The 112,181-nt window shown below is 63.2% G+C and carries 110 protein-coding genes, 1 tRNA gene and 1 pseudogene (2 of these 112 only partly in view); 48 read left to right on the forward strand and 64 right to left on the reverse strand.

Translation table 11 applies throughout. From position 1 onward, the window contains the following. The 8 genes from ACOJCM_RS04565 to ACOJCM_RS04600 form a co-directional block, all read left to right on the forward strand. On the forward strand, positions 1 to 384 hold the final stretch of the coding sequence (locus ACOJCM_RS04565; RefSeq protein WP_445210878.1) for a TRAP transporter substrate-binding protein. 639 nt of this gene lie to the left of the window's left edge; 384 of the gene's 1,023 nt are visible here — the last part of the coding sequence; the start codon falls outside the window, past its left edge; it ends in the stop codon at positions 382 to 384. 79 nt (positions 385 to 463) lie between these two features. Further along, a complete protein-coding gene (locus ACOJCM_RS04570) occupies positions 464 to 952 on the forward strand; it encodes a TRAP transporter small permease (protein WP_445210879.1) in 489 nt (162 codons plus the stop codon). Positions 953 to 966: 14 nt separating this feature from the next. Further along, on the forward strand, positions 967 to 2,241 hold the full coding sequence (locus ACOJCM_RS04575; protein ID WP_445210880.1) for a TRAP transporter large permease: 1,275 nt from the start codon (positions 967 to 969) through the stop codon (positions 2,239 to 2,241). Between the two features lie 122 nt (positions 2,242 to 2,363). Beyond that, entirely contained in the window at positions 2,364 to 3,293 is a 930-nt protein-coding gene (locus tag ACOJCM_RS04580; protein WP_445210881.1) for a LysR family transcriptional regulator, read from the forward strand. Positions 3,294 to 3,430: 137 nt separating this feature from the next. Continuing rightward, positions 3,431 to 4,468, forward strand: a complete 1,038-nt coding sequence (dctP, locus tag ACOJCM_RS04585; RefSeq protein WP_445210882.1) for a TRAP transporter substrate-binding protein DctP — start codon at positions 3,431 to 3,433, stop codon at positions 4,466 to 4,468. Positions 4,469 to 4,531: 63 nt separating this feature from the next. Further along, on the forward strand, positions 4,532 to 5,023 hold the full coding sequence (locus ACOJCM_RS04590; protein ID WP_445210883.1) for a TRAP transporter small permease: 492 nt from the start codon (positions 4,532 to 4,534) through the stop codon (positions 5,021 to 5,023). Further along, the gene (locus ACOJCM_RS04595; protein WP_445210884.1) at positions 5,020 to 6,297 is read left to right on the forward strand and encodes a TRAP transporter large permease; all 1,278 of its coding nucleotides are present in this window, start codon (positions 5,020 to 5,022) and stop codon (positions 6,295 to 6,297) included. The genes ACOJCM_RS04590 and ACOJCM_RS04595 overlap by 4 nt, the downstream gene beginning before the upstream one ends. A gap of 6 nt (positions 6,298 to 6,303) precedes the next feature. Next, positions 6,304 to 7,062, forward strand: a complete 759-nt coding sequence (locus tag ACOJCM_RS04600; protein WP_445210885.1) for a M15 family metallopeptidase — start codon at positions 6,304 to 6,306, stop codon at positions 7,060 to 7,062. 64 nt (positions 7,063 to 7,126) lie between these two features. Here the strand turns inward: ACOJCM_RS04600 and ACOJCM_RS04605 are convergent. The 4 genes from ACOJCM_RS04605 to lhgO form a co-directional block, all read right to left on the reverse strand. Beyond that, positions 7,127 to 7,203, reverse strand: a tRNA-Arg gene (locus tag ACOJCM_RS04605). A gap of 264 nt (positions 7,204 to 7,467) precedes the next feature. After that, the gene (locus tag ACOJCM_RS04610) at positions 7,468 to 8,580 is read right to left on the reverse strand and encodes a hypothetical protein (protein ID WP_445210886.1); all 1,113 of its coding nucleotides are present in this window, start codon (positions 8,578 to 8,580) and stop codon (positions 7,468 to 7,470) included. Continuing rightward, entirely contained in the window at positions 8,577 to 9,404 is an 828-nt protein-coding gene (locus tag ACOJCM_RS04615) for a hypothetical protein (protein ID WP_445210887.1), read from the reverse strand. The genes ACOJCM_RS04610 and ACOJCM_RS04615 overlap by 4 nt, the downstream gene beginning before the upstream one ends. A 25-nt stretch (positions 9,405 to 9,429) precedes the next feature. After that, positions 9,430 to 10,629 carry an L-2-hydroxyglutarate oxidase gene (lhgO, locus tag ACOJCM_RS04620; protein WP_445210888.1) on the reverse strand — a complete coding sequence of 400 codons (1,200 nt, stop codon included), beginning with the start codon at positions 10,627 to 10,629 and terminating at the stop codon, positions 9,430 to 9,432. 236 nt (positions 10,630 to 10,865) lie between these two features. On the opposite strand from lhgO, the gene ACOJCM_RS04625 reads away from it, so the two are divergent. After that, the gene (locus ACOJCM_RS04625; protein WP_445210889.1) at positions 10,866 to 11,774 is read left to right on the forward strand and encodes a c-type cytochrome; all 909 of its coding nucleotides are present in this window, start codon (positions 10,866 to 10,868) and stop codon (positions 11,772 to 11,774) included. 57 nt (positions 11,775 to 11,831) lie between these two features. Here the strand turns inward: ACOJCM_RS04625 and rep are convergent, their stop codons facing one another. The 4 genes from rep to pyrE are packed head-to-tail and all read right to left on the reverse strand — an operon-like array spanning position 11,832 to position 15,734. Further along, positions 11,832 to 13,883, reverse strand: a complete 2,052-nt coding sequence (rep, locus tag ACOJCM_RS04630; RefSeq protein ID WP_445210890.1) for a DNA helicase Rep — start codon at positions 13,881 to 13,883, stop codon at positions 11,832 to 11,834. Positions 13,884 to 13,918: 35 nt separating this feature from the next. Then, on the reverse strand, positions 13,919 to 14,401 hold the full coding sequence (gene trmL / locus ACOJCM_RS04635) for a tRNA (uridine(34)/cytosine(34)/5-carboxymethylaminomethyluridine(34)-2'-O)-methyltransferase TrmL (RefSeq protein WP_445210891.1): 483 nt from the start codon (positions 14,399 to 14,401) through the stop codon (positions 13,919 to 13,921). Between the two features lie 57 nt (positions 14,402 to 14,458). After that, on the reverse strand, positions 14,459 to 15,025 hold the full coding sequence (locus ACOJCM_RS04640; RefSeq protein WP_445210892.1) for a YfaZ family outer membrane protein: 567 nt from the start codon (positions 15,023 to 15,025) through the stop codon (positions 14,459 to 14,461). 37 nt (positions 15,026 to 15,062) lie between these two features. Continuing rightward, on the reverse strand, positions 15,063 to 15,734 hold the full coding sequence (gene pyrE, locus ACOJCM_RS04645; protein ID WP_445211023.1) for an orotate phosphoribosyltransferase: 672 nt from the start codon (positions 15,732 to 15,734) through the stop codon (positions 15,063 to 15,065). 144 nt (positions 15,735 to 15,878) lie between these two features. On the opposite strand from pyrE, the gene ACOJCM_RS04650 reads away from it, so the two are divergent. After that, positions 15,879 to 16,646, forward strand: coding sequence for an exodeoxyribonuclease III (locus ACOJCM_RS04650; RefSeq protein ID WP_445210893.1), 768 nt, complete (start codon positions 15,879 to 15,881; stop codon positions 16,644 to 16,646). Between the two features lie 260 nt (positions 16,647 to 16,906). Here ACOJCM_RS04650 and rph read toward each other — a convergent pair whose 3' ends face one another. Beyond that, complete coding sequence (rph, locus tag ACOJCM_RS04655; protein ID WP_445210894.1) at positions 16,907 to 17,644, reverse strand: ribonuclease PH; 738 nt, start codon at positions 17,642 to 17,644, stop codon at positions 16,907 to 16,909. Between the two features lie 166 nt (positions 17,645 to 17,810). Between rph and ACOJCM_RS04660 the strand changes: the two genes are divergently transcribed. From ACOJCM_RS04660 to ACOJCM_RS04690, 7 genes are all read left to right on the forward strand, one after another. Beyond that, a complete protein-coding gene (locus ACOJCM_RS04660) occupies positions 17,811 to 18,689 on the forward strand; it encodes a YicC/YloC family endoribonuclease (RefSeq protein ID WP_445210895.1) in 879 nt (292 codons plus the stop codon). Positions 18,690 to 18,779: 90 nt separating this feature from the next. After that, on the forward strand, positions 18,780 to 19,394 hold the full coding sequence (gmk, locus tag ACOJCM_RS04665; protein ID WP_445210896.1) for a guanylate kinase: 615 nt from the start codon (positions 18,780 to 18,782) through the stop codon (positions 19,392 to 19,394). Between the two features lie 161 nt (positions 19,395 to 19,555). Then, the gene (gene rpoZ, locus ACOJCM_RS04670; protein ID WP_445210897.1) at positions 19,556 to 19,816 is read left to right on the forward strand and encodes a DNA-directed RNA polymerase subunit omega; all 261 of its coding nucleotides are present in this window, start codon (positions 19,556 to 19,558) and stop codon (positions 19,814 to 19,816) included. 22 nt (positions 19,817 to 19,838) lie between these two features. Further along, positions 19,839 to 21,974: a RelA/SpoT family protein gene (locus ACOJCM_RS04675; RefSeq protein ID WP_445210898.1), complete on the forward strand. Its 2,136-nt coding sequence runs from the start codon at positions 19,839 to 19,841 to the stop codon at positions 21,972 to 21,974. A gap of 84 nt (positions 21,975 to 22,058) precedes the next feature. Continuing rightward, on the forward strand, positions 22,059 to 22,448 hold the full coding sequence (locus tag ACOJCM_RS04680) for a RidA family protein (RefSeq protein ID WP_445210899.1): 390 nt from the start codon (positions 22,059 to 22,061) through the stop codon (positions 22,446 to 22,448). Between the two features lie 7 nt (positions 22,449 to 22,455). Continuing rightward, positions 22,456 to 22,968 carry an RNA 2',3'-cyclic phosphodiesterase gene (thpR, locus tag ACOJCM_RS04685; protein ID WP_445210900.1) on the forward strand — a complete coding sequence of 171 codons (513 nt, stop codon included), beginning with the start codon at positions 22,456 to 22,458 and terminating at the stop codon, positions 22,966 to 22,968. A gap of 75 nt (positions 22,969 to 23,043) precedes the next feature. Then, complete coding sequence (locus ACOJCM_RS04690) at positions 23,044 to 23,541, forward strand: acyloxyacyl hydrolase (RefSeq protein WP_445211024.1); 498 nt, start codon at positions 23,044 to 23,046, stop codon at positions 23,539 to 23,541. Between the two features lie 73 nt (positions 23,542 to 23,614). Here the strand turns inward: ACOJCM_RS04690 and ACOJCM_RS04695 are convergent, their stop codons facing one another. Continuing rightward, on the reverse strand, positions 23,615 to 24,487 hold the full coding sequence (locus ACOJCM_RS04695) for an NAD(P)H-binding protein (RefSeq protein ID WP_445210901.1): 873 nt from the start codon (positions 24,485 to 24,487) through the stop codon (positions 23,615 to 23,617). Between the two features lie 77 nt (positions 24,488 to 24,564). Here ACOJCM_RS04695 and ACOJCM_RS04700 point away from each other — a divergent pair, with 77 nt between their 5' ends. Together ACOJCM_RS04700 and recG are read left to right on the forward strand one after the other, a co-directional pair. Further along, positions 24,565 to 25,485: a hydrogen peroxide-inducible genes activator gene (locus ACOJCM_RS04700; protein WP_445210902.1), complete on the forward strand. Its 921-nt coding sequence runs from the start codon at positions 24,565 to 24,567 to the stop codon at positions 25,483 to 25,485. Further along, a complete protein-coding gene (gene recG / locus ACOJCM_RS04705) occupies positions 25,482 to 27,563 on the forward strand; it encodes an ATP-dependent DNA helicase RecG (protein WP_445210903.1) in 2,082 nt (693 codons plus the stop codon). The genes ACOJCM_RS04700 and recG overlap by 4 nt, the downstream gene beginning before the upstream one ends. A 7-nt stretch (positions 27,564 to 27,570) precedes the next feature. Here recG and yccS read toward each other — a convergent pair whose 3' ends face one another. From yccS to ACOJCM_RS04735, 6 genes are all read right to left on the reverse strand, one after another. Next, positions 27,571 to 29,787, reverse strand: a complete 2,217-nt coding sequence (gene yccS / locus ACOJCM_RS04710) for a YccS family putative transporter (RefSeq protein ID WP_445210904.1) — start codon at positions 29,785 to 29,787, stop codon at positions 27,571 to 27,573. Between the two features lie 80 nt (positions 29,788 to 29,867). Beyond that, positions 29,868 to 30,449 (reverse strand): cyclodeaminase/cyclohydrolase family protein, encoded by a 582-nt coding sequence (locus tag ACOJCM_RS04715; RefSeq protein WP_445210905.1) that lies wholly within the window; start codon positions 30,447 to 30,449, stop codon positions 29,868 to 29,870. After that, a complete protein-coding gene (locus tag ACOJCM_RS04720; protein WP_445210906.1) occupies positions 30,449 to 30,745 on the reverse strand; it encodes a hypothetical protein in 297 nt (98 codons plus the stop codon). The genes ACOJCM_RS04715 and ACOJCM_RS04720 overlap by 1 nt, the downstream gene beginning before the upstream one ends. An 85-nt stretch (positions 30,746 to 30,830) precedes the next feature. After that, a complete protein-coding gene (locus ACOJCM_RS04725) occupies positions 30,831 to 31,187 on the reverse strand; it encodes a hypothetical protein (protein WP_445210907.1) in 357 nt (118 codons plus the stop codon). Between the two features lie 81 nt (positions 31,188 to 31,268). Next, on the reverse strand, positions 31,269 to 31,547 hold the full coding sequence (locus ACOJCM_RS04730; protein WP_445210908.1) for an HU family DNA-binding protein: 279 nt from the start codon (positions 31,545 to 31,547) through the stop codon (positions 31,269 to 31,271). Positions 31,548 to 31,732: 185 nt separating this feature from the next. Continuing rightward, on the reverse strand, positions 31,733 to 32,893 hold the full coding sequence (locus ACOJCM_RS04735; protein ID WP_445210909.1) for an FAD-dependent oxidoreductase: 1,161 nt from the start codon (positions 32,891 to 32,893) through the stop codon (positions 31,733 to 31,735). A 182-nt stretch (positions 32,894 to 33,075) separates the two neighbouring features. On the opposite strand from ACOJCM_RS04735, the gene ACOJCM_RS04740 reads away from it, so the two are divergent. From ACOJCM_RS04740 to phoR, 4 genes are all read left to right on the forward strand, one after another. Beyond that, the gene (locus ACOJCM_RS04740) at positions 33,076 to 33,552 is read left to right on the forward strand and encodes a chorismate--pyruvate lyase family protein (protein ID WP_445210910.1); all 477 of its coding nucleotides are present in this window, start codon (positions 33,076 to 33,078) and stop codon (positions 33,550 to 33,552) included. A gap of 29 nt (positions 33,553 to 33,581) precedes the next feature. Beyond that, entirely contained in the window at positions 33,582 to 34,475 is an 894-nt protein-coding gene (ubiA, locus tag ACOJCM_RS04745) for a 4-hydroxybenzoate octaprenyltransferase (RefSeq protein WP_445210911.1), read from the forward strand. Between the two features lie 85 nt (positions 34,476 to 34,560). Then, entirely contained in the window at positions 34,561 to 35,250 is a 690-nt protein-coding gene (phoB, locus tag ACOJCM_RS04750; protein WP_445210912.1) for a phosphate regulon transcriptional regulator PhoB, read from the forward strand. Position 35,251: 1 nt separating this feature from the next. Then, positions 35,252 to 36,595: a phosphate regulon sensor histidine kinase PhoR gene (gene phoR / locus ACOJCM_RS04755; protein ID WP_445210913.1), complete on the forward strand. Its 1,344-nt coding sequence runs from the start codon at positions 35,252 to 35,254 to the stop codon at positions 36,593 to 36,595. Positions 36,596 to 36,607: 12 nt separating this feature from the next. Here phoR and cysZ read toward each other — a convergent pair whose 3' ends face one another. Genes cysZ through ACOJCM_RS04785 form a run of 6 tightly spaced genes read right to left on the reverse strand, consistent with a single transcriptional unit; the run spans position 36,608 to position 42,665 of the window. After that, positions 36,608 to 37,339 (reverse strand): sulfate transporter CysZ, encoded by a 732-nt coding sequence (gene cysZ / locus ACOJCM_RS04760; protein ID WP_445210914.1) that lies wholly within the window; start codon positions 37,337 to 37,339, stop codon positions 36,608 to 36,610. Positions 37,340 to 37,354: 15 nt separating this feature from the next. After that, entirely contained in the window at positions 37,355 to 38,083 is a 729-nt protein-coding gene (phoU, locus tag ACOJCM_RS04765; RefSeq protein WP_445210915.1) for a phosphate signaling complex protein PhoU, read from the reverse strand. 35 nt (positions 38,084 to 38,118) lie between these two features. Then, complete coding sequence (gene pstB, locus ACOJCM_RS04770; RefSeq protein WP_445210916.1) at positions 38,119 to 38,934, reverse strand: phosphate ABC transporter ATP-binding protein PstB; 816 nt, start codon at positions 38,932 to 38,934, stop codon at positions 38,119 to 38,121. Positions 38,935 to 38,951: 17 nt separating this feature from the next. Further along, positions 38,952 to 40,529: a phosphate ABC transporter permease PstA gene (gene pstA, locus ACOJCM_RS04775; RefSeq protein ID WP_445210917.1), complete on the reverse strand. Its 1,578-nt coding sequence runs from the start codon at positions 40,527 to 40,529 to the stop codon at positions 38,952 to 38,954. Then, complete coding sequence (locus ACOJCM_RS04780; RefSeq protein WP_445210918.1) at positions 40,526 to 41,659, reverse strand: ABC transporter permease subunit; 1,134 nt, start codon at positions 41,657 to 41,659, stop codon at positions 40,526 to 40,528. Before ACOJCM_RS04780 ends, pstA begins: the two co-directional genes overlap by 4 nt. A gap of 43 nt (positions 41,660 to 41,702) precedes the next feature. After that, complete coding sequence (locus ACOJCM_RS04785; RefSeq protein WP_445210919.1) at positions 41,703 to 42,665, reverse strand: phosphate ABC transporter substrate-binding protein; 963 nt, start codon at positions 42,663 to 42,665, stop codon at positions 41,703 to 41,705. Positions 42,666 to 42,814: 149 nt separating this feature from the next. On the opposite strand from ACOJCM_RS04785, the gene ACOJCM_RS04790 reads away from it, so the two are divergent. Further along, positions 42,815 to 43,222, forward strand: coding sequence for an acyl-CoA thioesterase (locus ACOJCM_RS04790; RefSeq protein WP_445210920.1), 408 nt, complete (start codon positions 42,815 to 42,817; stop codon positions 43,220 to 43,222). A gap of 72 nt (positions 43,223 to 43,294) precedes the next feature. Here the strand turns inward: ACOJCM_RS04790 and ACOJCM_RS04795 are convergent, their stop codons facing one another. The 3 genes from ACOJCM_RS04795 to hexR form a co-directional block, all read right to left on the reverse strand. Further along, positions 43,295 to 44,383: a TRAP transporter substrate-binding protein gene (locus ACOJCM_RS04795; RefSeq protein ID WP_445210921.1), complete on the reverse strand. Its 1,089-nt coding sequence runs from the start codon at positions 44,381 to 44,383 to the stop codon at positions 43,295 to 43,297. A gap of 137 nt (positions 44,384 to 44,520) precedes the next feature. Continuing rightward, a complete protein-coding gene (gene uvrD, locus ACOJCM_RS04800) occupies positions 44,521 to 46,728 on the reverse strand; it encodes a DNA helicase II (protein WP_445210922.1) in 2,208 nt (735 codons plus the stop codon). 133 nt (positions 46,729 to 46,861) lie between these two features. Continuing rightward, positions 46,862 to 47,725 (reverse strand): transcriptional regulator HexR, encoded by an 864-nt coding sequence (gene hexR / locus ACOJCM_RS04805; RefSeq protein ID WP_445210923.1) that lies wholly within the window; start codon positions 47,723 to 47,725, stop codon positions 46,862 to 46,864. Between the two features lie 184 nt (positions 47,726 to 47,909). Here hexR and ACOJCM_RS04810 point away from each other — a divergent pair, with 184 nt between their 5' ends. Then, the gene (locus ACOJCM_RS04810) at positions 47,910 to 48,110 is read left to right on the forward strand and encodes a PA3496 family putative envelope integrity protein (protein WP_445210924.1); all 201 of its coding nucleotides are present in this window, start codon (positions 47,910 to 47,912) and stop codon (positions 48,108 to 48,110) included. A 66-nt stretch (positions 48,111 to 48,176) separates the two neighbouring features. Here the strand turns inward: ACOJCM_RS04810 and ACOJCM_RS04815 are convergent, their stop codons facing one another. From ACOJCM_RS04815 to ACOJCM_RS04840, 6 genes are all read right to left on the reverse strand, one after another. Continuing rightward, the gene (locus ACOJCM_RS04815; protein WP_445210925.1) at positions 48,177 to 49,523 is read right to left on the reverse strand and encodes a sodium-dependent transporter; all 1,347 of its coding nucleotides are present in this window, start codon (positions 49,521 to 49,523) and stop codon (positions 48,177 to 48,179) included. Positions 49,524 to 49,682: 159 nt separating this feature from the next. Beyond that, positions 49,683 to 50,582, reverse strand: coding sequence for a DUF72 domain-containing protein (locus ACOJCM_RS04820; RefSeq protein ID WP_445210926.1), 900 nt, complete (start codon positions 50,580 to 50,582; stop codon positions 49,683 to 49,685). Between the two features lie 9 nt (positions 50,583 to 50,591). Beyond that, entirely contained in the window at positions 50,592 to 52,427 is a 1,836-nt protein-coding gene (gene glmS, locus ACOJCM_RS04825) for a glutamine--fructose-6-phosphate transaminase (isomerizing) (protein WP_445210927.1), read from the reverse strand. 21 nt (positions 52,428 to 52,448) lie between these two features. Continuing rightward, entirely contained in the window at positions 52,449 to 53,816 is a 1,368-nt protein-coding gene (glmU, locus tag ACOJCM_RS04830; RefSeq protein ID WP_445210928.1) for a bifunctional UDP-N-acetylglucosamine diphosphorylase/glucosamine-1-phosphate N-acetyltransferase GlmU, read from the reverse strand. Between the two features lie 102 nt (positions 53,817 to 53,918). After that, entirely contained in the window at positions 53,919 to 54,986 is a 1,068-nt protein-coding gene (locus ACOJCM_RS04835) for an FAD:protein FMN transferase (RefSeq protein WP_445210929.1), read from the reverse strand. Between the two features lie 33 nt (positions 54,987 to 55,019). Beyond that, positions 55,020 to 55,832 (reverse strand): undecaprenyl-diphosphate phosphatase, encoded by an 813-nt coding sequence (locus ACOJCM_RS04840; protein ID WP_445210930.1) that lies wholly within the window; start codon positions 55,830 to 55,832, stop codon positions 55,020 to 55,022. 264 nt (positions 55,833 to 56,096) lie between these two features. Between ACOJCM_RS04840 and ACOJCM_RS04845 the strand changes: the two genes are divergently transcribed. Then, positions 56,097 to 57,269, forward strand: a complete 1,173-nt coding sequence (locus tag ACOJCM_RS04845) for a cation diffusion facilitator family transporter (RefSeq protein ID WP_445210931.1) — start codon at positions 56,097 to 56,099, stop codon at positions 57,267 to 57,269. On the opposite strand, the gene mgtE is transcribed toward ACOJCM_RS04845, so the two are convergent. The 19 genes from mgtE to argC all read right to left on the reverse strand — a co-directional run bounded on the left by mgtE (position 57,266) and on the right by argC (position 74,779). Next, positions 57,266 to 58,639, reverse strand: coding sequence for a magnesium transporter (mgtE, locus tag ACOJCM_RS04850; protein ID WP_445210932.1), 1,374 nt, complete (start codon positions 58,637 to 58,639; stop codon positions 57,266 to 57,268). The two genes, ACOJCM_RS04845 and mgtE, sit on opposite strands and share 4 nt — an antisense overlap. A gap of 159 nt (positions 58,640 to 58,798) precedes the next feature. Then, complete coding sequence (locus tag ACOJCM_RS04855) at positions 58,799 to 59,227, reverse strand: F0F1 ATP synthase subunit epsilon (protein WP_445210933.1); 429 nt, start codon at positions 59,225 to 59,227, stop codon at positions 58,799 to 58,801. A 24-nt stretch (positions 59,228 to 59,251) separates the two neighbouring features. After that, positions 59,252 to 60,628 (reverse strand): F0F1 ATP synthase subunit beta, encoded by a 1,377-nt coding sequence (gene atpD, locus ACOJCM_RS04860; RefSeq protein ID WP_445210934.1) that lies wholly within the window; start codon positions 60,626 to 60,628, stop codon positions 59,252 to 59,254. 68 nt (positions 60,629 to 60,696) lie between these two features. After that, positions 60,697 to 61,581, reverse strand: a complete 885-nt coding sequence (atpG, locus tag ACOJCM_RS04865) for a F0F1 ATP synthase subunit gamma (RefSeq protein ID WP_445210935.1) — start codon at positions 61,579 to 61,581, stop codon at positions 60,697 to 60,699. Positions 61,582 to 61,649: 68 nt separating this feature from the next. Beyond that, positions 61,650 to 63,194 (reverse strand): F0F1 ATP synthase subunit alpha, encoded by a 1,545-nt coding sequence (atpA, locus tag ACOJCM_RS04870; RefSeq protein WP_445210936.1) that lies wholly within the window; start codon positions 63,192 to 63,194, stop codon positions 61,650 to 61,652. 16 nt (positions 63,195 to 63,210) lie between these two features. Then, on the reverse strand, positions 63,211 to 63,747 hold the full coding sequence (locus ACOJCM_RS04875; RefSeq protein ID WP_445210937.1) for a F0F1 ATP synthase subunit delta: 537 nt from the start codon (positions 63,745 to 63,747) through the stop codon (positions 63,211 to 63,213). Positions 63,748 to 63,758: 11 nt separating this feature from the next. Next, positions 63,759 to 64,229 carry a F0F1 ATP synthase subunit B gene (locus ACOJCM_RS04880; protein WP_445210938.1) on the reverse strand — a complete coding sequence of 157 codons (471 nt, stop codon included), beginning with the start codon at positions 64,227 to 64,229 and terminating at the stop codon, positions 63,759 to 63,761. Between the two features lie 73 nt (positions 64,230 to 64,302). Continuing rightward, complete coding sequence (atpE, locus tag ACOJCM_RS04885) at positions 64,303 to 64,530, reverse strand: F0F1 ATP synthase subunit C (RefSeq protein ID WP_018918432.1); 228 nt, start codon at positions 64,528 to 64,530, stop codon at positions 64,303 to 64,305. Between the two features lie 69 nt (positions 64,531 to 64,599). Continuing rightward, complete coding sequence (gene atpB / locus ACOJCM_RS04890; RefSeq protein WP_445210939.1) at positions 64,600 to 65,427, reverse strand: F0F1 ATP synthase subunit A; 828 nt, start codon at positions 65,425 to 65,427, stop codon at positions 64,600 to 64,602. A 7-nt stretch (positions 65,428 to 65,434) separates the two neighbouring features. Continuing rightward, positions 65,435 to 65,842: an ATP synthase subunit I gene (locus tag ACOJCM_RS04895; RefSeq protein ID WP_445210940.1), complete on the reverse strand. Its 408-nt coding sequence runs from the start codon at positions 65,840 to 65,842 to the stop codon at positions 65,435 to 65,437. A 184-nt stretch (positions 65,843 to 66,026) separates the two neighbouring features. Beyond that, positions 66,027 to 66,947: a ParB/RepB/Spo0J family partition protein gene (locus ACOJCM_RS04900; RefSeq protein WP_445210941.1), complete on the reverse strand. Its 921-nt coding sequence runs from the start codon at positions 66,945 to 66,947 to the stop codon at positions 66,027 to 66,029. 55 nt (positions 66,948 to 67,002) lie between these two features. Further along, positions 67,003 to 67,773 (reverse strand): ParA family protein, encoded by a 771-nt coding sequence (locus ACOJCM_RS04905; RefSeq protein WP_445210942.1) that lies wholly within the window; start codon positions 67,771 to 67,773, stop codon positions 67,003 to 67,005. A 28-nt stretch (positions 67,774 to 67,801) separates the two neighbouring features. After that, positions 67,802 to 68,467: a 16S rRNA (guanine(527)-N(7))-methyltransferase RsmG gene (gene rsmG / locus ACOJCM_RS04910; protein WP_445210943.1), complete on the reverse strand. Its 666-nt coding sequence runs from the start codon at positions 68,465 to 68,467 to the stop codon at positions 67,802 to 67,804. Beyond that, complete coding sequence (gene mnmG, locus ACOJCM_RS04915) at positions 68,464 to 70,359, reverse strand: tRNA uridine-5-carboxymethylaminomethyl(34) synthesis enzyme MnmG (RefSeq protein ID WP_445210944.1); 1,896 nt, start codon at positions 70,357 to 70,359, stop codon at positions 68,464 to 68,466. Before mnmG ends, rsmG begins: the two co-directional genes overlap by 4 nt. A 527-nt stretch (positions 70,360 to 70,886) precedes the next feature. Then, positions 70,887 to 71,660: an amino acid ABC transporter ATP-binding protein gene (locus ACOJCM_RS04920; RefSeq protein WP_445210945.1), complete on the reverse strand. Its 774-nt coding sequence runs from the start codon at positions 71,658 to 71,660 to the stop codon at positions 70,887 to 70,889. 12 nt (positions 71,661 to 71,672) lie between these two features. After that, the gene (locus ACOJCM_RS04925; protein ID WP_445210946.1) at positions 71,673 to 72,344 is read right to left on the reverse strand and encodes an amino acid ABC transporter permease; all 672 of its coding nucleotides are present in this window, start codon (positions 72,342 to 72,344) and stop codon (positions 71,673 to 71,675) included. A gap of 107 nt (positions 72,345 to 72,451) precedes the next feature. After that, on the reverse strand, positions 72,452 to 73,216 hold the full coding sequence (locus tag ACOJCM_RS04930; protein WP_445210947.1) for a transporter substrate-binding domain-containing protein: 765 nt from the start codon (positions 73,214 to 73,216) through the stop codon (positions 72,452 to 72,454). Positions 73,217 to 73,293: 77 nt separating this feature from the next. Continuing rightward, positions 73,294 to 73,647: an iron-sulfur cluster insertion protein ErpA gene (erpA, locus tag ACOJCM_RS04935; protein WP_445210948.1), complete on the reverse strand. Its 354-nt coding sequence runs from the start codon at positions 73,645 to 73,647 to the stop codon at positions 73,294 to 73,296. A 97-nt stretch (positions 73,648 to 73,744) separates the two neighbouring features. Next, the gene (gene argC / locus ACOJCM_RS04940; RefSeq protein WP_445210949.1) at positions 73,745 to 74,779 is read right to left on the reverse strand and encodes an N-acetyl-gamma-glutamyl-phosphate reductase; all 1,035 of its coding nucleotides are present in this window, start codon (positions 74,777 to 74,779) and stop codon (positions 73,745 to 73,747) included. Between the two features lie 143 nt (positions 74,780 to 74,922). Between argC and ACOJCM_RS04945 the strand changes: the two genes are divergently transcribed. From ACOJCM_RS04945 to ACOJCM_RS04970, 6 genes and pseudogenes are all read left to right on the forward strand, one after another. After that, positions 74,923 to 76,680, forward strand: a complete 1,758-nt coding sequence (locus ACOJCM_RS04945) for a chloride channel protein (RefSeq protein ID WP_445210950.1) — start codon at positions 74,923 to 74,925, stop codon at positions 76,678 to 76,680. 46 nt (positions 76,681 to 76,726) lie between these two features. Beyond that, positions 76,727 to 77,158, forward strand: a complete 432-nt coding sequence (gene hemJ, locus ACOJCM_RS04950) for a protoporphyrinogen oxidase HemJ (RefSeq protein WP_445210951.1) — start codon at positions 76,727 to 76,729, stop codon at positions 77,156 to 77,158. Between the two features lie 14 nt (positions 77,159 to 77,172). Then, positions 77,173 to 77,952: pseudogene (gene thiD, locus ACOJCM_RS04955) on the forward strand (bifunctional hydroxymethylpyrimidine kinase/phosphomethylpyrimidine kinase); the annotation flags it as partial. 189 nt (positions 77,953 to 78,141) lie between these two features. After that, positions 78,142 to 79,431 (forward strand): glutamate-1-semialdehyde 2,1-aminomutase, encoded by a 1,290-nt coding sequence (gene hemL, locus ACOJCM_RS04960; protein ID WP_445211025.1) that lies wholly within the window; start codon positions 78,142 to 78,144, stop codon positions 79,429 to 79,431. 28 nt (positions 79,432 to 79,459) lie between these two features. Then, positions 79,460 to 80,704 carry an AAA family ATPase gene (locus ACOJCM_RS04965; protein ID WP_445210952.1) on the forward strand — a complete coding sequence of 415 codons (1,245 nt, stop codon included), beginning with the start codon at positions 79,460 to 79,462 and terminating at the stop codon, positions 80,702 to 80,704. Between the two features lie 7 nt (positions 80,705 to 80,711). Further along, positions 80,712 to 81,092, forward strand: a complete 381-nt coding sequence (locus ACOJCM_RS04970) for a hypothetical protein (protein ID WP_445210953.1) — start codon at positions 80,712 to 80,714, stop codon at positions 81,090 to 81,092. Between the two features lie 66 nt (positions 81,093 to 81,158). Here the strand turns inward: ACOJCM_RS04970 and ACOJCM_RS04975 are convergent, their stop codons facing one another. The 6 genes from ACOJCM_RS04975 to ACOJCM_RS05000 form a co-directional block, all read right to left on the reverse strand. Beyond that, on the reverse strand, positions 81,159 to 82,124 hold the full coding sequence (locus tag ACOJCM_RS04975) for a hypothetical protein (RefSeq protein WP_445210954.1): 966 nt from the start codon (positions 82,122 to 82,124) through the stop codon (positions 81,159 to 81,161). 116 nt (positions 82,125 to 82,240) lie between these two features. Further along, positions 82,241 to 82,729: a hypothetical protein gene (locus ACOJCM_RS04980; RefSeq protein ID WP_445210955.1), complete on the reverse strand. Its 489-nt coding sequence runs from the start codon at positions 82,727 to 82,729 to the stop codon at positions 82,241 to 82,243. Positions 82,730 to 82,932: 203 nt separating this feature from the next. Further along, positions 82,933 to 83,769 (reverse strand): CsgG/HfaB family protein, encoded by an 837-nt coding sequence (locus tag ACOJCM_RS04985; RefSeq protein ID WP_445210956.1) that lies wholly within the window; start codon positions 83,767 to 83,769, stop codon positions 82,933 to 82,935. Between the two features lie 12 nt (positions 83,770 to 83,781). Next, the gene (locus ACOJCM_RS04990; protein WP_445210957.1) at positions 83,782 to 84,204 is read right to left on the reverse strand and encodes a curli assembly protein CsgF; all 423 of its coding nucleotides are present in this window, start codon (positions 84,202 to 84,204) and stop codon (positions 83,782 to 83,784) included. Between the two features lie 32 nt (positions 84,205 to 84,236). Continuing rightward, positions 84,237 to 84,770, reverse strand: coding sequence for a CsgE family curli-type amyloid fiber assembly protein (locus ACOJCM_RS04995; protein ID WP_445210958.1), 534 nt, complete (start codon positions 84,768 to 84,770; stop codon positions 84,237 to 84,239). 151 nt (positions 84,771 to 84,921) lie between these two features. Next, positions 84,922 to 85,593: a LuxR C-terminal-related transcriptional regulator gene (locus ACOJCM_RS05000; protein ID WP_445210959.1), complete on the reverse strand. Its 672-nt coding sequence runs from the start codon at positions 85,591 to 85,593 to the stop codon at positions 84,922 to 84,924. A gap of 490 nt (positions 85,594 to 86,083) precedes the next feature. On the opposite strand from ACOJCM_RS05000, the gene ACOJCM_RS05005 reads away from it, so the two are divergent. From ACOJCM_RS05005 to ACOJCM_RS05030, 6 genes are all read left to right on the forward strand, one after another. After that, the gene (locus ACOJCM_RS05005) at positions 86,084 to 86,476 is read left to right on the forward strand and encodes a hypothetical protein (protein ID WP_445210960.1); all 393 of its coding nucleotides are present in this window, start codon (positions 86,084 to 86,086) and stop codon (positions 86,474 to 86,476) included. Further along, positions 86,473 to 87,186, forward strand: coding sequence for a hypothetical protein (locus ACOJCM_RS05010; protein WP_445210961.1), 714 nt, complete (start codon positions 86,473 to 86,475; stop codon positions 87,184 to 87,186). The genes ACOJCM_RS05005 and ACOJCM_RS05010 overlap by 4 nt, the downstream gene beginning before the upstream one ends. 57 nt (positions 87,187 to 87,243) lie before the next feature. Further along, entirely contained in the window at positions 87,244 to 88,080 is an 837-nt protein-coding gene (locus ACOJCM_RS05015; protein ID WP_445210962.1) for a hypothetical protein, read from the forward strand. Positions 88,081 to 88,175: 95 nt separating this feature from the next. Next, entirely contained in the window at positions 88,176 to 88,871 is a 696-nt protein-coding gene (locus ACOJCM_RS05020) for a C39 family peptidase (protein ID WP_445210963.1), read from the forward strand. Positions 88,872 to 88,927: 56 nt separating this feature from the next. Beyond that, a complete protein-coding gene (locus ACOJCM_RS05025) occupies positions 88,928 to 89,701 on the forward strand; it encodes a hypothetical protein (RefSeq protein ID WP_445210964.1) in 774 nt (257 codons plus the stop codon). A gap of 140 nt (positions 89,702 to 89,841) precedes the next feature. Further along, entirely contained in the window at positions 89,842 to 90,948 is a 1,107-nt protein-coding gene (locus ACOJCM_RS05030; RefSeq protein WP_445210965.1) for a transporter, read from the forward strand. A 69-nt stretch (positions 90,949 to 91,017) separates the two neighbouring features. Here ACOJCM_RS05030 and ACOJCM_RS05035 read toward each other — a convergent pair whose 3' ends face one another. Then, positions 91,018 to 92,409, reverse strand: a complete 1,392-nt coding sequence (locus ACOJCM_RS05035; RefSeq protein ID WP_445210966.1) for a sigma 54-interacting transcriptional regulator — start codon at positions 92,407 to 92,409, stop codon at positions 91,018 to 91,020. Positions 92,410 to 92,857: 448 nt separating this feature from the next. On the opposite strand from ACOJCM_RS05035, the gene rdgB reads away from it, so the two are divergent. From rdgB to ACOJCM_RS05055, 4 genes are all read left to right on the forward strand, one after another. Next, positions 92,858 to 93,469: an RdgB/HAM1 family non-canonical purine NTP pyrophosphatase gene (gene rdgB, locus ACOJCM_RS05040; protein WP_445210967.1), complete on the forward strand. Its 612-nt coding sequence runs from the start codon at positions 92,858 to 92,860 to the stop codon at positions 93,467 to 93,469. Further along, entirely contained in the window at positions 93,469 to 94,674 is a 1,206-nt protein-coding gene (gene hemW, locus ACOJCM_RS05045) for a radical SAM family heme chaperone HemW (RefSeq protein ID WP_445210968.1), read from the forward strand. The genes rdgB and hemW overlap by 1 nt, the downstream gene beginning before the upstream one ends. Before the next feature lie 29 nt (positions 94,675 to 94,703). Further along, positions 94,704 to 95,381 (forward strand): OmpA family protein, encoded by a 678-nt coding sequence (locus ACOJCM_RS05050; protein ID WP_445210969.1) that lies wholly within the window; start codon positions 94,704 to 94,706, stop codon positions 95,379 to 95,381. A gap of 88 nt (positions 95,382 to 95,469) precedes the next feature. Next, positions 95,470 to 96,315 carry a 23S rRNA (adenine(2030)-N(6))-methyltransferase RlmJ gene (locus ACOJCM_RS05055; protein WP_445210970.1) on the forward strand — a complete coding sequence of 282 codons (846 nt, stop codon included), beginning with the start codon at positions 95,470 to 95,472 and terminating at the stop codon, positions 96,313 to 96,315. A 3-nt stretch (positions 96,316 to 96,318) separates the two neighbouring features. On the opposite strand, the gene mnmE is transcribed toward ACOJCM_RS05055, so the two are convergent. The 4 genes from mnmE to rpmH form a co-directional block, all read right to left on the reverse strand. Further along, entirely contained in the window at positions 96,319 to 97,689 is a 1,371-nt protein-coding gene (gene mnmE, locus ACOJCM_RS05060; protein ID WP_445210971.1) for a tRNA uridine-5-carboxymethylaminomethyl(34) synthesis GTPase MnmE, read from the reverse strand. A gap of 109 nt (positions 97,690 to 97,798) precedes the next feature. Further along, the gene (gene yidC, locus ACOJCM_RS05065; protein WP_445210972.1) at positions 97,799 to 99,484 is read right to left on the reverse strand and encodes a membrane protein insertase YidC; all 1,686 of its coding nucleotides are present in this window, start codon (positions 99,482 to 99,484) and stop codon (positions 97,799 to 97,801) included. Between the two features lie 117 nt (positions 99,485 to 99,601). Further along, positions 99,602 to 99,973 carry a ribonuclease P protein component gene (rnpA, locus tag ACOJCM_RS05070; RefSeq protein ID WP_445210973.1) on the reverse strand — a complete coding sequence of 124 codons (372 nt, stop codon included), beginning with the start codon at positions 99,971 to 99,973 and terminating at the stop codon, positions 99,602 to 99,604. Between the two features lie 13 nt (positions 99,974 to 99,986). Beyond that, complete coding sequence (gene rpmH / locus ACOJCM_RS05075) at positions 99,987 to 100,121, reverse strand: 50S ribosomal protein L34 (protein WP_010626003.1); 135 nt, start codon at positions 100,119 to 100,121, stop codon at positions 99,987 to 99,989. 515 nt (positions 100,122 to 100,636) lie between these two features. Between rpmH and dnaA the strand changes: the two genes are divergently transcribed. The 4 genes from dnaA (at position 100,637) to gyrB (ending at position 106,977) form a co-directional block, all read left to right on the forward strand. Beyond that, positions 100,637 to 102,106, forward strand: coding sequence for a chromosomal replication initiator protein DnaA (dnaA, locus tag ACOJCM_RS05080; RefSeq protein ID WP_445210974.1), 1,470 nt, complete (start codon positions 100,637 to 100,639; stop codon positions 102,104 to 102,106). 69 nt (positions 102,107 to 102,175) lie between these two features. Continuing rightward, the gene (gene dnaN, locus ACOJCM_RS05085; protein ID WP_445210975.1) at positions 102,176 to 103,279 is read left to right on the forward strand and encodes a DNA polymerase III subunit beta; all 1,104 of its coding nucleotides are present in this window, start codon (positions 102,176 to 102,178) and stop codon (positions 103,277 to 103,279) included. 149 nt (positions 103,280 to 103,428) lie between these two features. Next, positions 103,429 to 104,553: a DNA replication/repair protein RecF gene (recF, locus tag ACOJCM_RS05090; RefSeq protein ID WP_445210976.1), complete on the forward strand. Its 1,125-nt coding sequence runs from the start codon at positions 103,429 to 103,431 to the stop codon at positions 104,551 to 104,553. A gap of 3 nt (positions 104,554 to 104,556) precedes the next feature. Beyond that, positions 104,557 to 106,977: a DNA topoisomerase (ATP-hydrolyzing) subunit B gene (gene gyrB, locus ACOJCM_RS05095; RefSeq protein WP_445210977.1), complete on the forward strand. Its 2,421-nt coding sequence runs from the start codon at positions 104,557 to 104,559 to the stop codon at positions 106,975 to 106,977. 102 nt (positions 106,978 to 107,079) lie between these two features. Here the strand turns inward: gyrB and gmhB are convergent, their stop codons facing one another. From gmhB to glyQ, 3 genes are all read right to left on the reverse strand, one after another. Continuing rightward, the gene (gene gmhB / locus ACOJCM_RS05100; RefSeq protein WP_445210978.1) at positions 107,080 to 107,646 is read right to left on the reverse strand and encodes a D-glycero-beta-D-manno-heptose 1,7-bisphosphate 7-phosphatase; all 567 of its coding nucleotides are present in this window, start codon (positions 107,644 to 107,646) and stop codon (positions 107,080 to 107,082) included. A gap of 158 nt (positions 107,647 to 107,804) precedes the next feature. Next, entirely contained in the window at positions 107,805 to 109,871 is a 2,067-nt protein-coding gene (gene glyS / locus ACOJCM_RS05105; protein ID WP_445210979.1) for a glycine--tRNA ligase subunit beta, read from the reverse strand. After that, positions 109,871 to 110,863 carry a glycine--tRNA ligase subunit alpha gene (gene glyQ / locus ACOJCM_RS05110; RefSeq protein WP_445210980.1) on the reverse strand — a complete coding sequence of 331 codons (993 nt, stop codon included), beginning with the start codon at positions 110,861 to 110,863 and terminating at the stop codon, positions 109,871 to 109,873. The genes glyS and glyQ overlap by 1 nt, the downstream gene beginning before the upstream one ends. 119 nt (positions 110,864 to 110,982) lie before the next feature. Here glyQ and rfaD point away from each other — a divergent pair, with 119 nt between their 5' ends. Together rfaD and waaF are read left to right on the forward strand one after the other, a co-directional pair. Continuing rightward, positions 110,983 to 111,948 carry an ADP-glyceromanno-heptose 6-epimerase gene (gene rfaD, locus ACOJCM_RS05115; RefSeq protein ID WP_445210981.1) on the forward strand — a complete coding sequence of 322 codons (966 nt, stop codon included), beginning with the start codon at positions 110,983 to 110,985 and terminating at the stop codon, positions 111,946 to 111,948. Next, positions 111,945 to 112,181: the start of a lipopolysaccharide heptosyltransferase II gene (gene waaF / locus ACOJCM_RS05120; RefSeq protein ID WP_445210982.1), read on the forward strand. 810 nt of this gene lie beyond the right edge of the window; only the first 237 of its 1,047 coding nucleotides appear in the window; the start codon lies at positions 111,945 to 111,947; its stop codon lies beyond the right edge, outside the window. The genes rfaD and waaF overlap by 4 nt, the downstream gene beginning before the upstream one ends.

Raw genomic sequence — 112,181 nt, forward strand, 5'->3', positions numbered from 1 at the left:
GGTCAGGAGAATCCCATGAACCTGATCTATAGCCAGCGGTTCTATGAGGTACAGGACTACCTGTCGCTCAGCGGACACTTCTATTACCCGCGCCAGTACATTGCCGGAGAATCGTGGTGGCAGGGTCTCAGCGAGGCGCATCAGGACATCATCTCACAAGCCGCCATCGAAGCCAGCAATATCCAACGGACGGCTCTGGCAGAGTACGAGCTCGAGATGCGCAAGGTGCTGGAGGAAAATGGCATGAGCGTCAATGAGGTCAGCAAGGATGACTTCATCGAGGCTGGCCTGAGAGAGATCTACCCAAGCTATTATGAAACGCTGGGAAGCGGAGACGCAGCGCACGGGGAATCCTTGGTTCAAGCGATCATGGAAGTCGAGTAGATGAGTGGCCGGGCGCCGACTCCGTTGGCCCCGGCTAGCTTACCGCGCGTGTTTGGATAACAAGAAAGAGGTAACTAAGGTGAGGACGTCTCAGGACACCGGGCTCGTCAGGTTCGTCAATATCGTGATCCAGTCATGCTTGGTCGCCATGATGCTGGCCATCGCGTCGCTGACTTTTTATCAAGTGCTGATGCGCTATGGATTCAACAAATCCAGCTCTTGGAGCGAAGAAGCCATACGCTTCATATTTATCTGGTGTAGTCTTCTTGCCGTTTCGATCGGAATACGTGAAAAAATACACATCGGAATCAATATTGTCGTACAGCTGTTTTCGCATGACATTCAGCGAATCATCGAAATTTCCGCCTATTTCTTGATCGTGCTCTTTTCCGGCTGCCTGGTGTTCTACGGCACGAAAGTCGTGTTATCCACCCAATTCCAGACTTCTCCCGCGCTCGGCCTGCCCATGAGCTGGGTCTATCTTTCCGTGCCGACCATGGGCGTACTGGTCATTTTTTACAGTGCACTGGAAATTCTTGGCCTAATGCGCCAGTACAAGAAGCCATAAAGGAGGGCATCGCCATGTTGCTCACGCTGCTCGTTGCCCTTGTGTTCTGTTTCATGATCAACGTTCCCATAGGCTTCGCCATGGGTATTGCCGTTTTCGCCAGTCTGATCGCTTCGGGGGCCATGCCGATCGCCATGTTGCCGCAGCGCATGGTGGCCGGTATCAACTCCTTTCCTCTTCTGGCGATTCCCCTTTTCATGCTGGCCGGGACCATCATGGAGCGTGGGGGCATTTCCAAGCGCATCGTCGGTCTGGCCAGTGCCCTGCTGGGGCACGTACAAGGGGGGCTGGCCGCAGTTTCCGTACTGGCCTGTACGTTCTTCGCCTCTATCTCGGGGTCAGCTCCCGGCACGGCGGCCGCTGTGGGCGAATTGACCATACCCGAAATGGTCAGGCGCGGTTATTCCAACGCCTATGCCTCTTCGGTCGTCGCTTCCGCCTCCTGTCTTGGCGTGGTGATTCCTCCCAGCATCACTTTCATTATTTTCGGCATTGTTGCCGACGTGTCGATCGGGCAACTGTTCATCGCCGGTATCGTGCCCGGCGCGCTACTGTCCCTGGCGCTGATCGCCGTTAGCGTGCTGCGCTCACGGCAGTTGGGATATCCTACCGAGGAGAAGCAGAGCTGGAACAAGCGCTGGCGTACCTTCATCGATTCCTTGTGGGGGCTGATGCTTCCTACCATCATTCTCGGCGGAATCATGACGGGGATATTCACACCCACGGAATCGGCTGGAATCGCCGTTTTCTATGGACTTTTCGTGAGTATCTTCATTTACCGCGAATTAAGCTGGAAAGATCTCATACCGGTCTTTTACAAGGCCTCGCTCAACTCCGCCATGATCGTCTTGCTCATCGCCATGGCGAGTCCCTTTGGCTGGATCATGATCGTCGAACAAGTACCTCAGATGGCCTCGACAGCGCTGCTTGGCTTATCCACAAACGTCTATTTCATCCTCATGCTCATGATCCTCATGTATCTCGTTCTGGGCACTTTCATGGAGACAGGCGCCATCATTCTTCTGGTCGTACCTATCTTTGCCCCGGTTGCACAGCAGCTGGGCATCGATATGGTTCACTTCGGCGTCATCACGGTCGTCGCCTTGGCCATCGGTATGGCAACCCCGCCGGTCGGCATCACGCTGTTCGCCACCTGCAGCATATCCGGCGTATCGATAGGCCAGTTGTCTCGGATGATCGTTCCCTTCCTCCTGGCACTGGTTGCCTGTCTCGTGCTGCTGGCCTACGTTCCCTTCCTTTCGACGTTCCTGCCCCGTCTGGTCTTCTGAATGCTGTGCCGCGCCACGGCAAACGCTGGCGCAAGCAAAAAGCCCCACGGTTTCTGGAACCGTGGGGCTCAAGCTCGTGGCGATCGGTTACCATCTCCTTAATTCACTTGCAGGAGCCTGGCATGCTCAATCAGCGCGCACTCGCTTATCTGAACGAAGTGGTCCGACAAGGCTCGCTGCGCCGAGCCGCCGCCCGGCTCGACGTGGACGCCTCGGCGATCAGCCGCCAGCTCAGGGCACTGGAGGAGGACCTCGGCGTCAGGCTATGCGAGAGGCACGGCGGCGGCATGCGGCCCACCGAGGCGGGGCGGCTGCTGGTCAAGCATTTCCACGCCCAGCGTTCGGCCGAAGAGGCCATACTGTCGCAGCTGATGGCCATCCAGAGCCTGGCCCGCGGTGAGGTGCGCATCGCGGTCGGGGAGGGGTTTATCGCCGACCTCATCACTGCGCCGCTGGGGGCGTTCATGTCCGCCTTCGCCGGCATTGACGTCGAGATACGCATGGCGGGGGTCAACGAGGCGATGTCGCTGCTCAAGGATATGGAGGTCGATCTGGCACTGCTCTACGCGCCACCGGTGGATCCGATGATCCGCTGTCACGTCGAGACTCGCCAACCACTGGATTTAATCGTACCGCCGGGACACCCTTTAGCCGAGCTGACACGTCCGGCGCGGCTGCGCGACCTGGAAGGCGCCCCCCTGGCACTGATGGACAACCCCTTCGGCATGCGTCAGATGGTCAACATGGTGGCCCACCACGAGCGCGTGCACCTCGAAGCCCGCCTGCATACCAATTCCGTTGCGGTACTCAAGAACTTCGTACGCTCCGGCATCGGTGTGACCTTCATGCCCGAGTTGTCCGTCATTGACGAGATACAGCGAGGCGAGATCCTGTCCCTGCCCATGGCCTACCCAATCATGAACGGTGCCCGAGCACAAATCGTGAGCTTCGAGGGCCGCGAACTCACCGTGGCGGCTCAAGCCTGTATCGAGCACCTGCATCAAGGCATGCGCTTCTTTCGAGGCGATGCACCAAGGTTGATCCAGCCTTAGCTAGCGTTGCGCAAAAGACAACACTTGAGGTATTGCATAGTCAACGCATCAATTTCTAGTCTGCTAATGGACTGCCTGCCCCGGGAGGGCAGGCAGCGGCCTCTGGTCCGTGAACAACAACACAAGGAGATCGCACCATGACCCGCGTCTGTTCCTCCACATTGAAGGGACTTGCCTCCGTAAGCCTCCTGGCCGGTGCCCTGGCGACAGGCATCGCCCAGGCAGCCACCACGATCAACCTCAGCTACAACGGCGCTCCGGACCCGGACAAAAACGCCGTTCATGTCTTCGCCACCAACCTCAAGGAGCTTGTCGAAGAGAAGACGGACGGCGAGCTGAAACTCGAGCTCTACCCCAACAGCATGCTCGGCGAGGAAGAGGATCGCATGGAGCAGACCATGAACACGCCGACCCTCAACGTGGCCTCGTTCGCCGGCGTGTCGCCCTTGGTCGAAGAGATATTCGTCAGCGCCATTCCCTTCCTGCTCGAGGATTTCGACGCGGCACGCACCTTCTTCGACGAAGGCCAGTACTGGAAAGAGGTGGAAGATGCCCTGCGTGAGCGTGCCGGGGTCGAAATGCTGGCTGTGGTGGAAGAGGGCGGCTTCCTCGCCTTTACCAACGACGAAAGACCGATCAGCCACCCGGACGACTTCGAGGGTCTGCGCTTCCGCGCCATGGACCCGAGCCAGGTGGCGCTCTACGAATCCTTCGGCGCTTCGGGCACTCCGATTCCCTGGACCGAAGTCTACATGGCGCTGCGCACCGGCGTTGCCGACGGCCAGATGAACCCACCGATGTATATCATCCTGGGCAGCCTCTACGAGGTTCAGGATTATCTCACCCTGGCCAACATTCAATACTCCAACCAGTTCCTGGTGGGCAACGCCGAGATGATCGAAGGGTGGGACGACGCGACCCGGGAAGCCTTTTTCGAGGCCGTGGCCGAGGCCAACCGTGATGCCCGCGAGCACAACGAGGCAAAGGTGGATGAGCGCATCGCCTATCTCGAGGAGCAGGGCATGGAGGTGATCCGCCCAACGGAAGAGGATATCGCCGCCTTCCGTGATGTGGGTCAACCGGCCTATCTGGCGTGGCTACGTGAGCGTGGCATCGACCAGCGCTGGATCGACTTGGCACTGGAGGATGCGGGCAGGTCCGAGCTTCTCGACTGACCGTCAATGCCCGATGCGAGGGTCGCTCTTCATGGCCCTCGCTCTACTGGCTGGAGTTTCCCTATGCCTTCGCTTCGCCAACGGGTGCTGGCCGTGAGCCGGCGCCTCATCCTGACAGCCGCGGCGGCGCTGCTGCTGATCAACCTGACGGCCATTCTTTATGGCGTCTTCATGCGCTACCTGGCCGGCGGAGCCCCTATCTGGACGGACGAGTTGGCGCGCTTCCTGATCATCGCCACCGTGATGCTCGCCGCCGGGGCCGTATGGGTGGAAGGGGGCCACATGCGCGTGGCGCTGATCGAGCGCCTGCTGCCCCGCGGCCTGGCACGCGCGCTCAATGTCTATCAGTGGCTGCTGACGCTGGCCCTGGCTCTGGGAGGTGCCTGGGTCAGCTACCGCTACGCTCTCTCGGTGGGAATGTTCACTACCTCAGGGCTCGGCATCAGCCGCAGCGTACCGCTGATGTCGCTGCCGCTGGGTTTCGCGCTGCTCGCCTGGCATGTCCTTTGGTACGGACCGGCACCGCTCCCCACGCTCACGGAGGAAGCTGCATGATTCTCACCATGCTGGGGGTATTCCTCGCCCATGTGCTGCTCGGCCTGCCACTGTTTCTCGCCCTGCTCGTTACCGCCGTGGTCGGCTTCCTGTTCGTCGACCCGGGCATGATCGCACGCATGCTGCCGCAGCAGTTTTTCGGCGGCATCAATGTATTCTCGCTGATGGCCATACCGCTGTTCATCCTGGCCGGCAATCTGATGAACGCCAGCGGCCTGACGGAGCGACTGATGGGCCTGGCACGGCTGCTTGTCGGTCACCTACGCGGTGGCCTGGGACACGTCAACGTGGTTTCCAGCGTGTTCTTCGCGGGGGTCAACGGGTCCGCCGTGGCCGATACCTCGGCACTCGGCTCGCTGCTGGTTCCCGCCATGCAGAAGGAGGGCTACTCGCGCGCCTTCGCCGCCGGTCTCACCGCCGGCAGCTCGTTGATCGGGCCGATCATCCCCCCGAGTATCTTCATGATCCTCTACGCCTCGCTAACCAACACCTCGGTTGGCGACCTGTTCCTTGCCGGGGTGATTCCCGGGCTGCTGCTGGGGCTCGCCTTCATGGGCATGAACGCCTGGTATGCCTGGCGCCAACGGCTTACCCAGCGCGGCGGCCTGCCACGACCGGGCGAGCTGGGGCTTGCGTCACTGGCCGCCCTGCCCGCCCTGATGGCCCCGTTCATCATCGTAGCGGGCATCGTGCTCGGCTTCGTCACGCCGACCGAGTCCGGCGCGCTGACGGCACTCTACGTGGCGCTGTGCGGTGTCCTGCTCGGCGGGCTGCGCCTGCATGATTTCTGGCGTGCGCTGCTGGAAACGGCCCGGCTCACCTCGGCCATCTTCCTGATCATGGCGGCCTCGGCCACCATCAGTTGGTTGCTCTCCTACGCCCAGGTACCGGCCCAGTTCGTCTCGCTTCTCTCCCCTTATAGCGACAATGCGGTACTGATCCTGCTGCTGCTCAGTGCGATCACCTTCGTTACCGGTATGTTCATGGAGGAGGTGTCAGCGCTCATGCTGCTCACGCCGATCTTCGCCCCGGTAGCGATGATGGCGGGTATCGATCCGGTGCATCTGGGGATCGTGATCACGCTGAACATCACTATCGCCCTGATCACACCACCCATGGGTGCCTGCGTATTCGTCGCCGCCGCCGTCAGCCGCATCGAGATCGTCGCGCTGTTCCGCACCATCTGGCCCTTCGTGTTGACGGCCATCGGCGTACTGCTCCTGCTGATTCTGTTCCCGCAGCTAACACTCTGGCTGCCCGCTGCCATTGGATAGGACTCCATGCCTCGTCTACCCCTGCCTGAACTGACGCCCGTACCCAGCCAGCCTTTCCCCGGCTGGGAGTCGGTCAGCCGTCGACCGATACGCGACAACGGCGAACGCCTGGTACCCATGAGCCTGGCGCCGTCGCCTATAAGAGTCTTTCCCGCCTATGCCCGGTTGGGCATTCCCGGCGCGGTGCCGGAGTGCTTCGTGCGCGAGGGGGTCTACCGGGCCTTGCTCGCCGCGGCCCGGGCGCTTCCCGAAGGCATCGGCCTCGTGGTGCTCGACGGCTGGCGTCCGTGGCGGGTTCAGCAGTACTTGTTCGACACGCTTCACGAGGCGATACATCTGCATCACCCTGAGCTTGGCGAGGAGGAGCTGCTCATACGTACCCGTGAGTTCGTCTCGGTGCCGAGCCGCGACCCGGCCGCGCCGAGCCCACACCTCACCGGTGGCGCCGTGGACGTCACGCTGTGCGATGCTGACGGGTTACCGTTGGATATGGGCACGCTGTTCGACGAGGCGCTGCCCGCCTCGCACAGCGACCACTTCGAACGCCTGCAGGTACCCAGCCATGAACAGCAACGCGCAAGGGACAACCGCCGCCTGCTCCATCGCGTGATGAGCGAACAGGGCTTCACCAACTTGCCCAGCGAATGGTGGCACTACGACCTGGGCGATCAGCTATGGGCCCACTATGGCGGTCATGGCGAGGCCATCTACGGTCCCGCCGAGCTGGAGACCATCGAGAACCGCTGGCGGCGGCAACTGGGCTGAGCGCCTCAACATCGCGAGGAAAACGAAAGAAGCCCCACGGCAGTGCCGTGAGGCTTCGAATTCGTGGCGCGCCCGGCAGGATTCGAACCTGCGACCTTTGGCTTCGGAGGCCAACACTCTATCCAACTGAGCTACGGGCGCTTATGCAAGATGACGCTGGAAGCCTAGTGCGCTTCCGCATGCCGGCAGCGCGTTGCGCTGCTCAACACTCCCCTCTGGCTTCGCCTTCGGGTCCGGCCCGGTGCGCTTCATCGCACCGGTCGCTTCGCCGGGCAGAAGCTGCGCTTCTGCAAATCCGGCGTCGCCCAACTGAGCTAGGGGCGCTTATGCAAGCGCTTTGCTTGGGTCAAGCGGCCAACATCGTAACTGTCGGGGCCCAAGCTGTCCAGCCTGGCGCGCTGCTGCCTAGCTATCGAATATCCGATATGCCTCCGGCACTTCGGCAGTGGCTTCGGCGCGTTGGCCGGCTTCCTGAAGCTGAGCGGCCAGCGCTTCCGCCCGTCGGCTCATGGCTGCCTCCAGGGCCTGGCGCGCCTCGGCCCTGGCACGCTCCGCTTCGAGCTCCAGCTCGGCCTGCATCTCGTCTCGATAACGGCTCTCCTCGGCCTTGAGTAATGCATACTCCGTGCCGGCGAAACCGGCCAGCGCCAGCGCCGTCGCGCCCGCGCCAGCCAGCAAGGCCGCCGGGCCGGTTGGTGCCGTGGCACTGGCAGTGGCTGCACCGGTCCCCACCGAACGTGCCGCATGGCCGCCCAGACGCACCACGATGCGACCCGCCAGCATCCGCGAGCCCTGCATGGCTGCACCGGCCGCCAGACGCTGCGCGAACGCCCTTCCCGCGGCAAAGCCAACCACGCCAGCGGCTCCGGCCGTACCCCAGCGCGCCTCGTCCCAGCGGCCTCGAAGTGCTTGCTCGAGTACCAGGTCGAGATCCAACATCGGTGGCTCGGTAGCGGAGTCAGCCACTTGGCGGTCGGCGTAGCGCGCATGGAGCGTATGGCTGATCTCCTCCACGTAACGCTGCTGGACATGCTGTATGCGCTGGTCGAAATCGGTCTGCAGGTCATCCAGTGCCGTCAAAACACCACTCCGTTCCACCAGGCGTTCGTGCAGCTGCGCCTCGGTCCATGTCTCGAGATCGCCACCAAGCGCCATCGCCAGGCGCAGGTAGCTCCCACGCAGCGAAAAATACCAGTCGAGATAATCGGGAATCGCCGTCTCGAGCGGCGCGAATGCCGTTTGAAGGCGGGCATCCAGCCATGGCTGCATCTCGTCACGCAGGCGCAGGTCCAACCTGCCCGCAAGCACCTCCAACTCCTGGCCCAGGGCGGCGTGAGTCTCGCCTTCCAGCGTCAGCGTCTCGCCATTCACGACGACACGCAGCAATGGCGCATCACTGTGTTCCTGCAGCAGGCGATAGCCCTGCCCCAGCGCGACGACCAGCAACGTCATCAACAGCACTGCCAGGCCCCATGAGGCTATCGGCAGGCGTCGCAGGGGGGTGTCATGAAGCATCATCCCATTTCCTTCCGATCCGGGTCCCGTGGTTGCACCACCATGCTGCGCAGGGTGTCGGCACCGATCATCAGCCGCACGAACGCCCAGGCAATCGCACTCTGGGTAAACAACAGCAGGCACCAGCCGAACAAGGCCAGGCCGTAACCGAAGCGGCCCTGTGCCAGGGCGTTCTGCATGGCCCAGTACTGCGTCAGCTCGAGCGCTTGAGCGAGGCGCTCGAGCAGGCCCAACAGGCTATCACCCGCTGCAGTCGACGTATGCCGCAACAACGCCTCTTCCCAGCCCAGACCGACCAGGTAGGGCTGGGTCAGCCACAGCGCCGCGATGACCAGCAAAAGCGCAAGGACGAAACCGGCAGGCCATACCAGCAGCCGCCGCGCGAGAGCCGCGACATAGGGCGCGACGACATGGCGCTCCAGGCGCCGCCGAATCGCCTCTTGCAGCAAGACCAATGCCAATGTCGCCGCTAGCAGTACAGGCCAGTGAGCGAGCGTCAGCAACCGGAGCTTCACCAGTAGCAACAGCGCCAGCAAGAGGGCGAGCAGTTGATGCCGAATCACCATCAGCACGCCGCCACGCAGCCAGCGATGCCAGGGCGAGGTGACGAGCAGGTACTGTCCCAGCCAGGCGCGTCGCCGCAGCCGTGCCGCTTCCAGGCTACCGAGAAAGATCAGCTGCGCCGTCACGAACCACAAGGGCAGCAATGCCTTGGCGGCCATCCCCGGGCCCAGCGCAGCCCATACCGCCATGAGCCCTGCCGCAAGCCAGACGTGACCATGCCGGTACAGGGCCTGGCGCGAGGTATCGAGGAGCCGCTTGGCCATGATGCTGCCTCGCTGCGGTTGCGGCTCAGCTCGCTTGCACCATCTCGCCGACCTTCTCAAGGATGTGCCGGCCGATGGGCAGCGCCGAGGTGGCAGCCGGCGACGGGGCGTTGCAGACGTTGATGGTGCGGCGGGTATTGACGAACAGGAAGTCGTCGATCAGCCGGCCGTCGCGGGAGACGGCCTGGGCACGCACGCCGGCGGGCCACGGCTCGAGATCGTCCAGCGTCAGGCTGGGGCAGTACTTGCGGACCTCTTCCAGGTAGCCGCGGCGCCACAGCGAATTTCGCATCTCGTGTAGCCCGGGCTTCAGGTTGCGGCCCAGTACCTTGAGAATCCCCGGGTTGGCGAACATGCGCGCCATGTCGACGAGCGAGACGTCGTTCTTGCGATAGCCTTCGCGCTTGAAGGCCAGCACCGCGTTGGGGCCCACGGTCACCGAGCCATCGATCATGCGAGTCAGATGGACGCCCAAAAACGGCATGGAAGGATCGGGAATGGGATAGATGAGATGGTTGACAATCTGGCTGAGCCGGTCGGGCAGCCGGTAGTATTCGCCGCGGAACGGGCATATGGAGAAGCCGGGGTTGCGCCCCAGCAGGCGCACGATGCGGTCGGCCATCAGCCCCGAGCAGGTCACCAGGTAGCGGCCGGCGAATTCACCCCGCGAGGTGGTGGCCACGACTTCCCCAAAGCGCTCCTCGATTCCGGTGACCGCATGATCGTAGCGGATCTGGCCGCCTCTACGCTGAAACTCGTCGGCCATCGCCTCAGCCACCCGGGCATAACTGACGATGCCGCTGGAGGGAACGAAGATGGCGCCGAGTCCGACGATGTTGGGCTCGCGCTCCCTGAGCGCGTCGCCCGAAAGCCATTCGCGCTCCAGCCCATTGGCAGCCGTGCGTTCCCATAGCGCTTCCATGCGCTGCATCTCCTGGGGGTTGGTCGCCACCAGCAGCTTGCCGCAGACCTCGAAGGGAATGCCGCGGCGTTCGCAGAATTCCTTGGTGGCGCGGTTGCCCTCGAGGCAGAAACGCGCCTTCAGGCTGCCCGGCGTATAGTAGACGCCGGCATGGATCACGCCGCTGTTGTGGCCGGTCTGGTGCCGCGCGGGGCCGCTCTCCTTCTCCAGCAACAGCATTTTCTTGTCGGGATAGCGCTCGATGAGCTGCATCGCAGTGGAGAGGCCGAGAATGCCGCCACCGATAATGATGAAATCGTACACGCAGGCCTCGCATCGCCAATGGAAGACGGAAGGTTCACTACCACGATACTCGCCGGCCGCTACGCTGGCCACCCGGCGGGCCGCTGCGCTTGCTCATGCCAAAGGTGAGGATGCCGGCGTTTTCCAGCGCTTTGCTATATCGGTATACTATCGCCCATTGTGTGCGTCATGGCGCCCGGCCGTCGCGAGCCGTCATCGCCAGAAGATTATTACAGGACCGTCGAGAGGTGGTGAGAGTGAAATCCAGCAAACTGATCTTGGGGTGTCTGGCCACCATCGGCCTGACTGCGGGTGCCATGTCCGCTCAGGCTGAAGTGGACCGCGATGCCATCGCCGAACGCTTGAAGCCGGTTGGCGAACTCTGCCTGAAGGATGAGGACTGTGGCACCGCAGCGGCTGCCGAGAGTGACGACGGCGGCGGCGAAGGCACCGACGGCGAAGGCATCTACGGCCAGGTGTGCAGCGCATGCCACGACAGCGGCGCCGCCGGTGCGCCGGTCCGCGGCGAGGAAGACAACTGGGCCGACCGCGCCGACAAGGGCTGGGACACGCTGCTGGATCATGCCATCAACGGCTTCAATGCCATGCCGGCTCGCGGTGGCAACGCGAGCCTCTCCGACGAGGAAGTCGCCGCTGCCACCGCGCACCTGCTCGAGCCGGTCATGGACGTGCCGGAAGTGGGCGGCGAAGAAGAAGCTGCCGGCGACGATGAAGCCGCCTCCGACGAGGCTGGCGCCGATGACGAAGCGACCGAAGAGGAAGCCGTGAGCGAAGAGGGCCCGGTTGACGAGGACGCCGAGGCCGCTGCCGTAGCGACCGAAGATGCCTCGGGGGATGAAGAGGCCGAGGACACCGCTTCCGACGAAGAAGCCGCCAGTGACGAAGAAGCGTCTGGCGACTCCGGCATCGACGGCGAAGCGATCTATAACCAGGCCTGCATGGCCTGCCACATGACCGGTGCCGCCGGCGCTCCGCGCCGTGGCGAAGCCGGCGAGTGGGAAGGCCGCATCGATCAGGACATCGAGACGCTGTACGACCACGCCATCAACGGCATCGGGGCCATGCCGCCCAAGGGTGGGCACACCAACCTGTCCGATGACGAGGTCCGTGCGGCCGTGGATTTCCTGGTCAAGCCCGTCAAGTAACCCAAGCGGAGCTCAGCCTGTGCGGGGCGCCTTCGGGCGCCCCGCTGCATTGAGGTGTCACCCCAACAGGGAGCGCAGCCCGGCGATGGCATCCTGTCCGCGGGCCTGCTTCTTCTCCGGGTCCTCCTTGTCGGCGCGACCCTCCCATTCGAGGTCGTCCGGCGGCAGCTCGTCGAGGAAGCGGCTGGGCGTGCAGTCCATCAGCTCGCCAAAGGCCTTGCGCTGACGCGCCAGCGTCAGGGTCAGGGTCCGGCGCGCCCGGGTGATGCCGACATACGCCAGGCGCCGCTCTTCCTCCACCGTGCCGGCCTCGATGGCGTTGCGGTGGGGCAGCAGTTCCTCCTCCAGGCCCATCAGATAGACATGCGGAAACTCCAGTCCCTTGGAGGCGTGCATGGTCAGGAGCTGCACCCGGTCGGTGTCGTCCTCCTCGGCCTGCTGCTCGAGAATGTCGCGCAGCACCAGCCGCGAGATGGCGGCCTCGACGTCATCGGTTTCAGCACTGTCTTCCGCTTCGATCTCCTCGGGATCGCGTCTCATCGACTTCTCGAGCTGGTCGATCAGTGTCCACACGTTAGCCATGCGCCGTTCGGCGACGGTGGGCGCGCTGGCGTTCTGGTAGAGCCACGCCTCGTAGTCCATTTCATGCATCATGCCGCGTATCGCCGCCACGGAGTCGCCCCCGTCCATGCGTCGGCGCACGCCGTCGATAAAATGGGTGAAGCGCGAGAGCCGCTCCACCGCCCGCGCAGGCAGCTGCTGCTCCAGGCCTAGCTCGTGGCAGGCGTCGAACAGGGAAACGCCACGTTCGGTGGCGTAGTTGGCAAGCTTCTCCAGCGTGCCCGGGCCAATCTCGCGGCGCGGCACGTTGACGATGCGCAGAAAGGCGTTGTCGTCGGCCGGATTGATCAGCAGGCGCAGGTAGGCCATGGCGTCCTTGATCTCGTTGCGCGAGAAAAATGACGTGCCGCCGGAGAGCTTGTAGGGAATCTGGTAGTGCTGCAGCTTGAGCTCGAGCAGGCGGGCCTGGAAGTTGCCGCGGTAGAGCACGGCGAAGTCACGCCAGGCGGCTGACTCCTTGATACGCCGGGTGAGAATCTCGCTGGCCACCCGCTCGGCCTCGGCCTCCTCGTGGCGGTTGACCACCACGCGTATCGGCGCGCCCTGGCCCATCTCCGACCACAGCGTCTTCTCGTAGACGTGAGGGTTGTTGGCGATGAGCGTGTTGGCCGCGCGCAGGATAGTGCCGGTGGAGCGGTAGTTCTGCTCCAGCTTGATCACGTTGAGGCGCGGGAAGTCCTCGCCCAGGGTGACCAGGTTCTCGGGTCGCGCGCCGCGCCAGGCATAGATCGACTGGTCATCGTCGCCCACCACGGTGAAGGTCTTGCGCTCGGCCATCAACAGCTTGACCAGCAGGTACTGCGAAACGTTGGTGTCCTGATACTCGTCCACTAGCATGTAGTGTATCTTGCGCCGCCAGCGCGCCAGCACGTCGGGGTTGTCCTTCAGTAGCACCACCGGCAGCAGGATCAGGTCGTCGAAGTCCACCGCGTTGTAGGCCTTGAGATGGCGCACGTAGGCCTCGTAAACGCGCGCGGCGTACTGTTGGTCCTCATCGACGGCATGAGACAGCGCCTGTCCCGGCAGCACCAGGTCGTTCTTCCATTCCGAGATCTGGTGTTGCACGGCATTGATCTGTTCGGCATCGACCTGGGCGTCCTTGTTCATCAGGTCGCGCAGCAGCGCCTTGGCGTCCTCGGGGTCGAATAGCGAGAAGCCGGGTTTGTAGCCCAGCGCCTTGAGCTCGCCGCGAATGATGTTGAGCCCCAGGGTGTGGAAGGTCGAGACGGTCAAACCGTGACCCTCCTTGCCCTTGAGCATCTGCCCCACGCGCTCCTTCATCTCGCGAGCCGCCTTGTTGGTGAAGGTCACCGCGGCGATGCGTCGCGCGCTCATGCCGCACTCCTGCACCAGGTAGGCGATCTTGGTGGTGATCACGCTGGTCTTGCCCGAGCCGGCACCGGCCAGCACCAGGCATGGGCCGTCGATGTAGCGCACGGCCTCCTGCTGACGCGGGTTGAGCTTGGCGAGGCGTTGCTGGATGCTCATGGGCGTGTCTCGGAGCGCTTGTTCAAGGGGCTTTCTCAAGGTGCTTTCTGGAGGCTCACGGCACCGGCGAAGCCCAACTGGCGCCAGGCCTCGTACACCAGGATGGCGCAGGCGTTGGAGAGGTTGAGGCTGCGGCTGTCCGGCAGCATGGGAATCCGCAGACGTTGCTCGGGTGGCAGGGCATCGAGCATCGCCTGGGGCAGGCCGCGGGTCTCGGGGCCGAACAGCAGGGTATCGCCGGGGCGATAGCTAGGCTCATGGTAGCCGGTGCGACCGCGGGTCGATACGGCGAAGACCCGCTCGGGCGCCACCGCCTCGACGAAGGCCGGCCAGTCGCGATGCACGCGGACGGCCGCCCATTCGTGGTAGTCGAGCCCCGCTCGGCGCAAACGCTTGTCGTCGAGCACGAAGCCCAGCGGCTCGATCAGGTGCAAGCGAAAGCCGCTATTGGCACAGAGTCGAATCAGGTTGCCGGTATTGGGCGGGATCTCGGGTTCGAAGAGTACGACGTCGAGCATGGCGGCCTGCCTGAAAGCGCAGGCGGACCCCACCGGAGGCCCGCCGGTACAGCGAGGTCAGAAGTTCAGGCGAACCCCGACCTGAGCGCCACGATCCAGGGTGCGGCTGCCGTGGCGATTGTCAAAGTCGGCCGCCGACTGACGCAGGCCAACGTAGCCGTCGACGTTGGGCGTGAAGGCATAGCGCGCACGCACGCCCACTTCGTAACCGTCGTCGAGGTCGCCCCCGGTCACGACGCCAGGCGTGTAGAAGCCGTAGCCACCCAGCGAAACGGCCGGTGCCTGCGGCAGGTAGACATAGCCGTAACCGCCCAGGCCCAGGCCACCGCCGTTGCCGTAGTCGGTGTCGAACTGGGTCCAGCGCGCACCGATGCCTACGTCACGTTCGCGGTTGCGCTGCACGCCGAGCAGCTGGGCATGGTAGAGGGTGGCGTCTTCGCGATACTCGCTGTTGATGACACCGCCCCCCAGAACCACGCCCTGGGTGATCTCGCCGGCGGCTTCGAACTGCACGGCATCGGCACCGAGGTTGAGGTCCAGGCCGCCCGCCGCATGAGCGCCGGCGGCGGTGAACAGCATTCCCACGGCCAGGGCGGCCCTGGCGAACTGATCTAGGCTTTTCATCGATGTCTCCTCAGATGCGCAACTCGGATTTCCCGACTCATTGGGCGGTAACGCCATAGCGCGCGCGGTAATCGCGAATGGCGGCCGCATGTCCCTGCCATTCGGCACTCGCCTGCTGCTCGAGATAGGCCAGCACCATGTCGAGGGTGACGATGCTGACCACCGGCATGCCGTAGCGCGACTCGACCTCCTGGATGGCGCTCTGGCGCTGCATTTCCGCCCCCGCCTGTCCGCACTCCTGGCGATCCAGGGCGATCACCACGCCGGCGGCCTTGGCGCCGGCATCTTCGATCAATGTCATCACTTCGCGCACCGCGGTGCCTGCGGTGATCACGTCGTCGATGATCAGGATGCGCCCGGCAAGCTCGGCGCCGACGATGTTACCGCCCTCGCCGTGGTCCTTCGCCTCCTTGCGGTTGAAGGCGAACGGCAGGTCGCGGCCGTGATGATCGGCCAGCGCCACCGCCGTGGTGGCCGCCAGCGGGATGCCCTTATAGGCCGGGCCGAACAGCACGTCGAAGGGCACGCCGCTGGCCTCGATGGCATTGGCATAGAAACGCCCCAGTCGCGCCAGGGCGCCGCCGCTGCGAAACAGGCCGGCATTGAAGAAGTAAGGGCTGACACGGCCCGACTTGAGGGTGAACTCGCCGAACTTGAGCACGCCCTGTTCGATGGCGAACTCGATGAACTCACGCTGATAGGCTTGCATGCTGGCCGACACGGCGCTCCCCCTGCTATTCATTGGCTTCATGGAAACGGAATTCTGCCGCCTACCACGAATATCCATGCGGGCCATTTACCCAAACGTCGAAACGTCGGGTATCATACACGCGCGACGTCAAAGGGACCATGTATGAAAATTGCCACCATCAATGTCAACGGAATCCGCGAGGCCGTCGGACGAGGCTTCCTCGACTGGCTGGCCGAACAGGACGCCGATGTCATCTGCGTCCAGAACCTCAAGGCCAAGAGCTTCGAGCTGGACGACAGCATTCTGTATCCGGAGGGCTACGAAGGCTACTTCCTCGACGCCGAAGAAGACGGTTTCTCGGGCGTGGGGCTGTATTGCCGCAAGATCCCCAAGGCGATCATGTACGGTCTCGGCTTTCCCCAGTGCGACCACGAGGCACGCTTCCTGCAGGCCGACTACGACCGCTTCAGCATCGCCAGCTTCCTGATGCCCGACGGCAGCGACTACGCCGCCAAACAGGCCTTCATGGCCCAATATCAGGAATACCTGAACAAGATGGCACGCAAGCGTCGCGAGTACATCATCTGCGGTACCTGGCACATCGCCCACAAGACCGTCGACCTTGAAAACTGGGCCGATAACCAGACCACGCCGGGCTTCAAGCCGGAAGAGCGTGCCTGGATGGACCAGGTCTTCGGCCCCACCGGCTTCATCGACACCTTCCGCGAGATCAACCGTGACGCCGGCGAATACACCTGGTGGCCCAAGCTCGACCAGGAAGTGCCGCGCTCGCGCCAGGAAGGATGGCGCATCGACTACCAGATCGTCGGCCCCAACTTCCGCCGCCACGTGGTCGATGCCTGGGTCGACTACGACGCCACCTTCAGCGAGTTCGCCCCGCTGTTCGTCGAGTACGACCTGACGCTGTAAGCACGCCCTCTTCGTCGCGCCCGGGCCTTTCCCGGAACGCATAGCGCCGGCATTCGTGCCGGCGCTATGCGTTAGGGAGATACTGGTTTACTGCTGCGCTCGGGCCCTTGATAAAGACAGCTGGCCGCCGGCGATGCCGAAGCGTCGGACCGTCGCTCTCCTCATGTAGCAAGCTACATTCCGGGAGCTACGCTCCGGCGGCAACCAGCCTCTCATCGCTCGCGACATAAATCAGCCTCCCCCTTTCCATTGGGATAATCTCAACGGCGAATACCCAGTGCCTCACGCTGATGCTCGAAAAGTTCGGCGCCGGCGTTTTCGGCCAGCTCCAGCATGGCGTTGAGCTGCTCACGCGTGAACACGCCCGCCTCGGCGGTGCCCTGCACCTCGATCAGCCCGCCCGATTCCGCCATCACCACGTTCATGTCGGTGTCGGCGGCGCTGTCCTCGGGGTAGTCGAGATCCACCACCGGCACGCCCTTGTAGAGCCCCACCGAGACCGAGCTGATCAGTTGCAGGAAGGGGTCGCCCTTGACCAGCTTCTTGCGCTGCAGGTAACGAATGGCATCCATCAGCGCCACGCAGCCGCCGGTGATCGAGGCGGTGCGAGTGCCGCCGTCGGCCTGGATCACGTCGCAATCCACGGTGAGGGTGAATTCGCCCAGCTTCTTCAGGTTCACCGAGGCCCGCAGCGAGCGGCCGATCAACCGCTGGATCTCCAATGTGCGGCCGCCCTGCTTGCCGCGGGCCGCCTCGCGACCGCCACGCGTGTGGGTGGCGCGCGGCAGCATACCGTACTCGGCGGTGACCCAGCCCTGTCCCTTGCCGCGCAACCAGCGCGGCACCCCGGCCTCGACGCTGGCGTTGCACAGTACCTTGGTGTCGCCGAATTCCACCAGCACGGAACCTTCGGCATGGCGCGTGTAGTCGCGGGTCAGACGAATCTCGCGGGGCTGGTCGGGGCGACGCCCGCTCGGGCGTGTGAATTGGGAAGCCATGGTACCTCTCGAAAGACGGACGAACGGTCGGGACGGCCTCGCTTGGACAGCGGGGCATCGAATGGCTGGCCATTCTACACGGTCGGACCGGGAGATCGGTTACACTCCTTGTCCGAAATGTCGCCGAGCCGGTTCCGGCAGCGGCGCAACCGAACGAGGAGTCGCCATGGTCGAGCACTGCAAAGTTCACAGCATGACAGCCTTCGCCCGCCAGAGTCGGGAAGACGACTGGGGCAGCCTGCAACTGGAGCTGCGTTCGGTGAACCAGCGCTACCTGGAGCCCTTCTTCCGGCTTCCCGAGGCCTTGCGCGACCTCGAGCCTGGCTTCCGCGAGGCGCTGCGCACGCGACTGGCACGCGGCAAGGTGGAGTGCCACCTGCGTTTCGAGCCGACCGACATCAGCGAAACCCTGGCCGTCAACCACACCCGGCTGATCGCCCTGGCCGACGCGCTGGGCGAAGTTCGCGAGGCGCTGCCCCAGGTCGCCATGCCCGACGCCCTCTCGCTGCTCGACCACCCCGGCGTGCTCGAGTCCCAGGGCGTCGACCTGGACGTGGTGAAGGCGGAGGCCACGGCGCTGTTCAATGCCGCTCTCGACGAGCTGATCGAGGCGCGCGCCCGCGAAGGCGAGAAGCTCGCCACACTGATCCGCGACCGGCTCAGTGGCGTCCGCGAGCAGGTCGTCGAGGTGCGCCGGTTGATGCCCGAGATCCTCGAGCGCCAGCGCGCCCTGTTGCTGGAGCGGCTCGAGGCAGTCAAGGCGGAGCTGGACCCCCAGCGGCTGGAAGCCGAACTGGTCCTGCTGGCGCAGAAGGCCGATGTCGATGAGGAACTCGACCGACTCGAGGCCCACGTCAGCGAGGTGGAACGCCAGCTCGATCAGAAGGGACCCAAGGGGCGCCGCCTCGACTTCCTGATGCAGGAACTCAACCGCGAGGCCAACACCCTCTCCTCCAAGTCGGCAGTGGCCAGTACCACCCGCTGCGCGGTGGAGCTCAAGGTGCTGATCGAGCAAATGAGGGAGCAGATCCAGAATATCGAGTAGCGTCTCGGTGTGTATAATGACGGCCCGTCACGTTCGCGTCAGGCAGGCTGTACCGCGTTCACCGCAGCCGCTCAATACGGATGCTTTATCATGGCCCAAGGTACGCTTTTCATCGTTTCCGCGCCCTCCGGCGCCGGCAAGACCACCCTGGTGCGCGAGCTGATCGAGAGCCTCGACGGCATCCAGGTCTCGGTGTCGCATACCACCCGGGCTCGACGCCGCGGCGAGGTGGATGGCGTCAACTACCACTTCGTGGATGGCACCGAGTTCGAGGCGATGATCGCCCGGGGTGAGTTCTTCGAGCACGCCCGCGTCTTCGACAACTTGTACGGCACCTCGCGGCCGGCGGTAGAGGCGCTGCTCGAAGCCGGCCAGGACGTGATCCTCGAGATCGACTGGCAGGGGGCGCGACAGGTTCGCGAGCAGATGCCCCACGCGGTGTCGATCTTCATTCTGCCGCCCTCCCGCGATGAACTGGAGCGGCGCCTGGCCAGCCGCGGCACCGACGAGCACGCCACCATTGCACGGCGCATGCGCGACGCGGTAAGCGAGATGTCGCATTACGACGAATACGACTATCTGGTGATCAACGACGATTTCACTACCGCCCTGCGCGAGCTGCAGTCGCTGGTGATCAGCCGGCGCCTGAGCCTGGCGCGGGTGCAGGAGAGCCACGGCCCGCTGCTGGCGGCGCTATTGTCCTGACAGGACAGGCGCTCGTCATCGCCCCAGCCGCGGGCGCTTGCCCTGAACCCCGGCCTCAAGCGCTTGTCACAGCAACCGAGGGTCGAGTAATCTAGTCTGTCCTGTTCCATTTCGGTGCTCCGGCCACGGCCGGTGCCTCACAGTTTCGGGAAGTACCCAATATGGCGCGTGTCACCGTCGAAGATTGCCTGGAAAACGTCGAAAACCGCTTCAAGCTGGTGATGATCTCCACCCAGCGCGCACGTCAGCTGTCGCGCGGCTCGCGCGATGCCCAGCTGCCGTGGGAAAACGACAAGCCCACCGTGATGGCCCTGCGCGAGATCGCTGCCGGCCTGGTGGACCACAGCGTACTGGACGAGCCGATCGAGGCACCGGTCAGGATTCGCCGCGAAGGCGAGCCGGGCATCGCTCTCGAGGAGTAAGGCTGTCACCCAAGGCGCGCTAATGTTCACCATCGACGACCTGGCCGACAGACTCGGCGGCTACCTTCCTCCCGACGAGATCCAGCAGGTCAAGCGCGCCTTCTACTACGCCGAGCAGGCCCACGACGGCCAACGCCGTCGCTCCGGCGAGCCCTACGTCACCCACCCGCTGGCGGTAGCCAACATCCTCGCCAACATGCACATGGACCATCAGAGCCTGATGTCGGCCATGCTGCATGACGTGATCGAGGATACCGGCGTCTCCAAGGAAGCGCTGGCCGAGCAGTTCGGCAAGCCGGTGGCGGAGCTGGTCGACGGCGTATCGAAGCTGACCCAGATCACCTTCGAGGACAAGGCGGTCGCCCAGGCCGAAAATTTCCAGAAGATGGTGCTGGCGATGTCCAAGGACATCCGCGTCATCATCGTCAAGCTCGCCGACCGCCTGCACAACATGCGTACCCTGGGGGCCTTGCGGCCGGAGAAAAAGCGTCGCATCGCCCGTGAGACGCTGGAAATCTACGCCCGCATCGCCAGTCGCCTGGGCATCAACACCATCCGCGTGGAACTGGAGGATCTCTCGTTCCAGGCCTTGCACCCGATGCGCTCCGAGCGTATCAAGCGCGCCGTCTCCAGCGCCCGCGGCCATCGCCGCTCGGCGATTCGCCAGGTCCAGACCACCCTGCAGAAGAGCCTCGACGACGAGGGCCTGCCCGGCACCGTCGTGGGTCGCCAGAAGCACCTGCTGTCGATCTACAAGAAGATGCGCGACCAGCGCAAGCCGTTCGCGGAGATCATGGATGTGTTCGGTTTTCGCATCATCACCGAGGACGTCGACAGCTGCTACCGTATCCTCGGCGTGGTGCACAATCTCTACAAGCCGGTGCCGGGGCGCTTCAAGGATTACATCGCCATCCCCAAGGCCAACGGCTACCAGAGCCTGCATACCACGCTGTTCGGCAGCGGCGGCATGCCCATCGAGGTGCAGATCCGGACCCGCGAGATGGAAGCCATGGCCAATAACGGCATCGCCGCCCATTGGCTCTACAAGGCCGGCCAGACCGACCATCCGATTGCCGAGGGCAGCCACGCCCGCGCTCGGGAGTGGGTCAAGGGGCTGCTCGAGATGCAGCGCCATGCCGGTGACTCGCTGGAGTTCATCGAGCACGTCAAGAACGACCTGTTCCCCGACGACATCTATGTGTTCACCCCCCGTGGTGACATCATGGAGCTGCCCCAGGGCGCCACGGTGATCGATTTCGCCTACGCCGTGCACACCGACATCGGCAACAGCTGCATCGCCTGCCGCATCGACCGCCATCTGGCCCCGCTCTCCACCCGGCTCGAGAGCGGGCAGACGCTGGAGATCATCACCGCTCCCGGGGCGCGGCCCAACCTGGCCTGGCTCAACTTCGTGGTGACCGCCAAGGCGCGTTCGGCGATTCGCCATGCCCTCAAGCATCAGCAACATACCGAGGCGGTGCAGCTCGGCCGACGCCTGCTCAACAAGTCGCTGGCCGACTTCGAGACCAGCCTGGAAGAGCTGCCGGACAACGTCCTGCCGGAATTGCTGGAAGAGCTAACGGTCAAGAGCGAAGAGAGCCTGTTGGAGTCGATTGGCCTGGGGTCCCGGGTCGCCCATGTGGTGGCGCGGCGCCTGGTCGATCTGCTGCATGGGGACATGATCGAGGCCGGCGAGCGCACGCTCCCGCCCCAGGGACCGATCGTGATCAGCGGCGCCGAAGGCATGGTGATCAAGTTTGCCCGCTGCTGTCATCCGCTGCCGGGCGACCCGGTGATCGGCCACCTGTCGGTGGGCAAGGGCATCGTGGTTCACCGTACCGAATGCCGGAACCTCGAAGAACTCAAGAGCGATCCCGACAAGCTGTTCGCTCTCGAATGGTCCGCCGAGATCACCGAGGACTTCCCCGTGGCCCTGCGCATCGAGATCGAGAGCCGGCGCGGGCTGGTGGCGGAGCTGGCCAGCCTGGTCACCGATGCCGACGCCAATATCGAGCGCATCGGTATCGAGGAGCGCGACGCCCGTCTCTCCATCGTGCACCTCACCCTGGCGGTACGCGACCGCGTACACCTGGCACGCATCATCAAGCGCATCCGCAACCTGTCGCACGTCGGCAAGATCACCCGCGTCGGCAATTGAACCCGTTACCGGCCCGTTCGTCGCCCGGCGCGGCGAACGGGTTTTTCGTTAGTGCATCGCCTCGAGAATCACAAGGAGAACATCATGAGCAACAAGGCCGTGATCAATACCGAAAAGGCGCCCGCCGCCATCGGGCCCTACTCCCAGGCCATCAAGGCCGGTAATACCGTCTATCTCTCCGGCCAGATCCCGCTGGACCCGGCCACCATGGCGCTCGTGTCCGACGACTTCGAGACCCAGGCACGCCAGGTCTTCACCAATCTCAAGGCCGTGTGCGAGGAAGCCGCCGGCTCGCTGGGCGAGATCGTCAAGATCAACCTCTATCTGGTCGACCTGGACAACTTTGCCATCGTCAATCGAGTGATGGAGGAATACTTCGAATCCCCCTACCCGGCCCGTGCCGCAGTCGGCGTGAAGGCGCTGCCGAAGGGGGCGCAGGTGGAGGCGGAAGCGGTCATGGTAATAGGGGATTGAGCGGGACGTGAGACTCTTCCTCGCCTTGGTGCCGCCGGCCGAACTGCGCCAACGGCTCGGCGAGCTGGCGGACATCGCCCACGCCCACTGCGGCGGGCGGCGCATGCCAGATGAGACTCTGCATGTGACGCTCGCCTTCCTCGGCGAGGTAGAGGAGGCGAAAGCGGCCGACCTGATCGAGTGGGTACAGGGACTGGCCATCGCGCCCGGCGAGTGGCGTCTCGACCGCTGGGGCAGCTTTCGCCGCCCCGGCATCGTCTGGGTGGGCGGTCACCAGCACGATCCTGCCCTTGAGCGGCTGCATCGCCGTGTATGGGCCTCCCTTGAACCGCTCGGGTTCGGCGCACGACCCGCTCGGTACACGCCGCATGTCACGCTCTTGCGACGCGCTGTCACACTTCGGCTGGAAGGCCTTCCCTCCGTTGACCAAACGTGGCCCTATAATCGGCTCGAGCTGATTCAATCGATCCTCGATGAGCGGGGCGCTCGCTATCGGACCCTGGCCGTCTCGCAGGGGTGAGTTTCAAGGACGAAGCGCACCATCGATTGGCTAGCTGATCGTTGATGCACAAAAAGGAGACAAGCCGTGCTTCGCATGAAGAACCTGATGATCGGCCTCGGCGTCGGTCTGGCCATGGCGAGTAGCCAGCCCATCTTGGCCGATCTCTATATCGCAGGCGGCATCACCAGCGAATCGACCGCCGCCGCCCGTATCGAACTCGACACCCTGATTGGCCTCGAGCGCCTGCATCCGCAGCTCGACCTTCGCCTGGCCACCGGCCTGCTGTTGCTTGAAGGGGATGAGAGCAAGGAGAACGCTGCCTGGCTATTCACCCCCATGCTGCGCTATACGTTCGCGGGAACGCGGAACGTCTTTGTCGAAGGCGGTATCGGCGCCGCGGTGTTTCTCGATGCACGGCTTGGCTCGCGGGATCTCTCCACCGCGTTTCAATTCCAGGACCGCATCGCCCTGGGCGGTTCCGTGGGGCCCGGCGAGCTTTCGTTGAGCCTCACCCATTACTCCAATGCAGGCATCAAGGAACCCAACGATGGTATCGAGGTGCTGGCCCTGGGCTATCGGCTACCGCTGTGAGCGCCGGCCGGGCAGGTACCGGGGCGACGGGCAATGGTGGCGTTTCCGCCCTGCCCGTCGCGTCGGGTCCGCCTCAGACCGGCTCGGCCAGGTAGCCCCCCTCCTTCATGACCTGGGCATAGCCTTCACGATAGCTGGGATAGCGGAAGGCATAGCCCGTCTCGAGCAGGCGTGAATTGTTGCAACGCTTGCTGGCACGCTTGCGCAGCGGTGCCTGGATCACTTCGGTGGGCTCCGCCCTGAGCTGGCCGGCAAGCCAGGCCATGACCTCGTGGAGCGGCTCCGGTGCGCAATCGCTGGCCAGGTAGAGCTCGTCGACGGGTTGGCCAGCGCTATCCAGGCCGATCAGATGAGCCAGCACGCCGGCACAGTCGTCGCGGTGAATGCGGTTGGAGTACATGGGCGGGCTCTTCGGCGCGATGCGCCCTTCGAGCACCTGACGAATCAGGCGGTCTCGCCCCGGCCCGTAGATACCCGAGAAGCGCACCGCCGTACCGGGCAACGGGCTTTCGCGCAGCGCCTGCTCGGCTTCGCGCATCAGCATGCCGGCGAAGCCTGCCGACTCGGCCGGCGTCTCTTCGTCGACCTGCTCCCCCTCCTGCTGTCCATAGACGCTGGTAGAGGAGACGAAGAACAGCCGCTTCGGTGCCCTATCGCGACCCTCGTAGGTGCGCAGCACGGCCTTCAGGCCATCGGGATAGGCGGCCCGATAGGCCGCTTCATCGAAGCGATCGGCGCTCAGGATGTAAACCACGTAGTCGACGTCGGGCAATGCGGCCAAGGCCGCTTCGTCACAGAGGTCGAGCGGCAGCGGCTCGATGCCGCTGCCCTCCAGCGCCTGGGCGCTGCGGCGGGCCCCGATCACGTGATGCCCGGCCTCCAGCAGCTCCCTGCCCAGCACCATTCCGATGTCACCGCAGCCCAGAATCAGTGTCGTTTTCTTCACCTTTCTCTCGCCCCCTGATAAAAAGTCCCTATTGAAAGTCATCTATCGTCCGAGAGGATGCCCGCGGGGCACCAGACATGACTCTAACAGAACTCCGATACATCGTAACCTTGGCGCAGGAGCGCCACTTCGGCCGGGCAGCGGAGCGCTGCTTCGTTTCCCAGCCCACACTGTCGGTCGCCGTCAAGAAACTCGAGGAGGAACTTGGCGTGGCGCTCTTCGAGCGCTCCAAGTCGACGGTGCAGGTCACCCCGCTGGGCGAGAAGATCGTCGAGCAGGCCCAGCGGGTGCTGGAGCAGAGCAGCGTAATCAAGGAGCTGGCCAATGCCGGCAAGGACCAGCTGGCCAGCCCCCTGCGCATCGGTGCCATCTATACCATCGGGCCGTACCTGTTTCCCTACCTGGTCCCCGCGCTGACACGTAGCGCCCCGCAGATGCCGCTCTACATCGAGGAGGGCTTCACCGCCAACCTCAGGCGCAAGCTGCGCAGCGGTGAGCTCGACGCCATCATCGTTGCGCTGCCGTTCAACGAGACCGACGTGGTCACCAAGCCGCTCTATGAGGAGCAGTTCGAAGTCTTGATGCCGGCCGACCACGCCTGGGCCAGGCGAGATGTCATTGATAAGGAGGACCTGCTCAAGGAGCGCCTGCTGTTGCTGGGCGAGGGCCACTGCTTCCGCGACCAGATCCTCGAAGCCTGCCCCGCCATCAGCCAGCAACTCAACAGCCCCAGCAACACCCTGACCGCCGAGGGCGGTTCGCTCGAGACGATCCGCCATATGGTCGCCTCCAAGCTGGGCATCACCGTGCTGCCCCGTTCGGCCATCGGCACCGGGCATTACGAGAGCGGGCTGCTCACCAGCCGGCCGTTCAAGGCGCCGGCCCCGTCACGCACCGTGGCCATCGCCTGGCGTGCCAGCTTCCCGCGTCCCAAGGCGATCGACGCGGTGACCGATGCCATTCAGCAGTTTCACGAGGCGCTTCCCGAATCGGCATGAGCGACCTCGACGCGCCAATTACCTCGCTGAAGGGCGTCGGGGAAGCGCTGGCCATGAAACTGGCACGCCTGCGGGTGGAATCCGTTGCCGACCTGCTGTTTCACTTGCCGCTGCGCTACCAGGACCGCACCCGGATCACGCCGATCGGCACCCTGCGGGCCGGCCACGAAGCGGTGGTGGAAGGCGAGGTATCGGCTAGCGACGTGGTCAAGGGGCGCCGCCGCAGCCTGCTGGTCAGGCTGCGCGACGGCTCGGGTATCATCAGCCTGCGCTTCTTCCATTTTTCCCCCGCCCAACAGCAGCAGTTCCGCCCCGGCACTCGGGTGCGCTGCTTCGGCGAGGCCCGCGCCGGCGCCACCGGGCTGGAGATATACCATCCCGAGTATCGCCTGCTGTCCAACGATGCGGCGCCGGTCGAGGATCATCTGACGCCGATTTACCCCACCACCGAAGGGCTGCACCAGGCGCGGCTGCGGGCCCTCATCGAGCAGGCCTTGGTCCGTCTCGAGGCGGCGCCCGACGCGCTGCCCGACTGGATCGGCGAAGAATTACGGGCACGCTTCGGCCTACCGGAGCTGCACCACTGTCTGCAGGTGCTTCATCAGCCCCCGCCCGATGCCGATCCCGAGGGACTGGCCAGCGGCAAACATCCCGCGACTCGCCGCCTGGCCCTGGAGGAACTGCTCGCGCATCGCCTGAGCCTGCAGCTGGTACGCCAGCAGATCCAACGGGACGGTGCCCCGGCCCTGCCTAGCGGGCGCGGCCTGCAGGCCCGCTTTCTCACCCAGCTGCCGTTCTCGCTGACCGGCGCCCAGCGCCGTGTCCTCGACGAGATCGGCGCCGACCTCGCCCGCGAAGTGCCCATGCTGCGCCTGGTGCAGGGCGACGTGGGCTCGGGCAAGACCGTGGTGGCCGCCATGGCGGCGCTTGCCGCTATCGCCGGCGACTGCCAGGCGGCCATGATGGCGCCTACCGAAATACTTGCCGAACAGCACTACCGGACGCTCAAGGCATGGTTCGAGCCACTCGGCATCGAGGTGGCGTGGCTTGCCGGCAAGCTCAAGGGCAAGGCGCGTCTCGACGCCAAGGCGGCCATCCTCGACGGTCGCGCACGGATGGTGGTGGGCACCCACGCGCTCTTTCAGGGCGATGTGCACTTCCAGCGCCTGGGGCTCGCCATCGTCGACGAACAGCACCGTTTCGGCGTACACCAGCGACTGGCACTGCGCGAGAAGGGCGAGGCCGGGGGCCTCACGCCGCACCAGTTGGTCATGACCGCCACACCGATTCCACGCACCCTGGCGATGAGCGCCTATGCCGACCTCGACGTCTCGGTCATCGACGAGCTGCCGCCGGGACGTACGCCGGTGAAGACGGTGGTCGTACCCGATGAGCGCCGCCCCGAGGTGGTGGCACGCATTCGGCACGCCTGCGCCGAGGGGCGCCAGGCCTACTGGGTCTGCACCTTGATCGAGGAATCCGACGCGCTGCAGTGCCAGGCCGCCGAAGCGACCCGTGACGAGCTCACCGAGGCGCTGCCGGAACTTGCCATCGGCCTGGTCCACGGACGCATGAAGGCCGCCGAGAAGGCGGCGGTGATGGAGGCCTTCAAGAGCGGGGAACTCGACCTGCTGGTGGCCACTACCGTGATCGAGGTGGGGGTCGACGTGCCCAATGCCAGCCTGATGATCATCGAGAATCCCGAGCGCCTGGGCCTCTCGCAGCTGCATCAGCTCCGCGGCCGGGTGGGGCGTGGCACCAGCGAGAGCTTTTGCGTGCTGCTCTACCACGGGCCGCTGTCGGCCCATTCCCGCGAGCGTTTGGCGGTCATGCGCGAGACCACGGACGGTTTTCGTATCGCCGAGAAGGATCTCGAGCTGCGCGGGCCCGGCGAGGTGCTGGGTACCCGCCAGACGGGGCTGGCGCAGATGAAGATCGCCGACCTGGAGCGCGATGCCGACCTGCTCGAGCGGGTGGCGCCCTTGGCCGATGCGCTGCTGGCCCGCCACCCCCAGGCGAGCCAGCCCTTGATCCGCCGCTGGCTGGGCGAGGAAGCGGGGCGTTACGGCCAGGTCTAGGTGCGCATCAGCGCGCCGCCACCGTACCGGGATGGGCCGGCCTCCGAGCCCCGGCTGCCACGAGCCGGTTGGCGGCCTCGGCCAGTGGCATCAGCTGGCGGGCAATGAGCTGCAGCTGGGTCTGCAGCGGCCGATAGCTGGCTTCCTCTTCGGAGCCGTCAGACTCGGGCTCGAACTCGGCCAGCAGCGCCGCCTGCCGCGCATCTTCCAAGACCATCGGCACTCGTCGCACCAGGCAGTCCGCCAACTCCCCGAGCACATCGGCGATTCGCCGTGCGGCAGGCAGCAGCCTGGCATCTTCCGCTTCGTCCTTGAGCCGATGGCGGTGGGCTCCCAGCGCCGAGAGGTAGCCCAGCAGCGTGTGGGAGAGCACCAGGAAGCGAAACCCGTCATCGGCATCCTGGCGTCGATAGTGCTCGGGTTCCTGCAGCATATCGGCGAGCAGGGTGGAGAGCGCCGCATCGGCATTATGGGCGTCGCGGCGTGCCAGCCGGTAGGCGAGGTCATCCTGCTTGCCGCTCGCGTACTGGTGAAGAATCTCGTCCAGATAACAGCGGTTGGCAGTGATGGCATTGGCCGCCTCGCGATGCAGGCGTCGCCCCTGCCAGTCGGGCAGGATGAAGAACACCGCTGCGCCGGCGATCAGCGCACCGAGCAGGGTGTCGAACAGGCGCGGCCAGATCAGGTCGAAACCGTCACCGATCTGGTTGAAGCTGCACAGTACCAGCAGGGTGATCGCACCGGTGGCAACGACATAGTGCTTCTCACGCGTGGCAAAGAACGCCACCCCAGCGATCACGGCGATCAGCGTCTGTAGCCAGGCGCTGGGAAACAGCGTGATCGATGCCCAGCCGAACACCAGCCCGAACACGGTGCCGGCAATGCGCTGGACCAGGAAACGCCGGGTAGCGGCGAAGTTGGGACGGCAAACGAACAGCGTGGTGAGCAGAATCCAGAAGCCCTGTTCGGGATGGATCAGGTACAGCAGCCCATAGCCCGCCAACAGGGCGATGGGCAGCCGAATCGCATGGCGAAAGGTGGGCGAACCCACCGTCAGGTTGAGGCGGATGCGCTCCCAGGCGTCCCTCAGGCTGCCGGGGGAGCGGTCGTAAAGCGTTGCATCGTTGGGCCAGCCACCGGCATCGGGGTTGTGCGCCGTGGCCAGTTGCCCTTCGAGAGTGGCGAGGTTGTCGGCCAGCGCGCCGAGCGGGTGCATCAGCTCGCGCCATGCCGGGTTGCGCATGGCCTTGAGATGCGCGATGGAGGCACGCAGATCCTCCAGCGCCCGTTCGCTCTGGTCATGCTCGAAGGGCCGGTTGAGCAGCAGTGCCTTGCCCAGCCGCTTGCACGCCTGGCCCTGCTGGTCCAACAGGCGCTGACAGCGAAACAGCACATCGTGATGGAAGAAGGCCTCGGTCAACTGGGCATAGGGGTAGTGCGACGAGCTGGCCCGCTCGTGAATGTCCTGGGCAATGAAGTAGATGCGCAGGTAGCGGTTCAGCTTGCTCTCGCCGCGCTGCCCCTGGAGCCGGCGAAAGATCATCTCCTTCGCCCGATTCAGCGACTCGACGACACGGCCGTTCTGCCGGGCCACCGCCAGGCGCCTCGCTTCGACGTCGATGCCGCGCAGCGGCTCGAACAGCGTCGCCTTGAGGATCAGGTACTTGCCAAGCTCACGATAGAGCAGGGCCATGCTCTGCTTGACCGGCTGGCGCGAGAAGAGCGCGCACCAAATCACGGAAATCGCACCGTACCAGGCGGCCCCTGCCAGGATCAGCAGCGTCTGGCCCCAGTCTCCCTCCTGCGGTACGCCGCCGTGATGCTCGATGTTGATCATGATGTAGATGGAGAGGATCAGCGTGCCGGAGGCGATGGTGGCATAACGCTGGCCCACGGCGCCCAGCATGATCACCACGAAGGTCGCGATACCCAGCCCCGGGGCGAACAACAGCGGCCATGGGTAAAGCCAGCGGACGACGAATGCCGCCGTGGCGAAGCAGAGCAGGGTGACCAGGAGCGCCTGCAGGCGACCCCGCCAGCTGTCGTCGGTTTCCGACAGGGCGCTGGCGATAATGCCCAGGAAGAGCGGAATCAGCAGGGCGATGTCACCCAGCGACCAGCTCAGCAGCAGTGCCCCGCTGAAGGCGATGAAGACCCGCAGGCTGTAGGCGAACTTGTCCAGTGTCCACAGGCGCCGCAGCGCAAGCGTTACGGAAGTCGGCATGTTATCGGTACGCCTGTCATGGCGGCAGACAACTCATCATTACACTCTACTTTAGTATAAGGCAGGCGTAAATACGGGGCTCACGTCTCAAGCTGCGTGAGCCAGGTCTCGGCCTCGGCGCGAAGCGCTCTGCCCGACTGCCTCAATGCTTCGCGGTCCTCGCGCCCATCCAGCCCCTGCAGGTTGTCTTCGAGCCCCGCCAGCACGGCAAGAAGCGCGGCATGGAGCAACCGTGCCCCGGCCCGGGTATCGCTGTGGAATCGCTCGGCCGTCAGGGGGAGCGCCTCGGCGGACAAGGCCAAGGCGTCGCGACAGGCCCGGGCGATTTCCAAGGGCACGCGGCAGGCGGATTCGACAGCCCGCTCCATCTCGTCCTCTTGCTTCCCGGCCCGCTCAGCTGCGTTAGGCGCTCGCTTCGCCGCCGCCAGAAATTGCCCGAAGACGGCGATATCGTCGTCCGCGAGGCGCGCCAGCGCCTCGCACAGCGCATCGCCGCGTGAGATGAGCGCGCTTCGGTCGTCACTGAGGCGCAATCCCTTGAGTACGAGCGCCATGCCCAATGCCGCACTGACCGCTGCCGCCGCCCCGCAACCGGGCATGCCGCGAGTCTCGATGGCATCGCGAAAGTCGGTGAGTGACCATTGCCAGACCGAATCGCTCATCACGCCTCCTTCACGACCAGATCGGCAAAGGCTTCCAGCAGCCCCGACGTCTCGGGCGTGTCGCGCACTCCCTCGTGCAACGTCTCGGAGTTCTGCCCGAGCCGGCGCAGACGTGCCGCTTGACGCGTCACGTAGCGCAACATGAGGCGAGTACCGAACTCGGGGTGGAATGACACACCCCATTGACGGTCGCCGTAGCGAGCCAGGCGATGCCGAAACCCGTCCTCGAAGTCGCCGCGTGCGGCGATGACGTCGGGAAAACTGCCGCCGGTCTTGAGAACAAGCAAGCGAGGCATGGCGCTCATCCGGAGAGAAAACGCCATGATAGCGTGGCGAGAGACATTAACCGAGAGGGGGAAACGGCCAGAATCCGCTTCTTCGTCACAAGTGACGCAGCAGCTTCTGCAGTTTCTTCAGGTCACTCGAATCGCCGACCAGGCGCACCTTGCCTGCCATCATACCGTCGAGGAAAGCTTGCTGAGTCGGCTTGCGCAACACGCGAACGGCCGTGGCCTCATCCGCAAAGCGCAGCTCCAGGTCAAGATCCACGGGCAGCCCCATGCCGACCAGAATGCCCTGCGGCGACATGCGGTAATGGCGCGCGGTGGAAAGGTCTTCGGTGGCGATGCCCCAGTCGAAGTGACGCATCTCGGAAAGCGTCTGGCGAAAGGCTGGCTTGCGCCGCAAGGCCCGTTTGAGCATCCACCCAAGCAGCCACAGGATCAGTCGCAGCTTCATGTCGAATCCGATTCGAGCGGTGGGGTTGGGCATCGCGGCCTGACGGAGCAGGCCGCGTGACGAGTATATCCGACGGCCGGATCAGCCCTTGCCGACGGCATCCTTTAGGCCCTTGCCCGGCTTGAAGGCAACCGTCTTGCTGGCCGGAATGGCCAACGGCTGGCCGGTCTGCGGGTTCTTGCCGGTACGCGCGGCGCGCTCGCGCACGGTGAAGGTACCGAAGCCGATCAGGGAGACGTCCTGACCCTGGGAAACGCTGCCGGTGATCTCGTCGAGAATGACGTTGAGCACCTGGCTGGCTTTGTCCTTGGACAGTTCCGCACGCTCGGCAATTGCCGCGGCAAGTTCTGGCTTACGCATACAGCCCTCCTGGTATTGGCTATGACCCGGCAAAAGCGCCGGTATTGTTATGCACGATCGGTTTTTGAAGACGCCTGTCTTCCCCGGGAGAGCCCGTCCCCTTGTCTGGGTTCTTCCCCTGCTCTATGAGGCGTCGTACGATCATCGGCTAACCGTACTTAAAGCCGGCCGAGACGATGACGTCACTAGCCTAGCAATGGCGGTGTAGCCCGCGCCAGCTCAACTTTCCGCCTGACGCAGCTTCCTGTCAACGCAAAGCCAATCAAACGTTCGTCTTTGTCTTCGGCGAGGGCCGTCAGGTCCCGTCCTTCTCCCTCGATTCGCCAGCGCACCGGTGCCTTCAGCGGCGGTAGCGCCACCACCGGCAGCAGCGGTGTCTTCACCAGCACCGGCCAAGCGCCATAACCCACCCTGGTGGGCGTGCCGGCAAGCGTGCGCGCCAGCGCCTTCGCACTGGCCTGCAACGGTTGGACATACATGGCGTTGACGCCGGCCACGCAGGCCACGTCACCCAGGGCATGCACGCCAGGCGCCGAAGCCGCCAGGTAGCGGTCAACCTGGATACCGGCCGCCGTTACCGCCAGGCCGGCCTCCCGGGCCAGCTCACTGCGTGGACGCAGGCCGGTGGCGACCAGCACCAGATCGGCCTCGATCCGCTCGCCGTCGTCGAGCGTCAGGCCGATATCGCCGCCCGTCTCCTCCAGCCGCTCCAGGCCGCGCCCCAGGTACAGCACCATCCCCGCCTCGCTGAAGGCTTCGCCCAGCGCGCGGCCCAGCGGCTCCGGCAGCAGGCGCGGCAAGGGGGTGGCCTCGGGGGCGACCAGGCTCACCGCGTGACCCCCTGCCGCCAGGTCGTTGGCGAACTCGCAGCCCACCAGGCCGGCGCCGATGATGGCCGTACGCGCGGGCCGCCCCAGCGCTTCTAGGGCAGCGTGGAACCGGCGGTAGTCATCGAGGTCGTTGACACTGAACACACGACCGGCAAGGCGCTCGGGTATGGCGAAGGGACGGGTGGGTGCGGCACCGGTGGCCAGCACCAGCTCGCTCCATGCCAGGCGCTCTTCGCCAATGCGCAGGGAGCGACCGGCCAGATCGATAGCATCGACCCGGGTATGGGTCCGCACCACCGCGCTTAACTGGTCGGCCAGTTCCAGCGCCGTGCGGGCGGCCAGCCGTTCGGGCGGAAGGCGCTTGGCAAAGCCGGTCGATAGCAGCGGCTTGGCGTAGTCATCGCCACTGTCGGCCGTGATCAACGTGACGGGGCGCTCGGCATCCAGCATGCGTAGCTGCTTTAGCAGGCCAATGCCCGCCATGCCGGTGCCAACGATGGTCAGGGGCGCGGTCATAGGGCTCCTTGGGTGTGCGGGTCCGCCGCGGGGGCGGTCCGTCAAGAATCGTCCAGGTCGCATGTTACACTACGCGCTCCCCATCGACCCGGAGAGCGCAGGTGGCCCGGAACCGCGCGGCGTCTCATGACCCGCTCCCTTTAACCCTCGGCTGGCGCCCCCTGCCCGCCGGGCGTGCCGAGATGAGTCCCGCCTGGTGGGCCTGGGTGGCCAGCCGGGATTCGCTGACCGCGCGGCTGATCGAGGCCGGCGCCGGCCGAACCTTCCAGGTACGCCTGCTCGCGCAGCGCCTGGGGCGGCCGCGTCCTGATGAGGCCCGGGCCCTGGGCCTGCCTTACGACCGTCTTGCCTGGCTGCGGGAAGTGGCGCTGAGCCTGGAAGAGCGGCCCTGGGTGCTGGCGCGCTCGGTGGCACCCTTGGCGCAGCTGCGCGGACAGCGCCTCGAGCGGCTGGGCGAGCGTTCACTGGGCAGCTGGCTGTTTCGCCAGCCCGGCCTGGCACGAAGCCCCATCGAGGTGACCACCGCCCCGGCCCCCTTCCATCCGCTGCCCGGCCCCTGGGGGCGTCGTTCGGTGTTCCGCCACGGCCGTTTCGCGGTATTGGTACAAGAGTTCTTTCTCGATGCGATGGCGGATGAACTGGGTCTGCCAACGCGCTAGGATGACCGCCATCGAATGAGGAGGTATCGATGGATCGCTCCCTGATGCGCCCCAAGGGGCTGGCCCGCCTGCCCGATTTCCTGCACCTGATGCGGCTGGATCGCCCCATCGGTACCTGGCTCTTGATGTGGCCCACCCTGTGGGCGCTGTGGGTGGCCGCCGCCGGCGTTCCCGAGCGGCACCTGCTGTTGATCTTCGTCGCCGGTGTCTACCTGATGCGGGCCGCAGGCTGCGTGATCAACGACTATGCCGACCGTCACTTCGACGGCCACGTCAAGCGCACCAAGAACCGTCCCCTGGCCACCGGGCGTATCAGCGAGCGCGAGGCCAAGGTTCTGTTCGTGGGCCTGGTCGCGGCGGCTTTCGTGCTGGTGTGGTTCACCAACCTCTTCACCGTCATGCTCTCGCTGGTGGGGGTAGGGCTGGCCTTCATTTACCCTTTCATGAAGCGCTATACCCATCTGCCCCAGCTGTTTCTCGGCGCCGCCTTCTCCTGGGCGATACCCATGGCCTTCGGTGCCGTGCTCGGCCATATCCCGCTGGAGGCCTGGCTGCTGTTCGCCGCCAACGTGGCCTGGACGGTGGCCTACGATACCGAGTACGCCATGGTCGACCGCGACGATGACCTGAGGATCGGCATCAAGTCTACTGCCGTGCTGTTCGGCCGCGCTGATCGCACCATGATCGGCCTGCTGCAGCTGGCCACGCTGGGCCTGCTGGGCTGGGTCGGCTGGCGCATCGAGCTCGGCGTTTTCTTCTGGCTAGGCCTGGCAGGCATGGCCGCCGCCTTCGTTCATCAGCAGTTCCTGATCCGATCCCGGGAGCGCGATCGTTGCTTCCAAGCCTTTCTCAACAATCATTGGTCGGGGCTGCTGGCATTCGCCGGTATCGCCCTCAGCCTATGGCCGGCAGTGGGTGTCTAGCCCGACTATGGCAGCGCTGTCATCCAAGTGTCATGATGACGTGGTGAGATCGTCACCGACCCGTCACTGACCGCGAGGCTTCGGGATGACCGCCAAGACCGTTCTGATCGTCGACGACGAAGCGCCAATCCGCGAGATGATCGCGGTGGCGCTGGAGATGGCAGACTATCGCGTGCTGGAGGCCGCCAACGCCCAGAGCGCCCACAGCATGATCGTCGACAACCAGCCCGACCTGTTGCTGCTCGACTGGATGATGCCCGGCACCAGCGGCATCGAGCTGGCTCGCCGGCTCAAGCGCGAGGAAGCTACCCGCGAACTGCCGATCATCATGCTCACCGCCAAGAGCGAAGAGGACAACAAGATCCAGGGCCTCGAGGCCGGTGCCGACGACTACATCACCAAGCCCTTCTCCCCCCGCGAGCTGGTGGCCCGCCTCAAGGCGGTGTTGCGGCGCACCACGCCCAAGGGCATCGAGGAGCCCGTGGAGGTGGACGGCCTGGTGCTCGATCCGGTCAGTCATCGCGTCAGCGCCGATGGCCACGCGCTTGAGATGGGCCCCACGGAGTACCGCCTGCTGCAGTTCTTCATGACGCACCAGGAACGTGCCTACACCCGCAGCCAGCTGCTCGACCAGGTATGGGGCGGCAACGTCTATGTCGAGGAGCGAACCGTGGACGTGCATATCCGCCGGCTGCGCAAGGCGCTGGGCGATGCCCACCAGCATCTGATCCAGACCGTGCGCGGCACCGGCTACCGCTTCTCCAACAAGGGCTGACGTGGGCCCCTGGCGTCATGAACTCTGGCACCTCGGCCTGCTAGCCGTTGCCGGCAGCCTGGTCGGCTGGCTGCTGGGAGCCCCCGGACTCGGGCTTGCCGCGGGGCTTATCGTGCGCCTGGTCTACCACCTGCGCCAGCTCCATGCCCTGCGCCGCTGGCTGACCCGCCATCCCCACAGTGAGCCTCCCGCGGCCACCGGCCTGTGGGGCGAACTGTTCGACCGGCTCTACCGCTACCAGAAGGGCCAGCGCCATACGCAGCATCGCCTGCAGGCGACCCTCAAGCGTATCCAGGAGTCTTCCGAGGCAATGCGCGACAGCGTGGTCATGCTCGACCAGCGCGGCGACCTGGAGTGGTGGAACAGCGCCGCCGAGCGCATGCTGGGGCTCAAGGCGGTCCACGACCGCGGCCAGCACATCACCAACCTGGTGCGCGACCCCCGCTTCGTCGCCTACTTCAATGCTTGCGACTATCGCGAACCGTTGACGCTGCCCTCGCCGGTGGAAGAACGTCAGGTGCTGCAGTTCCAGATCACACTCTATGGCGACGACGAGCGCCTGGTGATGGCGCGCGACATCACCCGCCTGCACCGCCTGGAGGAGATGCGCCGCGACTTCGTCGCCAACGTCTCCCACGAGCTGAGAACGCCGTTGACCGTACTGGCGGGCTACCTCGAGACCTACGCCACCTATGCCGATCAACTCCCGTCGCGGCTCGCTCAAGGGCTGACCCGTATGCAAGAGCAAACCATCCGCATGCAGAATCTGGTCAACGACCTGCTGTTGCTGTCGCGGCTGGAGATCGATCGCGGCGGCGAGGATCATCTGCCGCTGCCCATGGGCACGCTACTCGAGGAGGTACGCCGCGACGCCGAGGCGCTGTCGGCAGGCCGCCAGCAGATCCGCATAGAGGTCGTGGATAACCGTCGCCTGCTCGGCAGCGACAGCGAGATTCACAGTGCACTGTCCAATCTGGCATCCAACGCGGTGCGTTACACGCCGGAGGGCAGCCACATCGTGCTGCGCTGGAAAACGCATCCCAAGGGTGCCTGCCTGGAGGTCGAGGACGACGGCGACGGCATCGATCCGGTGCATATTCCGCGGCTCACCGAACGCTTCTACCGGGTCGACAAGGGGCGCAGCAGCGAAACCGGCGGTACCGGGCTGGGGCTGGCTATCGTCAAGCACGTATTGCTGCGCCACGACGCGTACCTGGAAATCGAATCCCATCCCGAACGCGGCGCCCTCTTCCGCTGCGTCTTCCCTGCCTCGCGTCTGGTGATCGATGCAAGGGCCGTTGGCCCAACCGCGGGCCAGACGGCTCTCAACCGACCGGCCGAGTAAGGAAGCGACGACTCAGGTCGGTGCGATGTCACGCTGTCCACGATAGTGGCGGTCCCACATCAGTACGGCACCGGCCACGGCGCCAGGTAGCAGGAACAGGTTAGCCAGCGGGATCCAGGTGATCAGCGTTACCCAGCCGCCGAAGGTGAGCGTCTGCCATTGGCGCGAGGCGAGCCGACGGCGCATGTCGGCGAAACTCACCTTGTTGTTGTCCATGGGATAGTCGAGATAGGTGATCGCCATGATCCAGGCCGAGAACAGGGCCCAAAGCAACGGTGCGACGACATTGAGCGTGGGTATCCAGCTGACGACCAGCAATGCCAGCGCCCGCGGCAGGATGTAGCCGAGCTTGACCAGCTCGCGCCCCAGGGCGTCCACTGCCGTACGCGCCAGGCCTCGATCGTCGAGGGGCGGCCGGCCGGTGGCCTGGATTTCCACCTTGGCCGCCAGGAAACCGTAGAAAGGCGCGGCGATCAGGTGTGATACCAGGGTGAAAGTGAAGAATACGATCAGTATCAGGCTGATGACGAACAACGGCCAGATCAGCCATTCCAACCAGCCGAGCCAGGCCGGCACCATGGCCATCCAGCTCGCCAGCCATCCGCCGAAGTGACTGACCACGTAATAGAGCATGACCGAATATACCGCCAGGTTGACGGCGATCGGGGCGTAAACATAGCGACGCAGGCCGCGACCGTAGACCAGTCGCGTCCCGCGGTTCAATGCCGTTAAGGCGTCCAACATCCCAGTCCTCTTTTGCTACTCCTTGCGTGTCAAGGCGTCCTCGTCGATCTGATCCGGGTGCATGTGGCGGATGTCGAGCCCCTTGACCAGGTAGATGACGTATTCGGCGAGGTTGTCGGCATGATCGCCGACCCGCTCCAGCGCACGCAAGATCCACATCACGTTGAGCACCGGGCCGATGGCACGGCTGTCCTCCATCATGAAGGTCATCAGTGAACGCATGGCGCTGCCGTACTCGTCGTCCACCGAGTCGTCCTCGTGCACCACTTGCAGGGCCAGCTCGGTGTCGAAGCGGGCGAAGGCGGTCAGGGCGTCACGCAGCATGCGCCGCACGTGCTCGCTGATATGGCGCACCTCGATCAAACCGCGCACGCTGCTGCCGCCATCGATGAGGGTCAGGGCATTTCGCGCGATCTTGCTCGCTTCGTCACCGATCCGCTCGAGGTCGGCGGTGGCACGAATTACCGCCAGCACCAGGCGCAGGTCGGAGGCCGCCGGCTGGCGCCGGGCCAGGATCCGAGTGCACTCGTCGTCGATGTTCAGCTGCATGGCGTTGACGTCGCGGTCGCGGTCGCGCACTTTTTCGGCCAGGCGGCTGTCGCTCTCGAGCAGCGCCTGTATGGCTTCCTGCACCTGTTGCTCGACCAGCCCACCCATGGTCATCAGGTGGGTCTTGAGAGCCTCCAGCTCCTGGTTGAACTGGCGCGAAATGTGCTGGCTATGGGTATCGCTGGTGATGTCCATCGTTCTCTCCTCGAGGCCGCCCGACCTCGTTTCGTTCAAGTCATGCGCCCGGTAATGTAGTTCTCGGTACTGCGCAGGCTGGGGTTGGTGAACAGGGTATCGGTGGGGGCGTACTCCACCAGTTCCCCGCCCTGCAGGAAGGCGGTGTAGTCGGAAACCCGCGCCGCCTGTTGCATGTTGTGGGTGACCAGGATGAGGGTCAGCTGCGACTTGAGGCCGCGAATCAACTCCTCGATCTTGAGCGTCGAGATCGGGTCCAGCGCCGAGGCCGGTTCGTCGAGCAGCAGCACTTCGGGGCGCACCGCCAAAGAGCGGGCAATCACCAGACGCTGCTGCTGTCCACCGGAGAGCGACCAGGCCGAGGCGCGCAGGCGATCCTTCACCTCGTCCCACAGGGCCGCGGCATCCAGTGCCCACTCGACGATGTCGTCCATGCGTCGGCGCGTCAGCCCGCCCTGCAGGCGCAGGCCGAACGCCACGTTTTCGTAGATCGACATGGGAAAAGGGTTGGGTACCTGGAACACCATGCCAACGCGGCGACGCAGTTCATCCACGGCAACGTCGGGCGCGTGAATGTCCTGTCCCTCCAGCAGCACCCGCCCCTCATGACTTGCCTCCTCGTTCAGGTCGTGCAGGCGATTGAGCACGCGCAGCAGCGTGGACTTGCCGCAGCCCGAAGGCCCGATGAACGCCGTGACTCGGTGTCGAGGTACGCGCAGCGAAATGTCCCGCAGCGCGGTCTTGCCCGCATAGGCCAGGCTCAGCCCCTCGATCTGAAAGCAGCTGGCTTCGGGAGCGAAATCGATGATCGAGCCCGAGGCGGACGGCTGGAATCGGGGCGGCATGGTCATCGGGGTGCGTACCCTCCTCATGGACGCGGCTGCACGCCGTGACGCGCGCGGAAATAATGACGCACCAATATGGCAGTCAGGTTAAGCGCCAGGACCACCAGGACCAACAACAGCGCCGTCGCATAGACCAGCGGCAGCGCTGCCTGGACATCATTGCCGTGAAAGGCCGTGTCGTAGATGTGATAGCCCAGATGCATGAACTTGCGATCAAGATGCAGGAAAGGAAACTCGGCGTCCACCGGCACCTGGGGGGCCAACTTGGCCACGCCGACCAGCATCAACGGCGCCACTTCACCGGCGGCGCGAGCGACGGCCAGGATCACCCCGGTGAGCATGGCCGGTATTGCCATCGGCAGTACTACCCGGGTCAGGGTCTCCAGCCGCGTGGCACCCAGCGCCAGGGCGCCCTCGCGCTGCTGCACCGGAATGCGTGCCAGGCCCTCTTCGGTGGCCACGATCACCACCGGCAGGGTCAGCAGCGCCAGCGTCAGCGAGGCCCAGAGCAACCCCCCGGTACCGAAGGTGGGGGATGGCAGCGAGTCGCTGAAGAACCACTCATCCAGCGACCCCCCGATGCCGTAGACGAAAACCCCGAGGCCGAATACGCCATAGACGATCGAGGGCACGCCGGCCAGGTTGCGTACCGCGATACGCACCAGGTTCGTCAGCCGTCCCTGATGAGCCACCTCGCTGAGGTAGACGGCGGCCAGTACGCCGAAGGGTGTCACCAGCACGGACATCAGCAGCACCATGAGCACGGTGCCGAAGATGGCCGGCCACACGCCACCGGCGGTATTGCCGTCGCGGGGGCCCTCGGCGAGGAAGCGCCAGACCCCACGCGCCCAGGCCGTGAGTTTGTCGAACGGTGACATGGCGTTGGGCCGCCAGGCGCGCAGCACCTCGTCGAGCGGCTGGACCAGCCGCCGCCCGTCGACACTTTCGAGAACCGCCACCTGGCTACGCATGGCACCCTGGAGGTCACGCACCCGGGCGTTGGCCTCGGCCAAGGCCTGCCGGGCCTCGGCATCATCGGGGTCGGCATCCAGTTGACGGATCAAGGGTCGCAGCCGCTCGCGCCGCAGCCGTTCGCGCTCGTCGCGTAATTGCTCCAGCGCAACCAGCCGCGCCTGCAGGCGGGCCCAGGCGGTTTCCGGCGAGTTCGTAGACGGCGACTGGGCCTCGCCCACCGCGACCAGGCGACCGATGAATTCGCCCTGACGCTGCCGCTCCAGTACCACCAGGTCCCGCGGGCGCTCGCTCGACACGATGGCGTCCACCGGCAGCCAGTGCCAGACCTGGCCGTCGAGATCGCGATTGCCGGTAAAATAGAGCCGTTCGCGCCCACCTTCCTCCAGCGGCAGTTCTCGCACCGCCCGGCCGGCGAACAGGCGACCGTCCTCCCATTCGATCAATGCCACCGACGCGGGCCAGAAGTGTCCCAGCCCGCGCACGGCAATGATGAACAGCAACCCACCCAGCAGCAGCAGAGATATCGCTACGCTACCGGCAGCCAGCCAGGCCCAGGCGCCCTCTGAGCGCGGCAGGTGCCGGCGCGAGAAAGGCTTCCAGGCACTGACCTGCGGCCCCCCGCTCATGCTGCCCCACCCAGCCAGCGATAGCGCCGCTTCAAGCGGCTTCTCACCACCTCCGCCAGGGTATTGACCAGAAAGGTGAACACGAACAGCAGCAGTGCGGCCAACATCAGCAACAGGTAATCCTCGCTGCCGGGGACGGCCTCGGGAAGCCCGACGGCGATGCCCGCCGCCATGGTGCGCATGCCCTCGAAGGGGTTCAGGCTCATCAACGCAGTATTGCCGCTGGCCATCAGTACGATCATGGTTTCGCCGACCGCACGCCCGGTACCGATCATCACGGCGGCAAAGATGCCGGGCGAGGCTGCCGGCAGGACGACCCGCCACAGGGTTTGCCAACGCGTTGCCCCCAGCGCGTGCGCGCCCTCGCCGAGGCGGCCCGGTACACCGGACAAGGCATCTTCGGCCAGGGCAAAGACGCTGGGCATCACGGCAAACCCCATGGCCAGGCCAACCAGGATGGCATTGCGCGAGGCATAGTCGAGGCCCAGCTCGCGGTCCAGCCAGGTTCGCAGGTCGCCATCGAACAGCAACGCTTCGAATCCGGGCGACAGCGAGAAGGTCGCCAGCGACACCAGCAGCAGCCAGGGGACGAGCCACAGCCCGGCGCGTGCCAGAGAGAGATGCCGGCGCCAGCCGGAACGAAGCCGGCGCCAGATGCCGGCCGCGAGTAGCACCGCCAGGGGCAGCACGAGAAGAAGCATCAGGAAACCTGTCAGGTGGCGATCCACCCAGGGAGCCAGCACCAGGCCGGCAAAAAAGCCGACCACCACGCCCGGCATTGCCTCCATCATCTCCAGGGTGGGCTTCATGCGGCCACGCAGGCGCTGCGACATGAACATCGCGGAGTGGATGGCGGCTCCCAGCGCCAGGGGAACGGCAAAGACCATGCCCCAAACAGCCGCTTTCAGCGTGCCCCAGGCCATCGGGCTAAGCGATGCGTGAATCCGTTCCCACGCCAGCACGCCCTCGAACAGCGCCGGCATCACCTCCACGGCGAGAAAGGCGCCGATGGCCATGACGGCCAGGATCACGCCGATACCGCCAGCTGCAATCAATCCCGTGGCCAGCCGATCGAGCCGTCGGCGCCAGGGAGATCGAAAGGGAGAGGAGAGGCGGGAGGGTTCTATCATGAACGACAGCCTATAACGGCGTGATGACAGTTGCGTGACAGCGTCACGGCATAATGGAGTCGAGACCCAGGCGCTGACGCTGAGCCGACAGGGTCGATTTCGACAACGCCACGAAGCCGAATTCGGTCACCGTCCTTTGGCCCAGGGGCGAGAGGATCAGGTCGAGCAGTGCCCGCTCCGGTCCGACGAGCGACTCGCCCGGGGGCAGGTTGAGGTAAAGATACAGCGAACGGCTCAGTGGGTAGACACCGCGACGAACCTGCTCGGCTTGCGGATGGCGCAGCCGGCTGTCGGCGTCCTCGATCGGCAGTGGCTTCACCCCGGCCGTCAGATGGTTGAGGCCGGCGTAGCCGATCGCCTCGCGGCTCTCCGTTACCGCCGCCACGACGGCAGCCGAGCCGGGGTGTTCGTTGAGCCGCGGACGGTAATCCCCACCGCACAGGGCCAATTGACGAAACAGGCCATAGCTGCCGGAGGCGGGATTGCGTCCGTGCAGCTCGATACGCCCCGCGCGGCCAGGAACGCCCAGTTGCTCCCAGCGCGTGATCTCCTCCGCACCACCACAGCGACGCGTGGACGAGAAGATGGCATCGACCTCCTCCAGACTCAGCGACTCCAGCGCATTGTGGCGATGCACGACGACCGTCAGGGCATCCCTTGCCACTTCCACTTCTACCGGGGCATAGCCGTGGCGCCGGGCGAAGGCTCGACGCTCTGCTTCGTTCATGGGACGCGACATGGGTCCGAGCCGGGTGGTACCGGCCGACAGCGCCGGCGGTGCGCTGGCCGAACCGCTGGCCTGCAGCTGCAGGCGAATACCGGGATGCTGCTCGCCAAGCTGCTCGCCCCAGCGCAGCATCATCCCGGCCATGGTGTCGGAGCCCACGATCCCCAGGGTACCGACCGGCTCCTCACCCTGGGCTGTCGCCACCGCAAGCGCCAGCAGCACACCCAGGCATCCTTGCCGTAGCCTGCACCAGCCAAACGCGTGAGCAAAGGGGATCATGCCGGCTCCTCGTGTACGAGTGTGAAAAACGCGAATGACAGCTTGTCGCAGCGCTGGTGAGGGTAAGCCTGGGCGTATAAGATGGCCGCCTGCAATCGCTGCGACGCAATATTACCGCCCACAACAACAAGCCGAGCTTACGACATCCCATGACCGACCTCGACGATGTTCCCGCCCCTCAAGGGCAACTTACCCTCAAACTGCTGGCCAACCGACAGGATACCAACCTCTACGGCGATATACCCGGAGGCTGGCTGGTGCGCCACATGGATCAGGCCGCCGAGCTGGCGGCGGGCCGCGAGGCGCACGGTCGAACCGCCACGGTGGCCATCGAGACCATGGACTTCCTGTGTCCGGTTCGCGTCGGTTCGATGGTCAACATCTTCACCGTCGTGCGCGAGATCGGCCACAGCTCGATCAAGATCGACGTGGAAGTGTGGATTCGCCAGCCTCACGAACGCGAGACCAGCGAGCTGCATAAGGTGACCGAAGCCCGCTTCGTGATGGTGGCGCTCGACGACAAGGGCCGCATTCGCGCCGTTCGCCAGCCAAGCTGACACGTTGCCGCGCCCGCCTGAACCGAACGAGGGCGCATTCTGGCGCCCTCGTCGTTGTGGTGCAGTCGTCGATCAGGCGCCGACGTTCTCGCGGGTCTTGAGGTAGTCGAACTCGCCGGTATCGGTGGCGGGTCGTACCAGCCGCTGGAAGGTCTGGTAGGATTCGTAGACCTTGGCCGAATCGGGGTCGCTCTCGACCTGCTCGCGGATGACCTCCTGCGAGGCTTCGAAGAGCGCCTCCATGACATCCTGGGGGAAGCGACGCAGCTGTACGCCGTGCTCCTCGACCAGCGTCTCGAGTGCCTGACCGTTGCGGTAGGCGAATTCACTGATCATCGCCAGGTTCGAGGCGCGTGCCGCCTCGGTCACCACCGCTTTCAGGTCGTCGGGCAGTTCGTTCCAGGCATCCAGGTTGACGGTACCCTCGAGTACCGCCGACGGCTCGTTCCAGGCGGAGGTATAGTAGAAGTCCGCTACCTGGTGAAGGCCGAAGGCCAGGTCGTTATAGGGGCTGACCCAGTCGGCGGCATCCAGAACGCCGGTCTGCATGGAAGTGAAGATCTCGCCGCCCGGCATGTTCACCGTGGTCACGCCGATGCGGTTCATCGCCTCACCGGCCAGGCCTGGCAGGCGCAGCTTGATCCCCTGCAGATCGGCAAGCGAATTGATCTCCTTCTTGAACCAGCCGCCGGGCTGAGTCCCGGTGTTGCCGACGGGGAAGGGCTTGAGGTTATGCTTGGCGTAAACCTCGTCCCACAGTTCCTGGCCACCGCCATGGTAGAGCCAGGCGTTGGTTTCGGTCGTGGTCATGCCGAACGGTACGGCGGTAAAAAACTGCGAGGCGGCCACCTTGCCGCGCCAGTAGTAGGAGGCGGAATGGCCCATCTGGGCCGTGCCGGCGGCAACCGCGTCGAAGACCTCCAGCGGCGGTACCAGTTCGCCTGCACCGTGTACGCGAACGCGCATGCGGCCATTGGAGAGCTGCTCGATACGCTTGGCGAAGTCGTTGGCACCGGTACCCAGGGCCGGGAAGTTGGTCGGCCAGGAGGTGACCATATCCCAGGTGATGGTTTCCTGCGCCTTGGCAGTGGAAACGAAAGGTGCGGCGGCGACACCGGCGGCACCGAGGCCGACGGACTTGAGGAATTTACGGCGTTGCATGGCGGGCATGACTCCGGGTGGTTGTTCTGAGTCGCGTCTAATCAAGCGCGATGTGTCCGCTTGTGAGTATGCTTAATGGTAATTTAAGCGGCAAGCCTACCTTTCGACGTAAACCTCAACGTACCCCCTCCCCTTCGCTACAAAGGAGTGAGCTTGGCAAACCCTAAGACCAGCCATTTGTCGCCCTCGCCTTCGAAGCTGACCTGAACCCGGGCACGTGCGCCCTCCCCTTCGGCGTTGAGAATCACCCCTTCGCCGAAAACGGGGTGATGCACCCGCTGGCCCAGGCTCAGGCTGGGCAAGTCGCCGCCGGGGTCGACCGACGTTTGGCGCGACAGTCCCACCGCCGGGCGCGCAGCGGTCACCGGACGCGAGATCTGGCCACGCAGGCGAACTTCCTCCAGGTACTCGGACGGAATCTCACGCAGGAAGCGCGACGGCCGCTGGAAGGTTTCCTTGCCATGCAGGCGGCGGATTTCGGCATGGGTGAGGTAGAGCTTGCGCATGGCCCGGGTCAGGCCGACATAGCACAGGCGACGCTCCTCCTCGAGGCGGCCCGGCTCCTCCAGCGACATCTTGTGCGGAAAGAGGCCCTCTTCCACGCCGGCGATGAACACGACCGGGAACTCCAGCCCCTTGGCCGAATGCAGGGTCATCAGCTGAACGCTGTCCTCGAATTCATCGGCCTCATGCTCGCCGGCGTTGAGCGCCGCCTCGGCGAGAAAGGCCTCCAGTGCCACCGCGCCTTCGCCGACCTCGGGCGGGTCGAAGGATTCGCCCTGGGTGAAGGCGCGGGCAGCATTGATCAGCTCCTCCAGGTTCTCCACCCGGGCCTGGCCCTTCTCGCCCTTTTCGCTGCGGTGATGTTCGATCAGGCCGGAAACCTCGTTCACATGGGCGATGATTTCATGCAGCGACATACCGGAGGTATCGTTGTCGAGCCGCTCGACCAAGTCGGCGAAGCCCTGGACGGCGCTGCCGGCGCGGCCCTTGAGCGAGCCGTCGGCGATACCGTCGTGCAGCGCCTGCCACAGCGATACCCCGGCCCCACGCGCACGCTCACGCAGTTGCTCCACCGTGCGCGTACCGATCCCGCGTGGCGGCACGTTGATGATGCGCTCGAGCGAAGCGTCGTCGTCGCGATTGAGCAGCAGCCTCAGATAGGCCAGGGCGTTCTTGATCTCGAGCCGCTCGTAGAAGCGCTGGCCGCCGTAGATGCGGTAGGGCATGCCCTGTCGGATCAGGGTCTCCTCAAGTACCCGCGACTGGGCGTTGGAGCGGTAAAGGATGGCCACGTCGCGGCGCCGGTAGCCCTCGTCGACCTTCTCCTTGATGGAGTCGACGATGAAACGCGCCTCGTCGAGGTCGTTGAACCCGGCATAGACCGAGATCGGTTCACCCCGGGCACCGGCCGTCCACAACTCCTTGCCCATACGCTCGGCATTGTGGCTGATGAGGGCATTGGCGGCGTCGAGAATCGCGCTGGTGGAGCGGTAGTTCTGCTCCAGGCGCACGGTATGGGTGGCCGGGAATTCCTGCTCGAAGCGGCGGATGTTCTCGATTCGCGCCCCGCGCCAGCCGTAGATCGACTGGTCGTCGTCCCCTACCACGGTCATCGGCGTCGTCATGCCGGTGAGCAGCTTGAGCCAGGCGTACTGCAGCGTATTGGTATCCTGGAATTCGTCGACCAGCACGTGGGCGAAGCGTTCCTGATAGTGGGCCAGCAACGCCGGTGTGTCTCGCAGAAGCTCCAGGCTTCTGAGCAGCAGTTCGCCGAAGTCGACCAGGCCGCCGCGCTCGCAGGTGAGCTGGTAGCGCTCGTAGAGCTCGACCATCTGAGCCATGTAGGCGTCGCCGTGAACGTCGACCTGGTGCGGGCGCAGCCCCTCCTCCTTGCAGCCTGAAATGAAATACTGTACCTGGCGCGGCGGGTAGCGCTCGTCGTCGACCTGGTGATCCTTGAGCAGGCGCTTGATCAGGCGCAACTGATCGTCGGAGTCGATGATCTGGAAATGCTGCGGCAGCCGCGCATCCTGCCAATGGGTACGCAACAGGCGGTGAGCGATGGAGTGAAAGGTCCCGACCCAGACGTTGCGCAGCGACAGGCCGAGCAGCGCCTCGAGGCGGGTGCGCATCTCGCGCGCGGCCTTATTGGTGAAGGTCACCGCCAGCACGGCGTAGGGCGACAGGCCCTCGGCCTGCATCAGCCAGGCGATGCGATGCACCAGTACCCGGGTCTTGCCCGAGCCGGCACCGGCCAGCACCAGCATGTTGCCCTGGGGGGCGCTCACCGCCTCGCGCTGGGCCGGGTTCAACTGATCGAGAATCGCCGTGACGTCATCCATGGGAAGGGAACTGCCGCTCGAAAATGAACGCCCAGCTTAGCATATCGACGCCATCAAGAGGCTCGTCTCGCAGGCGGCAGGCGGGGCCAGGCCTCCTGTTAGCCTAGGGAAGCGCTGAGTCATCAGCCTTTCCTCAAGGTTTGCCTTCCTGCTCCGGAAACCGCAACGGCGTCAGGCTTTTCTTTACTGCCTTGAGCTGCTCGGCGAGCTTCGGTCCGCGGGTCTTGGCCACGCCCACGGCGAGTACGTCGACCAGTACCAGGTGGGCAATACGCGAGCTCATCGGGGTGTAGATCTCGGTATCCTCGTGCACATCGATGTAGAGCGGCAGGGACACTTCCTCGGCCAGCGGCGAGCCGCTGGGGCACAGGCCGATCACCGTGGCTCCGGCCTCGCGAGCCAGGCGCACGCTGGCCACCAGCGCGCGGGTGCGGCCGGTCTGGGAGATCGCCACCACCACGTCGCCCTCCTTGAGCGTTACCGCCGACATGTTCTGCATGTGCGGGTCGGCATAGGCGGCGGTGGAAATCTGCAGGCGGAAGAACTTGTGCTGGGCGTCGAAGGCCACCGCGCCGGAAGCGCCGAAGCCGTAGAATTCGACCCGGTTGGCCATGGCCAGTGCCTGGATCGCCCGGCTCAAGGCATCGTTGTCGAGCCGGTCGCGCACCGACAGCAGCGTGCCCACGGTGGAGTCGAAGATGCTCTGGGAGAACTCCGCGACCGAGTCATCGTCGTTCATCGAGAACTGGGCGAACTGGCTGCCCGACGCCAGCATCTGCGCCAGCTTGAGCTTGAAGTCCTGGAAACCGTTACAGCCCAGTGCCCGGCAGAAGCGCACCACGGTCGGCTCGCTGACCTTGGCCTCGGTGGCCAGGTCGACGATGCGCATGTGGATCACTTCATCGGGATTACGCAGCACGAAACGCGCCACTTTCTGCTCGGAGCGGCGAAAGTGCTCCATGCGGCGTCTCATTTCATCGAACAGGGCGCGGCTCACGCTGGACTCCTTGGTTGAAGAACGCAGTGGTTCAGTATGCCTGATACCGCCGTGCATGGGGAATTTCACCCCAAAGCGTGGAAGGACTGCTTCGTCATGTTTTTGTCAAGTAGGGTATAGTAAAAATGCTGTGAATGAATCTTGCTGTGTGGAAAGACAGGCACAGAAGAAGAAGGAGTCGATCATGCGAAAGGTCGAACGGATCACTTCCGTCAAGAACGAACTTCTCGATATCTTCATGAGCATCAACGTCGACGAGCACGAGAAGCGTTCCCGCAGCGCCGCTCAACGCAATCTGCGCGCCCGCCGCGGCATAGAACTTCATAACGAATTCAAGCAGCTGGAAAGAAACATCGCCGATCTGAACGACGACGAAACACATTGACCGCCCGCTCGAGCAGCAGGTCGCCCGGCAACGGCAAGCCCCGCCGAGCGGGGCTTGCCGATGTGCTTATCCCAGCAGACTGTTGAGAAAGACCAGCAGTACGCCCAGTGGTGCCACGTAGCGCGCCACCACATGCCACAGCTGCTCGCTGCCTCCCGTCACGTTCAGCTCGGTCGCGACGCTGCGGCGCTCCAGGCACCAGCCCGCGAAGACGATTGCCCCCAGCCCGGTCAACGGCAGCAGGATCTTGCTGGTGAAGGTATCCAGCAGGTCGAACACGTTGAGCCCCATCATCACCGGCTCCGGCCATACGTTGAACGACATCAGCGCGGCGATGCCCAGCAGCCAGACCGCTATGCCGCCAACCAGGGTCGCAACCACGCGCGACAGCGGCGTCCGCTCCTCGACGAACTCGACCACCGGCTCCAGCAGGGAAATGGCCGAGGTCAGCGCAGCGAAGGTCAACAGCAAAAAGAACATCAGGCCCAGCAGCATGCCGCCCGTCATGTTACCGAACGCCAGCGGTAGCGTGACAAAGATCAACCCCGGCCCTTCACCGGCGCTCAGGTCATTGGCAAAGACGATGGGGAAGATGGCCAGGCCAGCCAACAGGGCGATGACGGTATCGAGGATAATTACCGTGCGGGCGGTGCCCAGCAGGTTGACGTCCTCGCCCAGGTAGGAGCCGTAAGCCATCATGATGCCCATGCCCAGCGACAGCGTGAAGAAGGCCTGGCCCATGGCGGCCAGTACCACTCCTCCCGTGAGGGCGCTCCAGTCGGGTCGGAACATGAAGGCTAGGGCCTCGCCGAAATGCCCTGTCGTCATGCCATAGCCCACCAGCACCAGCATGAGTACCACCAAGGCCGGCATCATGGTACGCGCTGCGCCTTCCAGCCCCTTGGTCACGCCACGTGCCACGATCCACACCACCAGAACCATGAACGCCGTATGCCACATCAGCAGCAGGACGGGACTGCCCAGCAACCCTTCGAAGATGGCGCCCACCCCGTCGGCATCCTGACCGGTGAACGCCCCGGTGACCGAGCCAAGGGTGTAGGAGAGCGACCAGCCACCGATCACGCTATAGAAGGAGAGGATGAGGAAGGCGGCCAAGACCCCGCTGACCCCCACCAGCGCCCAGGCCTTGGGCTGGCCATTCTTGACGGCAAGGTCCGCCATGGAATTGATGGGGTTCTTCTGCCCGCGCCGACCGATGAGCCACTCGGCGACGAGCACGGGAAGGCCGACCACCGCCACACAGGCGAGATAAACGAGTACGAAGGCAGCGCCACCGTTGTCTCCCACCATGTAGGAAAAGCGCCAGATGTTGCCAAGCCCCACGGCCGAGCCAGCGGCGGCGAGCACGAAGGTCATCTTCGATGACCACTGTGCATGGACGAGTTTAGACATGGTCCACCTATTGTTGTGTATCCGGTTGTTGGTCTGTCTCAAGCGCAAAACCACAGAAGATTGGAGGGTTTTTGGCTCGAATGTCGGCAAATCTATCCGATCATACGCTTGAAGGCCAGCAGGACGGTCATCGGGAAGGGTTGCGTTCGGCGTCGCGGCTCAGAAGAGCTGGGTTTGTCGCTCTCCGGCGAAATCGCCGAGCGAAGGCAATCCCGCCTCGTCGGCCAGCGCTTGATAGAGCCGCCTGGCCAGCTGCGGGGCCTGGCGATTGTTGGCGGTATGCACAAAGAAAAAAGGGGTTTTCCCCTGTTTTATCCACAGCTTGAGCTGCCCAATCCAAGGCTGGAAATAGCGTCGGTTGATCGACTCGTCAAGATGGCCGATAAAGCGAACCATCGGCTTGTCGCCCGTGGAAAGCACGTGTAATGGGCATCTTGGCTTTTCGCTCTGTGCGTGAGCTAGTGCCGGGCTCCCCTCTGCCGTGGTCGAAAAAAGAGGACGGACATCGAGCATGATGCGATTAGCACAATGAGTTATCAACAGGCGGTTCAGGGCGGTTTCGGCCGTTCCCTTGTGGAAAAACTCGGGGTGACGCACTTCAACGGCACAGGATAACCCCCTCGGCCAGCGCATCAGCAGCGCTTCGAGCCGAGGCAGTTCATCAGGAGAGAAATCGCGCGGCAGCTGGACCAGCATCGGGCCCAGGCGATCATGAAGAGGGGCCAGCGCCTCGAGGAAGGTATCGAAGTCCTCCTCGATGCCCTGTAGCCGACGCTCGTGGGTCAGCGTTCTCGGCAGCTTGAAGCAGAAGCGGAAAGGCTCGGGGGCCAGGCGCGACCAGCCTGCCACCGTCTCCGGCCTGGGCGCACCGCTATAGAAGGTCGTGTTGCCTTCCACGGCGGTGAAGACACGAGCATAGTCGGCCAGCCACGTCTCCTGCCCCCCATAGGGCGGGTAGAGGGAGCCACACCATTCGGCATTGGCCCACATGGGCAAACCCAGATAACACTTGGGTGTCACGGGAGGCAGGGCAGAAGGGCCACCAACCGCATCGCGCATGACGACCTTCTATTCGACAGTGACCGACTTGGCCAGGTTACGCGGCTGGTCGACGTCGGTTCCCTTGAGGACCGCCACGTGATAGCTCAGCAGCTGCAGCGGCACGGTATAGAGGATCGGCGCCAGGGCATCGTGCACATGGGGTAGCTGCAGTACACAGACACCCGCCTGCTCCTCGATGCCCACTCGTTCGCCGGCGAAGACATAAAGTTCACCGCCCCTCGCCCTGACTTCCTGCAAGTTGGATTTCAGCTTGTCGAGCAGTTCGTCGTTGGGAGCCACGGAGATGACCGGCATTTCACTGTCGACCAGCGCCAACGGGCCGTGCTTCAGCTCACCGGCAGGGTAGGCCTCGGCGTGGATATAGGAAATTTCCTTGAGCTTGAGCGCCCCCTCCAGCGCAATGGGGAAATGTGCGCCACGGCCCAGGAACAGGGCATGCTGCTTCTCGGCGAATGCCGCCGACAACGCTTCGATAGCCTCGTCCAGTTCGAGCACCCGACTCATCAGCTGCGGCAGGGCACGCAGGCCACCGACCACGTCGGCCTGGGTCTCGACGGCAAGCCCCTTGACGCGTCCCAGGGCCAGTGTCAGCAGCATCAGCGCGGTGAGCTGGGTGGTGAAGGCCTTGGTAGAGGCGACACCGATCTCGGGGCCGGCCCGGGTCATCAGGGTCAGGTCGGATTCACGAACCAGCGAACTTCCCGGCACGTTGCAGATCGCCAGGCTGGCGAGATAACTCTGCTCGCGGGCGAAGCGCAGTGCCGCTAGGGTGTCGGCGGTCTCGCCGGACTGCGACAGGGTGACAAACAGGGTGTCGTCGGGTACCACCACGGTGCGATAACGATACTCGGAGGCCACTTCCACCTGTACGGGAATGCCGGCATAGCGCTCCAGCCAGTAGCGCGCCACCAGGCCGGCGTGATAGCTGGTGCCGCAGGCGACGATATGCACCTGCTTGACGCGCCGGAACAATGCCTCGGCGTCGGGGCCGAAGCACTCGGCAGGCACCGAACGCTCTCCCAAGCGCCCCTCGAGGGTCGTGGCGATCACTGCGGGCTGCTCGAAGATCTCCTTGAGCATGTAGTGCCGGTATTCGCCCTTGCTCGCGGCGCCGTCGCCGTGCTCGAAGGTCTGTGCCGGGCGCTGTACGGTACGCCCCTGGGCATCGAATATCTCGATGCGGCCCCCGGCGGCGAGCCGCACCACGTCGCCCTCCTCAAGATAGATGAAGCGATCGGTAACCTGGAGCAACGCCAGCGGATCGGAGCCCAGGAAGGCTTCGTCGATACCCACCCCCACTACCAGCGGGCTGCCCTTGCGTGCGCCGACGACGACGTCGGGCTCGTCGGCGTGCACCACGGCCAGCGCATAGGCACCCTCGAGGCGCGCCAGGCCGCGCTGTACGGCGGCCAACAAGCCGTCGCCGCGGCGATACTCACGCTCGAGCAAGTGAGCCACTACCTCGGTATCGGTCTGCGAGGTAAAGGCGTAGCCATCCTTCTGGAGCTCACCACGCAGCGGTTCGTGGTTCTCGATGATGCCGTTGTGGACCAGCGCCAACCGCTCGCCCGACTGGTGAGGATGGGCATTCTCTTCGCTGGGTTTGCCATGGGTGGCCCAGCGGGTATGGGCGATACCGCAGCGGCCCGGCAAGGCCGCTTCCTCGAGTGTGGCTTCGAGAGCGGCGACCTTGCCCAGCGCCCGGCGGCGCTGAAGCCCTTCGGAAGCCGAGAGCACGGCCATGCCGGCCGAGTCGTAGCCGCGGTATTCCAACCGCCGGAGCCCTTCGAGCAGTATGCCTTCCACGTTGCGTTCGGCAACGGCACCCACGATTCCACACATGACGAATCCTCGCGCTGGTTGTCAGTCTCGGGTCTTCTTGGTCGGTCGCACCCAGTCGGCCTTGGCGATCTGCTTTCCCCGCGAGACGGCTAGCGCATTGTCGGGCACGTCCTTGCTGATGGTCGAGCCGGCGCCAACGGTGGCGCCGCGGCCGATGCTGACCGGTGCTACCAGGGCGGTGTTGGAGCCAATGAATGCCGCATCGCCGATGTCGGTGCGGTGCTTGTTGGCGCCGTCGTAATTGCAGGTGATGGTGCCGGCCCCGACGTTAACGTCGCGTCCCAGACGGGCATCGCCCACGTAGCTCAGGTGGTTGATCTTGCTGCCCTCGCCCACCTCGGCATTCTTGGTCTCGACGAAGTTGCCCACCTTGGCGCCCACCGCCAGGCGAGTCCCGGGACGCAGCCGGGCAAATGGCCCGATACGATTGTGCCCCGCCGCCACGGTGCCGTCGATCACGCTATGACTCTCAATGACGGTTTCGGCCCCGATATGGCAGTCTCGGATCAGGCAGTAGGGCCCGATACGCACGCCTTCGCCAAGCTCCACATCGCCCTCGAAGACGCAGCCGACGTCGATCTCCACATCGTGCCCGCAGCTCAGGCGACCACGCACGTCGAGGCGCGACGGATCGAGCAGCGCCACGCCATGAGTCATGAGTTCGGTGGCGGTGCGTGCCTGGTAGGCGCGCTCAAGACGGGCCATCTGCTGCCGATTGTTGACGCCCTCCACTTCCACCGCATCAGTGGGCTGGGTGGTGGCGATGGCGACACCCTCGGCGGCCGCCATGGCGATGACATCGGTCAAGTAGTACTCGCCCTGGGCATTGTCGGCAGAGAGTCGCGGTAACCAGCGCCTGAGCTGAGCCGCCGTCATGGCCATGATGCCGGTATTGCATTCGCGTATGGCCAGTTCGCTCTCGGCGGCATCCTTCTGTTCGACGATGGCTACCGCTTCGCCCGCTGCGTTGCGCACGATACGACCGTAGCCGGTCGGGTCGTCCAGTTGCACGGTCAGCAGCGCCATGCGTGATTCACTGACTTCGGCGAGCAGGGTGGTCAAGGTTTCGCGCCGTATCAGCGGTACGTCACCATACAGCACCAGGACCTTTCCCTCTCCCAGACCCTCCAGCGCCTGGCCCACCGCATGGCCGGTGCCCTTCTGCTCGGCCTGCAGCACGAAGCGCACGGGATAGTCCCCCAGCGCCTCGCGTACCCGTTCGGCACCGTGGCCGACCACCACGTGCAAACGATCCGCTTCGAGCTTCTGCGCGGTATCGAGCACGTGGCGAACCATCGGCTTGCCAGCCAGGCGATGCAGGACCTTGGGCAGGGTTGAACGCATCCGCGTGCCCTGCCCGGCCGCTAGAATCACTACGTCCAGGGTCATCGAAGACTCCTCGTCAAATCGATTGGCTCCAGTTCGTCGGGGTCCTGCGTCTTGCCCGACCTCTTATCATGCGTCCTGCCCGCGCCGTTCTCAACGTAGCACTCAGCGCACCTGCAGGCCCATCTCATCGCCCAGCTCTCCACCCAGGAAATCGGCAAAGGCGGGGCTCGCCACGCTGCTCCAGCCTTCGTCCTCGCGAACCAGCATCAGCACTTTCAGGTTCTGCTCCCTGGCCAGCGCCAACCCCTCCTCACCCAGTACCATCATCGCCGTGGCCCAGGCATCGGCCCAGGCGTTGGAGGGGTGAGCTACCGTCACCGAAGCCACACGGTGTTCGATGGGCCGGCCGCTGCGCGGGTCGATGGTATGCGAGAAGCGCTTGCCATCTTCTTCAAAGTAGTTGCGATAGTCGCCGGAAGTGGCCACTGAGATATCGTGCAGCGGAACAACATGGGTGGCCTCCTGGCGATCGTCCAGCGGGGCCTCGATACCGATCCGCCAGGGCTCGCTCTCGGTATCGCGATAGCCACGCACGATCAGGTCACCGCCCAGGTTGACCAGGTAATGTTCGATGTCCTCGGCATCCAGATAGGCGGCGACCCGGTCGGTGGCGTGCCCCTTGGCCACGCCACCGAGGTTGACGAACACATCGCGCACGCGCCGGGCCTGCATGGCGTTCTCGTCGACTTCGATACTGTCGGGGCCGACCTGCTCCAGCCGCGCCTGCAAGTCGTCTTCATCGGGCACCTCTCGCGGGCGGGCTTCTGAGCCAAAACTCCAGAGGTTGATCAGCCCACCGAGGGTAACGTCGAAGGCACCGTTACTCGCCTCGGCGACCGACTGGCTGATCGCGAGCACCTCGATGAGTTCGTTGGATAGCGGTTGCCATTCGCCGACCGGCGTCTGATTGAAGGCCATCAGTTCCGAGTCATCGCGATAGACCGACATGGCTGCATCCACTTGTTCGAGCACCTCGAGCAGACCTTTCTCGAGTTCACGCGCCTGTCCCTGGGTCAGGCTGTCGGCAACGGTAACCTGGTAATAGCTACCGAATATGTCGCCCTCGAGACGAACCGGAGATTCCAGCGGGCGGTCGCTCTCCGAGCAACCGGCCAACAGCACCCCCAGGCATAGTGCGATCGCCCACGCAGGACGCAGGAAAGAGTTCATGGTAACAGGACTCCTCGATAGAGTGTTGCAAGGCTACCCGAAGATCCACAGCAGCCATATGCCGAGCACGATGCGATAGACAACGAAGGGCTGCATGCCGATCTTCTTGATGAAGGCAATGAAATAGTGAATGCACAGATAGGCACTCAACCCCGACAGGACGACCCCCGCGGCCATCGCCAACCAATCGATATCCTTTGGTGCCTCTACCAGACCGACGATCTCCAGACCCGACGCCAGGGCGGTGACCGGAATCGACAGCAGGAACGAGAAACGTGCTGCGCCCTCGCGGCTCATGCCCAACAGCAGCGCCGCGGTAATGGTGATGCCGGAACGTGACGTCCCGGGAATCAGCGCCAGCGCCTGGGCCAGGCCGATCCACATGGCATCGCGAAAGGTGAGTTGATATTCACTTCGCCCCGCACGCTTGCCCCAGTCGGCATAACTCAATAGCAGGCCGAAGCCGATCAGGGAGACGCCGATCAGAATCGGCGAGCGCATGCTCACCTCGATGACGTCATGCAGGGCGAAACCGATCGCACATACCGGGATGGTGGCCAGCAGCACCCACCAGGCCAGCCGGGCATCCGGATCGTCGCTGCCCTCGCGCAGCTTGCCGGCTCGCAGGGACACGAACCAGCTCGCTGCCATGCGCTTCAGGTCATGACGGAAATAGAACACGACCGCCAGCAAGCTGCCCAGGTGCATTGCCACGTCGAAGACCAATCCCTGGTCGTTCCAGTCAGTCAGCACGGGTACCAGGATGAGGTGAGCCGAACTCGAGATAGGAAGAAACTCGGTCAGACCCTGAATCACTGACAGCACGACGACCTGAAGCCAATCCATCTGGCGATCTCCTCAATGCAGGGACGCGCGAAGCCTGGGCAACGCGCGTCAGGACGCGAAGAGGATACACGCCCACTCGCCGCTTGTCCGCCGTGTCCGGTTGGCGACACCGCTGCCTGGCTTGGCCACGCCGCCGAGGGCCGCCTGGCGAGCCCCTTCAACTGGGTCGGTGTCGGTGCGAAAATGAAGGGGTACCGTTTGCTTGCCTCCGACGAGAGGCGTACCGGGAACCCATCGCGCAGCGGGCAACGGAGCCATGGCAGCATGATCTCGACGACCGATATGGCCGTGCACAGTCGCGATGCCAAGCGCGCCACCTACGTGGCCGCCTGGCTGGACGGTGTACTGGGTTGTGCCAAGGTTGCCGTGGGCACGCTGGTCGGCTCGGCCGCCCTGGTGGCCGACGGCATTCACTCCTTCTCCGACCTGGTCACGGACGGTTTCGTGCTGGCGGCCACCCACTACGGTCGCCAGGGACCGGATCAGGACCATCAATACGGCCACGGCCGCATCGAAACGCTGGCCACCCTGCTGCTGGGCAGCGTGTTGATCTTCATTGCCGGCGCCATTGCCTGGTCGAGTCTGCAGCGCCTGGTCGCGGGTGTTCCGATGGCGGCGCCGGGCATCGGGGCCATGCTGCTGGCATTGCTCGCCCTGCTGATCAAGGAGGCACTGTTCCACTACACCATGCGCGTCGCCAAGCGGGTGAAATCCAAGCTGCTCGAGGCCAACGCCTGGCACTCCCGCTCCGACGTCTTCTCCACCGCGGTCGTGCTTGTTGCCCTGGTGGGCGCCCAGTTCGGCATCGACTGGTTCGACGCGGTGGCTGCGGTGATCGTCGGCCTGCTGGTGGGCAAGGTGGGCTGGGATCTGCTGTGGGATTCGGCGCGCGAGCTGGTCGATACCGCCCTGCCTGCCGATGCCCAGCAGCGCATGCACGCAGTCGCCTGCGGCGTGCCGGGCGTGGAAAGCGTCCACGACCTGCGCACGCGTCAGTCGGCCGGCTGGGTCATGGTGGACCTTCACATCGTGGTGGGTCCCACGGTGAGCGTCTCGGAGGCCCACGAGATCGGCAACGAAGTGAGCCGGCGGCTGCGCCATACGTTCCCCGCCCTCACCGATGTCACCTTTCACGTCGATCCCGAGGACGATGAGGGCGAAGGCGACCCCAGCCGTTTCCCCGGGCTCCCCCTGAGGCCTGAAGTCGTCGCCGCCCTCGATGCGCGCTGGCACTACCATCCGGTATGGCGCAACCTGGCCGACCTGCAGCTGCACTACCTGGACGGCAAGGTATCCGTCTCGCTGATTATCGCCGACCGGATCGACCAGCCGCTCCAGTGCCTGGCCAGCGAGCTGAAAGCCCAGGCCAGCGACATCGCATGGCTGGGCCATGTCGAGGTGCTGTTCGTGACCCGGGCCGCCAGCACAATGCGTTAGAGGCCAGCCAACACCGCCGTGGCGATGGAGAAATAGATCAGCACGCCACAGGCGTCGATGACCGTGGTCACCAGAGGTGCCGAGGCAGTCGCCGGGTCCCAGCCGATTCGGTTGAGGACGAACGGCAGGCACATTCCCAAGAGGCTGCCGAACAGCACGATCGTGACCATACTGGTAGCCACGACCATGGCCACCGCCTCCCCGCCGCGCATCACGCCGATGGGCGCCACCGCCAACGCCATGGTCAGCCCCAGGGCGCCGGCCACCAGCAGCTCACGGCCCAGCAGCTTGCCCCAGTCCTTGACGCCGACGTCGCCGGTCGCCATGCCGCGCACCGTGAGCGTGGCGGCCTGGGCGCCGGCGTTGCCGCCACTGCCGATCAGCAGTGGCAGGAAGAATACCAGCGCCACCTGGGCGGCAATCGTGTCCTCGAAATAGGCGATACCGGCCCCGGAGAAGAGATTGGCGAACACGAGCAGCACCAGCCAGGTGACTCGCTTGCGATAGAGGCTCCAGAGCGGCACCCGGCTGACACCATCCTCCAGCTGGCCGATGGACATCCCCTTGTGGAAATCCTCGGTGGCCTCCTCCTCGGCGACGTCCATGGCATCGTCGTGGGTAACGATACCCACCAGACGCTCGTCGTGATCGATGACCGGCACGGCCAGCATGTCGTAGCGAGCGACCAGGCGCGCGACCTCCTCCTGCGCCTCGTCCACCGGTACGCTGATCACGTCCTTGATCATCAGGTCATCGACCTGGGCCCCAGGGCGCGCCACCATGAGTTGGCGCAGCGAGAGGGTCCCGGCCAGCTTGCCTTCCGGGTCGATGATATAGAGTTGATAGACGGTTTCGGCATCGGGAGCGGTCTGGCGTACCCGCATCATCGCCTGGGATACCGTCATGCCGCTGGGGATGGCGACGTAGTCCGACGTCATGATCGACCCGGCGGTGCCTTCCTCGTAGCTCGCCAGGCGCTTGAGATCCTCGCGCTCCTGGCGCGCCATGCGTCTGAGCAGCGTCTCTTGCCGATCCTGGCCAAGCAGGTTGAACAGGTCGGCACGCTCATCCGAGCCCATCTCCTCGAGTACCGAGAGCAGCGACTCGTCCGGCATGGCTTCGGCGACGTCGATCTGGACCTCGCCAGTGAGATAGCCAAGCACGTTGGCCCGGCGTTCCAGCGGCAGGCTGTCGAGCACCTTGAGTACGGTGGGGAGGTCCCCATCCTCCTCGGCCATCTCTTCCAAGATCTCGGAAAGGTCCGCTGCACGCAGCTCGGGCAGCCATTGGTCGAGGCGTTCGCGATCCTCCTGCTCGACGGCGAGGATCAAGGTTTCCTTGTGTTCCTGCAGCTGTTCGCTCAACGACATGGCGCTCTCCTGGAACCGCGCATGGGGCTATCTGGCCACCGCGTGGCGGCGTGAGTAGGGGCTCGGACATGGCCGATGCCAGTGCACCCATGATAACAGAGACGAAAACGCCCCCCGAACACTGTTCGGGGGGCGTTTTTTAAAGCAAGGGCGGAAGGTTCAGCCCTTGCCGCCCTTCTTGCGCAACTGCTGGATGGTACGCAGCTGGGCCACGGCTTCCGCGAGTTCGGCAGCGGCACGCGTGTAGTCCATCTCCGCCGATTTCTCGTTGAAGTTCCGCAGCGCCTGCTGACGAGCCTCCTCGGCAGCGGCCTCGTCGAGATCGCTCGCCCGCGCAGCCGAATCGGCCAGCACGGTCACTACATCCGGCTGCACTTCGAGGAAGCCGCCTGACACGTAGTAGTTCTCTTCCTGCCCGCCATCGTGAATGACACGAATGGGGCCCGGCTGCAGCTCGGTCAGCAGCGGGGCGTGCCCGGGCATGATGCCCAGGTCGCCCATGATGCCCGAAGCCACGATCTGCTCGACTTCACCGGAGAAGATCGAGGCCTCGGCGCTGACGATGTTGCATGTGAAGCTTTTCGCCATAGCGAAGTCCCCCAGTGGACGGGATTACTTCTTCTGGTTGGCTTTCTCGACGGCTTCGTCGATGCTGCCCACCATGTAGAAGGCCTGCTCGGGCAGGTTGTCGTACTCGCCGTCGAGGATACCCTGGAAACCGCGAATGGTTTCCTTCAGCGGCACGTACTTGCCCGGCGCGCCGGTGAAGACTTCGGCAACGAAGAACGGCTGCGACAGGAAGCGCTGGATCTTACGCGCACGGGCCACGGTCTGCTTGTCCTCGTCGGACAGCTCGTCCATGCCCAGAATCGCGATGATATCCTTGAGTTCCTTGTAACGCTGCAACACGTTCTGCACACCACGGGCGGTGTTGTAGTGCTCCTCGCCGACGACCAGCGGATCGAGCTGGCGTGAGGTGGAGTCCAGCGGATCGATGGCCGGATAGATACCCAGCTCGGCGATCGAACGCGCCAGTACCACGGTGGCGTCCAGGTGGGCGAAGGTGGTGGCCGGCGACGGGTCGGTCAGGTCGTCCGCGGGCACGTAGACCGCCTGCACGGAAGTGATCGAGCCCACCTTGGTGGAGGTGATGCGCTCCTGCAGCACGCCCATCTCCTCGGCCAGGGTCGGCTGGTAACCCACCGCGGAGGGCATACGGCCCAGCAGGGCGGATACTTCGGTACCGGCCAGGGTGTAGCGGTAGATGTTGTCGACGAACAGCAGCACGTCGCGGCCTTCATCGCGGAACTTTTCGGCGATGGTCAGGCCGGTCAGGGCCACGCGCAGACGGTTGCCCGGCGGCTCGTTCATCTGACCGTAAACCAGCGATACCTTGTCGATAACGTTCGACTCGGTCATCTCATGGTAGAAGTCGTTACCTTCACGGGTGCGCTCGCCCACGCCGGCGAACACGGAGTAACCGCTGTGCTCGGTGGCGATGTTGCGAATCAGTTCCATCATGTTGACGGTCTTGCCCACGCCGGCGCCGCCGAACAGGCCGACCTTGCCGCCCTTGGCGAACGGGCAGACCAGATCGATCACCTTGATGCCGGTCTCGAGCAGCTCGTTGGAAGCCGCCTGATCGGCATAGGTCGGGGGCTTGCGGTGGATCGGCATGCGCTCCTGCTCACCGATGTCGCCGGCTTCGTCGATCGGCCGACCCAGCACGTCCATGATGCGACCCAGCGTCTCCTTGCCCACCGGCACGGAGATGGCGGCATCGGTGTTGATAACCTCCATTCCACGCTTGAGGCCCTCTGTGGAGCCCATGGCGATGGTGCGCACCACGCCGTCACCCAGCTGCTGCTGGGTTTCTAGCACGGTCTCGGAGTTGGCGACGTTGAGCGCGTCGTAGACCTTGGGAACCGAGTCCCGCGGGAACTCGACGTCAATCACCGCGCCGATGATTTGTACGATACGTCCGCTCATCTTGCGATCCTCTCAAATACCTGCAAATGAAACCTGTACCGGGAGTGTACAGCGGCTCTCCCCGGGCGCTATACGGCGGCGGCACCGCCGACGATCTCGGAAATCTCCTGGGTGATGGCGGCCTGACGGGCCTTGTTGTAGACCATCTCCAGATCGTCGATCAGCCCACCGGCGTTGTCGGTGGCGTTCTTCATGGCAATCATGCGGGCCGCCTGTTCGCAGGCCCCGTTCTCGACCACCGCCTGATAGACCTGGGATTCGATGAAACGAACCAGCAGGCTATCCAACAGCGCCTTGGCATCCGGCTCATACAGGTAGTCCCAGCTACCGGGACGCTTGTTGTCCTCGTCGTCCGCATCGGCTCCCATGTTCGGGTCGAGCGGTAACAGCTGGCGAACCACCGGCCTTTGCGTCATGGTGTTGACGAACTCGTTGTACACCACATAGAGGCGATCTAGATGCCCCTCGTCGTAGGCATCGAGCATCACCTTGACGCTACCGATCAGGTCCTCCATTTCCGGCTTCTCGCCCAGGCCGCTCTTGGCCGCGACCAGGTTGCCGCCGTAGTTGCGGAAAAATCCGCTGGCCTTGCTGCCCAGGGCGCAGAAGTCGAGCTCCGCTCCCTCCCGTCGCCATGCCGCGGCGCTCTTGATCACGGCCTTGAACATGTTGACGTTCAAGCCGCCACACAGGCCGCGATCGGTAGAGACCACGACGTAACCGACCCGCTTCACCTCGTCGCGCTCGACCAGATAGTCGTGCTTGTACTCAGGGTTGGCGTTGGCAATGTGGCTGGTTACGTTGCGGATCTGGCGGGCATAAGGCTGGCTGGCCTTCATCAGATCTTGCGCTTTACGCATCTTCGACGCAGCGACCATTTCCATGGCGCTGGTGATCTTCTGCGTATTCTTGATGCTCCCGATCTGGGTGCGTATCTCTTTTGCAGCTGCCATAGCGATCTACCTCGTTCGTGGCCCTCAGATGATGTCCATGGCCCGCCCGGTGGGGCGGGCCGGCGGCATTACCAGCTCTGAGTGGCCTTGAACTGCTCGAGACCCTGCTTCAACCCTTGCTGGATCTCGTCGCTGTAGTCGCCGGTCTGGTTGATCTTGTCGAGCAGGTCGCCGTGCTCGGACTTCATGTAGTCGTGCAGGGCACGCTCGAAGTCCAACACCTTGTTCACCTCGACATCATCCAGGAACCCTTCGTTGGCCGCATAGAGCGAGAGGCTCATTTCGGCCACGGAGAGCGGCGAGTACTGCTTCTGCTTCATCAGCTCGGTGACGCGCTGACCGTGCTCCAGCTGCTTGCGGGTGGCTTCGTCCAGGTCGGAAGCGAACTGGGAGAAGGCCGCCAGCTCGCGATACTGGGCGAGTGCCAGGCGCACGCCACCGCCGAGCTTCTTGATGATCTTGGTCTGAGCCGAGCCACCCACACGGGATACCGACAGACCGGCGTTGATGGCCGGACGGATACCCGCGTTGAACTGGTCGGTCTCGAGGAAGATCTGGCCGTCGGTGATCGAGATGACGTTGGTCGGAACGAACGCCGAGACGTCGCCGCCCTGGGTCTCGATCAGCGGCAGCGCGGTCAGTGAGCCGGTCTTGCCCGTGACCTCGCCGTTGGTGAATTTCTCGACGTAGTCGGCATTGACACGAGCGGCACGCTCGAGCAGGCGAGAGTGGAGATAGAAGACGTCGCCCGGGTAGGCTTCACGTCCCGGCGGACGACGCAGCAGCAGGGATACCTGACGGTAGGCCCAGGCCTGCTTGGTCAAATCGTCGTAGACGATCAAGGCGTCCTGACCGCGGTCGCGGAAGTACTCACCCATGGTGCAGCCGGCATAGGGTGCCAGGAACTGCATGGGAGCCGGGTCGGCAGCGCCGGAAGCCACGACGATGGTGTGGTCCATCGCGCCGTGCTCCTCGAGCTTGCGCACCACGTTGGCAATGGTCGATTGTTTCTGACCGATCGCCACGTAGATACAGGTGACGCCCTTGCCCTTCTGGTTGATGATCGCGTCGATGGCGATCGCCGACTTACCGATCTGGCGGTCGCCGATGATCAGTTCGCGCTGGCCACGGCCGATCGGCACCATGGCGTCGATCGCCTTGAGGCCGGTCTGGATCGGCTGGTCCACCGACTGGCGGGTGATGACGCCCGGGGCGACTTTCTCCACGGCGTCGGTCAGCTTGGCGCCGACCTCGCCCTTGCCATCGATGGGATTGCCCAGCGGATCGACCACGCGGCCGATCAGCTCGGGACCCACCGGCACCTCGAGGATGCGGCCGGTACAGCTGGCGGTCATGCCTTCTTCCAGCTGCAGGTAGTCGCCCAGCACCACGGCGCCCACGGAGTCGCGCTCGAGGTTGAGCACCATGCCGAAGATGCTGCCGGGGAATTCGATCATTTCACCGAACATCGCGTCTTCGAGGCCGTGAATACGCACGATGCCGTCGGAGACACTGACGATGGTGCCCTGGTTACGGGCTTCGGATGCGACATCAAGCTTTTCGATACGCTGCTTGATGATGTCGCTGATCTCGGAAGGATTCAGTTGCTGCATGCCATGTCCCTCAGACTCAGGCGGAAAGGGCTTCGGAGAGGCGGTTCAATCGACCGCGCACCGACCCGTCGATGACGGTATCGCCGGCGCGCAGGATGACGCCCCCGATCAGCTTCGGTTCTACCTGAGTGGTAATGGAGATTTCGCGATTCAGCCGCTTCTTGAGCGCGCCGGCGAGCTTGTTCTGCTGCGTGTCATCGAGCTCGTAAGCCGAGACCACGGTCACCTCGATGCGCTGATCGTGTTCGGCGCGCAGATACGCGAACCGCTCGGCGATCGCAGGAAGCGCCGTCAGCCGGCCCCTCTCGCCCAACATATCGAGGAAAGCCTTGGCCGAGTCGTCGAGCTTGAGCTCGGTCAGCTCGATGAGCATGGCCACCTTGCGCTCGGGTGAGAAACGCGGGCTCGACAGAAGCTTCTGCACGTCACGTACGGCAACGGCCTGACCCAGCTTGTCGAGCCATTCCGACCAGCTGTCCAGGGCCTGGTGATCGCGTGCGTACTCGAACGCCGCTCTGGCGTAGGGTCGCGCGACGGTAGACAGTTCCGCCATGGATCACCTCCTCACAGTTCGGCAGTCAGCTTGTCGAGCAGCTTGCGATGCGCCTTCTCGTCGACGGAGGCTTCCAGAACGCGTTCGGCACCGAGCACGGCAAGACTGGACACCTGGGCTCGCAGTTCATCCTTGGCACGCTGGATTTCCTGGTCGATCTCGGCACGCGCGCTGGCGACCATGCGCTCGCCCTCTGCGCGCGCCTGCTCGCGGGCTTCCTCGATCATCTGCGCCGAACGCTTGTTGGCCTGCTCGAGAATCTGCGAAGCCTGCTCCTTGCTCTCGCGCAGCGTCTGGGACGCCTGCTCCTGGGCGAGTTCGAGGTCACGTGACGCCCGGCTGGCCGCATCGAGCCCTTCGGCAATTCTCTTCTGGCGCTCGTGAAGCGCATTGCTGAGCGGCGGCCACACATACTTGATACAGAACCAGACAAAAATCGCGAAGGCGATCGTTTGTCCGATAAGCGTCATGTTGATATTCACGGGTATGTACCTCTGACAGGTTCGTGGCGACCGGAAACGAGCAAACCGAGCGCTCCAGCGCTCGGTCGCGTCATTAACCGGCGACGACGAAGATCAGGTACATCGCGATACCTACGCCGATCATCGGTACGGCGTCGAGCAGGCCGGCCATGATGAAGGTCTTGGTCTGCAGCTGATCACCCAGCTCGGGCTGACGGGCGGTGGATTCGAGCAGCTTACCGCCCAGGATGGCGAAGCCGATACCGGTGGCCAGAGCGCCCAGACCGATGATGATGGCAGCTGAAAGATAGACCATTTCCATGATGTTACTCCTGGTATTGAGTTGAGGTTACAACGGGTTAGCGAAAGAGCGCTTCAAATGTTGCTCGGTTCAGTGATGCTCGTGTGCGGCGCTGAGATAGACCACGGTGAGCATCGTGAAGATAAAGGCCTGGAGCGTGATGACCAGGATGTGAAAGATGGCCCACGGCACGTCGAGCAGCCAGATGGCCCAGAACGGCAGCAGGGCGATCAGGATGAAGATGACTTCACCGGCGAACATGTTGCCGAACAGTCGCATCGCGAGGCTGAAGGGCTTGACGACCAGCCCCACCACTTCAAGGATCAGGTTGAACGGAATCAGCAGCCAGAAGTTGAACGGCGTCAGCGAGAGTTCGCGGGCGAAGCCGCTGACGCCCTTGACCTTGACGCTGTAGTAAAGGATCAACATGAACACGCCCAGCGCCATGCCCAGGGTGGCGTTGACGTCGGTGGTGGGGACGATCTTCATGTATTCGACGCCGAGGCGGGCGAAGAACTCGGGGAAGTAGTCGATCGGAATGATCTTCAACGTGTTCATCAGCAGGATCCAGACGAACAGCGTCAACGCCAGCGGTGCGATGAGGGGGTTCTTGCCATGGAAGGCGGAGCGCACCAGGCCCTCGATGAACTCGATGACCATCTCGACGGCGTTCTGCAGCCCGCCCGGCACCCCGGTGGTGGCGATCTTGCCGGCCTTGCGGAACAGCCAGATGAACAACAGGCCCATGGCGATGGACCATCCCATGGTGTCGAGATGGATGGCCCAGAAGCCCATTTCGCGGGCCTCCTCGGCGGAGTGGGCGATCGACCAGCCGTTCTCGGGATGGCGGCCGAACGTCAGGTTCTGGAGGTGGTGCTGAATGTAGGACGTTGCCGTAACTTCGTTACCTGCTGCCATGCTGTCGTTACCTCGATTCAGAAGCCGGCCTTTCACGCTTGCGCCAGGGCACGAGCCAATGCGTGAACAGAACCGCCACGTATGCGACGAAGAAGAAAATCGGGTTTGAGGGGGGCGCTGCCACGAACACCAGAGCCAGCAGTGCAACCGTCAAACCGAACTTTCCCGCCTCGGCCCGGTACAGCGTCGAGACAAAAGCGCCTGCCCACTTGCCTCCACGAACCGAGCCGATACGCCAGGCGAAATAGAAGGAGGGTATCAGACCGGTCAGCCCTCCCAGCAGAGCCGACAGAGCGCCGCTGCCTCCCGATACCAGTGCGCCGATCCCCGTCAGGGCCGGCACCATCACTGCCTGCAGGCGAAGCAACCTGGCGACCTCGAGGCGGCCATGCCTCCTCGCAGCTTGTCTCTGCATCTGTCGACATTCCTGCCCTGCCAGGCAGGGACTGAGCGCCGTTAGGTCCGAGCGTCGCGCTCAGGCAAACAACGGCGGATTATAGGGAACCGCCCTGGCCGGTTCAACCAGACTAGGCGCTTTTGACCACGAATGACGTGGCTTTGCGACCAAAGGCGCAGACAATTGTCGACAGGACGGCCTACTAGCGAATGTGTTCGAGAATACCGTCGAGCTCATCAAGGCTCGAGTAGCGTATGGTCAACCGCCCCTTGCCGCCGCGGCCGTGCTGAATCTTGACGGGGGCACCCAATAGCTCGCCGAGGCGGGTTTCGAGCCGTGCCACGTCCGGGCTAGGGGAGCCGACGGCGCTCTTTTTCGGTTCGCCCTGGGCAAGGCGTTTCACCAGGGCCTCGGTGTCACGCACGGTGAGGTCCTTGTTGACCACTTCGTGGGCCGCGCGGCGCTGCTTGGCCCCCGAAAGGGCGAGCAAGGCGCGGGCATGTCCCATGTCCAGGTCGCCACGCTCGAGCAGGGTCTGCACCTCGGGGTCGAGTGCGAGCAGGCGCAGCAGGTTGGCCACCTGAGCCCGTGACTTGCCCACGGCATCGGCGACCTGTTGCTGAGTGAGTTCGAACTCGTCGAGCAGGCGCTTGAGCGCCATCGCCTCCTCCACCGGATTGAGGTTCTCGCGCTGGATGTTCTCGATCAGCGCCAGCGCCAGCGCCACTTCGTCGCTGACTTCGCGGATCACCGCCGGGATGGTGTCGAGTTCCGCCAGCTGGGCGGCGCGCCAGCGGCGCTCACCGGCAATGATCTCGTAGCGGGACTCGCCGATGGGCCGTACCACGATGGGCTGCATCACACCCTGGGCGCGGATCGAGTCGGCAAGCTCTTCCAGCGCTTCGGGCTGGATGTCGCGGCGGGGCTGGTACTTGCCGCGTGAGAGCTGACCCAGCGGCAGACGCTCGAGCCGCTCTTCGAAAGCGGCAGGGGCTGCTTCGCTGGGCTCGCTGCCGTCGGCGGCGGGGACCTCCACTTCGGGCAGCTCGAGCGTCTCGCGGCGACGGGCGCCGGCACCGATCAGGGCATCCAGGCCACGGCCCAGGGCGCGTTTTCGCGTCATCAGCTTCTACCTCATCACAACGAGCGGGTCACGACAGGCCGGTTCACCGACCGCACTACAGCGACAGGCGACGAATCAGTTCCTTGGCCAGCACCCGATGGGCCTGGCTGCCGCGCGAGAAGCGCGCGTACTTGGTCACCGGAAGACCGTGGCTCGGCGCCTCGGCCACCCGCACGTTGCGCGGGATGGTGGTCTTGAGCAGCGCTTCGCCGAAGTAGTCGCGCAGCTGCTTGGATACGTCTCGCGTCAGGCTGTTGCGGCCGTCGAACATGGTACGCAGGATGCCATAGATCGCCAGGTCCGGGTTCACGCTGTCCTTGATCTGTTCCACGGTATCGAGCAGTGCCGAGAGCCCTTCGAGGGCGTAGAACTCGCACTGCAGCGGGATCAGAACGCCGTTGGCGGCGGTCAGCGCATTGACGGTCAGCATGTTGAGCGAGGGCGGGCAGTCGATGAGCACCACATCGTACTCTTCGGCAACGCTGGCCAGCGCCTCGGTCAGGCTGCGCTCGCGTCCTTCCGCCCGGTCGAGGAGCTCGACCTCGGCGGCCGTCAAGTCGCCGTTGCCCGGCAGCAGCGAGTAACCGGCAGTGGGACAGTCGAGCATCACTTCGGGAGCACTCTTCTCGCCCAGCAGCAGGTCGAGCACGCTGCCCTCGAGCGAATGTTTATCGATACCGCTGCCCATGGTGGCATGGCCTTGGGGATCGAGATCGACCAGCAATACGCGGCGATCCAGCGCCGCCAGACTGGCGGCCAGATTGACGGCGGTGGTGGTCTTGCCCACGCCGCCCTTCTGATTGGTCAAGGCGATGATTTGGGTCACGGGCGAGTTCCTTGCGTCTAAGGCACGCTCAATGGCGGCCTGGGTTGGAATCAATTCGCTCGACGATCAACAACTGGCGCTCCCCCTCGGTAAACGGCACAGCGAGCAGGTGGCGTTCGCATACGGTCAACCCCGGAGTCATCGCAGCCAACTCCTCGTCGGCGGCCGGCCCCTTCATGGCCAGCCAGCGGCCCTGCTGCGCCACCAGATGCTCGGTCAGGCGCAGGAAATCCGACAGGCTGGCGAAAGCCCGCGATATCACCTGGGCGTAGCCGCCCGGCGGCGGGGCAAAGGCCTCGACCCGGGCCTGAACGGGTGTGACATTGTCGAGGCCAAGCTCCATCACCGCCTGACGCTGGAAACGAACCTTCTTGCCGTTGCTGTCGAGCAGCGTGACCGCAAGCCTCGGTTCGAGAATTGCCAGAACCAGCCCCGGCAGGCCGGGGCCCGCGCCGACATCAAGCAGCGGAGCCTGACCCACGAAGGGCAGCACGGCCGCGCTGTCGAGCAAGTGCCTGGCCACCATTTCATCCGGCGAGCGTATCGCGGTGAGGTTATAGGCGCGATTCCACTTGTGCAACAGCCCGACCAGGCGCAGCAGTCGCTCGCGCTGTCTCCCGTCGGCCTCGATCCCCAGCGTGGCGAGCCCTTCGTCCAGCCGCGCTTGCACCTGGGGCAAGACGGCATCGCTCATCCGCTGGCCACCCGGTTGTCGTCGAGCAGGCGCCGTTTCTTCAAGTGAATCAGCAATATCGAAACCGCCGCCGGCGTCACGCCGGATATCCGCGATGCCTGGGCCAGCGTCTGCGGACGCGCCTCGGCAAGCTTTTGGCGAATCTCGTGGGAAAGCCCCTCGACCTTGGCGTAGTCGAGATCCGACGGCAGAGGTGTGGCCTCATGACGCTTCAGCTTGTCGATCTCGTCCTGCTGACGGTCAATGTAGCCCTGGTACTTGGCCTGGATCTGCACCTGTTCGGCCACTGCCTCGTCGTCGACCGGCTCGCCGGCGAGAGGGGCGACGTCGGCGTAGCCGAGCTCGGGCCGCTTGAGCAGATCGAGGAGGCTGTACTCGCGTACGAGCGTCTTGCCGGTCCTGGCCTCGATGGCTTCGGCGGCAGCGCTGCCGGGCTGGATCCAGCTGGCCTTCAGTCGTGCGCTTTCACGCTCGATCGCCTCGCGCTTCGTGCTGAACACGGCCCAGCGCCGGTCATCGACAAGGCCGAGTTCGCGGCCGGCTTCGGTCAGACGCAGATCGGCATTGTCCTCGCGCAGCAGCAGGCGGTACTCGGCGCGCGAGGTAAACATGCGGTAGGGCTCCTTCGTGCCCAGCGTGATCAGATCGTCGACCAGCACCCCGAGGTACGCCTCGTCGCGCCGCGGCCACCACGCCTCGAGCCCCTTGGCGCGACGTGCGGCGTTGAGCCCGGCGAGCAACCCCTGGGCACCGGCTTCCTCGTAGCCGGTGGTGCCGTTGATCTGCCCGGCGAAAAACAGGTTGTGGATAAATTTCGTTTCGAGCGAGTGCTTCAGGTCGCGCGGATCGAAGAAATCATACTCGATGGCATAGCCGGGCCGGGTGATGTGGGCGTTTTCCAGACCCTGGATCGAACGTACCACCTGCAGTTGCACGTCGAAGGGCAGCGAGGTGGAAATGCCGTTGGGATAGAGCTCGTGGGTCTCCAGCCCCTCGGGTTCGATGAAGACCTGATGGCTCGATTTGTCAGCGAAGCGGTGCACCTTGTCTTCGATCGACGGACAGTAGCGCGGCCCGACGCCTTCGATAACGCCGGAATACATCGGTGAGCGGTCGAGATTGGCAAAGATGATCTCGTGGGTACGCTCGTTGGTGTGAGCGATATGGCAGCTCACCTGGCGCGGATGCATGTCGCGATGCCCCAGGTAGGACATCACCGGCGTCGGGCAGTCACCCGGCTGCTCCTCGAGCACCGAGAAGTCCACGCTCTTGGCATCCAGCCGCGGCGGCGTGCCGGTCTTGAGCCGGTCGACACGGAATGGCAGTGCACGCAGACGGCTCGCCAGCGCGTTCGAGGGAGGGTCGCCGGCGCGACCGCCGCGGCTCTGGTCGAGGCCGATGTGAATCACCCCACCGAGGAAGGTGCCGGTACACAGCACGACCGTTTCGGCACGGAAGCGAATGCCGGTTTCGGTGACCACGCCACGCACCGTATCACCGTCGACGATCAGGTCGCCGGCGGCCTGCTGGAACAGCGTCAGGTTGGCCTGGTTCTCCAGCATGTCGCGAATGGCGGCCTTGTAGCGTATGCGGTCGGCCTGAGCCCGGGTGGCACGTACTGCCGGCCCCTTGCGTGCATTGAGGACGCGGAACTGGATGCCGCCAAGGTCGGTTGCCAGGCCCATGGCACCGCCCAGCGCATCGATCTCCTTGACCAGATGACTCTTGCCAATGCCGCCAATAGCGGGATTGCAGGACATCTGGCCCAAGGTCTCGATGTTGTGGGTCAGCAGCAGGGTTTGGCAGCCCATCCGGGCAGAAGCCAGAGCGGCTTCGGTTCCCGCATGGCCTCCGCCGATGACGATGACGTCAAACCGGTCTGGATACTCCAAGGTGCACCTCATTGCGCTTGCGCGCAGATATTGCCAGGGACGAAAAACAGCCTGCCAGTATAAACGGCCTGTGGGTAAGCGTCAGGGGTTTTCCACATAGGCCCGTTCGCACAGCGTCTCCTTCATCTCACTTAAACAAAACAGAATGATTAAAAGAGAGAAGTTCTGTTGTGATAGTGACTACTGGTGTGGACAAATTCTGTGGATAACAGTAGCAAGCCCTTTAATACCAAAGCATTGCATTGTTGACTCATCTGCGGAGAAGAAGGTGACTAGCTGAGAGCGGGCGGTGCTGAGCCTGTGGATGAAAAGCGGCCTTTTCCACAACGCGAAAACTACACGCTTTTTCCACCGCTGCCTACCCGGCTTGTCACCGGGACTGTGAACAGCCTCGAGGGATAGGTGCAAAGCTGACAACCAGGCCGCTTCCGAGCGGAAAAGCCGCAAGGGACAATTTTTTATCCACAGGCCAAAAAAAGCCCTGTCGACGACGACAGGGCCTTGAACCGAGAGCGGGAAACGGTGTTTCAGTGCTTCAGAACCCGGGCAAGGAAGTTCTGGGTGCGCTCGTGGCGGGGCGAGTCGAACAGCACATCCGGTGCGGCCTGTTCGACAATCTCACCCTGGTGAATGAACACCACTCGATCGGCGACTTCACGGGCGAAGCCCATCTCGTGGGTGACGATCACCATGGTCATGCCCTCGCGCGCAAGTTCACGCATGGCATCGAGCACTTCGCCGATCATTTCCGGATCGAGCGCCGAGGTCGGTTCGTCGAACAGCATCAGGCGTGGTTCCATGGCCAGAGCGCGGGCCAGGGCGACGCGCTGCTGTTGACCACCCGAGAGCTGGGAGGGGTACTTGTCGGCCTGATCGGCGATACCCACGCGGTCGAGTAGCCGATTGGCGGTCTCGGTGGCATCGGCCCGGCTCCAGCCACGTACCTTCATGGGCGCCAGCGTGACGTTGTCACGCACGCTCAGATGAGGAAAGAGATTGAACTGCTGGAATACCATGCCTACTTCGGTACGAATCTTCTGCAGGGCACGGCTGCTTCTGCCGTTGGGCAGCAGCTCGTTGCCGTCGACCTCGATATGCCCCTGCTGGAACTCCTCCAGGCCATTGATGCAGCGTATCAGGGTGGATTTGCCTGAGCCGCTGGCCCCGATCACCACCACCACCTCGCCCGGTTGAATCGCAAGGTCGATGTCCTTGAGCACGTGGAGGTTGCCGAAGTGCTTGTTGACCTTCTGCATGCGCACGATGGGCGCGGCAGCGGAGGGAGAGTTGTCTCGCATCATGTCGCGCTCCTTCTATTGTCCGACCAGGCCCCTGCGCTCGAGCATGCGCAGCGCAAACGAAAGGCTCAGCGTGATCGCCAGGTAGAGCAGGGCGACCATGAGGTAGACCTCCAGGGCGTTGAAGGTCGTGGCGATATAGACCTGGCCCTGGCGGACCAGCTCGCCTACGCCGATCACCGAGAACAGCGATGTGTCCTTGATACTGATGATGCCCTGGTTGCCGAGGGGCGGGATCATGCGGCGAAGTGCCTGGGGCCAGATGATGTAACGGAACGACTGTACCCGCGACAGACCCAGCGACAGGCTGGCCTCGCGCTGGCCGCGTTCGATCGATTGCACGCCACCGCGCACGATTTCGGAGATGTAGGCCCCGGCGTTCACGGCGATGGCCGCGATACCGGCGACCAGGGCGTTGATCGGTCCGCCGAGAATCTGAGGCAGGCCGTAGAAGATGAACAGCACCTGGACCAGCACCGGGGTGCCGCGGAAAACCTCGATGTAGACGATGGCGGGTACCCGCAGCCAGACGAGGGGGCTGATGCGCAGAAGACCGAAAACGATGCCGATCAGGAAACCGATGGCCAGGCCACCGAAGGAGATCAGCAGGGTGTAGGGGATCCCTTTCAGCAGGAAGGGAATGGAGGCGAAGGCTGCCTCCCAGTCGAATTGGAAGGTGACGTCCACTAGGGCTCTCCCGTCAAGACGCGTCTCAGGGCTCAGGCGTCACAGGTATGTGACAAACAGCGGGGTCGGGTTCGATGACCCGACCCCGCCTCAGGATGTCGCCAGGCTCACTCGTCGCTGGCGCTGCCGAACCACTTTTCGTGAATTTCGTCGTAGGTGCCGTCGTCGCGCATCTCGGCCAGTGCCTCGTTGGCCGGCTCGACCCATTCGCTGCCTTTGACGAAGACGATGCCGTACTGCTGGCCTTCGTAGAGCGGGCCGACGACCTTGGCCCGACCTTCGCCGCGGGTCTGGGCGAAGTAGGCGACGTTGGGGGCATCGTAGAACACGGCGTCGGCGTTGCCGCCGAGCAGAGCCATGTACATGTCGCTGCTGCCGGGGTAGGGAGTGATTTCGGCGCTATCGCCGAGGTTTTCCTGCAAAAAATCGTAGCTGGTGGAGCCGACCTTGGTGGCGATGGTCTTGCCTTCGAGATCCTCGATCTCCTCGATGCCATCCTCATCGGCACGCACCAGGATCTGCAGGCCGCTATCGTAGTAGGGGTCCGAGAAGTCGACGATTTCCGCGCGCTCGTCGGTGATGGTGATGCCGGCGATGGCAATGTCCACATTGCCGGTCTGGACGGCGGGGATGATGCCGTTGAAGTCCATGGTTTCGAGTTCGTAGTCGAACCCGGCCCGCTCGGCGACTTCAGCGATGATGTCCATGTCGAAACCGACCATTTCGCCGGTTTCCTGATCCATCATCTCGAATGGCACGAAGCTGGGATCGGTGACCACGTCGAGCGTTTCATTGGCGACAGCCAAGCTCGACGCTCCCAGGCTGACAGTGATGCCGGTAACCAGGGTGGCCGTTTTCACTTGTTTTTTCATACGTTTCCCCATGGTGATCTGTTGTGAAATACGCCTTTAAACCATGGCGAGTTCACGGGGAAGCGTCAAGTCGAGGGTTATACCATGAAGGAGGCACCGCAGCCGCAGGTGGTCGTGGCGTTGGGGTTCTGTACCAGGAAACGGGCGCCGGCGAGTCCCTCCTCGTAGTCCACGGTGGAACCCACAAGGTACTGGTAGGAGAGTTCGTCGACGACCAGCGCCACCTCGCCGAACTCGATGAGGGTGTCGTCCTCGCCGACGGACTCGGCGAAATCGAAGCCGTACTGGAACCCCGAACAGCCACCTCCCGTCACGTAGACGCGAAGCTTGAGCTCGGGCTTGCCCTCTTCCTTGATGAGCGCGTGCAGCCGCTTCCTTGCGGCGCCGGAGAGCATCATGGGAGTGGGCGTGAAGGATTCTGCGCCGCTCATGGGCTTCCTCCCTTGAGCTGAATGAAGGGTTAACGGGGGATTATCCCTAATCCCCAGTAAAAGGGTCAACTATTACCGGGGATGGGAATCGCTTGCCTCAGGGCATCAGCGCAGGGGCGGCGAGCCCGGCATTCTCGGCGAAGCCGAACATCAGGTTGAGGTTCTGTATGGCTTGACCCGAAGCGCCCTTGACCAGATTGTCGATCACCGACAGCACTACCACGGTGTCGCCGCCCGAGGGGCGATGCACCGCAAGGCGGCAGACGTTGGCGCCCCTGACGCTGCGTGTCTCGGGATGGCTGCCGACGGGCATCACGTCGACGAAAGGCTCATCGGCGAAGCGTTCTTCGAAGCGAGCCTGAAGGTCGCCCGGATCGGCGGTCAGTCGTCCGTACAGCGTGGCATGGATGCCGCGAATCATCGGGGTGAGATGCGGCACGAAGGTCAGGCCTACCGGCCCGTTGGCGGCGTCGCCGAGGCCTTGCCGGATTTCCGGCAAATGGCGGTGGCCGGCGGCGCCATAGGCTTTCATCGATTCACTGGCCTCGGCCAGCAGCGACGGCACCTTGGCGCCGCGTCCGGCGCCGGTCACGCCGGACTTGCAGTCCGCGATGATGTGTCCGGTATCAACCAACCCGGCCTCGAGCAGGGGCAGCAAGCCCAGCTGTACCGCTGTAGGGTAGCAGCCGGGTACGGCGATCAGGCGTGCCTCACGAATACGGCTGCGATGCATCTCGGGCAGGCCGTAGACGGCTTCTTCGAGCAGTTCGGGGGCGCCATGGGGCTGCCCGTACCATTCGGCCCAGACATCGGCATCGCGCAGGCGGAAATCGGCGGAAAGGTCGATCACCCGGGTCCCCTGGGCGAGCAGTTCTCCTGCCAGGGCATGTGCGACCCCGTGCGGGGTGGCGAAGAACACCGCATCGCAGGCGCCCAGCCGGCGCGGGTCGGGCTCGCTGAAGGCAAGCGTGTCGTAGTGACCGCGGAGATTGGGATACATCTCGCACACGCGCATGCCGGCCTCGGAGCGAGAAGTGATCGCCTCGATCTCGACCTCGGGGTGCTGAGCCAGCAGCCTGAGCAGTTCGACGCCGGTATATCCGGTGCCGCCGACGATTCCGACCTTGATCACTACGCGACTCCTTCGAAGTTTGCCTGGCAGGAAGCGACCACCAACGGGACCGCTCTGTTCGGATATGATACACAAGAGAGGGGGCGGCGACCCAACCGCCTTTCGTTCGTTCCCAAAGCCAACCGTTCGCACAGGAAACTGCCGTGCCGCGCCTCTCGCTTCCCACCTTCAGCCTGGAGGGCTTTCGCCGCAAGCTGGCCAGTGTCGACGCCCTGCCTCAGCTCTGCGTGCTGGGTGTCATCTCGGGGCTTCTGACCGGCGCGGTGATGGTGGGGTTCCGGCTATTGCTCGAGCTGGGCGGCTTGGTCTTCATGCCCGCTGGCTATCACGAAGCCTTCGAAGGGCTGCCGCCACTGGTGCGCTCGAGCCTGCCGCTGATGGCCGTCACCCTGATCGGTGTGTTCCTGTGGCGCCAGCCGTCCGCCGCGCGCAAGATGGGCGTGGCCCACGTCATCGAGCGCCTTACCTATCATCAGGGCCGCTTTCCCTTGCGCAACTGGGTCAACCAGTGGTGGGTCGGGGTGGCATCGGTGCTGGGTGGGCTCTCCGCCGGCCGCGAAGGTCCGGCGATCCACCTCGGGGCGGCTGCGGCCAGCGGCCTTGGGCAACATCTGCGACTGCCCCACAACAGCCTTCGGGTCCTGGTGGCCTGCGGTACGGCAGCGGGAATCTCGGCGTCCTTCAACACGCCGATTGCCGGCGTCATCTTCGCCATGGAAGTGGTGATGATGGAGTACACAATCGCCGGCTTCATGCCGGTGATCCTGGCTTCTACCATGGGAGCGCTGATAGCCATCCTGGTATACGGCTCGGAGCCGGCGGTCCAGGTACCCAGCGTCAGCCTCGGTTCGCTGCTGAACTTGCCCTGGATCGTCGTCACGGCACTGTTTATCGGGCTGTTGGCCGGGTTGTTCATCCATGTGTCACGCAGTGAGCGCATCGGTGGCCTGCCGGTCGTGCCGCGCCTGGCACTGGTGGCACTGGGAACGGCCGCGGTGGCGTGGTGGTATCCCGACGTGCAGGGCATCGGCTATGACAGCCTGGATGCCTCGCTGGCGGGCAACTTGGCAGTGGATGTCCTGCTGGCGCTGGTCGTGGCCAAGCTGCTGCTGACGGCGGTCACCGTGGCCAGCGGCATTCCCATCGGTATCATCGGCCCGGTGCTGGTGGTCGGAGCCGCCGCCGGGGCGCTGGCCGATCTGGTGGGCGCCCGGCTATTCCCCCAGCTGGGTGTCGAACCCGGCTTCTATGCCATGCTCGGCATGGCGGCGATGATGGGCGCAGTGCTGCAGGCGCCGCTGGCGGCGCTGATGGCGCTGCTGGAACTGACCCATAACCCCAATATCATCCTGCCCGGTATGCTGGCAGTCGTGGTGTCGGGGCTCACGGCCCGCCAGTTGTGTCGTTGCGATGGCTTCTTCATCAGCGTCACCCGCCATGGCCTGCATCCCCTGCAGCAACCCTTGATGCAGGCGCTTTCGCGCGTGTCGGTGCCGGCGGTGATGGAGCGCAGCTTCGTGACCACGCCGCGCATGGTGACACGCGACCAGGCTCGTGCACTGCTCGATGCCAAGCCGGCCTGGATCTTGATCCTGCGTTCAACCGATGACAAGCCGACCCTGGCGCTCAAGGCCGCCGACCTGGCCCGGGCGCTGATCGATGAAGTCGACAGCGAGGAAGCAGCCACCGAGGAGGGCTTGATCGACCTGCTCGAGGTGCCGGGGCTGCGCCTGGAGATGGCGCCGATCCATTCCCAGGCGACCCTGTCGGAGGCCTTCGAGTGGCTCAATGACCAGGCGGTCGATGCGCTCTTCGTCGAACAGGGCCGGCGACCGAAGCACAAGCGAATTTCCGGTATCATCACCCGCGGTTCCATCGAGCGTTACTATTCGCTGAAGTGAAGAGCCGAATATGTCCAAGTCGTTGTCATTCTCCTGAGGAGACTCCATGTATCTCTGGATCAAGGCCCTTCACATCGTGGCCGTCGTGACCTGGTTCGCGGCGCTGTTCTACCTGCCGCGCCTGTACGTCTACCATGCCATGGCACGCGACAAGGGGGAGCAGCAGGCCATCGATTATTTCGGCGTGATGGAGCGCAAGCTCTACCGCGGCATCATGACCCCTTCGATGATTGCCGTGATAGCCTTGGGGGCCTGGCTGCTCTATCTCATGCCCCAGTGGCTCGGCATGGGCTGGATGCACGCCAAGCTGGCGCTGGTACTGTTACTGGTGGCCTATCACCATGTCTGTCTGGTCTACCTCAAGCAGTTCGCCGCGGGTCGCTGCCGGCGTAGCCATGTCTTCTTCCGCTGGTTCAATGAGTTGCCGGTGGTCGCGTTGCTGGGCATCGTGATCCTGGCTGTTCTCAAGCCTTTTTGACCGTGCCGAGCGCTATGAAGGGACAGCTCCCGATCGTGTTGGTGCTGGCGGGCCATGATCCCACGGGCGGGGCGGGACTCACTGCCGATGGCGAGGCGATCGCCGCCTGTGGCGGCTGGGCCATGTCGGTGCCGACGGCATTGACGGTTCAGGACTGCCAGGACGTGCATCGCGTGGTGCCGGTACCGCTAGATCTGTTTCGCGAAATGGCGGCACGACTGTCGGGTTTTCGCCTGGCGGCGATCAAGGTCGGGTTGCTGGCCAGCCGCGATGCGCTCGATGCCGTGGTTGATATCGTCAAGGCGCATCCGGGCGTGCCGGTCATTGTCGATCCGGTGCTCAAGGCGGGCGGTGGAAGAGAGTTATCCACAACCGCTCTGATCGAGTCTTTCCGCTCCCGTTTGTTGCCGCTTGTGGATATTCTGACCCCCAATCGTCTCGAGCTGGAGCGTCTTGCCGGGGAGGGGGGCGACGATGACGAGGCACGGGCGCAGCGTCTGATCGCGCTGGGCTGTCGTGCCGTGCTGGTGACGGGCAGCGACGACCCCAACGACCATGTTCCCGGGAATGAGGTCGAGCATGTCCTGTACTGGCAGGAAGGCCGGGTTGCCTGGCGCTGGCCTCGCCTGGCGGGGGGATTCCACGGTTCGGGCTGCACCCTGGCTGCCGCGCTGGCGGCGCGTCTCGCTACCGGCGAAACGTTGACCACTGCCTGCGAACAGGCCCAGCGCTTCACCTGGCAGGCCTTGGCCCATGCTTGGCAGCCGGGCAACGCGCAGGCGCTGCCGCGTCGCTTGATGCCTGGCGCTGTTCAGCACGATTTTGCTCAGGGCGTGACCCCAGCCCAGGCAATGAGCGAAAATCACCGTCACTTCACTCATGATTCAAAGGTTATCCAAGAAGTTATCCACAGACCGGGCAGCGTGAGCCTGGCACCTCCCGTGACGGGGACCCACCATTCACGTGACAGCAACGAGGCTTACATGACCACTTCCGCAACGCTCTTCGAACAGGCCTGCCGCCACATTCCCGGTGGTGTCAACTCTCCCGTGCGTGCCTTCAAGGGGCTGCACCGGCCGCCGGTGTTCATGGAGCGAGCCCAAGGTGCCTACCTGTTCGACGTGGAAGGCAAACGTTACGTCGATTACGTCGGCTCCTGGGGGCCGATGATCACCGGACACGCCGACCCCGATGTACTGGGTGCCGTGCGCAGCCGGCTCGATCATGGCCTCTCGTTCGGGACACCGACCGCCATCGAGACCACTATGGCCGACCTGATCTGCGAGATGATCCCGTCGATCGAGCTGGTGCGCATGGTCAATTCAGGCACCGAGGCCACCATGTCGGCGATCCGCTTGGCGCGAGGCTTCACCGGTCGCGACAAGATCGTCAAGTTCGAGGGCAACTACCACGGTCATTCGGACTCGCTGTTGGTCAAGGCAGGCTCCGGCGCCCTGACTCATGGCGAACCCAGCTCGCCGGGGGTACCGGCTTCCCTGGCGGAACACACCATTACCCTGTCCTACAACGACATTGACGAGGTGGAGGCCTGCTTCGAAGAGATCGGTAGCGAGATCGCCTGCCTCATCGTCGAGCCGGTGGCCGGCAACATGAACTGCATACCACCGCAGCCGGATTTCCTTGAAACCCTGCGCCGGGTTTGCACCGAGCACGGCAGTGTGCTGATCTTTGATGAGGTTATGACCGGTTTTCGCGTTGCCATGGGCGGTGCCCAGGCTCACTACGGCGTCGAGCCCGATCTGACCTGTCTGGGCAAGATCGTCGGCGGCGGCATGCCGGTGGGGGCTTTCGGTGGCAAGCGCGAGGTCATGGAGCAGATCTCGCCGCTGGGACCGGTTTACCAGGCGGGTACGCTCTCGGGCAATCCGCTGGCCATGGCGGCAGGTATCGCCCTGCTGACCAAGCTGCGCGAGCCTGGCTTCCACGATGCCTTGGCGCAGCGGGTGGAAACACTCTGTCATGGCCTGCAGGAGCGCGCCGATACGGCCGGCGTCGACATGATCACCCAGCGCGCTGGCGGCATGTTCGGTCTTTTCTTTACCGGGCAGTCGCGGGTCGACAACTTTGCCCAGGCCACGGCCTGCGACGCCGATGCCTTTCGCCGTTTCTTCACGGCGATGCTGGACGAGGGGGTCTACCTGGCACCCTCCGCGTACGAGGCGGGATTCATGTCGAGCGCCCACACGCCGGAAGACATACAACTGACGCTGGACGCCGCCGAGAAGGCGTTTGCCCAGGTACGCCAGCCTTGACGAGGCTAAATTGCTATCAGGAGTGAACATGGACGCCACTTCCGCACAATGCATGACCTCTTCTTCCACCGCCCTTGGCCTGGATGAACTGATCGATTCACTGGTGGCGTCTCATCGCTCCTTCGTCGACGACCTTCCCTACGTGGGTTCCTCGGGCTGCCTGGCGTCGACCCGGGCACTGGTGGAGGACGAAGTGGGCGAGCTCGACGCGCGCCTGACCGGTGAGGAGGATCGGCGTCGCCTGTTTCAGCTACGCGACTGGTTGGAGCAGGAGATGGTGCGACTCGAGCCCTGGTTCGACGAACGCGGCGAGCCCCGTCCGAGCTGGGTGGTGGGTCGCCAGGTCATGCCCCTGTGCGACCGCCAGCGCCTGATCATGTCCAACGCTCTCGATCTCGAGCCCTCCGACCCGCTTGCGGGGCGGCGTCTCGATCCTGGATTCGACCTGGTATCGCTGCTGGTGGGGCTATACGTGCGCGATGAAACGCGGCTTGCCCATTACGCTCTGGATCGTTATCTGCGCCTTTCGGGCGATTACGCCATCACCCGGCTGATATCGGTGTACGCCGTATGCCGCTCGCTCGCCGGCGCCCGGCGAGCGTTGCAGCGCTGGGATTCCGAGCGTGAGCCGGCCTTCCGTTTGGCCGAGAGCATGACGGAGTGCCGTCGCTATCTGGAACTGGCCGAGCAGGTTTCCAACTTTCGCTTTCCGCCGTTGATCATCGGCGTCGGGGTGTCGGGCAGTGGCAAGAGCCGTTTCATGGCCGAGATCGTCGAGCGGCTGGGTGCCGTCAGGCTATGCTCGGATGCCGAGCGGCGACGCCTGTTCGGTATTTCTCCACAGACGGTCGAGCCCGAACCGGATGTGGATATCTTCAGTGCCGAGACGACCGATCGCACCTACCATCGCCTGGCCAGTCTGGCCGGGCTTCTGCTCAACGCAGGCATTCCCACCTGCATCGATGCCACTTGCCTGACGCGTGCGCAACGCCGGCTGTTACGCCAACAGGGCGAGGCGAGAGGCCTGCCAGTCCTCATCGTCAGCTTCGAGGCGGATGACGAAACCCTCCGCGCACGCATCGACAAACGCGCCAGGCGCCAGGGAGTCGAACCGGTCAGGAGCCTCGAGGTGCTGCGACGACAGCAGGCGCGGTTCGAATCCTTCGAGGAGGAGGAGAGTCCCTTCCTGCTGCACCTCGACACGACCGCTGAGAACGCCAGCGATAGATTGGCAGAGCTTGTGGATCAGCGCATATGGCTGACTTTCAGCTGAGGCCAAAGTGATGGTGAGATTTTTATCTTTCGTATTGTTTGCCTGGCTTGGTACGCATGCACTTGCCGGAGAAAATGGCTCCATGGCGAGCGAAAGGGAGGTTGCAGTGAAGGAGAATCCCTCTAACCTGATCGAGATCCTGTTCGATGGCGAGCCAGGCACACGCTTTCAGGCAACGTTGCGAGTCCAGAACAATGGAACGACCGAGAACCATGAGCTGGAGGGGGCCGTGCCCAGCGAACATCGTTACCACGGTGAAGCGCTGGAAGCCAATGTGCGCCAGACGAGCCCTGAGGGTGGCCTGACTGTAGAGGTTCGTAAGGGTGGGAATATCAGTCGATCGCGTTCTCACGGCGAACACAGCCAACTGAGTTTGAAAGTCCGGTAAAGGGTTCTCCTCTTTTTGACTGCCTACAAGAAGGGGCCTGCAAGGCAGGCCCCTTTTGCTATTGGCTCAGTGCTGATGAACGTGAGCCGTGTTGCCGCCACCCGCTTGCGTGGTAACAGCAGAGTTGTTAACGCCCATTTGAATATGGGTGGCACTGTTACTGGCCAGGCTAGCCAGTCCACCGAGGAAGCCCGGCAGCGCCGACTGGCTGATCGATGAATCATGGCCCAGACCTGACTGGGAAGAGTACGCCACATCATTGAAGCCACTCTGCGTCACGTCGGACGTATTGTATCGGCCACTTTGGGTGATGAGGGCGTCGTTGTTGAACTGGCTCTGCTCTACCGTAGCCGTGTTGTATTTCCCGCTCTGTTCGATGTCGGAAGTGTTCTTGGTACCGCTCTGGCTAACCATCGCCTCGTTCAGAGTGCCGTCCTGATCAATCGATGAGCCGTTGAAGCTGCCGCTCTGTTCGACATCGGCGTAGTTGTAGTCCCCCGACTGTGTAATGTCAGAGGAGAGCTTGGTACCCTCCTGATCTACCACCGCGACATTCTTGTCCTCCCACTGTACGACATTGGAGTCGTTGAAGCTGCCACTCTGGTTGACTTCGGCAACGTTTCGCCAGCCATTTTGATACGAAGAGGCGTTGTTCTTCGTTCCTTCCTGTTCTACCTGAAGGGTGTTCCGGCTGCCGAACTGCTGGCTTTCGGAAGAATTGTACGCACCGGCCTGCGCCAAGCTAGCGTTATTCTTTGTGCCGTGCTGCATTGTATCGGCACGATTTCCCGCGCCCTCCTGGGAAATCTCCGATTCGTTATAACCCTGCCAACCTTTTTGGAGTACGGTTGCGTCGTTATAAGCGCCTGCTTGTGTCAGGTCAGACTCATTATTGCCTGCGCCCTGGGTAAGCTGTGTTACGCTTGCGTTATTGCTAATGCCTTCCTGGTCGATATACGACTCGTTTTGGTTCGCCAGAGCTGTGCCAGACATGGCGATAGCTGCTGCAAGGATACTCATCTTCAGTTTCATCGTGGTTCCCCTTTTTTAACCTTGGTAAGGCTTTAGCCGCCAAGGTGGTGAAGGAAACAGCATAACTAGCCGTTTCCGCGTACTACACTGAAAATAATTTTTAATCTGCAGAAAAATTAATACTGATAAACCTGTACCGCGGCCCTTCCACGCGAATATTGCGTGACGCTGATCGGCGTGCTTTGTCCGTTTCCTAGTTGATGAATGCCTGCACTGCCGTAGCCGCCATGCTGGGTGATGGCCGCCTCCTTGCCGTAGCCTGACTGGATGATACTGGCATCGTGGCCATAACCATGCTGCAGTATTGAAGCCTCCAGCTGGGCACCGCTCTGAATCACACGAGCACCATTAGACTTCCCGAGTTGGCTGACCAGAGCGATGTTATTGATCCCATGCTGTGTCACATGGGCGCCGTTGTGGCTACCTCGTTGTAGAATTGTGGCGTCGTTGCCGTACCCTTCTTGATCTATCGTAGCGACTTGCGGAGGCGACCCTTTAACCGGTTCCAAAGCGAATTCAGAACTTTCAATGAGATCTGCCGCGGAGGCACCATGGGCAAGTAGCATCGTACCGAGAGCCAGGATAACAAATCCATTGCACTTCATGACGGAACGCCTATCTTGAGTTACTTTGAATTACAGAATCGCTCTGTAACAAAGAACTTTCCATCATAAATAAATATCAAATTAGCGGTTAAGAAAATAGAAACCATTTTGAGTCAAAGCATTAGTTATCTGGTCCAATAGTATGTCGATTTCCATCCAGAAACAGAAAAGGCGCCGTATCGGCGCCTTTGAATAAGCCTTTTCTATAAGAGTGGAGAGGAAGCTTCCCGATAGGCCGAGAGGACAGGATGATTACTGTCACCTGGGTTGGCCAGGTTCCAAAGATTTCTATCCACGCCCTGCGTAACGAGATGGATGACGGCTGACTCGATAGCCGACATCACCGCCATCTGTACGGGTTCGTTATGCGTATAGCCGGCTTCCGCTTCCAGCAGTCGACGGAAGCTGACGAAGCGGTAGACACCGGCGCGAACTTCGTAGGAGTAGACCGTCTTGCTCGTCGTGACATTGCCCAGTACCTCGCCAGTGGCTATGTCCACCGCGCGCAGATTGATTGTCACCTGATCCACCTGGTACTGACCGGAGGAGCCAATGCCGAAATACTCGGCACCCACGCCACCCGTCTTCATGTTGGAGTCGTAGGCGATGATGCCTCCCTCCATCAGGATTCGGGCAGCATTGAGGGAATCGAGCTCATTCTCGCGTCCGTCTCTTTCCAGATTGGCGCGGATGATACGGCGTTCGGTCAACAGGTTCTGCAGGCCGACACGCTCGAGCGGAATGAACCAGCCGGAATCCGCCAGAGCGGAGCTCAGCATGGCGGCCCCCCCTTGGGTGACGGCCGTAGAGAAGGTGCTGGCAGGCTGGGGGCGGTACTGGCCGGTTTGGTCGCGAAAATCGTAGACGGCGGTGTAAATCGGGGCCGCTGGGCGAGGCAGGCCGGTGAGGTCGGCATAAGTGCCTGAACGGGGAGCAAGCGTTGCCGGTGCGCCTTCCAGTCCCTCCGGCGATGTCACCATGCCGGCACAGCCACCCAGAAACATCAATCCGGTCAAGAGGCCGATTCGCAGTGCTTTCATGCTTTAGCCCTCTCAGTAAGGAGTACCGAAGTCGATCCGGGTGACTTCATTCGTTCTTTTGTCGGTGATGACCATCTCAAAGGTTCCACCGCCCCTATTGACGAACCTGACGTTCAGCGAGGAATTGTCGATGACGCTTTCACTGCCGCCGGGTTTTTCGGGATCAAGGGCATCGTCGATGGCGCGGTTGATCAGATCGGCACGTAGGTCCTGCAGAAAGAAATCCACTTCCGAGAAACCGCCGAAATCGGGAGCATTGGGATCCTTGTGCGTATCCTGCGCTTGCGCCTTGTTGAGCAAATGATTGCCAAGCAGCGGGTCACCCCCAAACGAGGGGTTGACGGGGCGATAGATCAGCTCTCCCGCCTGCACGCCTCCCGCCAGGGCGAGCAAAGCGGCGAATGGTATGGCGAACGAGCGTCTTGGTCGGTTCATGACGTTCTCTTCCTCACTTTGTCTTTTTTGGTCTAGATCTCTTCGTCGGCCAGGTCCGGGTCGTCTTCGAGGGCCTGCTGTATGGAGCGTTGCACCAACAATTGCTCTACCTGCTCGACAGCGGCCTCGGCGTAGCGATCGATGTCGCTCAGGCGTGGGGGCAGGGTGGCCTGGAACAGGATCCGGTTGTTCTCTGCCACCCAGACCTGGCTTCCCCAGCGTGCATCGGGGCGTTCCTGAACGGATAACGTGACGTTGGATAGGAGGGGACTCTCGGCGACGAGCTGGCTGAAGCGACGGTAAAACGCCTTGCCCATCATCGTGATCGTTCGATCGACGATGACGCCCGAAAGGCCCGGTTCGCCCAGGCGAAACTGACGTGACAGTTCCTTTGTCGCGTCCTCCTCCTCAAGGACCTCTTCCTCCTCTATCGAGTCACCGGGAACCGTGCCCTCAGGGGGAGCGGCAGGTTGACTCGGAGCGGGTGCGTGTGTGTCCGCTGTAGCCTGGCCGGCACAGCAAAACAGCAGAACGGCGATAATTGCCAACTCGCATCGAAATAACATTCCCGCTCTCGACTGTGTGCTGTTGAACTATGTGTCAGCGGAGTGTCGCGGTGAGAGGCGACCCCCACTCCTTTTGCTGCGCCTGAGGATGGGATGCGTAGGGCGTACCGAAACCATTAACGGCGTCTCCCCCCGACGCTTCCTGACGTCGTCAATATCGTGTTTCCCGCCGATGGCTCGGCGGTACGCTGAACAGGTTGCGTCGAGCCCAGTTCATTGCTTGCAGACGGTTGTGCACCTTGATCTTGCGGAAAATATTGTAAAGATGGGATTTGACGGTATGTTCACTGACAAAGAGTTTCTCGGCTATTTCCGAGTTGGTTGAGCCTGTGCCAAGCAAACCGATAATCTCGAGCTCGCGCTGAGTCAGTCCGCATGCCGGTCGGTAGGAGTTCATCTGCTGTCGACGCAGCAGCTGGATCATGCGTGTCATTAAAGCACGAGACATCCAAAGGCTGCCGTTCTGAAGGGCCTCTATTCCTTTGCAAATCAGCTCGATACTATCATTGCGATAGAAGATACCCTGCAGGTTGAGTGACGACAGGAGTTCTACGGCATGGTCTTCGTCACGGACATTGAAAGCCGCGAGGCTGACGTCTTCCTTCCCATCCACCTCTGTCTGCCATTTTTGTATAGCCGCTTCGCTCAAATGGTCTAGATCGAGAATGACTAATGTATTCTCATCCTTCGCTAAGCTAGGCATCGCCTCTGTGTCGGTAGAAATCACTTCATGACCCAGTTGACGCTGTAGATGATCGACAAACAGCTTGGACTGTGGATTCACGTTCGTCACAAGAAGAATGCGAGTCTCCATTTTGGTCATGCCCCCCTTCCCTGAATGAATAATACTAAATGTAAAAAATTGTAAAGATAATGCCCTTGGAGTTTCGGACATATTGTAAAAAAAGTGTTAATATCTTTTTTTCATATAGAAAGAATATTTCTATTCCTTTTAATAATAAGCTGACTCTTTTAAGAAAAAAGAAGACCCCTCCAAGGCGCCAGGCATAGCGTATCCACTAACTTGCTCCTTATTTAATCTTTATAAATCAAATGCCTAGAGAGAGTTATTTAACGCATCGCGTATTATGTAACTCCAGGTTAACACTCATTGGCTTCTGTCTCTGCATCAGTCTTTTACGAAGCGAAACAAGAAATTTCATACCGCTGAGCACAAGTTTGTAACCCGCTTCGTTTCCATAGGTTAACACACGCTTAAGCGAAGTGATTTATACAACCTCATATAAATCAACAGCTTATTAATTTGGCACGGCCCTTGCTCTGTTATCCACGAGTCTCAACGAGGGCGCACCATGAACACTCACCCGGCAGACGGAAAACGCATCACAAGACAGCTGAAAACCCCCGGAAGGCTGCGCTTGCTGTTGGGTACCCTGCTGTTCGGCTTGGCCTGGTGTTCCGCTGACGTCGCGCTTGGCGAGGATGGAAGGTTGTCTTTCGAGTCTGGCTTCGACGTTTTCCCGGCCAACGATGGCGAAAGCGCCTGGCAGGAACTGGATGCAGCGCATCTCGAAGGCGTACGTGGACGTTACGTAGCAGCAGCGAAGCTCGAACTGGACGAGCCCTGGGCCGTCATTCTGTGGGATGAAACACAGGGCTCCCGCACAAAAGGGAGAACCGGGAGCCAGCAATCGCAAGGCAACAATCGGCAGCAGCAATCGATTAACACGACGAGGGTCAGGTGAACGTCATGCGTTTCTTAACACGCAATAACGCAACGAGCGAGACCCGAACAGGCACGCTGGAAGCCTGCCGTGCTCCGACCCGTCGAGGGACGCTCTGCCTGGTTGCCGGTCTGCTGGTTTCCCTGCCGCTGTCGGCGCAGCAGGCGAGCCCTGAGCGCGACATACATCGTCAGGTCTTTACCACGACCTACAGCGCCGCTTCTTCCATTTCAGGCAGCGCGCTACGTGGGGTAAGCGGCGCAGTCAACGTCAATCTCGCTTCCGGCGATCACAATCTGCAGAGCAATTCCGGCGCCATCGCCGTAGGGGCGAATGCCCTCGCCAACAATATTGTGGTGCAGCAGGTGAAAGCGAACAACGGCCTCACGCCCGACCAGGCCAGCGTGGAGATCAGGGACAGCGCCCTGAACCATGCGATCGGCTGGATTTCAGTCAACCAGGCGGCGGGGTCAAGGAATGTCCAGAGCAACACCATGAGTGTGGCGCTGGGCGTACGGGGAAGCTCACTGACCAGTGAGAATCTCAGTCAGGTGCTTTCCGGTGGAAGCGGGCAGGAGCGGGACTCGGATGATTCCCGGTCGTCGCGGCGGGATGTCGGGGTGGGATCCTCGACCTTTCGCGGCGCGTCCGGTGTGATCCAGGTCAACCAGTCCGCAGGAAGGGGCAATGCCACCAGCAACAGCTTCAGCTTCAGGATGGGGCGGGACTGACTTGCCGGCATTGCCATTACAAGTAGCAAACCTTTGGTTCATTCAGGAGTAATGTTCATGAAGACGTTCAAGAAAGCACCAATCGCCATTGCTATCTCTGCTCTGCTCGCCTCTGGCGCTGCAATCGCTCAGGAGTACAGCGCCGACAGCAGCATCGATTCGACCGTTACCAACGCCAAGGACGTGTCCATCAGCCAGTCTTCCGGCTTTTCCGGCGAGATCGAGCTCGAAGGCGGCCTGTACCTCTACGACTTCGAGGGCTATGCCGGCGCCACCGTCGACAGCAAGCAGCTGAATGACGGTAACGTTGTCGCCAACGGCAGCACCGACAACAAGGCTAACGTCAGCAGCGGCTCCTTCCAGGGCGCCAGCGGTAACATCGCGGCCAACGTGGCCGGTGGCGACAGCAACCAACAGGCCAACGACGCCGCCCTTGCCGCTTCCGACGAGGCTCAAGTGTTCGCCAATGCCTCCAACTTCGCGTTCCAGTCCTCCTCCGCCACTGCCGTGTCCAATGTCGGCGCCACCAACTCCGGCGGCGTGGCTGGCGGTGCTTTCGAGGGCGCGAGCGGCAACATTGCCGTCAACGCGGCGGCCGGTGCCGGGAATGGCCAGCAGAACGCCTTTACCGCTGCGGTCACCGAGGGCGACTCCGCCGAGGCCACCTCTGCCGGCGTACAGCAGACCTACGGCAACGTGAGCGACAACGGCCTGGCTGAAGTCACCGTCGATGGCCTCTTCGACGACTACACCGTCGGCGGCCCGTCTACCACCAACAAGGCCTACATCAGCAGCGGCGCCTTCCAGGACGCCAGCGGCAACATCGGGGCCAACGTGGCCAGCGGTGCAGGCAACATGCAGCGCAACAGCCTTTCGGTGGCAGGCACTCAGTAAGCGTCACGGTTCAAACCGCAGACGCCACGTTCAACCGACCCGCCACGGCGGGTCGGTTGGCTATCACTGACCCAAGTCTGTCCGAGGGCACGTCGATGCGTACCTTCCCGAGGTTACTGATCGCTACGTTCTTCTACGCCACGGTATGTTCCGTGCAGGCCGCGCCGACTCAGTTCAGCGGTGTCGTGCCCGGCACCACCGTGACCAAGGAAGTGCAGTCGATGCGAGAGAGGCAGTACGAACATCTTGTCGAGCAGGAGACGGACTTCTCCTGCGGGGCGGCGGCGCTCGCCACCATCCTCAAGTACGCCTACGGCTGGGATGAGGTGACGGAAGAGGATGTCCTTGCCGGCCTGATGGAGGTGGCCGATACCGAGCAGGCGCGCACCATGGGCTTTTCCCTGCTCGACCTCAATCACTATGTGCAGAAGCTCGGCCTGCGTGGCCGCGGCTACGAGATCGATGCCGCTTCCCTCGAGGAGGTCTCGATTCCGGTCATCGTGCTGCTCGATCTCGATGGCTACGAGCACTTCGTGGTGATGAAGAAGGCGAGCGGCGATCGCGTCTACATCGGCGATCCGGCGCTGGGCAACCAAGTCATGGACCGGGACGAATTCGAGCAGGCCTGGAACAACGTCATCTTTGCCGTGGTCGGCGACGGCTTCGACAATGCCACGGTGCTGCTCGACCCGGCCCAGCCGCTCACCGCCCGCCGGATGACCGATGTCTTCGCTCCCGTACCCGAACAACAACTGCTGGATTTCGGCTTCAAGCACTCTGAAGTGTTCTAGGCCGAACCCTGTCCGAGGGTAGGAACATGACGAACTGCGATAACCGAAAGCCTTGTATGCTGGCCGTCGTCATGCTGGTGGTGGCCGGCAACGGCATTACGGTACCGGTGGCCGACGCCACGGGGCCGTCCCCTGACCTGGAGGCCACCGCCGAGTCGCGCGACTTCCGCCACCTCGATCCCCGCGAACTCGACGCCATACGCGGGCGCTATGTCGATGGCAACAGCGTGTTGCTATTCGGGATGGAGATGTCGACCGTCTGGAAGACGCCGGGGGGCGACACGCTAGAGACACGTGCCGGCCTGGAGGTCGACCTGGTCGGGGCTGCTCCCTCGGTCAGTTTCACCCCGCATGTCATGGCGACCAACGGCGAGGCCTATGAACAGCTGGTCGCGGCGGATGGCAACCAGGCCGCTGTCGTCGATGCCGGGACCGGCAACGCGACCGGCGTGGTTCAGGTGGTGCAATCCGGCGGCGACTTCAATACGGCCGGCAACGACTTTCAGCTCGATATCAACAATGGCATCACACAGCGGACGGCAGCCGGCAATGGCCGCACCGAGCTGGTCGGCGAGGCCGGTGCGTCGATGTCGATCCAGCATGGTGCCGGCGGCTTGGGCATGCGTATCGCCATGCCCGGTGAGGGCGAGGTGCGCCAGGCCATGCAGCCGGGCAAGGGGTTACATCAATCGGTTCAGTTGACCGGCAGCCGCCACGACGTGCGCAATCTCACCCGCATGCAGATCCAGATGGATCGAGACCTGGGTGGCAAGGTTTCAAGCGGTAACCTGCGCCGTGCGTTGGATTCGACCCGCGGGCTAACCCCCTGAAAACGGATGTAACATTTTTTTTCTTTTTGAATCCTTGTAAGGTGGATTCAGCGCTGGCTCGGGAAGGCGGGGCGGTGGGATGCCGCCCGCCCCCTTCGTATGTGGCCGGCAAAGATGGACAATCCAACAAGGAGTGAGGAATGCCGCATCATCGAAACTACATGCCGGGGGGGCTCGCCTTCACCCTGGGCCTGGCTATGGCGTCCTTCGTTTCGGGCGCCTGGGCGCAAGTTGCGGGAGCGCAGCCGCAGCAGGGGCAGCCCCAGCAGAACGAACCCAGCCGCGAGGCGCAGCCCAGCCAGAGCGTACGCGACGTGCTGCGCGAAGAGCACACCCTGTTTTCTGATCGCCTGACGATCGAACCGGGCGTCACCTACACCTATTCCGATCGCAACCAGCTGGCCCTCAGCGGTTTCCTGGTTCTCGACGCGATCTTTCTCGGCAATATCAGTGTCGATTCGGTGAAGGATCATACCACCACGTTTGATCTCGACTTTCGCTACGGATTGACCGATCGGATGGAGCTGGAGTTGAGCCTGCCCTACGTCTACCGTTCGAGTACCTACGAAACCGTTGGCAAGGGAGGCGCGGGTGACGAATCCATTGATGCCGACGTGAGCGACAGCGGTATCGGGGATGTGCGCGCCTCGCTCTACTATCGTCTGCTGCCCGAGACGGAGCAGCGCCCCGATGTGGTCTGGAACTTCGGCGTGCGAGCGCCTACCGGCAAGCATCCGTACGGCATCGATACACGAACGGTCGAGGACAGTGAGGGGAATTTGGCCGACGTTCCACTGGAACTACCTACCGGCAATGGCGTATGGGGGGTCAGTACAGGCTTTTCGGTATTGAAAACGCTGGATCCCGCCATCGTCTTCGCCAATATGAGCTACATGCACAACTTCGAGGAGAGCTTCGACGACATCTCCAGCGACCCGGGGCAATCTCCTGGCAAGATCGATATCGGTGATTCGATTCGCTTCGGTTTCGGCACGGCTTTCGCCCTCAACCCGCGCTTCAGCCTCTCGCTTTCTTACAGCCATCAGCACGCCTTCGAGTCCACGGTGTCGGAAGAGGGTCAAGGAAAGCGCTCGCTGGTGGGCAGTAGCGCGACCTCCGGCTCGGTCAACCTGGGCGCCACCTATGCGATGAGCGAGCGAACCTCGCTGGTCAGCAATGTTGGCATCGGCCTGACCGACGATGCACCCGATATCACCATCACGTTCAGTCTGCCATTCCAGATGTGAGGAGCATGCCCCGCACCTACGAGCAGGCGGTACGGGGCATGCCTCCGATAGTGCAAGGTGTTGCTGGGCTCAGGCGGAGGAGAGAGAAGCGGACGATTCACCCTTGCGTGCCAGCTGATGCTTTTCCATCAGTCGGTAGAGAGTGACGCGTGAAACGCCAAGTTCGTCGGCTGCCTTCTTTACCTTGTGCTTGTTGCGGCTCAGAGCACAGATTAGGGCTTCCTTTTCGGCGCTGTTACGGGCTTCCTCGAGCGTGATGACGTTGCGGTTCGATGTGCGCCGTTCCAGCCCAAGATCGAGTGGCTTGATCAACCGCTGCTCACACATGACCATGGCACGGCGAACCCGATTGATCAGCTCACGGATATTGCCCGGCCAATGATATTGACGCATCAGGGCGAGCGCTTCCTGGCTGAAGCCGCGCACTTTCATCGATTTCTCTTCGATGAATTTGTCGAAAAAGAACTTTGCCAGTATCTCGATATCGTCCTGTCGCTCTCTGAGCGGGGGAATACTGACCTGCAAGACGTTCAGCCGGTGGTATAAGTCTTCACGGAAGCGCCCCTCCTCGACCGCTTTCTCGAGATCGACGTGTGTCGCCGAGAGAACGCGCACATCGACATGGATCTCGTCCAGCGCGCCGATACGCTGGATGGTTTTTTCTTCCAGAAACCGCAAGAGATTGACCTGAAGCTCCAGGGGAAGATCGCCAATCTCATCCAGGAACAGGGTGCCGCCAGCCGCAGCTTCGATCTGGCCGATCTTCTGCTGGCTGGCCCCGGTAAAGGCGCCTTTCTCGTGGCCGAAAAGCTCCGATTGGATCAAATTGCTGGGCAAGGCGCCGCAATTGACCGCGACGAAAGGCGCTTCGGCGCGCTGTGAGCGCTCGTGAATCGCCCGCGCAGCGAGTTCCTTGCCCGTCCCCGACTCTCCGCTGATGAACACTGGAGCGTCGACGGACGCCACCCGGCGTATGGTATTAAAGACCTTTTGCATGGCGGGTACGGTTCCCACCATCTCGAATGCGCTTCGCTGCTCGCTTTCGCTGGCTTGGTGGCGTAGCGCGGCGGCTTCTTCGGTCCTCAGGCGCTTCATTGCCACGGCGTGCTGCATCAGGCAGTCGACCTGATCGGTATCTACCGGTTCGGGCTGGTAGGCCATGAAGAGGTTGCCCAAGGTATTGCACAGCATCGGGTCGTTAAGCTCCAGCTGAAGCAGCAGCGCCATCCATTCCATGTCCGACCGAATGACCAGCCGTTCGACGCGTTTCAGATCGACAATACTGCTGTCGCTGAGACACATGATGCCTGCTTCGTGCTCGGCTTCGGCCAAATGTGCCTCGGCCTGTGCCAGTGTGCTTGCGGTATCAATGCACCAGCCTTTTTCCAACATCCTGTTGACGAATTCCTTCTGGCTGCTGCCCAGGGAGCCGACCATCAAGAGTCTTGCCTTGTTTTCCATTTTTCGCTCGTCCCTTTCGAATCCTTCGATAATAAAGCAAGCGTTATTTCTCGATTATTAGCCGCTATGGCAGAGCTTACTGCCTGTATGATTTCACGCCGGCCACATCCTATGATGCTGACGATTGTCTCCACCTTCTTAGGGCTTTTGGCTTTGTTATTGTAAGTTCTAATTGAGCTTTAAGCCGTTTCGATCAAGTGGCTTCAGCATCTTAAGCATCAAATTTTAACATTACCTCCCGTGGTCCCGTCTTATCGTGACAGCCTGTAAAGATAGGTTACGATCAGGCTTTCAACAAGGGCCCACTGGCTTATGTGCCGAATCGCTTGCAAGTCTCTCTGTCCCGCCGGTTTCGGCTCTCCTTGCCGGCGACTCCGGAGCAGGATGCAGTCCGATAGCTGCCTCGTGTAATATGGGTTCTTTGAAAAACACTGCCAAAGGAGCCCTCGTGTCCGCTACTGACGAGTTGGTCCTGGCCAGCGGTAACCCTGGCAAAATCAGGGAGTTCGGCCAGCTTTTTGCACCTCTCGGTGTGCGGGTGAGACCCCAGTCCGATTTCGGCGTCATCGACGTCGAGGAAACCGGCCTCACATTCGTCGAGAATGCCTTGCTCAAGGCCCGCGAAGCCAGCCGGATCAGTGGCTTGCCCGCCTTGGCCGATGATTCGGGTCTGGAGGTCGATGCCCTGGCGGGGCAGCCGGGCATCTATTCGGCACGCTATGCCGGTGAGCCCAAGAGCGATGCGCGCAACAATGCCAAGCTGCTGGAGGCCCTGGCCGAGGTACCGGGGGGGGCGCGCAGTGCGCGTTACTCGTGTGCGCTGGTCTATCTGCGCCATGCCGAGGATCCGGTACCGCTCATCGTGCAGCGCAGCTGGGAAGGAGAGATCCTCGAGCAGCCGCGCGGAGAGGGCGGGTTCGGCTATGACCCGCTGTTCTGGCTGCCTTCGCTCGGCTTGAGCGTCGCCGAGCTGGATACCGACGAAAAGAACCGCATCAGCCATCGCGGGCGTGCCCTGGAAGCCATGCTGGCGGTGCTGCGCGAGAAGTCCTGGCGCTAATGGCCGAGTCCACTCGAGACACCGCGGCTCTTCCGCCCCTGTCGCTTTACGTGCACGTGCCCTGGTGCGTGCGCAAGTGCCCTTACTGCGACTTCAATTCTCACGGCGTAGGCAGGGGCGCAGCGCTGCCGGAAGGCGACTACCTGGCCGCCCTGCTCGAAGATCTCGATGCCGATCTGCCGCTGGCAGCGGGCCGGACCCTCGGCAGTATCTTCATCGGCGGGGGAACGCCGAGCCTGATGTCGGCCGGGTTCTATGCGCGCTTCCTCGAAGCGCTGGTGCAGCGCTTGCCGCTTGCCGAGGACATCGAGATTACCTTGGAAGCCAATCCCGGTACGCTGGAGCGAGGAAGATTCCACGGCTACCGCCAGGCGGGGATCAACCGGCTATCGCTTGGCGTGCAGAGCTTCCAGCGGGACCAGCTCGCGGCGCTGGGGCGTATACATAGCGGAGAGGATGCCGTGGCCGCGGTGGAGGAGGCGCGAGCCGCCGGCTTCGACAACCTCAATCTCGACCTGATGCACGGCCTGCCGGGCCAGACGCCGCAACTCGCCCTGGCCGACCTGGAGCGGGCCCTGTCGCTGTCACCCGAGCATCTCTCCTGGTATCAGCTCACGCTCGAGCCCAACACTGAATTCCACTCGCGGCCGCCCGCGCTGCCGGAGGAGGAAACCTTGTGGGACATTCAGGATCTGGGCCATGAGCGCCTGGAGGCAGCGGGCCTGTTACGCTACGAGATTTCCGCCTATGCGAAGCCTGGGCAGCGCTCGCAGCACAACCTCAACTACTGGCGCTTCGGCGATTACCTGGGTATCGGCGCGGGCAGCCACGGTAAATTGAGCGCCATGGGCGAGTCCGGCCGGCTGCAGGTCGAACGCCGCTGGAAGACACGCCAGCCCGAGGCCTATCTGCGGCGCCGCCACGATCTGCGCGGCTTTGTTGCCGGTCGCAGCCAGGTCACGGACGAGGAGCTGCCGCTGGAGTTCGCCATGAACGCGTTGCGCTTGGTCGACGGCGTCTCCCTGGCGGCATGGCAGGTCAACACCGGCCGCCCTGCAGCGATGCTGGATGAACGGCTGGGCGCAGCACGCAAAAAAGGACTTCTCGTGGAAACGGCGCAAAGACTACAGGCTTCACCCCAAGGTCTATTATTCTTGAACGAATTGCTGGCGCTGATCTCGGAAGCGGATGCTGGCAAGGTATGAAACTCAAACACCTGTTCCAGGAGGGATGCATGTCAAAAGCCTTTCGATTCATGGCTCCTTTCATGGCGGCGATTCTTCTCGCCGGCTGTGCTACCCAAGACCCTTATTCCGGCCAGACGCAGCGTAACAAGACCTTGTCGGGGGCCGGTATCGGCGCGGCGGTAGGCGCTGCGGCCGGTGCCCTCTCGGGTGACGGCAGCACCAGCCGGCGCGACCGTGCGGCGATCGGTGCCGTCGTGGGTGCGGCGGCGGGTGCCGGCATCGGCGCCTACATGGATCGCCAGGAGCAGGAGCTGCGCGAGAGCATGCGCGGCACCGGGGTCGACGTCGAGCGGCGCGGCGACGATATCGTGCTCAACATGCCCAGCAGCGTGACCTTCGGCTTCGACTCCAGCGAACTCACCGTGCAGGCGCGCAACGCCCTCAACGACGTGGCCAACGTGCTCACCCAGTACACCGACACGCGGGTCAACATCGCCGGGCATACCGACAGCACCGGCAGCGCAAGCTATAACCAGCGCCTCTCAGAGCGACGTGCCGAGGCGGTGGGCAACTACCTGGCCCAGGCCGGGGTGGCACGCAACCGGCTCAACATGACCGGCCATGGGCCGGACCGGCCGGTTGCGTCAAACAACACCGAAGAGGGCCGTGCCCAGAACCGTCGTGTCGAGATCACGCTGTCGCCCATCGAGTCGCAATTCCAGTAAGCTCGGCGAGGCGATCGCACGCGAGCCCGTCACGCGGTGGCGGGCTCGCCAGGCCGACCCTTAGCCATGACTGACGGTTGATCCTTCCATGCTCTCCTACCAGCATGCCTACCATGCCGGCAACTTCGCCGACGTTCACAAACACCTCACGCTACATGCGGTCATCGACTACCTGCTACGCAAGGCTTCGCCGATCACGTTCGTCGACACCCACGCCGGCCGCGGCTTCTATCCGCTCGACGCCAGCGAGACTCAGCGGCTTGGTGAGTACCGCGGTGGCGTGATGCCGCTATGGGAAGCGCGCCAGGCGCTGGCTGACGAGCCGCTACTGAAAGACTGGCTCGCAGCGATTGCCAGCGTTCAGCGCGACGACCATTGCCTTGAGCGGTACCCCGGCTCGCCCTGGTGGTTCAGCCACCGGCTGCGTCGCAACGATCACTTGCGACTGTTCGAGCTGCATCCGGGGGAGCATGATCACCTGGCTTTTCAGTCTCTACCGTCCCACATAGGGCGCTTCCACGCCGATGGCCTGGTGGGGCTGCTTGCCGGATTGCCCCCTGCCACACCGCGGCTGTGCGTGCTGATCGACCCCAGCTACGAGCGCAAGGTCGAATACGCCGAAGTGGCCGAGAGCGTACTGACCGCCATGCGCAAGGTGCGGCATGCCGTGGTGCTGGTATGGTACCCGCTGCTGCCTGCTGCGCACCATGCGGCATTGCTGGAGCGCCTGCGCGAAGGTGGGCTACGCAAGATCTGGCGCAGCGAGCTGACGCTGCGCGAGCCAGGCGAGCGGCGAGGCATGCACGGCAGCGGCATGCTGGTGATCAATCCGCCTTGGGGGCTGGACCAGACGCTGGCCGCTGCCATGGAGCGGGTCACGCCGCTGCTCGGCGAGGCGTGCCGCTACGAGGCCGAGTGGTGGGTCGAGGAGTAGCCCTTACTTGCCGATGCAGAAGCTCCCGAAGATCTCACCCAGGAGATCGTCGGCGCTGAACTCCCCGGTGATCTCACCCAGCGCCTGCTGGGCGTCGCGCAGGTCTTCGGCCAGCAGCTCACCGGCACCGTAGCCTGACAGCTGCGCCTCGCCGTGAGTGAGCGCTTGCTGGGCACGATCGAGGGCATCCAGGTGACGCCGTCGCGCCGAGAAGCGTCCTTCCGTGGTGGCCGAGAAGCCCATGACCTGCTTGAGGTGCGCTTTCAGGCTCTCTAATCCTTCGCCGGTATGGGCCGAGAGGCGAACCACCGGGGTGGCAGCGGATGTATCGAGCCCGGGCGCTTCGCGACTGGTGTCGATCTTGTTGCGTACCAGTGTCAGGCGAGTCGGATCGGGCAGGCGTTCAACGAATTCAGGCCAGATCGCCATGGGATCCACAGCGGCCGTCGTGGCGGCATCCACCAGTAACAACACGCGGTCGGCCTTCTCGATTTCGGCCCAGGCGCGGGCCACGCCGATCTGTTCCACGGCATCGGGTGTGTCGCGCAGCCCCGCAGTATCGATCACGTGCAACGGCATGCCATCCAAGTGGATATGTTCGCGCAGGACGTCGCGGGTGGTGCCGGCGATATCGGTGACGATGGCGGTTTCCTGCTCGGTCAGGGCGTTGAGCAAACTCGACTTGCCAGCATTGGGGCGACCGGCGATCACCACGCTCATGCCTTCGCGCATCAGCGCCCCCTGGCCGGCGGCGGCGCGCACCGCCGCGAGCTCGGCCTTCACGGTGTCGAGCATCTCAGCCACCTTGCCGTCGGCGAGGAAATCGATTTCTTCTTCCGGAAAATCGATTGCCGCTTCCACATACATGCGCAGCTCGATCAACCGCTGAACCAGGGTGTCGACGCGTTGCGAGAACTCGCCCTGAAGCGAACGCAGGGCATTCTCCGCGGCGGCGCGTGAGCTGGCTTCGATCAGGTCCGAGATGGCTTCGGCCTGCGCCAGATCGAGCTTGTCATTGAGAAAGGCGCGCTCGGAGAATTCCCCCGGCCTTGCCAGTCGGGCGCCGAGTTGTATGCAGCGTTCCAGCAAGAGATCCATGAGGACTGGCCCTCCATGGCCCTGCAGCTCCAGCACGTCCTCGCCGGTAAAGGAGCGGGGCGCGGCGAAGTAGAGCGCGATACCTTCATCGATCACACGGTCAGCACCGCTGAAGGGGCCGTAGTGGGCTTGCCGTGGGGCAGGGCAGTGTCCTACCACGGCGTCGGCGATCGCGGTGCACAGCGGCCCCGATACCCGGATGATGCCGACGCCACCGCGGCCCGGGGGCGTGGCCAACGCGGCGATGGTGTCCTGGTGATAGAGCCTGTCGGGCATGGGCGTGCTCCCGAGGTTGGTCCGCGTCATGCGGGAATGGTCCGTTTCGGAGACCGTAAACGCCAGACCCCCGCCGAGGCGAGGGTCTGGGTTGGCTTCGAGGCTGAGGTTACTTCGCCTTCGCCCCTTTGCCGACGCTGGGGTCGTTCTCGATCCGGCGCGTGATCACGTACTGCTGGGCGATCGAGATGATGTTGTTCACCACCCAGTAGATGACCAGGCCGGCCGGGAACCACAGGAAGAAGAACGTGAAGACGATCGGCAGCATCCGCATGATCTTCGCCTGCATCGGATCCGGCGGCGTGGGGTTGAGCAACTGCTGCACGAACATCGACGCCCCCATCAGAATCGGCAGGATGAAGTATGGATCCTTCATCGACAGATCCTGGATCCAGAACATGAAGGGCGCGTGACGCAGCTCCACCGACTCCAGCAGCATCCAGTACAGGGCGATGAAGACCGGCATCTGTACCAGGATCGGCAGACAGCCACCCAGAGGATTGATCTTCTCCTTCTGGTAGAACTTCATCATCTCCTGGGACATCTTCTGGCGGTCGTCGCCGTACTGCTCCTTGAGGCGCTGCATCTCCGGACCCAGCTTGCGCATGCGGGCCATGGACTTGTAGGCCTTGGCGGAGAGTGGCCACATGGCCAGCTTGACCAGCACCGTCAACAGCACGATGGACCAGCCCCAGTTGCCGATCAGGTTATGAATCTGATCGAGCAGCCAGAACAGCGGGTTGGCGATGAACCACAGCCAACCGAAATCGACGGTCAGGCGCAGGTTAGGTGCCACATCCTCGAGGTAGTCCTGGACCTTGGGGCCCATGTAGAGCGTGGCCCCCAGGCGTGCCTCGCCGTCCGCCGCCACCGTAGTCACCGGGCCGGCAAATGCGGCCACGTTGCGATGGCGGGAGTCTGTCGTGGCGTACTGCAGGTTCTGCTGGTTCTGGGGCGGCGCCCAGGCCGAGACGAAGTAGTGCTGGATGATGGCGATCCAGCCGCCCTGAACGTCCCGATTGGTGAAGTCGCCCTTCTGGATGTCGTCGAACTTGACCTTCTGGTAGCGATCCTCCGGCGAGGAGTAGGCCGCGCCCAGATAGGAGCTCATGCCCATGGCCACGCCGCTCGAGGGGTCGGGGCTGTTGTCACGGGCCAGCTGACCGATGAAGCGGGCGGAAACCGGCTCCTCGGTGTCGTTGGCCAGGTAGTACTGCACATCGACCGCGTAGCTGCCTCGCTCGAAGGAGAAGCGCTTGATCACCCCGACGCCGTTTACCTCGCCTTCCAGGTCGACATCGAGGCGGCTCTCGCCCTCTGTCAGCCGGTAGCTGGTGTTTTCCGGGGAGAAGCTGATGCGCCCTGCATGGCCGTCCAGCTGCAACCCGGAACGGGCCACGTAGCTGCGTGTCTCGTTATCCGAGAGCAGTACGTAGGGGCGTTCGGAATTCAGCGTCATGCGGTGCTGGGGCAACGCAGCGTAGACGATATCCCCACCCTGGGGATCGATGCGGACATCGAGCACGTCGGTCACGACCGCAACGAGGTCGCGAGTTCCGCTCGACCGCTCCGGCTCTGCCGGCATGTCGCCGGTCATCTCTTGCTCCGCCTGGGGTGCGGTGGGAACCGCCAGGTCATCGCCGTCGGATGTCAATTCATCGTCGGAGGCCGGTGCGGTAATGGCGGGAGCTTCAGGCTCAGGAGCAACCTGGCCGTAATCCTGATTCCACTGCACGACCAGCAAATAGGTGAGCACGGCCAGTGGAATCAGCAATAGGAGTCGTTTTACGTCCATGAGGGTTCTGCCCGGTGGGTAGTGAACATGCCGCTGGAACGAAATCCGCTGCCATGTGAAATAGGGCGATGGCCTGCCGAAGCAGGCCATCGAAGCGGAATGGAATACCGCATCCGGTCAGGAGGTCATCGATCTTCGGGCGTCGCGCTCCAGCCGCCGCCACATGCCGAAGAACTGGCGATGCAGGGTGGCCTTGTCAAGCTCGTTCGCGCCGCGCCTGGCCAGCAAGACGATATCGACGGCGGGCAGCGAGCTTTGCTGGAGCCGTATGGATTCACGTGCCAAACGCTTGAGGCAGTTGCGATCCACGGCCTTGCGGACGTTCTTCCTGCTGATGACCAGGCCAAGGCGGGGGTGGTCCAGTCCATTGGGGCACGCCAGGGCCATCAGCCCCTTGCCATGTACCTTGAATCTAGCGTGATCGAAAACGTATCGATAATCCCCGGCTGTCAGCAGGCGCAGCTGTTTGGGGAAACCATGACCGGACACGCGCAATCCGCAATCAGGCGCTCAGACGCTTGCGGCCCTTGGCGCGACGGCGAGCCAGAACGGCACGACCATTCTTGGTAGCCATGCGAGCACGGAAGCCGTGCACACGCTTGCGCTTCAGAACGCTGGGTTGAAAGGTGCGTTTCATAACTCTTGATTCCCACGTGGTTTGTTGACGGTACGTCTTACAGGAGTGCCCTGGCTCCCGACAGGAACCAGGGGCGGATTCGGTTCAAGACCGGAAATTGTAGAGACTTCGGCTGTCCGACGCAATTGTTCCGCTCATCCCGCACTGGCTGTGGCGCTACCCGGGTATCGATCGCAGGCGAAACGGCCTCCTTCGAGGCGTGGGTCATGCTGTGGCTAATATTGGGGATCGAGGCTGTTGATAAATAGCGTTAATCTTTTTGCATCATGACACTGGGTGGCTTGGGTCGCTGTGGAAAAGCCTGGGAGAAGCCGTGGTCAGGTTGTGATGAACCACGAAGCACAGCAGGAGATGCTTCAACGCCCCATGCTTCACGCGAAAGAGGCCAGGCGAAAGCGATTTTCCTTTTCCACAGCGGTTTCTCCACAGCGTCTTCCTGCCCGATCCGCTGTGGATAACCTGCCGGGCGAAGGATACAATAACCGGTCATGCATCAACGGGTATGGTGAGGTCGAGTGTCTCTTGCTCTCTGGCAACAGTGTCTGGATTACTTGCAGGACGAACTGAGCGCCCAGCAGTTCAATACCTGGATTCGCCCGCTTCAAGCCGAAGAGGGTGAAGCCAACGAGTTGCGCCTGCTGGCCCCCAACCGCTTCGTTCGCGATTGGGTCGGTGACAAGTATGCCAAACGCATCAACGAGCTGCTCAGGGAACTGGCGCCTGCCAAACCGCCGCGAGTAATGCTGACCGTGGGCAGTCGCCAGGCGGCGGCCGTCAAGCCGCAGCCGCGGGAACTGGGCGCCCCGGTGTCGGCCAACCCCCATTCGCCACTGGCTCCCGCCGTACAGGTGCCGCCTAGAGGTGACATCGGCGACGAGCGCGAGATCGACCAGCTGCGAGAGGAGGGCGCCACGCGTCGTTCCGGCAGCGAGCGCGAAGTGCAGGTCGAAGGCAGCCTCAAGCACAGCAGCGGCCTCAACCCCAGCTTCACATTCGAAACCTTTGTCGAGGGTAAGTCGAACCAGCTGGCCCGCGCTGCCTCGCGACAGGTTTCCGAGAATCCCGGGGGAGCCTACAACCCTCTGTTCCTGTATGGCGGCGTCGGGCTGGGCAAGACCCACCTGATGCACGCCGTTGGCAATGCCCTGGCGTCGCGGCGCGAGAATGCGCGTGTCGTCTACCTGCACTCCGAACGCTTCGTGGCCGATATGGTCAAGGCGCTCCAGCTCAATGCGATCAATGATTTCAAGCGCTTCTACCGCAGCGTCGATGCGCTGCTGATCGATGACATCCAGTTCTTTGCCGGCAAGGAGCGCTCGCAGGAGGAGTTCTTTCATACCTTCAATGCCCTGCTCGAGGGCGGCCAGCAGATGATTCTCACCTCGGATCGCTACCCCAAGGAGATCAGCGGCGTCGAGGAACGCCTCAAGTCGCGCTTCGGCTGGGGTCTGACCGTTGCCATCGAGCCACCGGAACTGGAAACCCGAGTCGCCATCCTCATGAAGAAAGCGGACCAGGCCAAGGTAGACCTGCCCCACGATGCCGCTTTTTTCATCGCCCAGAAGATCCGTTCCAACGTGCGGGAGCTGGAGGGGGCGCTCAAGAAGGTCATTGCCGACTCCCACTTCATGGGCAAGCCGATCACCCAGGACTTCATCCGCGAGTCGCTGAAGGACCTGCTGGCGTTGCAGGACAAGCAGGTGGGGGTCGATAACATCCAGCGTACCGTTGCCGAGTACTACAAGATCAAGCTGGCCGACCTGCTCTCCAAGCGGCGCTCCCGTTCGGTGGCACGGCCACGCCAGGTGGCCATGGCCCTGGCCAAGGAGTTGACCAATCACAGCCTGCCGGAGATCGGTGACGCCTTCGGTGGGCGTGACCACACCACGGTCCTGCATGCCTGCCGCAAGGTGCAGGCGCTGCAGGAGGAGAGCGCCGATATCCGCGAGGACTACAAGAACCTGCTTCGGCTGCTGACCAGTTGACGGCATGGTCGCCAGGATGTCTGACATCAATGCCCGACACTCACCTACAGGACTAGACGTGGAGCTGACATGAGATTTTCCATTACCCGCGAAGCGCTGTTGCGGCCGTTGGCACTGGTGGCTGGCGTCGTGGAGCGCCGCCAGACCTTGCCGGTGCTTTCCAACGTGCTGATACAGGTCGACCAGGAACAGGTGGCGCTTACCGGCACCGACCTCGAGGTCGAGCTGATCGGCAGGACTGCTGCCTCCCAGGTCGAGGTGCCTGGGGCCGTGACCGTACCCGCCCGCAAGCTGATGGACATCTGCAAGTCACTGCCCGACCAAGCCGAGCTCCAGTTCAGCTTGGAAGAGGGCCGCGCCGTGCTACGCAGCGGTCGTTCTCGCTTCACCCTGTCCACGCTTCCGGTCGCCGAGTTCCCCAACATCGAGGACAGCGCAGGTGACGTCGAACTCAGCTTGCCGCGTGGCACGCTCAAGCACCTGATCGATGCCACCTCCTTCGCCATGGCCCAGCAGGACGTTCGTTACTACCTCAACGGCATGCTGCTCGAGCTGCGTTCCAACCTGGTGCGCACCGTCGCGACCGACGGCCACCGGTTGGCCGTATCTTCCCGTCCGGCGGAGATCCAGGTAGAACCCGCGCGCAAGCTGATCGTACCGCGCAAAGGGGTACTCGAGTTGGTCCGGCTGCTTGACGACAGCGACGAGCCGGTGACCCTGACGCTCAGCGCCAGCCACGTGCGTGCCCATACCGGTGATTTTACCTTCACCTCGAAGCTGGTCGACGGCAAGTTCCCCGACTACGAGCGCGTGGTTCCGCGAGGCGGCGACAAGGTCTTTATTGCTGATCGCGCCGAGCTGCGCCAGGTGCTCTCACGCACCTCGATCCTTTCCAACGAGAAGTATCGCGGTGTTCGTCTTCACCTGAAGGAAGGCAACCTGCAGGTCATGGCGAATAATCCCGAGCAGGAGGAGGCGGAGGAGAACGTGGCTGTCGAGTACGGTGGCGATTCGCTCGAGATTGGCTTTAATGTCGGCTATCTCATTGATGTGCTTAATGTTATTGGCGAGGACAGGGTGCAGATGACGCTTGCCGACTCCAATAGCAGCGCCTTGATGGAAGAACCCGGTGGCGGCGATGCATTGTATGTCGTCATGCCGATGCGCCTCTAGGCCTCACCGCGTTCGCATGCCCGTTAACTCTTGCTTCCTTGCTGGCCATCCGGGTGCCAACGCTACCAAGGGGGCGCCTACTACCGTACTTTCTTTACTTGGCAGCCTCACGAGGCTGCCGAACGTTCGTTGCCCTGCGCTGAACCCCCATGCTGATTGAACGCTTGGCCTTCACCGGCTTGAGGAATCTCGGAGCGCTCGATTTCACGCCGAGTCCTGGCATCAACCTTATTGTCGGTCCCAATGGCAGCGGCAAGACCAGCCTGCTCGAGGGGTTGCACATTCTGGGAATGGGCCGGTCATTCCGGACCCGACAGCTAAAGCATGTGATTGCCCATGATGCCCTGGAGATGACCCTCTTTGCGCGCCTTTGCGGTGATCCGCCACTCCCTATCGGAGTGCGTCGGGGGCGCGATACTGCTGAGCTCGAGATGCGCATGGGGGGAGAGCGAGTGGCGCGCCTGTCGCGGTTGATCGAAACCCTTCCCCTGCAGTTGATCAATCCCGACGCCTTTCGCCTGCTTGAGGGAGCGCCGTCGGGCCGGAGGGAATTTCTCGATTGGGGCGTGTTTCACGTGAAACATGAATTCTACGATGCCTGGCGCCGCGCCAAGCGAGCATTGAAGCATCGGAATGCCCTCCTCAGGCATGATAGAATAGACCCCATTAATCTGGCCGTCTGGGAGCAGGAACTGGCTCTATGGGGGGCACGTGTCGATGTGCTGCGCCGAGAGTGGATGGCGAGCTTCGTTCCTGTTTTCGAGGAAACGCTCAAGCAACTGATCGACTTGCCCGAGTTGAGCCTGCGCTACTCGCGCGGTTGGGACAAGCAGCGCGAGCTGCAAGAAGTGCTCGAGCAGGCGCGAGTGACGGATCGCCAGATGGGTTTTACCCAGAATGGCCCGCAGCGTGCCGATCTGCGCATCCGCCTGGGGCGTCGGCCAGCCGTCGAGGTGCTGTCGCGCGGCCAGCAGAAGCTGGTGGTTAGCGCACTCAAGCTGGCTCAAGGGCGGCTGCTGGAGCGAACAACTGGGCGCAGCTGCCTTTACCTGGTAGACGACCTGCCTGCGGAGCTGGATGCCGAGCATCGAAGAGTCTTCTGCCAGCTGCTGGAAGCCATGCGCTGCCAGGCTTTCATCACAAGTGTCGAATATGACGCCCTGGTGGGACCATGGGAATCCCACACCCCTACGGCGATGTTTCACGTGAAACACACCGCTTCCGGAGCAGGGCAGCTAGTGCCTCAGGCACCGATAGATTTCACGACGGAGTAGTCAATGAGCGAGCAAGCTTACGACTCATCGAGCATCAAAGTCCTCAAGGGGCTGGATGCCGTGCGCAAGCGTCCCGGCATGTACATCGGCGATACCGATGACGGGACAGGACTGCACCACATGGTGTTCGAGTTGGTGGACAACTCCATCGATGAAGCCCTGGCCGGACACTGCAGCGAGATCCGCGTCGTCATTCACCCGGACGAATCGATCACCGTCAGTGACAACGGTCGTGGCATACCGACCGACATCCACGAGGAAGAGGGGGTGTCGGCGGCTGAAGTCATCATGACGGTGCTCCACGCGGGAGGCAAGTTCGACGACAACTCCTACAAGGTGTCGGGGGGGTTGCACGGCGTTGGGGTATCGGTCGTCAACGCGCTCTCTGAAGAGCTCAAGCTGACGATATGGCGGGCCGGCCAGGTTTTCGAGCAGATCTACCGTCACGGCGTGCCACAAGCCCCGCTGGGCGTGGTAGGTAAGACCGAGAAAACCGGCACCCGGGTCCATTTCAAGCCCTCGGCAGGCACGTTTGCCAATATCGAGTTTCACTATGACATACTGGCCAAGCGCCTTCGCGAACTCTCCTTCCTGAATTCCGGCGTAGCGATTCGGCTGATCGACGAGCGCAGCGGAAAAGAGGAGCTGTTTCACTACGAAGGCGGGCTGAAGGCTTTCGTCGACCATCTCAATACCAACAAGACCGTGCTCAACCCGGTATTTCACTTCGAAGCCGAGCGCGAGGATGGGGTCGTGGTCGAGGTGGCCATGCAGTGGAGCGACTCGTTCACCGAGAATATCTTTTGCTACACCAACAACATACCTCAGCGTGATGGCGGTACGCACCTGGCCGGATTCCGTGCGGCGCTGACCCGTACCATGAATGGGTATATCGAATCCGAGGGTCTGCTGAAGAAGACCAAGGTAGCAACGTCGGGGGACGACGCCCGGGAAGGCTTGACGGCGATAATCTCGGTCAAGGTGCCTGACCCCAAGTTCTCTTCTCAAACCAAGGACAAGCTGGTCTCATCCGAGGTGAAGACAGCCGTCGAACAGGAGATGGGGCGTCTCTTTTCAGAATACCTGGTCGAGAAGCCCAACGAAGCCAAGGCAATCGTCAACAAGATGCTCGATGCCGCGCGTGCACGAGAAGCCGCGCGAAAGGCACGAGACATGACGCGGCGAAAGGGTGCGCTGGATATCGCCGGCCTGCCGGGCAAGCTCGCGGACTGCCAGGAGAAGGACCCCAGCCTTTCCGAACTGTTCCTGGTAGAGGGCGACTCGGCAGGCGGCAGCGCGAAGCAGGGCCGCGACCGACGCACCCAGGCCATCCTGCCGCTCAAGGGCAAGATCCTCAACGTCGAGAAAGCGCGCTTCGACAAAATGCTTTCCTCCGCCGAGGTCGGCACGCTGATCACCGCACTCGGTTGTGGTATTGGTCGCGAGGAATTCAACCCCGACAAGCTGCGCTACCACTCGATTATCATCATGACTGACGCAGACGTCGACGGCTCGCACATTCGCACGCTGCTGCTTACGTTCTTCTTCCGCCAGATGTCGCAGCTGATCGAGCGCGGGCATGTCTTCATCGCCCAACCCCCGCTCTACAAGATCAAGCGCGGTAAGCAGGAAACCTATCTCAAGGACGAGCAGGCCTTGATCGACTACCTGACGACCACGGCGATGGACGGTGCCAGGCTCTACGTCAACCCCGATGCTCCACCGGTGACCGGTGCACAGCTGGAAGCCTTGGTGAGTCAGTATCGTGACGTGATGAAGCGTATCGATCGCCTATCGCGCGTTTACCCCAACGAGGTGCTGCGCAAGATCGTTCACGCTGCGCGGCTGGAGGGCGAGGCGAGTCTCAAGGACCGTGTCACCATGCAGAACTGGATCGCCTATCTGCAGCAGGAAATGGACGCGTTGGTCGCCTATGAAGGCGGGCCTCGCTATACCTTCCGTCTCGAGGAGGATGCCGAGCGTGAACTCTTCCTGCCGGCGGTGACGCTGACAGCGCATGGTGTCAGCTCCGACTACGTCTGGGGAATCGATTTCTTCACCAGTGCGGATTATCGCGCGATGGCAGCGCTGGGCGAAACGCTGGAAGGCTTACTCGAAGAGGGCGCCTACATTGCCCGGGGGGAGCGCAAGAAGACAGTGGCGACTTTCTACCAGGCGCTCGAATGGCTCATGGCAGAGGCTCAGCGTGGACTGTCGGTACAGCGGTACAAGGGACTGGGCGAGATGAACCCCGACCAGTTGTGGGAAACCACCATGGACCCGGAAACAAGGCGGCTCCTGCGCGTATCCATCGAAGATGCCGTGGCAGCCGACATGATGTTCAATACGCTGATGGGCGACGAGGTGGAGCCGCGCCGCGCTTTCATCGAGAGCAACGCACTGGTTGCCAACCTGGACGTGTGACATGCTGCCGGCATGTTTCACGTGAAACGTGCGTTGAGCTATGCGGCACTGTCCTGCTTTAAAAGCCGACCTTCGGGTCGGCTTTTCATATGTCGGTGTTTGTCAGGGTCGTTGCGGCTCTGGGGTGAGCAGCCAATCGACGAAGCCTGCCAGATCATCAAAGACCAGGGCGTCGTCGAGGCCGACCCCCTTGGCCTCGGTTTGCCGTCCCTTGCCGGTTCTCACCAGTACCGGCTGGCAACCCAGGCATTCGCCTGCCTGGAGGTCGCGCAGGCTGTCGCCTACCATCCAGCAACCTTTCAGGCTCGTCATGTCGAGCGCATCGCGAATCTGCGTGAGCAGCCCGGGTCTTGGTTTTCTACAGCTACAGCCATCCTCAGGTCCATGGGGGCAATAAGCGATATGAGCGATCTTGCCTCCCGCTTCGGCGACGCGGTTGTAGAGCTCGTCATGCATGGCGGCTAGCGTGGATTCGTCATAAAACCCGCGTGCGATGCCCGATTGGTTCGTGGCGACGGCTACGGTCCAGCCGCTTCGGGTCAGCCGTCCGATCGCCTCGATGGAAGAGGGGTAAGGAATCCACTCATCGAGGGATTTGACGTAATTGTCCGAATCCTGATTGATGACACCATCGCGGTCTAGAATGACGAGTCTGGATGCGTCGGGCATCGTTTCACCTTCGCTGGCGGTAATAGGAAGAGTGTTTCACGTGGAACATGACAAGCCAAGGTCAGGCCAGATGTTTCATATGAAACATACGGGAATGGCATGAAAAAGCCGGCCGAGACTATCCTCGGCCGGCTCGCGCGCCCTGGTGGCAGCCTTCCTTACTGCTGGAGGAGGGCGATATCGGCGACGTCGAGGAATAGCGCCTGGAGACTGGCCAGCAAGGCCAGTCTGTTGCGTCGGATGGCGTCGTCCTCGGCCATGACCATCACGTGGTCGAAGAAGGCATCGACAGGCGCTCGCAGCCCCGCCAGCACGTCGAGAGCCTGGCGGTAACGGCCCTCGGCGAACAGCGGCATGACACTTTCGCGGCTCGACGAGATGGCATCGAACAAGGCCAGCTCTGCGGTTTCCTGGAGCAGGTCGGCGTCGATTTGGCGGCTGATTTCGCCGGCCTGCTTGGACAGGATATTGGAGACCCGCTTGTTGGCCGCGGCCAGGGCAGCGGCTTCCTCACGCTGGGTGAAGGCGTATACCGCACGCAGGCGGCGGGCGAAGTCCAGCGGCCGGGTTACCGGACGGGCACGAACCGCAAGATAAACCTCGGCGGGAATACCTTCATCCTGGCCCCATGCGCGGAAACGATCGAGCATGTAGCCCAGCACTTCCTCGACAAGGTTGTCAGCATAGGGGAGCTCCTGATGCTGGGCGGCGGCCAGTTCGAGCAGTTCACGAAGGTCCAGATCCAGCTCACCCTTGATCAGGATATTGAGCACGCCGATGGCGGCGCGGCGCAGGGCGAACGGGTCCTTGGTGCCGGTAGGGCGCTGGCCGATGCCGTAGATGCCGGTCAGGGTATCGAGCCGGTCAGCCAGCGCCAGGGCTTGCCCGGTGCGGCTGGCCGGTATCTCGTCGCCGGCGAAGCGTGGCAGGTACTGCTCTTCGATTGCCTGGGCGACCTCGGCGGGCTCGCCGTCATGGGTGGCATAGTAGCGGCCCATGATGCCCTGAAGCTCGGGAAATTCGAGCACCATTTCGGTGACCAGGTCGCACTTGGCCAGTTCGGCTGCGCGACGTGCCTGACCCACGTCGCCACCGATGCGGCCGGCGATGAAGGCGGCCACGGCGGCACTACGGTGCGCCTTGTCCGCCAGGGTGCCGAGTTGCTGCTGGAAGACCACGCCGGTGAGCCCCTCGATACGCGCCGCCAGCGGCTGCTTGCAGTCGGTATCGTAGAAGAAGGCGGCGTCGGCCAGGCGCGGGCGGATGACTTTCTCATTGCCTTCGATGACTTGTTGCGGGTCCCGGCTGTCGATATTGGCAATGGTGATGAACTGCGGCTTGAGGCCACCCTGCGCATCGAGCAGATGAAAATACTTCTGGTTGGCCTTCATGGAGGAAATCAGGCATTCCGCAGGCACTTCGAGAAATCGCTCGTCGAAGCTGCCTGACAGCGCAACCGGCCACTCTACCAGCCCGCTCACTTCAGTGAGCAGCGCCTCGTCGATGACCGCCTGGCCCTCCTGAACCTCGGCTTCAGCCAGCACCTGCTCGCGAATGCGCTCACGGCGACGCGCTCGGTCAGCCAGAACCCAAGCTTCCTCGAGCGTGGCGAGATACTCGTCGGCATGGGTCAGCTCGATGGGGTCGGGGGCGTGGAAGCGATGGCCACGTGTCGTCCGGCCGGTCTTGAGGCCCAGCACTTCGGCCTCGACCACTTCGCTACCGTAGAGCATTACCAGCCAGTGCACGGGGCGGGTGAATTCGACCCGGGATGCCCCCCAGCGCATGTTCTTGGGCACCGGCAGGGCGGTGATGGCCTTGTCGACGATCGGCGGCAACAGCTTGCCAATGGCCTCGCCCTGCTGCTGTTCGCGATAGCCGAGCCAGGTGCCCTTGTCGGTTTCCAGGTGAATCAGGTCCGCCACCTCGACGCCGCAGGAGCGGGCGAAGCCCTCGGCGGCCTTGGTCGGTTGGCCATCCTTGAAGGCGGCGGCCAAGGCGGGGCCACGGCGTTCGACCTCGCGATCTGGCTGTTTGTCGGCCAGTGCCGTTACCAGTACCGCCAGACGCCGCGGTGAGGCATGGGCGTGAACGCCGCTGAAGGTCACACCGGCCTCGTCCAGGCCGCGGCGAATGCCATCGGCCAGGGCGTCCGCGAGCGAATCGATGGCGCCGGGCGGCAGCTCCTCGACACCCAGTTCGATCAATAAGGTGTTTGTCGCCATCACGCGTCTCCCTGTTCGGTCGTGTCGTTGGCCAGCAGCTCCTGGCGCAGCGCCTCGGGAGCCAGCGGGAAGCCGGCGGCCTTGCGCGAGGCGAAGTAGGCATGGGCCACATTGCGGGCCATGGTGCGGACACGCAGTATGTAGCGTTGGCGCTCGGTCACCGAAATGGCATGCCGGGCGTCCAGTAGGTTGAAGGTATGCGAGGCCTTGAGGACCTGTTCATAGGCGGGGAGTGGCAGCCTGGCCTCGAGCAGCTTGGCGCACTCCTGCTCCTGGTGGTCGAAGGCCTTGAAGAGTGCCGGGACGTCGGCGTGCTCGAAGTTATAGGCCGACTGCTCCCGCTCGTTCTGCAGGTAGACATCGCCGTAGGTGACCCGGGAGCCGTCAGGCGCGATAGTCCAGACGAGGTCATAGACGCTGTCCACGTCCTGCAGGTACATGGCGATACGCTCGAGGCCATAGGTGAGCTCGCCGGTTACCGGATAGCACTCCAGGCCACCCGCCTGCTGGAAATAAGTGAACTGGGTGACCTCCATGCCGTTGAGCCACACTTCCCAGCCGAGCCCCCAGGCGCCCAGCGTCGGCGACTCCCAGTTGTCCTCGACAAAGCGAATGTCATGCACCAGCGGGTCGAGGCCGAGGCGCGCGAGTGAGCCCAGGTAGCGCTCCTGCAGGTCGGCTGGCGAGGGCTTCATTACCACTTGGAACTGGTAGTAGTGCTGCAGGCGGTTGGGGTTCTCGCCGTAGCGACCATCTGTCGGGCGGCGAGAGGGCTGCACGTAGGCGGCGTTCCAGGTCTCGGGGCCGATGGAGCGCAGGAAGGTGGCGGGATGGAAGGTGCCGGCTCCGACCTCCATGTCCAGCGGCTGGAGCACAACGCAGCCTTGTTCGGCCCAGTACTGCTGCAGGGCGAGTATCAGGCCCTGGAAGGTGGTCACGTCTGTCGTCGTCGACCCTGGGGCCGTGGAAGACGGGGGTGTCGAGAGAGTCATTGCGGAAGCACCGTTGGCCATGAATTCACAGGGCGTCAAGTATACAATCACAGGCACATCGGTTATAGGCGCAGCGCCCGCGCCCCTAGCGAAGTTCAAACGACCCCAACGAGGTTCCCATGATTGTAGTGACAGGTGGCGCCGGCTTCATCGGCTCGAATCTGGTCAAGGCTCTCAACGAGCGTGGGCGGGACGACGTGCTGGTCGTCGACGACCTGCGTGACGGCACCAAGTTCGTCAACCTGGCGGACTGTACCTTGGGCGACTATCTCGACAAGCACGACTTCCGCACGCGAGTCGAGGCGGCGCTGCGCGGCGAGCCCTCGCGCTTGCCGCCGATCGAGGCCATCTTCCACGAGGGCGCCTGTTCGGACACGACCGAATGGGACGGCCGCTTCATGCTCGACAACAATTTCGAGTACTCCAAGGTGTTGCTGCACTACTGCCAGCAGCAGGGCATCCCCTTCCTCTACGCTTCGTCGGCCGCCACCTACGGTGGCAGCCAGGTGTTCCGCGAGGCGCCCGAATACGAAAAGCCGCTGAATGTCTACGGCTACTCCAAGCTGTTGTTCGATCAGTACGTGCGCCAGCACTGGGACGACTTTACCAGCCAGGTGGTGGGCTTCCGCTATTTCAATGTCTACGGCCCCCGAGAGCAGCACAAGGGCAAGATGGCCAGCGTGGCGTTCCACAACCACACGCAGATCACCGCGGGGCAGGATCTCCGGCTGTTCGGCGCCTGGGACGGCTACGAGGCAGGCATGCAGAGCCGCGACTTCGTCTACGTGGGCGACGTGGTGGACGTCAACCTGTGGTTCCTCGACAATCCCGACAAGTCGGGAATCTTCAATCTCGGCTCCGGCAGGGCCGAGCCGTTCAAGGCGATCGGCGAGGCGGTCATCGATTTCCACGGCCGCGGCCGCATCGAGTACATCGCCTTCCCCGACGAGCTCAAGGGACGTTACCAGAGCTACACCCGGGCCGACATCTCGCGCCTGCGCGAAGCCGGCTACGATGGGGAGTTCCGCACCGTCGCCGAGGGCGTGAAGGCCTATCTTGAGTGGCTCGCCGGGGCCAAGGAATGAGCCAGGCGGCCGCGCCCGCCTCACGCATCCTGGTGGTCGGGCCCTCCTGGGTCGGTGACATGGTCATGGCCCAGAGCCTGTTCAAGACGCTCCAGCAGCGCCAGCCGGGGTGTCGCATCGCTGTGGTGGCGCCGGGCTGGTCGCAGCCGATCCTCGAGCGCATGGCGGAGGTCGACGAAGTGGCCACGCTGGACGTCGGCCATGGCGAGTTCGGCTGGTCGACGCGCCGTGGC

The organism is Billgrantia hypersalina (assembly GCF_052584175.1).

What these genes read in the sequence shown, in the direction of transcription:
- erpA (WP_445210948.1), bottom strand. Translation starts at nt 73,647, where the DNA reads ATGAGCGGCGCAGAATCCTTCACGCCCACTCCCATGATGCTCTCCGGC.
- ACOJCM_RS04840 (WP_445210930.1), bottom strand. Translation starts at nt 55,832, where the DNA reads ATGGATTGGCTTCAGGTCGTCGTGCTGTCAGTGATTCAGGGTCTGACC.
- trmL (WP_445210891.1), bottom strand. Translation starts at nt 14,401, where the DNA reads ATGCTCGACGTCGTACTCTTCGAACCCGAGATCCCGCCCAATACCGGC.
- ACOJCM_RS05050 (WP_445210969.1), top strand. Translation starts at nt 94,704, where the DNA reads ATGTCAAAAGCCTTTCGATTCATGGCTCCTTTCATGGCGGCGATTCTT.
- recF (WP_445210976.1), top strand. Translation starts at nt 103,429, where the DNA reads ATGCTGATTGAACGCTTGGCCTTCACCGGCTTGAGGAATCTCGGAGCG.
- ACOJCM_RS04930 (WP_445210947.1), bottom strand. Translation starts at nt 73,216, where the DNA reads ATGAAAAAACAAGTGAAAACGGCCACCCTGGTTACCGGCATCACTGTC.
- atpA (WP_445210936.1), bottom strand. Translation starts at nt 63,194, where the DNA reads ATGCAGCAACTGAATCCTTCCGAGATCAGCGACATCATCAAGCAGCGT.
- ACOJCM_RS04715 (WP_445210905.1), bottom strand. Translation starts at nt 30,449, where the DNA reads ATGAGCGATTCGGTCTGGCAATGGTCACTCACCGACTTTCGCGATGCC.
- rsmG (WP_445210943.1), bottom strand. Translation starts at nt 68,467, where the DNA reads ATGAGCGATGCCGTCTTGCCCCAGGTGCAAGCGCGGCTGGACGAAGGG.
- ACOJCM_RS04595 (WP_445210884.1), top strand. Translation starts at nt 5,020, where the DNA reads ATGATTCTCACCATGCTGGGGGTATTCCTCGCCCATGTGCTGCTCGGC.
- recG (WP_445210903.1), top strand. Translation starts at nt 25,482, where the DNA reads ATGAGCGACCTCGACGCGCCAATTACCTCGCTGAAGGGCGTCGGGGAA.
- ACOJCM_RS04920 (WP_445210945.1), bottom strand. Translation starts at nt 71,660, where the DNA reads ATGATGCGAGACAACTCTCCCTCCGCTGCCGCGCCCATCGTGCGCATG.
- glmS (WP_445210927.1), bottom strand. Translation starts at nt 52,427, where the DNA reads ATGTGTGGAATCGTGGGTGCCGTTGCCGAACGCAACGTGGAAGGCATA.
- ACOJCM_RS04985 (WP_445210956.1), bottom strand. Translation starts at nt 83,769, where the DNA reads ATGAAAGCACTGCGAATCGGCCTCTTGACCGGATTGATGTTTCTGGGT.
- dctP (WP_445210882.1), top strand. Translation starts at nt 3,431, where the DNA reads ATGACCCGCGTCTGTTCCTCCACATTGAAGGGACTTGCCTCCGTAAGC.
- ubiA (WP_445210911.1), top strand. Translation starts at nt 33,582, where the DNA reads ATGGATCGCTCCCTGATGCGCCCCAAGGGGCTGGCCCGCCTGCCCGAT.
- rfaD (WP_445210981.1), top strand. Translation starts at nt 110,983, where the DNA reads ATGATTGTAGTGACAGGTGGCGCCGGCTTCATCGGCTCGAATCTGGTC.
- ACOJCM_RS05030 (WP_445210965.1), top strand. Translation starts at nt 89,842, where the DNA reads ATGCCGCATCATCGAAACTACATGCCGGGGGGGCTCGCCTTCACCCTG.
- ACOJCM_RS04790 (WP_445210920.1), top strand. Translation starts at nt 42,815, where the DNA reads ATGACCGACCTCGACGATGTTCCCGCCCCTCAAGGGCAACTTACCCTC.
- mnmE (WP_445210971.1), bottom strand. Translation starts at nt 97,689, where the DNA reads ATGCCCGACAGGCTCTATCACCAGGACACCATCGCCGCGTTGGCCACG.
- ACOJCM_RS05055 (WP_445210970.1), top strand. Translation starts at nt 95,470, where the DNA reads ATGCTCTCCTACCAGCATGCCTACCATGCCGGCAACTTCGCCGACGTT.
- gyrB (WP_445210977.1), top strand. Translation starts at nt 104,557, where the DNA reads ATGAGCGAGCAAGCTTACGACTCATCGAGCATCAAAGTCCTCAAGGGG.
- ACOJCM_RS04700 (WP_445210902.1), top strand. Translation starts at nt 24,565, where the DNA reads ATGACTCTAACAGAACTCCGATACATCGTAACCTTGGCGCAGGAGCGC.
- ACOJCM_RS04975 (WP_445210954.1), bottom strand. Translation starts at nt 82,124, where the DNA reads ATGAAACTGAAGATGAGTATCCTTGCAGCAGCTATCGCCATGTCTGGC.
- pstA (WP_445210917.1), bottom strand. Translation starts at nt 40,529, where the DNA reads ATGAGCGGGGGGCCGCAGGTCAGTGCCTGGAAGCCTTTCTCGCGCCGG.
- rep (WP_445210890.1), bottom strand. Translation starts at nt 13,883, where the DNA reads ATGAGCATCCAGCAACGCCTCGCCAAGCTCAACCCGCGTCAGCAGGAG.
- ACOJCM_RS04875 (WP_445210937.1), bottom strand. Translation starts at nt 63,747, where the DNA reads ATGGCGGAACTGTCTACCGTCGCGCGACCCTACGCCAGAGCGGCGTTC.
- ACOJCM_RS04640 (WP_445210892.1), bottom strand. Translation starts at nt 15,025, where the DNA reads ATGAAAAGCCTAGATCAGTTCGCCAGGGCCGCCCTGGCCGTGGGAATG.
- ACOJCM_RS04730 (WP_445210908.1), bottom strand. Translation starts at nt 31,547, where the DNA reads ATGCGTAAGCCAGAACTTGCCGCGGCAATTGCCGAGCGTGCGGAACTG.
- pstB (WP_445210916.1), bottom strand. Translation starts at nt 38,934, where the DNA reads ATGACCATGCCGCCCCGATTCCAGCCGTCCGCCTCGGGCTCGATCATC.
- yidC (WP_445210972.1), bottom strand. Translation starts at nt 99,484, where the DNA reads ATGGACGTAAAACGACTCCTATTGCTGATTCCACTGGCCGTGCTCACC.
- ACOJCM_RS04980 (WP_445210955.1), bottom strand. Translation starts at nt 82,729, where the DNA reads ATGAAGTGCAATGGATTTGTTATCCTGGCTCTCGGTACGATGCTACTT.
- ACOJCM_RS04815 (WP_445210925.1), bottom strand. Translation starts at nt 49,523, where the DNA reads ATGTCTAAACTCGTCCATGCACAGTGGTCATCGAAGATGACCTTCGTG.
- ACOJCM_RS04990 (WP_445210957.1), bottom strand. Translation starts at nt 84,204, where the DNA reads ATGAACCGACCAAGACGCTCGTTCGCCATACCATTCGCCGCTTTGCTC.
- rph (WP_445210894.1), bottom strand. Translation starts at nt 17,644, where the DNA reads ATGGCTTCCCAATTCACACGCCCGAGCGGGCGTCGCCCCGACCAGCCC.
- glmU (WP_445210928.1), bottom strand. Translation starts at nt 53,816, where the DNA reads ATGACCCTGGACGTAGTGATTCTAGCGGCCGGGCAGGGCACGCGGATG.
- ACOJCM_RS04900 (WP_445210941.1), bottom strand. Translation starts at nt 66,947, where the DNA reads ATGACGCGAAAACGCGCCCTGGGCCGTGGCCTGGATGCCCTGATCGGT.
- ACOJCM_RS04660 (WP_445210895.1), top strand. Translation starts at nt 17,811, where the DNA reads ATGGTCGAGCACTGCAAAGTTCACAGCATGACAGCCTTCGCCCGCCAG.
- mgtE (WP_445210932.1), bottom strand. Translation starts at nt 58,639, where the DNA reads ATGTCGTTGAGCGAACAGCTGCAGGAACACAAGGAAACCTTGATCCTC.
- hemJ (WP_445210951.1), top strand. Translation starts at nt 76,727, where the DNA reads ATGTATCTCTGGATCAAGGCCCTTCACATCGTGGCCGTCGTGACCTGG.
- ACOJCM_RS04720 (WP_445210906.1), bottom strand. Translation starts at nt 30,745, where the DNA reads ATGCCTCGCTTGCTTGTTCTCAAGACCGGCGGCAGTTTTCCCGACGTC.
- dnaN (WP_445210975.1), top strand. Translation starts at nt 102,176, where the DNA reads ATGAGATTTTCCATTACCCGCGAAGCGCTGTTGCGGCCGTTGGCACTG.
- gmhB (WP_445210978.1), bottom strand. Translation starts at nt 107,646, where the DNA reads ATGCCCGACGCATCCAGACTCGTCATTCTAGACCGCGATGGTGTCATC.
- ACOJCM_RS04965 (WP_445210952.1), top strand. Translation starts at nt 79,460, where the DNA reads ATGGACGCCACTTCCGCACAATGCATGACCTCTTCTTCCACCGCCCTT.
- ACOJCM_RS04810 (WP_445210924.1), top strand. Translation starts at nt 47,910, where the DNA reads ATGCGAAAGGTCGAACGGATCACTTCCGTCAAGAACGAACTTCTCGAT.
- ACOJCM_RS04590 (WP_445210883.1), top strand. Translation starts at nt 4,532, where the DNA reads ATGCCTTCGCTTCGCCAACGGGTGCTGGCCGTGAGCCGGCGCCTCATC.
- yccS (WP_445210904.1), bottom strand. Translation starts at nt 29,787, where the DNA reads ATGCCGACTTCCGTAACGCTTGCGCTGCGGCGCCTGTGGACACTGGAC.
- ACOJCM_RS04740 (WP_445210910.1), top strand. Translation starts at nt 33,076, where the DNA reads ATGAGTCCCGCCTGGTGGGCCTGGGTGGCCAGCCGGGATTCGCTGACC.
- atpE (WP_018918432.1), bottom strand. Translation starts at nt 64,530, where the DNA reads ATGGAAATGGTCTATCTTTCAGCTGCCATCATCATCGGTCTGGGCGCT.
- ACOJCM_RS04575 (WP_445210880.1), top strand. Translation starts at nt 967, where the DNA reads ATGTTGCTCACGCTGCTCGTTGCCCTTGTGTTCTGTTTCATGATCAAC.
- ACOJCM_RS04615 (WP_445210887.1), bottom strand. Translation starts at nt 9,404, where the DNA reads ATGGCCAAGCGGCTCCTCGATACCTCGCGCCAGGCCCTGTACCGGCAT.
- ACOJCM_RS04680 (WP_445210899.1), top strand. Translation starts at nt 22,059, where the DNA reads ATGAGCAACAAGGCCGTGATCAATACCGAAAAGGCGCCCGCCGCCATC.
- ACOJCM_RS04855 (WP_445210933.1), bottom strand. Translation starts at nt 59,227, where the DNA reads ATGGCGAAAAGCTTCACATGCAACATCGTCAGCGCCGAGGCCTCGATC.
- ACOJCM_RS04780 (WP_445210918.1), bottom strand. Translation starts at nt 41,659, where the DNA reads ATGATAGAACCCTCCCGCCTCTCCTCTCCCTTTCGATCTCCCTGGCGC.
- ACOJCM_RS05015 (WP_445210962.1), top strand. Translation starts at nt 87,244, where the DNA reads ATGAAGACGTTCAAGAAAGCACCAATCGCCATTGCTATCTCTGCTCTG.
- atpD (WP_445210934.1), bottom strand. Translation starts at nt 60,628, where the DNA reads ATGAGCGGACGTATCGTACAAATCATCGGCGCGGTGATTGACGTCGAG.
- phoU (WP_445210915.1), bottom strand. Translation starts at nt 38,083, where the DNA reads ATGGACATCACCAGCGATACCCATAGCCAGCACATTTCGCGCCAGTTC.
- ACOJCM_RS04785 (WP_445210919.1), bottom strand. Translation starts at nt 42,665, where the DNA reads ATGATCCCCTTTGCTCACGCGTTTGGCTGGTGCAGGCTACGGCAAGGA.
- ACOJCM_RS04650 (WP_445210893.1), top strand. Translation starts at nt 15,879, where the DNA reads ATGAAAATTGCCACCATCAATGTCAACGGAATCCGCGAGGCCGTCGGA.
- ACOJCM_RS04610 (WP_445210886.1), bottom strand. Translation starts at nt 8,580, where the DNA reads ATGATGCTTCATGACACCCCCCTGCGACGCCTGCCGATAGCCTCATGG.
- ACOJCM_RS05005 (WP_445210960.1), top strand. Translation starts at nt 86,084, where the DNA reads ATGAACACTCACCCGGCAGACGGAAAACGCATCACAAGACAGCTGAAA.
- ACOJCM_RS04845 (WP_445210931.1), top strand. Translation starts at nt 56,097, where the DNA reads ATGATCTCGACGACCGATATGGCCGTGCACAGTCGCGATGCCAAGCGC.
- rpmH (WP_010626003.1), bottom strand. Translation starts at nt 100,121, where the DNA reads ATGAAACGCACCTTTCAACCCAGCGTTCTGAAGCGCAAGCGTGTGCAC.
- ACOJCM_RS04995 (WP_445210958.1), bottom strand. Translation starts at nt 84,770, where the DNA reads ATGTTATTTCGATGCGAGTTGGCAATTATCGCCGTTCTGCTGTTTTGC.
- ACOJCM_RS04835 (WP_445210929.1), bottom strand. Translation starts at nt 54,986, where the DNA reads ATGAACTCTTTCCTGCGTCCTGCGTGGGCGATCGCACTATGCCTGGGG.
- ACOJCM_RS05025 (WP_445210964.1), top strand. Translation starts at nt 88,928, where the DNA reads ATGCTGGCCGTCGTCATGCTGGTGGTGGCCGGCAACGGCATTACGGTA.
- hemW (WP_445210968.1), top strand. Translation starts at nt 93,469, where the DNA reads ATGGCCGAGTCCACTCGAGACACCGCGGCTCTTCCGCCCCTGTCGCTT.
- ACOJCM_RS04675 (WP_445210898.1), top strand. Translation starts at nt 19,839, where the DNA reads ATGTTCACCATCGACGACCTGGCCGACAGACTCGGCGGCTACCTTCCT.
- glyS (WP_445210979.1), bottom strand. Translation starts at nt 109,871, where the DNA reads ATGGCGACAAACACCTTATTGATCGAACTGGGTGTCGAGGAGCTGCCG.
- ACOJCM_RS05035 (WP_445210966.1), bottom strand. Translation starts at nt 92,409, where the DNA reads ATGGAAAACAAGGCAAGACTCTTGATGGTCGGCTCCCTGGGCAGCAGC.
- atpG (WP_445210935.1), bottom strand. Translation starts at nt 61,581, where the DNA reads ATGGCAGCTGCAAAAGAGATACGCACCCAGATCGGGAGCATCAAGAAT.
- ACOJCM_RS04580 (WP_445210881.1), top strand. Translation starts at nt 2,364, where the DNA reads ATGCTCAATCAGCGCGCACTCGCTTATCTGAACGAAGTGGTCCGACAA.
- ACOJCM_RS05020 (WP_445210963.1), top strand. Translation starts at nt 88,176, where the DNA reads ATGCGTACCTTCCCGAGGTTACTGATCGCTACGTTCTTCTACGCCACG.
- ACOJCM_RS04735 (WP_445210909.1), bottom strand. Translation starts at nt 32,893, where the DNA reads ATGACCGCGCCCCTGACCATCGTTGGCACCGGCATGGCGGGCATTGGC.
- ACOJCM_RS04820 (WP_445210926.1), bottom strand. Translation starts at nt 50,582, where the DNA reads ATGCGCGATGCGGTTGGTGGCCCTTCTGCCCTGCCTCCCGTGACACCC.
- phoB (WP_445210912.1), top strand. Translation starts at nt 34,561, where the DNA reads ATGACCGCCAAGACCGTTCTGATCGTCGACGACGAAGCGCCAATCCGC.
- uvrD (WP_445210922.1), bottom strand. Translation starts at nt 46,728, where the DNA reads ATGGATGACGTCACGGCGATTCTCGATCAGTTGAACCCGGCCCAGCGC.
- ACOJCM_RS04690 (WP_445211024.1), top strand. Translation starts at nt 23,044, where the DNA reads ATGAAGAACCTGATGATCGGCCTCGGCGTCGGTCTGGCCATGGCGAGT.
- cysZ (WP_445210914.1), bottom strand. Translation starts at nt 37,339, where the DNA reads ATGTTGGACGCCTTAACGGCATTGAACCGCGGGACGCGACTGGTCTAC.
- ACOJCM_RS04795 (WP_445210921.1), bottom strand. Translation starts at nt 44,383, where the DNA reads ATGCAACGCCGTAAATTCCTCAAGTCCGTCGGCCTCGGTGCCGCCGGT.
- glyQ (WP_445210980.1), bottom strand. Translation starts at nt 110,863, where the DNA reads ATGACTCTCTCGACACCCCCGTCTTCCACGGCCCCAGGGTCGACGACG.
- ACOJCM_RS05000 (WP_445210959.1), bottom strand. Translation starts at nt 85,593, where the DNA reads ATGACCAAAATGGAGACTCGCATTCTTCTTGTGACGAACGTGAATCCA.
- hemL (WP_445211025.1), top strand. Translation starts at nt 78,142, where the DNA reads ATGACCACTTCCGCAACGCTCTTCGAACAGGCCTGCCGCCACATTCCC.
- pyrE (WP_445211023.1), bottom strand. Translation starts at nt 15,734, where the DNA reads ATGCAAGCCTATCAGCGTGAGTTCATCGAGTTCGCCATCGAACAGGGC.
- ACOJCM_RS04600 (WP_445210885.1), top strand. Translation starts at nt 6,304, where the DNA reads ATGCCTCGTCTACCCCTGCCTGAACTGACGCCCGTACCCAGCCAGCCT.
- atpB (WP_445210939.1), bottom strand. Translation starts at nt 65,427, where the DNA reads ATGGCAGCAGGTAACGAAGTTACGGCAACGTCCTACATTCAGCACCAC.
- gmk (WP_445210896.1), top strand. Translation starts at nt 18,780, where the DNA reads ATGGCCCAAGGTACGCTTTTCATCGTTTCCGCGCCCTCCGGCGCCGGC.
- ACOJCM_RS04895 (WP_445210940.1), bottom strand. Translation starts at nt 65,842, where the DNA reads ATGCAGAGACAAGCTGCGAGGAGGCATGGCCGCCTCGAGGTCGCCAGG.
- rpoZ (WP_445210897.1), top strand. Translation starts at nt 19,556, where the DNA reads ATGGCGCGTGTCACCGTCGAAGATTGCCTGGAAAACGTCGAAAACCGC.
- ACOJCM_RS04725 (WP_445210907.1), bottom strand. Translation starts at nt 31,187, where the DNA reads ATGAAGCTGCGACTGATCCTGTGGCTGCTTGGGTGGATGCTCAAACGG.